This is a genomic window from Gammaproteobacteria bacterium (assembly GCA_035279405.1).
Lineage (GTDB): Bacteria > Pseudomonadota > Gammaproteobacteria > Natronospirales > REEB76 > REEB76.
Genome location: DATEHU010000026.1, coordinates 1 through 115,343 on the forward strand (window position 1 = coordinate 1; position 115,343 = coordinate 115,343).

Annotated in this window: 100 protein-coding genes and 1 tRNA gene (1 of these 101 running past the window's edge); 66 read left to right on the plus strand and 35 right to left on the minus strand. The window is 61.7% G+C overall.

The features are described from left to right. Positions 1–125: 125 nt before the first annotated feature. Positions 126–210, minus strand: a tRNA-Leu gene (locus VJR90_03520). 94 nt (positions 211–304) lie between these two features. On the opposite strand from VJR90_03520, the gene rnr reads away from it, so the two are divergent. Both rnr and rlmB read left to right on the plus strand, forming a co-directional pair. Then, positions 305–2,572, plus strand: a complete 2,268-nt coding sequence (gene rnr, locus VJR90_03525; protein ID HKV96546.1) for a ribonuclease R — start codon at positions 305–307, stop codon at positions 2,570–2,572. Beyond that, positions 2,569–3,315, plus strand: coding sequence for a 23S rRNA (guanosine(2251)-2'-O)-methyltransferase RlmB (gene rlmB, locus VJR90_03530; GenBank protein ID HKV96547.1), 747 nt, complete (start codon positions 2,569–2,571; stop codon positions 3,313–3,315). Before rnr ends, rlmB begins: the two co-directional genes overlap by 4 nt. Positions 3,316–4,490: 1,175 nt before the next feature. On the opposite strand, the gene radA is transcribed toward rlmB, so the two are convergent. Continuing rightward, complete coding sequence (radA, locus tag VJR90_03535) at positions 4,491–5,855, minus strand: DNA repair protein RadA (GenBank protein ID HKV96548.1); 1,365 nt, start codon at positions 5,853–5,855, stop codon at positions 4,491–4,493. 363 nt (positions 5,856–6,218) lie between these two features. Here radA and VJR90_03540 point away from each other — a divergent pair, with 363 nt between their 5' ends. The 6 genes from VJR90_03540 (at position 6,219) to VJR90_03565 (ending at position 15,474) form a co-directional block, all read left to right on the plus strand. Continuing rightward, complete coding sequence (locus VJR90_03540; protein HKV96549.1) at positions 6,219–7,046, plus strand: Stp1/IreP family PP2C-type Ser/Thr phosphatase; 828 nt, start codon at positions 6,219–6,221, stop codon at positions 7,044–7,046. 52 nt (positions 7,047–7,098) lie between these two features. Beyond that, positions 7,099–7,821 (plus strand): FHA domain-containing protein, encoded by a 723-nt coding sequence (locus VJR90_03545; protein HKV96550.1) that lies wholly within the window; start codon positions 7,099–7,101, stop codon positions 7,819–7,821. Positions 7,822–8,282: 461 nt separating this feature from the next. Next, positions 8,283–10,070, plus strand: coding sequence for a TIR domain-containing protein (locus VJR90_03550; GenBank protein HKV96551.1), 1,788 nt, complete (start codon positions 8,283–8,285; stop codon positions 10,068–10,070). After that, positions 10,063–11,856: a TIR domain-containing protein gene (locus VJR90_03555; GenBank protein HKV96552.1), complete on the plus strand. Its 1,794-nt coding sequence runs from the start codon at positions 10,063–10,065 to the stop codon at positions 11,854–11,856. Before VJR90_03550 ends, VJR90_03555 begins: the two co-directional genes overlap by 8 nt. Beyond that, a complete protein-coding gene (locus VJR90_03560; GenBank protein HKV96553.1) occupies positions 11,849–13,651 on the plus strand; it encodes a TIR domain-containing protein in 1,803 nt (600 codons plus the stop codon). Before VJR90_03555 ends, VJR90_03560 begins: the two co-directional genes overlap by 8 nt. Positions 13,652–13,719: 68 nt before the next feature. Further along, the gene (locus VJR90_03565) at positions 13,720–15,474 is read left to right on the plus strand and encodes a hypothetical protein (GenBank protein HKV96554.1); all 1,755 of its coding nucleotides are present in this window, start codon (positions 13,720–13,722) and stop codon (positions 15,472–15,474) included. A gap of 116 nt (positions 15,475–15,590) precedes the next feature. On the opposite strand, the gene alr is transcribed toward VJR90_03565, so the two are convergent. The 5 genes from alr to rpsF all read right to left on the minus strand — a co-directional run bounded on the left by alr (position 15,591) and on the right by rpsF (position 19,406). After that, positions 15,591–16,712, minus strand: coding sequence for an alanine racemase (gene alr / locus VJR90_03570; GenBank protein HKV96555.1), 1,122 nt, complete (start codon positions 16,710–16,712; stop codon positions 15,591–15,593). Beyond that, positions 16,709–18,112: a replicative DNA helicase gene (gene dnaB / locus VJR90_03575; GenBank protein ID HKV96556.1), complete on the minus strand. Its 1,404-nt coding sequence runs from the start codon at positions 18,110–18,112 to the stop codon at positions 16,709–16,711. Before dnaB ends, alr begins: the two co-directional genes overlap by 4 nt. Positions 18,113–18,259: 147 nt before the next feature. Beyond that, the gene (gene rplI / locus VJR90_03580; GenBank protein ID HKV96557.1) at positions 18,260–18,709 is read right to left on the minus strand and encodes a 50S ribosomal protein L9; all 450 of its coding nucleotides are present in this window, start codon (positions 18,707–18,709) and stop codon (positions 18,260–18,262) included. A 10-nt stretch (positions 18,710–18,719) separates the two neighbouring features. Further along, entirely contained in the window at positions 18,720–18,944 is a 225-nt protein-coding gene (gene rpsR, locus VJR90_03585) for a 30S ribosomal protein S18 (GenBank protein ID HKV96558.1), read from the minus strand. A 27-nt stretch (positions 18,945–18,971) separates the two neighbouring features. Further along, positions 18,972–19,406: a 30S ribosomal protein S6 gene (gene rpsF, locus VJR90_03590; GenBank protein HKV96559.1), complete on the minus strand. Its 435-nt coding sequence runs from the start codon at positions 19,404–19,406 to the stop codon at positions 18,972–18,974. A gap of 338 nt (positions 19,407–19,744) precedes the next feature. Here rpsF and VJR90_03595 point away from each other — a divergent pair, with 338 nt between their 5' ends. After that, positions 19,745–21,844: a tetratricopeptide repeat protein gene (locus tag VJR90_03595; GenBank protein HKV96560.1), complete on the plus strand. Its 2,100-nt coding sequence runs from the start codon at positions 19,745–19,747 to the stop codon at positions 21,842–21,844. 97 nt (positions 21,845–21,941) lie between these two features. Here the strand turns inward: VJR90_03595 and VJR90_03600 are convergent, their stop codons facing one another. Continuing rightward, the gene (locus tag VJR90_03600; GenBank protein ID HKV96561.1) at positions 21,942–23,225 is read right to left on the minus strand and encodes an HlyC/CorC family transporter; all 1,284 of its coding nucleotides are present in this window, start codon (positions 23,223–23,225) and stop codon (positions 21,942–21,944) included. A 13-nt stretch (positions 23,226–23,238) separates the two neighbouring features. Beyond that, the gene (ccsA, locus tag VJR90_03605) at positions 23,239–24,069 is read right to left on the minus strand and encodes a cytochrome c biogenesis protein CcsA (protein ID HKV96562.1); all 831 of its coding nucleotides are present in this window, start codon (positions 24,067–24,069) and stop codon (positions 23,239–23,241) included. A 260-nt stretch (positions 24,070–24,329) separates the two neighbouring features. On the opposite strand from ccsA, the gene ffh reads away from it, so the two are divergent. Together ffh and VJR90_03615 are read left to right on the plus strand one after the other, a co-directional pair. Continuing rightward, positions 24,330–25,676 carry a signal recognition particle protein gene (gene ffh / locus VJR90_03610; protein HKV96563.1) on the plus strand — a complete coding sequence of 449 codons (1,347 nt, stop codon included), beginning with the start codon at positions 24,330–24,332 and terminating at the stop codon, positions 25,674–25,676. A 40-nt stretch (positions 25,677–25,716) separates the two neighbouring features. Further along, on the plus strand, positions 25,717–26,511 hold the full coding sequence (locus tag VJR90_03615; GenBank protein ID HKV96564.1) for an undecaprenyl-diphosphate phosphatase: 795 nt from the start codon (positions 25,717–25,719) through the stop codon (positions 26,509–26,511). 5 nt (positions 26,512–26,516) lie between these two features. Here the strand turns inward: VJR90_03615 and VJR90_03620 are convergent, their stop codons facing one another. Beyond that, entirely contained in the window at positions 26,517–26,867 is a 351-nt protein-coding gene (locus VJR90_03620) for a type II toxin-antitoxin system PemK/MazF family toxin (GenBank protein HKV96565.1), read from the minus strand. Beyond that, positions 26,860–27,096, minus strand: a complete 237-nt coding sequence (locus VJR90_03625) for a ribbon-helix-helix protein, CopG family (protein HKV96566.1) — start codon at positions 27,094–27,096, stop codon at positions 26,860–26,862. The genes VJR90_03620 and VJR90_03625 overlap by 8 nt, the downstream gene beginning before the upstream one ends. Before the next feature lie 194 nt (positions 27,097–27,290). Here VJR90_03625 and rpsP point away from each other — a divergent pair, with 194 nt between their 5' ends. The 7 genes from rpsP (at position 27,291) to sppA (ending at position 34,425) form a co-directional block, all read left to right on the plus strand. Continuing rightward, entirely contained in the window at positions 27,291–27,539 is a 249-nt protein-coding gene (rpsP, locus tag VJR90_03630; GenBank protein ID HKV96567.1) for a 30S ribosomal protein S16, read from the plus strand. Positions 27,540–27,557: 18 nt separating this feature from the next. Beyond that, the gene (rimM, locus tag VJR90_03635; GenBank protein ID HKV96568.1) at positions 27,558–28,070 is read left to right on the plus strand and encodes a ribosome maturation factor RimM; all 513 of its coding nucleotides are present in this window, start codon (positions 27,558–27,560) and stop codon (positions 28,068–28,070) included. Positions 28,071–28,080: 10 nt separating this feature from the next. After that, positions 28,081–28,839 (plus strand): tRNA (guanosine(37)-N1)-methyltransferase TrmD, encoded by a 759-nt coding sequence (gene trmD / locus VJR90_03640; GenBank protein HKV96569.1) that lies wholly within the window; start codon positions 28,081–28,083, stop codon positions 28,837–28,839. Positions 28,840–28,852: 13 nt separating this feature from the next. Further along, entirely contained in the window at positions 28,853–29,194 is a 342-nt protein-coding gene (rplS, locus tag VJR90_03645) for a 50S ribosomal protein L19 (GenBank protein ID HKV96570.1), read from the plus strand. Positions 29,195–29,277: 83 nt separating this feature from the next. After that, positions 29,278–31,137, plus strand: coding sequence for a hypothetical protein (locus tag VJR90_03650; GenBank protein ID HKV96571.1), 1,860 nt, complete (start codon positions 29,278–29,280; stop codon positions 31,135–31,137). 17 nt (positions 31,138–31,154) lie between these two features. Beyond that, on the plus strand, positions 31,155–32,507 hold the full coding sequence (locus VJR90_03655; protein HKV96572.1) for an aminotransferase class I/II-fold pyridoxal phosphate-dependent enzyme: 1,353 nt from the start codon (positions 31,155–31,157) through the stop codon (positions 32,505–32,507). 55 nt (positions 32,508–32,562) lie between these two features. After that, a complete protein-coding gene (gene sppA / locus VJR90_03660) occupies positions 32,563–34,425 on the plus strand; it encodes a signal peptide peptidase SppA (protein HKV96573.1) in 1,863 nt (620 codons plus the stop codon). Positions 34,426–34,715: 290 nt separating this feature from the next. Here sppA and VJR90_03665 read toward each other — a convergent pair whose 3' ends face one another. Both VJR90_03665 and VJR90_03670 read right to left on the minus strand, forming a co-directional pair. Beyond that, positions 34,716–35,471, minus strand: a complete 756-nt coding sequence (locus VJR90_03665) for a hypothetical protein (GenBank protein HKV96574.1) — start codon at positions 35,469–35,471, stop codon at positions 34,716–34,718. Positions 35,472–35,651: 180 nt separating this feature from the next. Next, positions 35,652–36,389, minus strand: coding sequence for a hypothetical protein (locus VJR90_03670; protein HKV96575.1), 738 nt, complete (start codon positions 36,387–36,389; stop codon positions 35,652–35,654). A gap of 109 nt (positions 36,390–36,498) precedes the next feature. Between VJR90_03670 and VJR90_03675 the strand changes: the two genes are divergently transcribed. Then, on the plus strand, positions 36,499–37,026 hold the full coding sequence (locus VJR90_03675; GenBank protein ID HKV96576.1) for a hypothetical protein: 528 nt from the start codon (positions 36,499–36,501) through the stop codon (positions 37,024–37,026). Between the two features lie 176 nt (positions 37,027–37,202). Here the strand turns inward: VJR90_03675 and tdh are convergent, their stop codons facing one another. Together tdh and VJR90_03685 are read right to left on the minus strand one after the other, a co-directional pair. Beyond that, positions 37,203–38,243: an L-threonine 3-dehydrogenase gene (gene tdh / locus VJR90_03680; protein HKV96577.1), complete on the minus strand. Its 1,041-nt coding sequence runs from the start codon at positions 38,241–38,243 to the stop codon at positions 37,203–37,205. A gap of 122 nt (positions 38,244–38,365) precedes the next feature. Continuing rightward, positions 38,366–39,556 carry a glycine C-acetyltransferase gene (locus VJR90_03685; protein HKV96578.1) on the minus strand — a complete coding sequence of 397 codons (1,191 nt, stop codon included), beginning with the start codon at positions 39,554–39,556 and terminating at the stop codon, positions 38,366–38,368. A 105-nt stretch (positions 39,557–39,661) separates the two neighbouring features. On the opposite strand from VJR90_03685, the gene VJR90_03690 reads away from it, so the two are divergent. The 23 genes from VJR90_03690 to VJR90_03800 all read left to right on the plus strand — a co-directional run bounded on the left by VJR90_03690 (position 39,662) and on the right by VJR90_03800 (position 66,746). Next, a complete protein-coding gene (locus tag VJR90_03690; protein ID HKV96579.1) occupies positions 39,662–40,033 on the plus strand; it encodes a S4 domain-containing protein in 372 nt (123 codons plus the stop codon). A gap of 115 nt (positions 40,034–40,148) precedes the next feature. Then, positions 40,149–40,394: a ribbon-helix-helix protein, CopG family gene (locus VJR90_03695; GenBank protein HKV96580.1), complete on the plus strand. Its 246-nt coding sequence runs from the start codon at positions 40,149–40,151 to the stop codon at positions 40,392–40,394. Further along, positions 40,395–40,811, plus strand: a complete 417-nt coding sequence (locus VJR90_03700) for a putative toxin-antitoxin system toxin component, PIN family (GenBank protein HKV96581.1) — start codon at positions 40,395–40,397, stop codon at positions 40,809–40,811. It begins immediately after the preceding gene. A 2-nt stretch (positions 40,812–40,813) separates the two neighbouring features. After that, positions 40,814–43,885, plus strand: coding sequence for a DNA methyltransferase (locus VJR90_03705; GenBank protein ID HKV96582.1), 3,072 nt, complete (start codon positions 40,814–40,816; stop codon positions 43,883–43,885). Continuing rightward, complete coding sequence (locus tag VJR90_03710) at positions 43,857–44,198, plus strand: hypothetical protein (protein HKV96583.1); 342 nt, start codon at positions 43,857–43,859, stop codon at positions 44,196–44,198. The genes VJR90_03705 and VJR90_03710 overlap by 29 nt, the downstream gene beginning before the upstream one ends. A 316-nt stretch (positions 44,199–44,514) precedes the next feature. Then, positions 44,515–44,949: an NUDIX hydrolase gene (locus VJR90_03715; protein ID HKV96584.1), complete on the plus strand. Its 435-nt coding sequence runs from the start codon at positions 44,515–44,517 to the stop codon at positions 44,947–44,949. Between the two features lie 159 nt (positions 44,950–45,108). Beyond that, entirely contained in the window at positions 45,109–46,764 is a 1,656-nt protein-coding gene (locus tag VJR90_03720; GenBank protein ID HKV96585.1) for a glycosyltransferase family 39 protein, read from the plus strand. Continuing rightward, on the plus strand, positions 46,761–47,132 hold the full coding sequence (locus tag VJR90_03725) for a 4-amino-4-deoxy-L-arabinose transferase (GenBank protein HKV96586.1): 372 nt from the start codon (positions 46,761–46,763) through the stop codon (positions 47,130–47,132). Before VJR90_03720 ends, VJR90_03725 begins: the two co-directional genes overlap by 4 nt. Before the next feature lie 8 nt (positions 47,133–47,140). Continuing rightward, on the plus strand, positions 47,141–48,265 hold the full coding sequence (locus VJR90_03730) for a DegT/DnrJ/EryC1/StrS aminotransferase family protein (GenBank protein HKV96587.1): 1,125 nt from the start codon (positions 47,141–47,143) through the stop codon (positions 48,263–48,265). Between the two features lie 12 nt (positions 48,266–48,277). Further along, complete coding sequence (locus VJR90_03735; protein ID HKV96588.1) at positions 48,278–49,240, plus strand: glycosyltransferase; 963 nt, start codon at positions 48,278–48,280, stop codon at positions 49,238–49,240. A 117-nt stretch (positions 49,241–49,357) separates the two neighbouring features. Next, positions 49,358–50,302: a formyltransferase gene (locus VJR90_03740; GenBank protein ID HKV96589.1), complete on the plus strand. Its 945-nt coding sequence runs from the start codon at positions 49,358–49,360 to the stop codon at positions 50,300–50,302. Further along, positions 50,299–51,351 (plus strand): bifunctional UDP-4-keto-pentose/UDP-xylose synthase, encoded by a 1,053-nt coding sequence (locus VJR90_03745; protein HKV96590.1) that lies wholly within the window; start codon positions 50,299–50,301, stop codon positions 51,349–51,351. The genes VJR90_03740 and VJR90_03745 overlap by 4 nt, the downstream gene beginning before the upstream one ends. A gap of 81 nt (positions 51,352–51,432) precedes the next feature. Further along, on the plus strand, positions 51,433–51,714 hold the full coding sequence (locus VJR90_03750) for a hypothetical protein (protein ID HKV96591.1): 282 nt from the start codon (positions 51,433–51,435) through the stop codon (positions 51,712–51,714). Between the two features lie 6 nt (positions 51,715–51,720). Beyond that, entirely contained in the window at positions 51,721–52,020 is a 300-nt protein-coding gene (locus VJR90_03755) for a hypothetical protein (protein ID HKV96592.1), read from the plus strand. A gap of 6 nt (positions 52,021–52,026) precedes the next feature. Then, positions 52,027–52,947: a polysaccharide deacetylase family protein gene (locus VJR90_03760; GenBank protein HKV96593.1), complete on the plus strand. Its 921-nt coding sequence runs from the start codon at positions 52,027–52,029 to the stop codon at positions 52,945–52,947. Positions 52,948–53,088: 141 nt separating this feature from the next. After that, entirely contained in the window at positions 53,089–54,330 is a 1,242-nt protein-coding gene (icd, locus tag VJR90_03765; protein ID HKV96594.1) for an isocitrate dehydrogenase (NADP(+)), read from the plus strand. Positions 54,331–54,357: 27 nt separating this feature from the next. Beyond that, complete coding sequence (locus VJR90_03770; protein ID HKV96595.1) at positions 54,358–55,347, plus strand: aldo/keto reductase; 990 nt, start codon at positions 54,358–54,360, stop codon at positions 55,345–55,347. Positions 55,348–55,444: 97 nt separating this feature from the next. Further along, positions 55,445–57,577, plus strand: a complete 2,133-nt coding sequence (locus tag VJR90_03775; protein ID HKV96596.1) for an N-6 DNA methylase — start codon at positions 55,445–55,447, stop codon at positions 57,575–57,577. Next, positions 57,574–58,743, plus strand: coding sequence for a restriction endonuclease subunit S (locus VJR90_03780; GenBank protein ID HKV96597.1), 1,170 nt, complete (start codon positions 57,574–57,576; stop codon positions 58,741–58,743). Before VJR90_03775 ends, VJR90_03780 begins: the two co-directional genes overlap by 4 nt. 4 nt (positions 58,744–58,747) lie before the next feature. Next, complete coding sequence (locus VJR90_03785) at positions 58,748–61,060, plus strand: AAA family ATPase (protein ID HKV96598.1); 2,313 nt, start codon at positions 58,748–58,750, stop codon at positions 61,058–61,060. Positions 61,061–61,667: 607 nt separating this feature from the next. Continuing rightward, positions 61,668–62,468 carry a hypothetical protein gene (locus VJR90_03790; GenBank protein ID HKV96599.1) on the plus strand — a complete coding sequence of 267 codons (801 nt, stop codon included), beginning with the start codon at positions 61,668–61,670 and terminating at the stop codon, positions 62,466–62,468. Positions 62,469–62,496: 28 nt separating this feature from the next. Beyond that, complete coding sequence (locus tag VJR90_03795) at positions 62,497–63,348, plus strand: nucleotidyl transferase AbiEii/AbiGii toxin family protein (protein HKV96600.1); 852 nt, start codon at positions 62,497–62,499, stop codon at positions 63,346–63,348. Next, a complete protein-coding gene (locus VJR90_03800) occupies positions 63,345–66,746 on the plus strand; it encodes a type I restriction endonuclease subunit R (protein ID HKV96601.1) in 3,402 nt (1,133 codons plus the stop codon). Before VJR90_03795 ends, VJR90_03800 begins: the two co-directional genes overlap by 4 nt. Before the next feature lie 93 nt (positions 66,747–66,839). On the opposite strand, the gene VJR90_03805 is transcribed toward VJR90_03800, so the two are convergent. Next, positions 66,840–68,894: a S9 family peptidase gene (locus tag VJR90_03805; GenBank protein ID HKV96602.1), complete on the minus strand. Its 2,055-nt coding sequence runs from the start codon at positions 68,892–68,894 to the stop codon at positions 66,840–66,842. Between the two features lie 161 nt (positions 68,895–69,055). Here VJR90_03805 and VJR90_03810 point away from each other — a divergent pair, with 161 nt between their 5' ends. The 9 genes from VJR90_03810 (at position 69,056) to lexA (ending at position 79,744) form a co-directional block, all read left to right on the plus strand. After that, on the plus strand, positions 69,056–69,982 hold the full coding sequence (locus VJR90_03810) for an aminotransferase class IV (protein ID HKV96603.1): 927 nt from the start codon (positions 69,056–69,058) through the stop codon (positions 69,980–69,982). Next, positions 69,979–70,716 (plus strand): HAD family hydrolase, encoded by a 738-nt coding sequence (locus tag VJR90_03815; GenBank protein HKV96604.1) that lies wholly within the window; start codon positions 69,979–69,981, stop codon positions 70,714–70,716. Before VJR90_03810 ends, VJR90_03815 begins: the two co-directional genes overlap by 4 nt. A 93-nt stretch (positions 70,717–70,809) precedes the next feature. Then, positions 70,810–74,001: a bifunctional proline dehydrogenase/L-glutamate gamma-semialdehyde dehydrogenase PutA gene (putA, locus tag VJR90_03820; GenBank protein ID HKV96605.1), complete on the plus strand. Its 3,192-nt coding sequence runs from the start codon at positions 70,810–70,812 to the stop codon at positions 73,999–74,001. A gap of 165 nt (positions 74,002–74,166) precedes the next feature. Next, positions 74,167–74,445, plus strand: a complete 279-nt coding sequence (locus VJR90_03825; protein ID HKV96606.1) for a metal-sensitive transcriptional regulator — start codon at positions 74,167–74,169, stop codon at positions 74,443–74,445. A gap of 134 nt (positions 74,446–74,579) precedes the next feature. After that, complete coding sequence (locus VJR90_03830) at positions 74,580–76,838, plus strand: copper-translocating P-type ATPase (GenBank protein HKV96607.1); 2,259 nt, start codon at positions 74,580–74,582, stop codon at positions 76,836–76,838. Between the two features lie 51 nt (positions 76,839–76,889). Continuing rightward, positions 76,890–77,876 (plus strand): aldo/keto reductase, encoded by a 987-nt coding sequence (locus tag VJR90_03835; GenBank protein HKV96608.1) that lies wholly within the window; start codon positions 76,890–76,892, stop codon positions 77,874–77,876. Positions 77,877–77,890: 14 nt separating this feature from the next. Next, the gene (locus tag VJR90_03840; GenBank protein HKV96609.1) at positions 77,891–78,556 is read left to right on the plus strand and encodes a glutathione S-transferase family protein; all 666 of its coding nucleotides are present in this window, start codon (positions 77,891–77,893) and stop codon (positions 78,554–78,556) included. Further along, positions 78,553–79,074 carry a hypothetical protein gene (locus VJR90_03845; protein HKV96610.1) on the plus strand — a complete coding sequence of 174 codons (522 nt, stop codon included), beginning with the start codon at positions 78,553–78,555 and terminating at the stop codon, positions 79,072–79,074. The genes VJR90_03840 and VJR90_03845 overlap by 4 nt, the downstream gene beginning before the upstream one ends. A 55-nt stretch (positions 79,075–79,129) precedes the next feature. After that, positions 79,130–79,744, plus strand: coding sequence for a transcriptional repressor LexA (gene lexA / locus VJR90_03850; GenBank protein ID HKV96611.1), 615 nt, complete (start codon positions 79,130–79,132; stop codon positions 79,742–79,744). Between the two features lie 106 nt (positions 79,745–79,850). Here the strand turns inward: lexA and VJR90_03855 are convergent, their stop codons facing one another. After that, a complete protein-coding gene (locus VJR90_03855; protein ID HKV96612.1) occupies positions 79,851–80,081 on the minus strand; it encodes a hypothetical protein in 231 nt (76 codons plus the stop codon). 310 nt (positions 80,082–80,391) lie between these two features. Between VJR90_03855 and VJR90_03860 the strand changes: the two genes are divergently transcribed. Together VJR90_03860 and arfB are read left to right on the plus strand one after the other, a co-directional pair. Then, the gene (locus VJR90_03860) at positions 80,392–81,642 is read left to right on the plus strand and encodes an HD-GYP domain-containing protein (GenBank protein HKV96613.1); all 1,251 of its coding nucleotides are present in this window, start codon (positions 80,392–80,394) and stop codon (positions 81,640–81,642) included. 11 nt (positions 81,643–81,653) lie between these two features. Next, entirely contained in the window at positions 81,654–82,073 is a 420-nt protein-coding gene (gene arfB, locus VJR90_03865; protein ID HKV96614.1) for an alternative ribosome rescue aminoacyl-tRNA hydrolase ArfB, read from the plus strand. Positions 82,074–82,137: 64 nt separating this feature from the next. On the opposite strand, the gene VJR90_03870 is transcribed toward arfB, so the two are convergent. The 4 genes from VJR90_03870 to VJR90_03885 all read right to left on the minus strand — a co-directional run bounded on the left by VJR90_03870 (position 82,138) and on the right by VJR90_03885 (position 86,265). Further along, positions 82,138–83,778, minus strand: a complete 1,641-nt coding sequence (locus VJR90_03870; protein HKV96615.1) for an APC family permease — start codon at positions 83,776–83,778, stop codon at positions 82,138–82,140. An 89-nt stretch (positions 83,779–83,867) separates the two neighbouring features. After that, positions 83,868–84,284 carry a DUF3301 domain-containing protein gene (locus tag VJR90_03875; protein HKV96616.1) on the minus strand — a complete coding sequence of 139 codons (417 nt, stop codon included), beginning with the start codon at positions 84,282–84,284 and terminating at the stop codon, positions 83,868–83,870. A 7-nt stretch (positions 84,285–84,291) separates the two neighbouring features. Continuing rightward, positions 84,292–85,512, minus strand: a complete 1,221-nt coding sequence (locus VJR90_03880) for a GGDEF domain-containing protein (GenBank protein HKV96617.1) — start codon at positions 85,510–85,512, stop codon at positions 84,292–84,294. A 54-nt stretch (positions 85,513–85,566) separates the two neighbouring features. Continuing rightward, positions 85,567–86,265 (minus strand): BON domain-containing protein, encoded by a 699-nt coding sequence (locus tag VJR90_03885; GenBank protein HKV96618.1) that lies wholly within the window; start codon positions 86,263–86,265, stop codon positions 85,567–85,569. 292 nt (positions 86,266–86,557) lie between these two features. On the opposite strand from VJR90_03885, the gene VJR90_03890 reads away from it, so the two are divergent. Continuing rightward, entirely contained in the window at positions 86,558–87,370 is an 813-nt protein-coding gene (locus tag VJR90_03890; protein HKV96619.1) for a hypothetical protein, read from the plus strand. A gap of 83 nt (positions 87,371–87,453) precedes the next feature. Here VJR90_03890 and VJR90_03895 read toward each other — a convergent pair whose 3' ends face one another. The 10 genes from VJR90_03895 to VJR90_03940 form a co-directional block, all read right to left on the minus strand. Continuing rightward, entirely contained in the window at positions 87,454–88,224 is a 771-nt protein-coding gene (locus VJR90_03895; protein HKV96620.1) for a methyltransferase, read from the minus strand. Positions 88,225–88,321: 97 nt separating this feature from the next. Continuing rightward, a complete protein-coding gene (locus VJR90_03900; protein ID HKV96621.1) occupies positions 88,322–89,755 on the minus strand; it encodes an FGGY family carbohydrate kinase in 1,434 nt (477 codons plus the stop codon). Positions 89,756–89,764: 9 nt separating this feature from the next. Next, the gene (locus tag VJR90_03905; protein HKV96622.1) at positions 89,765–90,943 is read right to left on the minus strand and encodes an FAD-dependent oxidoreductase; all 1,179 of its coding nucleotides are present in this window, start codon (positions 90,941–90,943) and stop codon (positions 89,765–89,767) included. Then, positions 90,940–91,689, minus strand: coding sequence for a glycerophosphodiester phosphodiesterase family protein (locus VJR90_03910; protein ID HKV96623.1), 750 nt, complete (start codon positions 91,687–91,689; stop codon positions 90,940–90,942). Before VJR90_03910 ends, VJR90_03905 begins: the two co-directional genes overlap by 4 nt. Before the next feature lie 24 nt (positions 91,690–91,713). Beyond that, a complete protein-coding gene (locus tag VJR90_03915) occupies positions 91,714–92,940 on the minus strand; it encodes an ABC transporter permease (GenBank protein HKV96624.1) in 1,227 nt (408 codons plus the stop codon). 13 nt (positions 92,941–92,953) lie between these two features. Further along, positions 92,954–94,186, minus strand: coding sequence for an ABC transporter permease (locus tag VJR90_03920; GenBank protein HKV96625.1), 1,233 nt, complete (start codon positions 94,184–94,186; stop codon positions 92,954–92,956). Next, positions 94,179–94,898 carry an ABC transporter ATP-binding protein gene (locus VJR90_03925; protein HKV96626.1) on the minus strand — a complete coding sequence of 240 codons (720 nt, stop codon included), beginning with the start codon at positions 94,896–94,898 and terminating at the stop codon, positions 94,179–94,181. The genes VJR90_03920 and VJR90_03925 overlap by 8 nt, the downstream gene beginning before the upstream one ends. Next, positions 94,895–96,133, minus strand: a complete 1,239-nt coding sequence (locus VJR90_03930) for an efflux RND transporter periplasmic adaptor subunit (GenBank protein ID HKV96627.1) — start codon at positions 96,131–96,133, stop codon at positions 94,895–94,897. Before VJR90_03930 ends, VJR90_03925 begins: the two co-directional genes overlap by 4 nt. A gap of 89 nt (positions 96,134–96,222) precedes the next feature. After that, positions 96,223–96,921 (minus strand): YIP1 family protein, encoded by a 699-nt coding sequence (locus tag VJR90_03935; GenBank protein ID HKV96628.1) that lies wholly within the window; start codon positions 96,919–96,921, stop codon positions 96,223–96,225. Between the two features lie 249 nt (positions 96,922–97,170). Next, positions 97,171–97,452: an RNA-binding protein gene (locus tag VJR90_03940; protein HKV96629.1), complete on the minus strand. Its 282-nt coding sequence runs from the start codon at positions 97,450–97,452 to the stop codon at positions 97,171–97,173. 331 nt (positions 97,453–97,783) lie between these two features. On the opposite strand from VJR90_03940, the gene typA reads away from it, so the two are divergent. The 4 genes from typA (at position 97,784) to VJR90_03960 (ending at position 102,120) form a co-directional block, all read left to right on the plus strand. Then, the gene (gene typA, locus VJR90_03945; protein ID HKV96630.1) at positions 97,784–99,610 is read left to right on the plus strand and encodes a translational GTPase TypA; all 1,827 of its coding nucleotides are present in this window, start codon (positions 97,784–97,786) and stop codon (positions 99,608–99,610) included. Positions 99,611–99,657: 47 nt separating this feature from the next. Next, the gene (pdxH, locus tag VJR90_03950; GenBank protein ID HKV96631.1) at positions 99,658–100,242 is read left to right on the plus strand and encodes a pyridoxamine 5'-phosphate oxidase; all 585 of its coding nucleotides are present in this window, start codon (positions 99,658–99,660) and stop codon (positions 100,240–100,242) included. Then, positions 100,215–101,225 (plus strand): tRNA dihydrouridine(20/20a) synthase DusA, encoded by a 1,011-nt coding sequence (gene dusA / locus VJR90_03955; protein ID HKV96632.1) that lies wholly within the window; start codon positions 100,215–100,217, stop codon positions 101,223–101,225. Before pdxH ends, dusA begins: the two co-directional genes overlap by 28 nt. A 61-nt stretch (positions 101,226–101,286) precedes the next feature. Beyond that, positions 101,287–102,120: a class I SAM-dependent methyltransferase gene (locus tag VJR90_03960; protein ID HKV96633.1), complete on the plus strand. Its 834-nt coding sequence runs from the start codon at positions 101,287–101,289 to the stop codon at positions 102,118–102,120. Between the two features lie 20 nt (positions 102,121–102,140). Here the strand turns inward: VJR90_03960 and VJR90_03965 are convergent, their stop codons facing one another. Continuing rightward, on the minus strand, positions 102,141–103,898 hold the full coding sequence (locus tag VJR90_03965; GenBank protein HKV96634.1) for a serine/threonine-protein kinase: 1,758 nt from the start codon (positions 103,896–103,898) through the stop codon (positions 102,141–102,143). A 542-nt stretch (positions 103,899–104,440) separates the two neighbouring features. Then, positions 104,441–106,183, minus strand: a complete 1,743-nt coding sequence (locus tag VJR90_03970; protein ID HKV96635.1) for a phosphoenolpyruvate carboxykinase (GTP) — start codon at positions 106,181–106,183, stop codon at positions 104,441–104,443. Between the two features lie 183 nt (positions 106,184–106,366). On the opposite strand from VJR90_03970, the gene VJR90_03975 reads away from it, so the two are divergent. From VJR90_03975 to VJR90_04010, 8 genes are all read left to right on the plus strand, one after another. Continuing rightward, positions 106,367–107,116, plus strand: coding sequence for a transglycosylase domain-containing protein (locus tag VJR90_03975; GenBank protein HKV96636.1), 750 nt, complete (start codon positions 106,367–106,369; stop codon positions 107,114–107,116). A gap of 16 nt (positions 107,117–107,132) precedes the next feature. Continuing rightward, on the plus strand, positions 107,133–109,097 hold the full coding sequence (locus VJR90_03980) for an ATP-dependent DNA helicase (GenBank protein HKV96637.1): 1,965 nt from the start codon (positions 107,133–107,135) through the stop codon (positions 109,095–109,097). Continuing rightward, a complete protein-coding gene (gene tsaB, locus VJR90_03985) occupies positions 109,094–109,774 on the plus strand; it encodes a tRNA (adenosine(37)-N6)-threonylcarbamoyltransferase complex dimerization subunit type 1 TsaB (protein ID HKV96638.1) in 681 nt (226 codons plus the stop codon). The genes VJR90_03980 and tsaB overlap by 4 nt, the downstream gene beginning before the upstream one ends. A 35-nt stretch (positions 109,775–109,809) precedes the next feature. After that, a complete protein-coding gene (gene phoB / locus VJR90_03990; GenBank protein ID HKV96639.1) occupies positions 109,810–110,508 on the plus strand; it encodes a phosphate regulon transcriptional regulator PhoB in 699 nt (232 codons plus the stop codon). Beyond that, positions 110,505–111,815 (plus strand): phosphate regulon sensor histidine kinase PhoR, encoded by a 1,311-nt coding sequence (gene phoR, locus VJR90_03995; GenBank protein HKV96640.1) that lies wholly within the window; start codon positions 110,505–110,507, stop codon positions 111,813–111,815. The genes phoB and phoR overlap by 4 nt, the downstream gene beginning before the upstream one ends. A 50-nt stretch (positions 111,816–111,865) precedes the next feature. Next, positions 111,866–112,585 (plus strand): phosphate signaling complex protein PhoU, encoded by a 720-nt coding sequence (gene phoU / locus VJR90_04000; GenBank protein ID HKV96641.1) that lies wholly within the window; start codon positions 111,866–111,868, stop codon positions 112,583–112,585. Positions 112,586–112,919: 334 nt separating this feature from the next. Beyond that, positions 112,920–113,429 (plus strand): disulfide bond formation protein B, encoded by a 510-nt coding sequence (locus tag VJR90_04005; GenBank protein ID HKV96642.1) that lies wholly within the window; start codon positions 112,920–112,922, stop codon positions 113,427–113,429. A gap of 57 nt (positions 113,430–113,486) precedes the next feature. Further along, positions 113,487–113,864 carry a hypothetical protein gene (locus tag VJR90_04010; GenBank protein HKV96643.1) on the plus strand — a complete coding sequence of 126 codons (378 nt, stop codon included), beginning with the start codon at positions 113,487–113,489 and terminating at the stop codon, positions 113,862–113,864. 108 nt (positions 113,865–113,972) lie between these two features. Here VJR90_04010 and dapE read toward each other — a convergent pair whose 3' ends face one another. Together dapE and dapD are read right to left on the minus strand one after the other, a co-directional pair. Further along, complete coding sequence (dapE, locus tag VJR90_04015) at positions 113,973–115,103, minus strand: succinyl-diaminopimelate desuccinylase (GenBank protein ID HKV96644.1); 1,131 nt, start codon at positions 115,101–115,103, stop codon at positions 113,973–113,975. After that, positions 115,103–115,343, minus strand: the end of a protein-coding gene (gene dapD, locus VJR90_04020; GenBank protein ID HKV96645.1) for a 2,3,4,5-tetrahydropyridine-2,6-dicarboxylate N-succinyltransferase. It continues 578 nt past the right edge of the window; only the last 241 of its 819 coding nucleotides appear in the window; its start codon lies off the right edge, out of view — the gene reads right to left on this strand; it ends in the stop codon at positions 115,103–115,105. The genes dapE and dapD overlap by 1 nt, the downstream gene beginning before the upstream one ends.

The following is a 115,343-nucleotide window of genomic DNA, read 5'->3' on the forward strand; positions in this document are numbered from 1 at the left end:
AGAGGGTGAGAGCGGTGTCTTTATTGCCATGCCAGTGGCATGGCAATCCGCTCGAACGGGTGAACATGGATGTTCACCCTGGACAGCCTACCAAGGACGGTACTGCGAGCGAGAAGTGTTTGAGTTGGTGCCCAGGAGAGGACTCGAACCTCCACGGTGTTACCCGCTAGTACCTGAAACTAGTGCGTCTACCAATTCCGCCACCTGGGCAGGGGCAGGCTGAATACAGCCGATTCGGGAGCGCGGCACTTTACCGGCAGTGCCCGGATGTGTCAATGTCGCAATTCTCCAAGTGATTAATTCCATGAAGAAAAAAACCAAACCCAATAAACCCGCACGCCACGGGCAACACCGCGCCGATCCTTACGCCGAACGCGAGGCGCAGAAATACGCGCGTCCCATTCAGAGCCGTGAGGCGATACTGGATTGGCTGGAAAAAGCGGGCAAGCCGCTGCGCTTCGAACAGCTCGCGCGCGATCTGCACCTGAACGCGACGGATGGAATCGAGGCGCTCAGCCGCCGGCTGGCCGCGATGCTGCGCGACGGACAACTGGTGCAGAACCGTCGGGATGAATACTGCCTGGTGAAGCGCCTGCCGCTGGTGGCGGGTACGGTCATCGGTCATCGCGACGGCTTCGGATTCCTGAAGCCCGACGAAGGCGAGGAGGACGTGTTTCTCCCGCCGCGCCAGATGCGCGCGCTCATGCATGGCGACCGGGCTTTGGTGCGCGTGCAGGGCCGTGACGCGCGCGGCCGGCCGGAAGGCTCGCTCGTGGACGTGCTGGAGCGCAACACCACCGAACTGGCGGGACGCTATGTGGAAGAACACGGCCTGAGTTCCGTGCTGCCGGACAACACACGCATCGCGCATACGGTGCTGGTACCGGCCGAGGCGCGCAACGGCGCGCGCGCCGGCCAGATGGTGGTGGTGGAACTCACCCGGCAACCGGACAAGCAGAGCGAACCCATCGGCAAGGTGACGCGCATCTTGGGTGAGCGCAATGCGCCCGGGATGGAAGTGGAATTGGCGGTGCATGCGCACGGCCTGCCCAATGAATGGCCGGCGGACGTGGAGCGCGAGGCCGCCGGTTTTTCCGCGCAGGTGCCGGATTCGGCCAAACACGAACGTCTGGATTTACGCACCACGCCGCTCGTGACCATAGACGGCGAAGACGCACGCGATTTCGACGATGCGGTGTATTGCGAACCAAGGGGCGAAGGCTTCCGGTTGATCGTCGCCATTGCCGATGTTTCGCATTACGTGCAACCGAACTCGGCACTGGATTCCGAGGCGCGCAACCGCGGCACCTCGGTGTATTTCCCGGACCGCGTGATTCCCATGCTGCCGGAAGTGCTGTCGAACGGCCTGTGCTCCATTAATCCCGAGGTGGATCGCCTGTGCATGGTATGCGACATGTACATCGGGCCGGACGGCAAGATAGGCCGCGCGCAGTTTCATGAAGGCGTGATGCGTTCCGCTGCGCGCCTCACCTATACGCAGGTGGCCGGCATCCTGGTAGAGCGGAAGCGCGAGCTCAGGACCCAATTCGAAACCCTGCTGCCGCATCTGGAGAATCTGCAGGCGGTTTTCCGGGTGCTCTTCAAGGCGCGCACGCGGCGCGGCGCGATTGATTTCGACAGCACGGAAACGCGCATCGTGTTCGACGCCCAGCACAAAGTCGCGGCCATCAAGCCGCTGGTGCGCAACGAGGCGCACCGCATCATCGAGGAGTGCATGATCGCGGCCAACGTGGAAGCCGCACGCTTTCTCGAAAAACACCAGATGCCGACACTGTATCGGGTGCACGCGGGGCCGGACGCCGACGCGCTCAAGGAGCTGCGCGCCTTCCTGGGCACGCTCGGCCTGTCCTTGGGTGGAGGCGTAAAGCCCGAGGCCCAGCATTACGCGACGCTGCTGGAGAAGGTGCGGGGACGCCCCGACCAATCCCTCATCCAGACGGTGTTGCTGCGCTCCCTGTCGCAGGCGGTGTACAGCCCGAACAACCACGGACATTTCGGCCTGGCGCTCCGGGAGTACGCACACTTCACTTCGCCCATCCGCCGTTATCCCGATCTCCTCGTGCACCGCGGCATCCGCCACGTGCTGAAGGGTGGTACGGCCAGGAATTTCCGTTACTCGCTCATGCAGATGGACAGCCTGGGCAGCCATTGCTCCATGGCGGAGCGGCGCGCGGACGAGGCCACGCGCGATGCCCTGGACTGGCTCAAGGCCGATTACATGCGGGACAAGCTCGGCGAGGAATTCGACGGGTTGATTACCGGCGTGCTGCCCTTCGGCCTGTTCGTGCAACTGAAAGACCTGTACGTGGAAGGCCTGGTGCATGTCACTTCGCTGCCGAGCGACTACTACGATCACGACCCCGTCGGGCATCGCCTCGTGGGCGAGCGCAGCGGCCGGGTGTTCCGGCTGACCGATGCGGTGCGCGTACGCGTGGTCAACGTGAATCTGGACGAGCGCAAGATTGATTTCGAACTGGCCGGCATGCCGGCGGCGCGCGCGGCGCACCGTGGACGCAAACCACCGCGGGCGCGCTCCAAAGCACGGCGATGAGCCGCGAAAAAATCTATGGTTTGCACGCGGTGACCGCGCTGCTCGAAAGCGAGCCGGAACAAGTGCGGGCGCTGTGGGTGCTGCACAGCCGCCACGACGAACGCCTGAATCGCGTGGTGTCGCTGGCGGAGCAGGCGGGCGTCGCCATTGAGCGCGTGGCGCGCGCAGAGCTGGATGCGCACGCGCCGGGCGCGCGCCATCAGGGCGTCATCGCCGAAGCCGAGAGTCTGCCGCAATCCGATGAACACGGCCTGCCGGCACTGTTGGCCGGACTGCGAGTGCCGGCGTTTCTGCTGGTACTCGACGGCGTTCAGGATCCACACAATCTCGGTGCCTGCCTGCGCAGCGCAAATGCCGCCGGCGCGCACGCCGTCATCGTGCCCAGGGATCGCGCATCAGGATTGACACCGGTGGTGCGCAAAGTCGCCTCCGGTGCGGCCGAGGCCACGCCGCTGTTTCAGGTCACGAACCTCGCGCGTACGCTGCGCTGGTTGAAGGAGCAGAACATCTGGCTGGTGGCGCTCGCCGGCGAAGCCGACCAGTCGCTCTACGAACTCGATCTCAAGGGACCTCTGGCCTTGGTGCTGGGCGCGGAGGGCGGAGGACTGCGACGGCTCACCAAGGAGCATTGCGATTTCCTCGCGCGCATCCCCATGGCGGGCGATGTGGCGAGCCTGAATGTTTCGGTGGCCGCGGGCGTAGCGCTGTTCGAAGCGGTGCGCCAGCGGCGCATTGTCCAGTAATGGAGCGGTCTGAGGCCGCGTGCATTTTTTTAGAGCGGGTTCCGTCGCTCCCGGCACTCCTCCCGGAGTGCCCCTGCCTCCCGCGACACTTGTGCATCCCTGTACATCGCGCACCCGCGGGCGGGTGACTTTTGTTTTGGCACGTACAGGAACCGTCCATGGTGCGTTGACCAGCCCGGCCATCCTTGGCCGGGCGTTCGCCGCTTCGCGGCTCACCCATCCCGCAGCCGGGTAGCTTTCTTTGCTCGTGCAAAGAAAGTCACCAAAGAAACACGCCCCGGGGATTCCGCGCGTGGCTGAAACCGAATGGAAAGACCACTCGGTTTCAGCCGAGTTCCCTCGCTGCTCGCGTCCTCGCCGTCGCGTGGACGGCACTTTCCGGCTGCGCGTCCCTGCTTCGCCGGAAAGTCCAAGGTGCACATCCCTGTGCACCCGCCCGAAGCAGTGCTTTGGGCCCCTGTGCCGGTCGCGCGGTCGGGGCCTTTCAGGCTTCGCATCCTGCTTCGCCCGAAAGTCCAAGGTTTACGTCCTTGTAAACCCGATTGAAGCGGTGCTTCAATCCCCTCGCCCCGACCTTCTGCGCAGGCTTTCCCTTGCGGGCGCTGCGCACTCGGCGGAATCCACGTGGAATATGAAGAGGAAGAGTAAGAGTAAGACGCGTTTGACGTCGGCGTCTTGATTCTTGTACCCGTAGCGCGAGCCGAGCACTGAAGCGAGCCAGGTCAGCCCGAAGGGGTGCGGACAGGACGTTCGCACTCCCGCCGTCAGGCCAGGGATGGCCTGTCGGCGGGACTCCGCAGCGAGCGAAGCGCGCAGGGCAGTCGCGGCTCCCGCGACCCGTGCTCCGGGGGAATGGCTTTGGGCACTTTCGCCGAAACGAAAGTGCCCCGCCCGCGGGTGCGGGAACCCGCTCTAAAAAAAGTGGCGGCCGAAGGCCGCTCTGTCTAGAACTGGATTCCCGCTTCCGCGGGAATAACGGGGACAAGTGACGCAGGCCACACAAGAACTAGCTGTATGAAATTCCGTTCGCCCTGAGCGTAGTGCCGAAGGCACGAAGTCGAAGGGTATCGCGGGCCGAAATTTACAGTGTTTCGACTTCGCGGAGCCATGCTCCGCTACGCTCAACACGAACGGTTTGGAATTTTGGGATAAGTTCCAGTAAGACCCTCCCTGAGTCAGGAGGTAAGCAATGTTTGCAGTGCTTCCGACAGCCGGCTGATCTGCGTGACTTGAATGCCGGCAATGCCGCCTTTGCGCGGCGCGTTGCCCTGCGGTACGAGCGCGCGCTTGAAGCCGTGCTTCGCCGCTTCACGCAGGCGCTCCTCGCCGTTGTACACCGGGCGGATTTCGCCGGCCAATCCCACTTCGCCGAACACCACCAAGTCATTCGGCAGCGGCCGGTCGCGGAAGCTGGACAGGGTTGCGAGCAATACCGGCAGGTCCGCCGCGGTTTCATTCACGCGCAAGCCGCCGACCACGTTCACGAACACGTCGCGATCGAACATGGGGACGCCACCGTGGCGGTGCAGCACCGCGAGCAGCATGGACAGGCGGTTCTGGTCCAGTCCCACGGCCACGCGGCGTGGATTGGCGAGGTGGCTTTCATCCACCAGCGCCTGCACTTCGATGAGCAGCGGCCGGCTGCCTTCGCGCATCACGGTAATCGCCGAGCCGCTGACCGGCGTGGCATGGCGCGAGAGGAAGATCGCGGATGGATTCTTGACTTCCTTCAGTCCGGACTCGGTCATGGCGAACACCCCGAGTTCGTTGGCGGCGCCGAAGCGGTTCTTGACCGCGCGGATCACACGATAACGGCTGCCGGCATCGTTCTCGAAGTACAGCACCGTGTCCACCATGTGCTCGAGCACGCGCGGACCGGCAATCGCACCCTCCTTGGTGACGTGGCCAACGAGGAACACCGCCGTGCCGCTGCTCTTGGCGTAACGCACCAGCATGCCGGTGGATTCGCGCAACTGCGCGACCGCACCGGGTGCGGATTGCAGTATCTCGGTGTACATGGTCTGGATGGAGTCCACCACCAGCACCGCGGGTTTGAGTTGGGTCGCGGTTTCCAGCATGCGCTCCACGCTGGTTTCCGCCGCGAGTTGCAGCGGGCGCGCGGCGACGTCCAGCCGTTGCGCACGCAATCCCACCTGTTGCGGAGATTCTTCGCCGGTGATGTAGAGCACCGTACGGCCGTCGGCGAGGTTGGCCGCAGCCTGCAAGAGCAGCGTGGACTTGCCGATGCCGGGGTCGCCGCCGATGAGCGTGACCGAGCCGGCCACCAGTCCGCCGCCCAGCACGCGATCCAATTCCGTCAATCCCGTACTGACACGCGTCTGGGTTTCACTGTCGATTTCCGCCAGGCGTCGCACTTCGGCTTCTGCGCTTTTACCCGGCAAGCGGCCGCGGGCGGGTTTTTCCGGCGCGCGGGTTTCCGTCAGCGTGTTCCAGGCGCCGCAGTCCGGGCATTGGCCCGACCATTTGGGGAAGCGCCCGCCACAGGCGTCGCAGACGTACACGGAATGATGTTTGTTCACAAACTAATTTGATGCGCGTTGTCCGGGTGGCGGATGGTAGCACGACCCGTTCATCGGACCGAGCGTCAGCGAACTTTCGTTTCGGAGAAAATTCAAGCTATTATGCTGCATCCTTCATCTTTGTATTCAACAGGGGCTGGGTGTGAATCAGGACTTCCGCGAAGCCGAAGGATTGGCCAGCATGACCAACGCGCGGTGTTCCTGTAGAAGCCTGGTGTCATGTTTACCGCGTGCGCGCAATTTGTATCTGGCGACGCATTGCCGAAGAACCCAAATCGTTTGCCGCAGCGCGGCGCGCCATTCGCCAGCACCGATAAAGTTTGTGCTGCCGGGCTTCGCGTCTGAACGCGGGTGTTGCGCACCATGAGTTATCGGGGAAAACTCGAGTTTGCGGGCCGCACTGACAAAGGCATGGTGCGCACCAACAACGAAGATGCCATTCTCATGGATGCGCACACCGGTCTGGTGGTGGTCGCCGACGGCATGGGCGGTTACCAGGCCGGTGAAATCGCCAGCAGCATCGCCGTCAAGAGCACCCACAAGTTCGTCGCTGACGGTCTCAAAGCTGCACGCGCACAACTTGGTGTAAGCGACAGCGGCTACCGCCACGAAAGCGTGTTGCTGCGCAGCGCATTGCAACATGCCAATGAGGTCATACAAACCACTGCCAGGAGCCAGCCGCAATGCGAAGGCATGGGCACCACGGTGGTGGCGGCGTTGTTCTACAACAACCGCTTGTCCATCGCACACGTGGGAGATTCGCGCGTGTACCGTCTGCGCGACGGTGATTTCGAGCAGATCACCCGCGACCACTCCCTGCGCCAGGAGATGGTGGCCCGCGGGTTTTACACGCCGGAGGCGGCCCGGAAGGCTCTCAAGAAGAGCCTGGTGACCCGCGCGCTGGGCGTCAGACCCACGGTCATGGTGGACCTGCAGGAGGACGCGGCGCGGGTGGGCGACATATATCTGTTTTGCAGCGACGGCCTGCACGACATGGTTTCGGATGCGGACATTCGCTTAACCATGGACATGTTTAGTGATAATCTGGAAACCGCCATGACCCAGCTGATCAAGCTGGCGAATGATAACGGCGGACGCGATAACATCTCCGCGGTGCTGGTCAAGCCGGTGATGTCATTCGAGGACGGGCATAGGGGTTTCTTTGGGCGTGTGATCGGCTGGTTCAGTTGACCGGGACGGCGCGGCAAAGAATCAACACAACGGATAATTGGAGAGGATATCCATGGGCAAGCTCACACTCACGCTGGACGGACAGGAGCTGGCGCAATACGAACTCGAGAAGGAGCGCTATACCCTGGGACGGCTGCCCGACAATGATGTTCACATGGACAACATGGCGGTGAGCGGACACCACGCGCTGATCATCAATATCCTCAAGGATTCCTTCCTCGAGGACCTCAACAGCACCAACGGCACCTATGTCAACGGCAAGCTCATAAAGAAGCACGCGTTGCAAGCCGGCGACGTGATCACCATCGGCCGGTTTCAGCTCAAGTATCAGGTCGCGCGTGCCAAGGCGGTTACGGATGATTTCGAGCGCACCATGGTGATCAATCCGGGCACCGCAAGCGCGCCGGGCACGCCCAGTCTCGAGCATGTCAAACGCGCGGTGGCGCAATCCAAGGCGGAAGAACCGCGCACGAAGCCGCCGGCCAAAGCCTCACCGCCCAAGGCCAGTCTGCAAGTGCTGTCCGGCGAATTTGCCGGCAAGGAGCTGGACCTCAACAAGCCGCTGACCACGCTCGGCCGGCCCGGTGTCCAGGTGGTAGCCATCACACGCCGCGTCGATGGCTTCTACGTGGTCAATGTACACAGCGGAACGGGGCAGGGATTTCCCACGGTCAACGGCGAACAGTTCGGCGCACGCGCGCGCAAGCTGTCCGACAACGACGTCATCGAGCTCGCAGGCGTGAAGATGGGTTTCTACACCGTGCCGGGGGCCTGATGGCCGGCACGCGTTTCCAGGCCGCCGTCCACCACGCAGAATTCCACCCTTTGGGTGATGCCGCACGATAACTTGCAAGCGGGCATGACGCCCGCACGATCGGCGGCGGCGGTAATTCGAAGAGCTTGATCTCCACGGTGCATGCAGCGTGGGTACCAATCCGCTTGACCTATACTGGCCCTGTCGGTGAGCGTAACTTCCTGTTCCCCTCGTCTTCCAAGGTGTGCATAGGCAGGGTAGAGATGGTGGGGATGGACTTGGGGTTTCGTGCCTCGCTACCATCCCTATCCCGGCGTGCCATTCCCAGGCGAGGCGCGGCGGTACCCCGTTACATGGTGTAAGCCCCCGGCTCGAATAAGGTGAAATTGCCGGCGTACTACCGGGCGTCGCGGCACTACGTTATGCTTGAATCCCTCCGGGGGATTCTGGGCCCGATCCGATACAGCAGGGGTTTGACCGGCATGGCTGACGTGTTCGTCTCCTACGCCCGCGCCGACAAGGCGCGGGTTGCCCCCTTGATCGCCGCGATTGAAGCCAAGGGCTGGTCGGTGTGGTGGGACCCGGAAATTTCTCCCGGCCAGGAGTTTGACGACCAGATCGACGCCGAGATCGACGCCGCCAAGGCGGTGCTCGTGGTCTGGACTCCGACTTCGGTGGCCTCGCGCTGGGTACGCGGCGAGGCACGCGAAGCGGCGGAGCGCGGGATTCTCGTTCCCGTGCGCTTCGAGCAGGCGCGCCTGCCAATGGATGTGCGTGCCATTCACACCACGGATCTCGATGATTGGGACGAAGATGCGGCGAGCACCCAGGCGCATGAATTCCTGCGCGCACTGGCGGCGATGATCGCACGCTCGCAGGCTGAGCCATCCGCCAAGCCTGGCAGTGCCAAGTCGGCATCGCCGGCGGCTGCGGTCAAGCGTTTCGCCATCGGCGTGCTGCCTTTCACCAATATGAGTGGCGATTCGGAACAGGAATATTTCAGCGACGGCATCACCGAGGACATCATCACCGACCTGAGCAAGGTGTCGGCGCTGGCCGTCGCCTCCAGCAACAGCGTGTTCCTGTACAAGGGCAAGCACGTCGACATCCAGAAGGTTGTGCGCGATCTCAAGGTCACGCACGTGCTGGAGGGCAGCGTGCGCAAGGCCGGCGGCCGGATACGCATCAACGCGCAGTTGATTGATGGCGCAACCAACAATCATGTGTGGGCCGAACGTTACGACCGCGATGCCAGTGACATCTTCGCGATCCAGGACGAGATCTCCCAGGCGATCGTCAAGGCGCTCAGACTGCAACTGCTGCCCGAGGAGAAGAAGGCCATCGAGCGGCGTGGCACGGAGAACGCCGAGGCGCATGATCTTTACTTGATGGCGCGGCAGATTTACATAACCAATCAGGAGGCGGACGAGCGCGCCTCGAAGGCCATCATCCGCTTGTGCGTTCAGGCCACCGAAATCGACCCGAAATACGCGCAAGCCTGGGCGCTGATGGCGATCGGTTACCGGACCCTGCGCGTATTGGGAGTGGGGTCGGACAATGGCTTGCTGGCCGCGGAGCGTGCGCTGGCGCTGGATCCCGACTTGGCCGAGGCGCATGCCGTGAAGGCATACATTCTATTGATGCAGGACGATACCGAGGCGGCCGCCGCCGAAGTCGCGATCGCGCTGAAACTCAATCCGGATTCCTATGAAGTCAACCGTGCCGCCGGACGGCTGCACTACCAGTTGCATCGCTATGAAGACGCCATCCGCTTGTTTGAAAAAGCCGCGGGTCTAATAGACGCGGACCTGCATTCCGCATCGATGTTGATCAGTTCGTATAACGCGCTGGGCAATACCAGTGGTACGCACCGCGCCGCAGAGCAGGCCTTCAAGCGTGCTGAAGCCATCCTGGCGCACGACCAGCACAATTCCGGCGTCGTGGCCTACAGTGCCTACGCGCTTGCAGCGCTCGGCGAAAGCGAGCGCGCCAAGACACGCATGAATCGTGCGCTGCTGATCGATCCCGAGAACTGGAACATGCGCTACGCCTTTGCATGCAGTCTGAGCGTGTATCTGAAGGACAAGGAAGCCGCGCTCAAGATGCTTGAGTCCGTATTCGCGACGATTTCAGATGCCTTCCTGCCTTACGCCAAGGCCGATCCGGATTTTGAATCCCTGCGCGACGATCCGCGCTACCAGGCCATGGTTGCCGCCGCCGAAGCGCGGTTGTCAGCCGCGTCCAAAACATCGGCTGGCACCCATGGCTGACGTCTTCGTTTCTTACGCCCGCAGCGACAAGGCACGTGTCGTGCCGCTGGTGGCCGCGCTTGAAGCCAAAGGCTGGTCAGTGTGGTGGGATCCCGAGATCAACCCGGGCCAGGAATTCGACGACCAGATCGATGCCGAGATCAACGCGGCGAAAGCGGTGCTGGTGGTGTGGACGCCGACCTCTGTAGTTTCGCGCTGGGTGCGTGGCGAGGCCCGTGAAGCCGCCGAGCGCGGGATTCTGGTGCCGGTGCGTTTCGAGCAGGCGAAGCTCCCGATGGACGTGCGCGCGATCCACACGACGGATCTCGATAACTGGCGCGAAGATCCCACGAGCACGCCCATGCAGGAATGCCTGCGCGCGCTCACGGCCATGATCGCCCGTACCCAAGCTGCACAATCCACGAAGGCAGCAAGCGTTTCCTCTGCCGCCCCGTCCGCGAGAGATTCCGCACGTTTCTCGATCTGTGTGCTGCCGTTTACCAACATGAGCGGCGAACCGGAGCAGGAGTATTTCAGCGACGGCATCACCGAGGACATCATCACCGACTTGAGCAAGGTCTCTGCCCTGCGCATCATTTCGCGCAACAGTGCCTTCCAGTACAAGGGCAAGAACGTGGACACCCCCAAGGTTGCGCGTGAACTCAAGGTGAGCCATGTGTTGGAAGGCAGCGTACGCAAAGCCGGCGGCCGGGTGCGAATCAACGCGCAACTGGTGGAAGCGGAAGGCAACGACCACGTCTGGGCCGAACGTTACGATCGCGACGCCAGCGACATCTTCGCGATTCAGGATGAAATCTCCCAGGCCATCGTCAAGGCGCTCAGACTGCGCCTGTTGCCGGAAGAGAAGAAAGCCATCGAGCACCGTGGCACCAGCAGCGCCGATGCCTACAACCTTTACCTCATGGCGCGCCAGACCTACGTGACCAGCCAGGAGCAGGACGAGCGTTCGGCGCAGGCCATCGTGCGCCTGTGCAAGCGCGCGACGGATATCGATCCGGGTTACGCGCAGGCCTGGGCGCTGATGGCAACCGGTTACCGGCAATGGTTTGAAGCGGAGAAGGGGAAATCCAAGGACGGCATGGCCGCGGTGGAGCGTGCGCTGGCGCTCGACCCGAATCTGGCCGAAGCCCACGCGGTCAAGGCGCAGCTGCTGCAAATCGAGGGCGATCTCGAGGCCGCCGCCGCCGAGACCGGCATTGCACTAAAACTCGCCCCCGAATCCTACGAAGTCAACCGCTCGGCCGCGCGCCTGAGCTACCAGCGGCGCAGGTTCGACGATGCGGCCCGCTTTTATGACCGGGCCGCCGCGTTGATGGAGGCCGACCTCAATTCGCCATTCATGCTGATCAGTTGCTTCACTGCGGTGGGTGACGCGGCAGGTACGCGTCGGGCTGCTGAATTGACACTCAAGCGTGTCGAGACTGTGCTGTCACATGATCCAAATAATTGCACAGCCGTCGCCTACAGCGTGAGCGCTCTCGCCACACTCGGTGAGGCCGCGCGTGCCAAGGCAGGCATGGAGCGAGCGTTGCTGATCGACCCCGACAACTTCAATATGCGCTACAACTTCGCGTGTACGCTGAGCGTGCGCCTCAAGGACAAGGACGCCGCACTGACGATGCTCAAGCCGTTATTCGAGACGATCTCGGACGCCTTCCTGCCCTACGCCAAGGCCGACCCGGATTTCGAGTCGCTGCACGACGATCCGCGCTATCAGGCCATGGTTGCGGCCGCCGAAGCGCGGCTCGCAACGGCGCCAAAATCGCCGGTTGGCACGCATGGCTGACGTCTTCGTTTCCTACGCCCGCAGCGACAAGGCACGCGTCGTGCCGCTGGTGGCCGCGCTCGAAGCCAAGGGCTGGTCAGTATGGTGGGACCCGGAGATCAGCCCCGGGAAAGAATTCGATGACGAAATTGATGGTGAGCTGCAGGCCGCGGCCTCGGTACTGGTGGTATGGACGCCGACTTCCGTTGCCTCGCGTTGGGTGCGCGGCGAGGCCCGCGACGGGGCGGAACGTGGCATCCTTGTTCCCGTGCGCTTCGAGCAGGCGCGACTACCGATTGATGTGCGTGCCATCCATACCATTGACCTCGACGACTGGCACGGGAACGCGACCAGCCCGGCGCTGCAAGACTGCCTCAAGGCACTGGAAGTCATGATAACGAGTTCGAAGGCTGCGCACGCAAGCGCCACAGCGGTCAACAACGCCCCGGCGGCAGCCGCAGCGGCCAAAGATCCCCGACGTTCTTCGATCTGCGTACTGCCGTTTACCAACATGAGCGGTGACCCCGAACAGGAATATTTCAGCGACGGCATCACCGAGGACATCATCACTGACTTGAACAAGGTGTCGGCGCTGCGCATCATTTCGCGCAACGCTGCGTTCCGCTACAAGGGTAAGGATGTTGATATTCCTCAAGCCGCGCGCGAGATGAACGTGAGCCACGTACTTGAGGGCAGCGTGCGCCGGGCCGGCAATCGGGTACGCATTACCGCACAGTTGGTGTATGCCGAGAGCAACGATCAGGTCTGGGCTGAGCGTTACGATCGGGATGCCAGCGACATTTTTGCACTACAGGACGAAATCTCGCACGCCATCGTCAAGGCGCTGCAACTGCGCCTTTTGCCGGAAGAAAAGAAAGCCATCGAGCGGCGTGGTACGGACAGTGCTGAAGCGCACGATTTGTACTTGATGGCGCGGCAGATGTATGTGAGTGGTCAAGAAAACGATGAACATGCAGCACAGGCCATCATCCGCATGTGCACTCGTGCTACGGATATTGACCCACGGTACGCACAGGCGTGGGCTTTAATGGCAATCGGTTATCGGAGCTTGCGCGCATTGGGCACGGGATCCGACAGCGGCATGACTGCTGCGGAGCGTGCACTCGCCATCGATCCGGGTTTGGCCGAGGCACACGCGGTCAAGGCTTACATCCTGCTGCAAAATGGCGATCCGGATGCGGCGGCTGCCGAAGCCGAAGTCGCGTTGAAGCTGGATCCAGAGTCCTATGAGGCCAATCGCACCGCAGCGCGAGTAAATTACCAACTCCATCGATTTGAAGACGCTATCCGGCTATACGAAAAAGCCTCGGCCCTGATGGAAACAGACCTTAACTCAGCAATGACGCTAATCAGCTGTTACAACGCACTTGGAAACATCAAAGGAATGCGCCACGCAGCTGAGACTTCGCAAAAACGTGCTGAGACCATCTTGGCTCGTGATCAGAATAACGTCGGCGCGCTGGCGTACAGCGCCTACGCACTGGCGGCATTGGATGAACACGAACGCGCCAAGGCCAGAATGAATCGCGCATTGATGATCGACCCAGACAACTTCAACATGCGTTATAACTTCGCATGCAGCCTGACTGTGCTGCTGCGGGACAAGAGCGCTGCATTAGAAATGCTCGACCCGTTGTTCAGAACGATTACCGACGGTTTCCTGCCGTACGCCAAGGCTGATCCAGACTTTGCGTCACTACACGACGACCCGCGCTGGCAGGCGATGCTCGCAGCCGCTGAAGCCCGGCTTGGCGCGGCAAAAACCTCTCAAACACCAGTGACCAAAAAGTCCTGATCTTCGGGTTGTCCTACAGGCTAAAGGCGAGATCCAAATGCCGCACACCGTTGCGTCCGGAGATAGGCGTGGTTGAAACATCGGGGCTTAAAGGTAACGACTCGGGTCCTCTGCCGCTCGTCATCGGGGTGACCGGGCACCGGGATCTCCCGCCGCAAGACATCCCGCGGATCCGGGAATCAGTAGCGGCTTTTTTTGCCTGCCTGCGCAGACAGTACCCGCATACACCCCTGCGACTGCTTTCACCATTGGCAGAGGGCGCGGATCGTCTGGTGGCCAAAGTAGCACTGGAACATGGCGCCGAACTCGTCGTTCCCTTGCCCATGCCCGAGGTGGAGTATCGCAAGGATTTCTCCCAGACAGTTTCCGAATTCGATGCTTTGAAAGCTCGGGCGTCAATCGTATACACGCTGCCACCGCCTGTCGACGCAGCAAACGAAGCTGCGGAGATCCATGGTGCGCACCGCGATGTGTGTTACGAGAATGTCGGCTTCTACATCGTCCGGCACTCACAGCTGATTGTGGCTCTTTGGGATGGCGTTGCGACCAAGGATAGAGGCGGTACCGCTCAAATTGTGGAATATGCATTGTCGGAAGCAGCGGACACGTCATCGGCACTGCAATTTTTGACTGATGTCAGCTCCGGAAAGGCGGTGTGGCATCTCCGGGTACCACGATTGAACAGCCACTTGAAAAAAGACGCTGCAACGTTCCCGCAATACTACTCGGCCGTCTGGCGTTTCAATGCTAAACACGATCGAGAGCTGCCATTTACTGTAGCCGGCGACGGCTGGCCGAAATCGCACTTCGCCCATTTACGGTCGGTGGAAGTATTCAATGTGGAAGCATTATCCCTCTCACCCGAGCGTATTCACGCAAGTCTGGATGTGCTGCTGCCACCAAATGTGGACGGCAAAACCATTGACCCGTCAGAACGTATTGTCCGTTCATTTGTTGCGGCCGACCTGATCTCGGGGAAACATCAAAATACAACCTACAAGTTATGGAAGTGGATTTTCATGCTGGCTGGAGTGATGATCCTGGCGTTTGAAAGTTACGCGCACCTTTGGCCTCATGGCCTGTTGTTGTTGCTCTATCCGGCGGCATTCATCGCCATGACCATTGCTTATGCGATCTTGAACAGACGCCGGTTGAATGACCGCTTTATTGACGCACGCATCCTCGCCGAGGCGCTGCGGGTGGTGATTTACTGGCGCCTGGCTGGGATCCGGGAGAGTATCACTGATCAATATCTGGGGCGGCATATCGCGGCCATAGGTTGGATACCGAGTGCAATATCGGGTCTGCTTGCCTTGCCAATGCCCGACGCCGAATTTGCCCAGCAACACGGGCTACGCGTTACCGATCAATTCTGGGTTGATCGCCAGCTTAAATACTATGAACGTCAGTCTGTCCGTCAGGGCAGGCGTGTAAATCTATACCGCCGGTTTGCCGGATCGCTGTACGCACTGACCGTGGTGTTTTCGGTGTGCGTGGCGATATACGGGGTCATCGTGACGAAGCCCTCGCCGCTGCGTGACATACTGATTTTGCTCATGGCCTCCGGCCCTGCGATTGCGGTGCTATGGATCGCTTATGCCGAGAAACAGGGCTGGGAGAGGCACATCAAGGAATATACGCGCAACGCGGTACTGTTTGCACGTGCACATGAGCTGATTGTCAATTTCGGAAAATCCAAATCATCGGCGAGCTTCCCGCATATACAAAAGGTACTGCTGGAACTTGGGAAGGAAGCAATTTGCGAAAATGCCGAATGGGCGGTATTGCACCGCGTGAAACCGCCCGCTATTCCGCTGGGATGAACGTGGCGCTGACGGAGCCGTGACCGGATTTATTCCGGGCCGTCATCCACAAGATGCTTGAGCCCGTGACGGTCCAATGGGCGTACCGGAACCGCGCGTCACCTTTGTGCGCGCGCTTATTTGCTCACAATGGCAGGAGCCGCCGTGTCCACGGCGTGTTCTTCCACCACGCCGAACTTCACCCGCTGGGTGATGCCGCACAACAACTCATAAGGGATGGTGCCGGCGGCGCGCGCGATTTCCTCGACCGGCAATTCCGCTCCCCATAACACCACGCTGTCACCCACACGCGCCTGTGGCTGGGTTTGCAAATCCACCGCAATCATGTCCATGGACACCCGCCCGATCAGCGGCACGCGCACGCCGTTCACCAGCACCGGAGTGCCGTCGGGTGCGTGGCGTGGATAACCGTCGCCGTAACCGATGGCGGCGATGCCGATGCGCGTGTCCTGTTCGGCGCGCCAGTTGCCGCCGTAGCCCACGGTGTCACCGCGTGCCACGGCTTTGACCGCGATCAATTCAGTGCGCAGGGTCATCACCGGCCTGAGGTCGTGGTCGCGACCGCAGTGACCGGCGAACGGCGCCACGCCGTACAAGAGGATCCCCGGCCGCACCCAGTCGGCGTGGCTCTCGGGCCAGGCGAGCAGTGCGGCGGAATTGGCGATGCTGCGCTCGGCACGCAAACCCGCGGTGCTGGATGCGAAAGTCTCCAGTTGCGCGCGCGTGTGCGCATTGCCGGGCTCGTCGGCGCGCGCGAGATGCGTCATCAAACGCACCGGCCCACGGACCGCGGCGGCCGCGTGCAACCTTTCCCAGGCGGCACGCGTCGCGCCCGGTGCAAAGCCGAGCCGGTGCATGCCGGTATCGAGCTTGAGCCACACGCTCACGGCCTTGTCGAGACGCGAGGCTTCAAGCAACGCGAGCTGACCGGCGTCGTGCACCACCAGCTCGCAGCCGTGGCGCGCCACTTCTTCCAGTTCCGCCGCGGAAAACACCCCTTCAAGCAACACGATGGGGTGCGCCAGGCCCGCATGACGGATGACCAAGGCTTCCTCAAGCGAGGCCACGCCGAAGGCATCGGCTTCCGAGAGCGCGCGTGCCACCACCGCCAGGCCGTGACCGTAGGCGTTAGCCTTGACCATGGCCATGATGCGCGCACGCGGCGAGAGCGCACGCACCCGCCGCAGATTGTGACGCAGTGCGGCCAGGCTGATGAGCGCGCCGGTCGCGCGGCTCACGAATAGGCTCCAGCGTCCTCAGGAATGTAGTTCTCGAAGCGCGTGTAGGCACCCAGAAAGGTGGCCTTGACCGTGCCGATGGGGCCATTGCGCTGCTTGCCGATGATGATTTCGGCAATGCCCTTGGCGGCGCTTTCTTCCTTGGTGTACACCTCGTCGCGGTAGATGAAGGCGATCAGGTCGGCATCCTGTTCGATGGAGCCCGATTCCCGCAGGTCCGACATGATGGGGCGCTTGTCCGGGCGCTGGTCCACGCTGCGGTTGAGCTGCGACAGGGCCACCACCGGGATACTGAGCTCGCGCGCCAGCGACTTGAGGCTGCGGCAGATTTCCGAGATTTCCGTGGCGCGGTTCTCGCTGGTGCCGGGCACATGCATGAGCTGCAGGTAATCCACCACCATCATTTGGATGTCGTGCTCGCGCTTGAGGCGGCGTGCGCGTGCGCGCAATTCCGTGGGTGTGAGCGCGCCGCTGTCGTCAATGAACATGGGCGCCTTGGACATGAGGGCGATTGCCGAGGTCACGCGCTGCCAGTCGTTCGGGTCGAGCTGTCCGGTGCGCACCTTCTGCTGGTCAATGCGCCCAAGCGAGGAAATCAGGCGCATGGCCAGTTGCTCGCCGGACATTTCCATGCTGAACACCGCCGTGGGGATGGGTTTCTCCGGACGGCACGAGCAATACTCGGCAATATTGATGGCAAACGCGCTTTTCCCCATCGAGGGCCGGCCCGCGATGATCACCAGGTCGCCGGGCTGCAGGCCCGCGGTCATGTTGTCAAACTTGTCCAGGCCGGTGGCCAGGCCGGTCACCGGATTGTTGGCGTGCATCAGGGTGTCGAGCCGGTCCACGGCCCGGGACAGCAGATCGTTGATCTGCACGAAACTCTGCTTGAGGCGCCCGCGGCTTTCCGCGATCTCGAACACCTGGCGCTCGGCGAATTCCACCAACTCCTCGGTGCTGCGGCCCTCGGGGCGGTAGGCGGCCTCCGCGAGTTCGCCGCCGACGCGGATCAACTGCCGGAGCACCGCGCGCTCGTGCACGATGTCGGCGTAGGCGCGCACGTTGGCCGCGGTCGGCGTGTCGCGCGCCAGCGTCGCGAGATAGGCGAGGCCGCCGGCCGCGTCCAGTTGCTCGCGGCTCTGCAGCCATTCGGACAGCGTCACGGCGTCGAACGGCTGGTCGCTGTTGCCCAGTTCGCAGATGGCGCGGAATATCAGGCGGTGATCGTGGCGGTAGAAGTCCTCTTCCCGCAGCCGGTCGGCGATGCGCTCCCAGGTCGCATTGTCCAGCATCAGCCCGCCGAGCACCGCCTGCTCGGCTTCCACCGAATGTGGCGGCACGCGGATGCTTTCCAGCACCGCGTTGGCGTGGGTTTCGAGGGTCTTGACGGCTCCCGGCATGCTGGTTGAATCGGTTTGGCGAGTGTGCGATGAGACTCTAGGCGCAGCCCCGGTGACTTGCAAGCCTTTGTGGTGCGCGCCGCGCCATTCCTGAAAAGCGTGCGGCGGCCACAGGCGACGCGCGCAGGCTGACGATTATTTCGGCAGTTATTCTTCGGCGACTATCGTGACCGTGATTTGCACGTTCACGTCGGTATGCAGGTGCAGCTCCACCTTGTGCTCGCCGGTGACGTGGATCGGGCCCTGCGGCATGCGCACTTCCTTGCGTTCCACGCGGGTACCAGCCGCGGTCAGCGCCTCGGCGATGTCCACCGTGCCCACCGAGCCGAACAGCTTGCCTTCGCTGCCCACCTTGGCGGTGATGGTGATGGCCTTGCCCGCGAGTTCGCGTTGCCGCGCCTGCGCCGAGGTCAAAGCATCCGCGGCGTACTTTTCCAGGTCCGCGCGCTGTTTCTCGAATGCGGCGATGTTGGCCGCGGTCGCGGGCTTGGCCTTGCCGTGCGGAATCAGGAAGTTGCGCCCGTAGCCGGCACGCACCTTGACCTTGTCGCCCAGGTTGCCGAGGTTCTCGACTTTCTGTAGCAGGATGACTTCCATGGTGGCGCGCTCAGTGCTGGTCGGTGTAGGGCAGGAGCGCCAGGAAACGCGCGCGCTTCACGGCGAGCGCCAGCTGACGCTGATAGAAGGCACTCGTGCCGGTGATGCGGCTCGGCACGATCTTGCCGGTCTCGCTCACGTAAGCCTTGAGCATGCCGAGATCCTTGTAGTCAATCTCTTCGATGCCCTCGGCGGTGAAGCGGCAGTATTTGCGCTTGCGGAAAAAACGTGACATGGGTGGTCCTCGAATCGGTTGGGATAATCAGGCGCTGGCCGCGCTCGGCGGCTCGTCGCTTTCGGCTGCGTCATCGTCCGCAGCGTCGGTCTCGCGCTCGCTGTCATCGCTGTCAAAGCGTTCGGCGCGCTCCTCTTTCTCTTCCTTCGGCTTAATGAGCGGTGAAGGCTCGGTGGCCGCGCTGTCGCGCCGCATCACCAGGTGGCGCAGCACCGCGTCGTTGAAGCGGAACATGCCCACCAGCTCGTTGAGCGTGGCCTGGTCGCACTCGATGTTCATGAGCGCGTAATGGGCCTTGTGGACCTTGGCAATGGGGTAGGCAAGCTGGCGGCGGCCCCAGTCCTCGAGGCGGTGCATTTTGCCGCCGGCGGACTCGATCATCGAGCGGTAACGCTCGAGCATCGCGGGCACTTGTTCACTCTGGTCAGGGTGGACCAGAAACACGACTTCGTAGTGTCTCAAGCAAGGCTCCTTGTGGACTGACCGGCTCCCCGTCATGCGGTGGAGCAAGGGCTTCCGGCGCGAACCGGAAGGCCGCGAACTATACAGAAATGCGCTTCGGCTTGCAATTCAGGGGCTTACGCGGGCAATCGCGGTCATGCCGGCCCTGAGCCCTTCGACAAACTCAAGCCAGGTTAGTCGCAGGGGGCTGCTCCTACGTTGACGGCGCCTTCCGTATGAGCGGGCCACGCCCGCGACAAGCTTCGTCTTGCCGTGATCCGCGCATACCGCATTTGCGGGGCTTTCGCGCCGGGCTGCCGCCCGTTATAGTCTGGCGCCAATCACGGGGTGGGGGTTCCATGGCCGAAGAATCTGCCAACTTCCTGGCGCGACTCAAGCAGCACCACATGTACGGTGTGGTAGTCGCTTACGCGGTGGTGGTCGGCTTCCTGATTCAACTGGTCAGTCGCGCGTTTCCATACTTTGGCTGGACCGGTGCCGTGCCAACGGTCATCGTCGTGCTGCTCCTGGGGTTTCCGGTGGTCGTGGTTCTGGCCTGGCTGCTGATCGAGCCCAAGGGCGCGGCCAAACCGGACACCTGGCAGCGGCGGCACTGGAAGCTGAGCGCGCTGACCACGGCTGTGGTGATCGTGCTGGTGGTGATCTCCGGTTTTTACGCCCTGCAATTCTCGCGCCAGCATGCCTCGATGCTTGAGGGCTCCGCGCCATCCCAATCCCAGGCGCTTGCGGCTGTGCCGGCAAAATCCATTGCGGTCCTGCCCTTCGAAAATCTCAGCGCTGAAAAGGAAAATGAATATTTCGTGGCCGGCATGCAGGATCTGATTCTCACCAAGCTGGCGGACGTCGGCGATCTCAAGGTAATTTCGCGCACCTCGACGATGCAGTACGGCAGCCATCCTGGAAATCTCACGCAGATTGGTGAGCAACTGGGCGTCGCCACTATCCTCGAAGGCAGCGTACAAAAAGCTGGGGATCAGGTACTGATCAACGTGCAGTTGATTGACGCGCAGACCGACAACCACATCTGGGCGCAGAGCTACCAGCGCACGCTCGACAACGTGTTCGGCGTCGAGGGCGACGTGGCCGAGCAGATCGCCACGGCTTTGCAGGCCAAACTTTCGCCCGCACAATCCGCAGCGCTGGCCGCGGTGCCCACCCAGAACCGTGCGGCCTACGACCTGTTCCTGCGCGCCGAGTATCAGGCCAACAAGGGCCTTGTCAATTACGATACGGCCAGCTGGAAGGCTGCAATTCCGCTCTACCGGCAGGCGGTCGAACAGGATCCCAACTTCGCACTTGCCTGGGCGCGGCTTTCCTACAATGAAAGCGAGCTTGCCTGGTTCGGTGGTGGTGGCGAAGACGTGCAACGACTCAACCAGCAAGCGCGCGCCGATGCCGAGCGTGCATTGCAATTGCAACCCGATCTCGCGGCAGTGCATCTCGCCATTGGTTACAACGAATACTGGGGCCGCGGTGATTATGCTGCTGCGTTGCAAGCATTCGGGGTCGCGCTCAAGCTCAAGCCCAACGATGCCGATGCCCTGGCCGCGCAGGGCTTTGTGCAGCGCCGTCAAGGCCAATTCGATGCCGCAATCGCCTTGTTCCAGCGAGCTTTGACGCTCGATCCGCGCAATTCTGCGTTGGCCTTCGAACTGGGCCTGACCAACATGGAGGTGAGCCGATTTGCGGATGCCGAGAATGCTTTCCAACGCGCACTGGCGCTTGATCCTGATAATCTCAATGCCAAGGTCAATTATTCCCTGACTGTCCTGCTTAGCACCGGCGACGTTCCGCGTGCGCTGGCCCTGGCGCAAGGTGATGTTCCGCAGTTGCAACTTCAACGCGTAAGCTTATTGCCTTATCAACACAAATACCGCGAAGCGTTGGCGCTGCTCGACAGCATACCGGATACACCCGACAATTTTTCGATTGGCAGTGGCGGCTTCAAGCCGATGCAACAAGCCAACTTGTACTGGTTGATGGGGGACATGGCGCATGCACGACCGCTGTATGCAAAGGCATTAGCGTTGCTGCGCGCAAAGCTGAAAATGGCGCAGGGGATCAATTCGGCATTTGTGTGGCTGCAACTTGCCAACGCCCAGATTGGGCTGGGCCAGGCAGAGGCAGGGCTGGACTCCATTGCCAAGTCGCTGTCCGTTGTCAGCAGCGTTCACGATCAGGTTTACGGGCCGATAACGATGTTGTCGGACGCCCAACTGTATGCCCAGGCGCGCCGTCCGGATCTCGCGGTGCCATTGCTTGCCAAGGCACTCACCATACCTGGTATCGGCTCTGGCTACTCGCCGCTGATGCTGTGGCTTGATCCACTCTGGGATCCAATCCGTCACGACCCGGGTTTTCAGGCACTGCTCACGAAATATGCGAAATATAAACCCGCGGTCGCCTACGACGCCGAGCCCGCCGCCTCTGGTTTGTAGGAGCGCCTTGCAGGTGCGATGTTTTTAGTTGCGGCAAAATGCCGCTCCTACCACGGGACGATCATTTGAACCGCGGCAGAGTGCCGCCCAAACAATTCTATTTCTTGTCGGGCACGGTAACAGGAGCGGCCGGCTGGATGCGCACGGTTTTTACCGCGCTACCGGTGGTTTGCACGATTTCCATCGGGTAGTCGGCGATTTTGAGACTGGTGCCGGGCTGCGGGATGGATTCCAGGTATTCCAGGATCAGTCCGTTCAGGGTCTTGGGTCCGCTGGTGGGCAGTTTCCAATTCATGGTGCGATTCAGCGCGCGTACGTGGACACTGGCATCCACCAGGTAGCTGCCGTCGGCTTCCTTGTATATGTCCTTGTGCTGGGCGGCAGGGTCGGAAGTGAACTCGCCCACGACTTCCTCGAGGATGTCCTCGAGCGTCACCAGCCCCTGGATGTCGCCGTATTCGTCCACCACCAGGCCGATACGGCGCTTGGCGGCCTGGAAATTCATCAGTTGCCGCTGCAGTGAGGTACCTTCGGGGATGAAATAAGGCTCGCGCACGATAGCGCGCAGCATATTGCGCGTGGGCTTGCCGCGCGCCACGAGGTGCAGAAACTCGCGCGCGTGTGCGAATCCGAGGATATCGTCAATGCTGCCTTCGTACACCGGCAGGCGGGTGTGCTGGCTGGTGCGCAGCTGGTCCATGATTTGATTCCAGTTGGCCTTGATGTCAATGCCGTCGATTTCGCCGCGCGGCACCATGATGTCCTCAACCGTGATTTTTTCCAGATCCAGGATGCCGAGCAGCATTTTCTGGTGGCGCTTGGGGATCAGGCCGCCAGCTTCCATGACCACTGAGCGCAATTCCTCGCGGCTGATCGCGGGTGTGGTAGCCGTGTTGCTGCGCACGCCGAACAGCCACAGGATGGAATTCGCCAGCAGGTTCACCGGCCAGACTACCGGATAATAAAAAATCTTCAGCAGCGGTGTGAATACGAAGGCCGCGGGAAACGCCGTGCGCTCTGGATTCAGTGCCGCCAGCGTCTTGGGTGCCACTTCGCCGAAGATCAGCAGCAACAGCGCGATCAGGATGGTCGCCACCAGCACCGCGCTGTCGCCGCCGATGCGCAGGGCGATGAGCGTGGCCACGGCCGTGGCGAAGGCGTTGATGAGCGTGTTGCCGAGCAGCACGATGCCGATGACGCGTTCGGGGCGTTGCATCAAGCGGTCGGCAAGTACTGCACCGCGATGGCCGGCGCGCGCCAGGTGCCGCAGGCGATAATGGTTGAGCGAGTACAGGCCGGTCTCGGAGCCGGAGAAAAACGACGATAGGATGATGAGGACAACGAGCGCGACGATGAGCGCCCACAGTGGGATGTTGTTCAACGGGCCGCGGGCCTCATGCGTTCAGGTTCCAGTGCCGGCCGAGAATCAGTTCCAATATGAGTTTGTCGCCAAAGTAGGCCAGCGCCAGCACCACGAAACCGCCGAGCGTCCAGCGGATCGCAGTGCGTCCGCGCCAGCCGAACTGCCAGCGGCCCCACAGCAACACCGCGAACACCACCCAGGCGATGCCGGACAGCACGGTCTTGTGCGTGAGGTGTTGTGCCAGCAGATTGTGCACGAACAAAAGGCCGAAAATCAGCGCTACCGTCAGCAGCACGAAGCCCGCGGCGATCAACTGGAACAGAAAGCGTTCCATGAGCTGCAGCGAGGGCAGTGTGCTCCACGCTCCATCCGTGGCACGCTGCCGCAGACGGTGTTCCTGCACGGCGAGCACCAGCGCCTGCACGGCGGCTACCGCCAGCAGGCTGTAGGCGATCAGCGACAGCACGATGTGCGCGTCCAGCGGCCAATCGCCGGTGATCACCATGAGCCGGTCGCTGGGGAACAGTTCGGCCAGCAGCACACTCACGCCGGCCAGCGGAAACAGCACGATGCCCAGCTTGTCGAAATGCGGTTTGAAGAGCGTGGCGAATCCAATCAGTGCCACCAGCCAGCCGACCAAGGCGGCGGCGTTGAAGAACCCGAGGTCCATGCCGTGCGGCAGGAAGATCGCGGCGTAAACCAGGATGGCGTGCAACAGCACCGCGGCCGCGATGGCGCTGACCACGAATCCCTTGCGCTCGCGCACGAACATGGGCCCGCGGCCGAAAAACCCGGCCAGCAGCGCGAGCGCCGCGAGGCAGTACAGCACGAGATCCAGGACGGCCGCGCCGGTAAAAAGCATACACCCCACCGCAATTAAATAACTCTTACCACTGCCTGCGACCTGCGCAGGCCCAGCCCGATGGGGTTTCCAAAGGGGAGCTGTGGAACGCTCCCCTTTGGTAGCCAGCGCGAATTCACTTCGCGCGCCGCGAAACCAATCAGGGAAATACCCCGCCAATACACCGCGGGGTATTTTATTCATCATCGCATAGCCCGGTGGCCGGCGTGAAGGCGTGCCGCTCGCGGCTATAATGCCGTGAGTTTTCATGCGGCTTTGCCATGTTTGAAACTCTCAGCGCGCGACTCACGCGCACCCTCGAGCGGCTGCGCGGCAGCGGCCGGCTCACCGAAGACAACACCCGCGAGGCGTTGCGCGCAGTGCGCATGGCGCTGCTCGAAGCGGACGTGGCGCTGCCGGTAGTCAAGGTTTTCACCGAGCAGGTGCGCGCACGCGCACTCGGCGCCGAGGTCCTGAACAGCCTCACGCCCGGCCAGGCGTTCATCAAGATCGTGCACGACGAGCTGGTCGCAGTCATGGGCAGCGATGCCGGGCTCGACCTCAAGGCCCAGCCGCCCGCCGTGATTTTGCTCGCCGGCCTGCAGGGCGCGGGCAAAACCACGAGTGCCGCGAAACTGGCGCGCCATCTGCAGGAGCGCCTGCACAAGAAGACCGCGCTGGTGAGCGCCGATGTGTATCGCCCGGCGGCACGCGAGCAATTGCACAAGCTTGCGGCGGAAGTGGGCGCAACTTATTTAATACCATCTGCCGAAGATCCGGTCGGCATCGCAAAAACCGCCGTTGAGGAAGCGCGCAAGCAGTTATGCGACGTATTGATCGTGGACACGGCCGGCCGGCTGCATGTGGACACAGAGATGATGGCAGAGGCGCAACGCATCCATGCGGCGCTCGCGCCGGTGGAAACGCTGTTCGTGGTGGATGCCATGGCCGGACAGGATGCCGCGAACGCGGCCGCCGCGTTCGGCAAAGCCTTGCCCTTGACCGGCATCGTGCTCACCAAGGCGGATGGCGATGCGCGCGGCGGCGCAGCGCTCTCGGTGCGCCACATCACCGGCGCGCCCATCAAGTTCCTGGGTGTGGGCGAGAAAACCGACGCGCTCGAGGCCTTTCACGCGCAACGCCTGGTCGCGCGCATTCTCGGCATGGGCGATGTGGTGTCGCTGGTCGAGGAAGCCCAGCGCGGCGTGGACCAGGACAAGGCCGCGCAGCTTGCCGACAAGCTCAAAAAGGGCAAGGGGTTTGACCTTGAGGATTTCCGCGATCAGCTGCAGCAGGTGCAGAATCTCGGCGGGCTCGGTGCGCTGCTCGACAAACTGCCTGGAGGCGGGCGAATTCCCGACCAGGCCAAGTCGCAATTTGGTGAACGCGAGCTGCGTCACCAGATTGCCATCATCAACTCCATGACCAAGCGCGAGCGTCGCCGCCCGGAGATCATCAATGGCTCGCGCCGCCGGCGCATTGCCGCCGGCTCCGGCACCCAGGTGCAGGAGGTCAACCGCCTGCTGAAACAGCACGAGCAGCTGGGCCGGGTGATGAAGCAGATGGCGGGTGGTGGGATGGCGAAGCTGCTGCGCGGATTCAAGGGTCAGTTGCCGCCGCGATTCTGATTCCCTTCACCGACAACGTTTCGGCCTGGAGCCGGTAATCATGCACGACCTGATTCGCGTCATTCTTCTCGGCATCATCGAGGGCGTAACCGAATTCCTGCCGGTGTCCAGCACCGGACATTTGCTGATCGCCGAACACTGGCTGGGGGCACGCTCGGATTTGTTCAATGTCGGTATTCAGGCGGGCGCGATACTGGCCATCACGCTGGTGTACTGGCGGCGCATCTGGGCGCTGCTCACGCGCTGGCGCGACCCCGCCAACCGCGATTATTTGTTGAAGTTGATCGTGGCATTCCTGATTACCGCGGTGATCGGCTTCGTGGCGGTGAGGCTCGGCTTCAAGCTGCCGGAGAAGGTGACGCCGATCGCCTGGGCGCTGATTATCGGCGGCATCTGGATGCTTGCTGCGGAGCAGTATGCGGCGCGTCAGCCGGAGCGCAGCGAGGTAAGCTGGCGGGTGGCGGTGCTGGTCGGCATCGCGCAGATGGTGGCCGGCATTTTTCCCGGGACCTCGCGCTCGGCGGCCACGATTTTCGCCGCCATGCTGTTCGGCACCAGCAACCGCGCAGCGGCGACCGAATTTGCGTTTCTGGTCGGCATCCCGACCATGTATGCGGCCACCGGCTACGAGCTGTGGAAGGTACTCAAAGGCGGCGCCGGAGGTCACGAGGACTGGCTGGCCCTCGCGGTGGGCTTCGGCGTGTCGCTGGTGACCGCCTTTCTCGCCGTCAAATGGCTGCTGGGTTACATCCGCGGCCACCGGTTCACGCCGTTCGCGGTGTACCGCATCCTGCTCGGGATCGCGTTGCTGCTGCTGCTCCCGGCGGGGGCCTGACCGACTCAATCCCGTCCGATGTCCAAGACGTCCAGCAAAGCTTTGTCCACCTGAGCCATAAATTTTGACGGACATTGCAGCAAGGGGCCTTGCACTAAACGCTTGTTGTCTATGGCGCGCAGTTGATCCAGCAATAGATCAGAGTCCTGGTCGAGTCCCTCGCGTGCGGGCAGGCGGAGACGCAGCGGTTCAGCGTCGTTGGTCAGGCGGGTGGTGAGTGGCACGACCAGGGTCGAGGGATGCTCCGCATCCAGCAGCGCCTGGCTTTGCACGATCAGCACTGGGCGGATTTTGCCGGGCTCGGTGCCGTGGCCGGGATTGAGGTTCGCCAGCCACACGCTGCCGCGTTTAGGCATCGGGAGCGTCTTCGATAGCCTCGAATTCGGCGTTGACGCGCAGGCTTTCTTTGCGCACGCGTTTGGACACCTCCATCAGGCGCTGACGGCGGTGGCGAGCAACGGCATCAGCATTCTGGATCTCAATGGCGCGGCGGATGTACTCGGCACGAGGAATGCGCAGTTCCCGGGCACGTTTCTCGGTCTCTTTCAGCACATCCTCCGGCAGGCGGATGGAAACTGTAGTCATTTCTGTATTCCAAAATGAGATACATCCAGTCTACGCCGTGGGTTAGAGTGAGGGCAACACGGCGGGTGCACCCGATTGCGTACGCAAGTCCTTATCCGCACTTCACTTTTGCCGGAAATCCCGTAAAATGCGCCTCCTTCACGGCGGCCGACAGCCCGGCCTGCCCGGATGCACTTTCACAGGGTATCGATTCCATGATGACTATCCGATTGACGCGCGGCGGCGCCAAGAAGCGCCCCTTTTATCATCTGGTGGCGACCGACAGCCGCTCGCCCCGCGACGGGCGCTATCTGGAGCGCCTGGGTTTCTACAATCCGCTCGCCGCGAGCCATGAGGAAGTGCTGCGCGTGAACGCCGAGCGCGTCAAGCATTGGCTTTCCAAGGGCGCGCAGCCCTCGGAGCGCGTCCAATTTCTTCTCAAGGAGCACAAGGTCGCCGTCTGAGTCCGGCGCCCCCGCGCCATGGCCGGGCAGGAATCGCAGCGCGTCGTTCTCGGCAGGATTGCCGCAGCGTTCGGAGTCAAGGGCTGGGTGAAACTCCAGTCCTGGACCGATCCGCCTGAAAAGATAATTGCGTACCGTCCCTGGCTGCTGGAACGCGGCGGCGCGTGGCGCGAAGCGCAGGTCGTGGAGGGCCGTGCGCATGGCAACGGCGTGGTCATACGGCTCGAGGGTGTGACCGATCGCGACCAGGCTGCGACCCTGGCCGGCACGAATATCGCGGTGTACCGCGAACAACTGCCGGCATTGGAGCCCGGGCAGTACTACTGGGCCGATTTGATCGGGCTGGAAGTGAGGCTGGAAGATGGCCGCAGCCTCGGCCACGTGACCGCCATGATGGCCACGGGCGCGAACGATGTGCTGGTGGTGCGCGGCGAACGTGAACGGCTGATTCCGTTTCTCCGCGGCCAGGTGGTGAAACAAGTGGATTTCGATGCGCGGTTGATCCGCGTGGACTGGGATCCGGATTTTTGAGGAAGAGCGTGTGCGCATCGAAGTGGTGACGCTCTTTCCGGAGATGGTGCACGCGCTGCTTGGCTTCGGCGTTACCGGGCGGGCGGCGGAGCGCGGCGTGTTGCGGGTGGGCGCGTGGAATCCACGCGACTACGCCACGGATGCGCGCGGCACGGTGGACGACCGGCCGTTCGGCGGCGGGCCGGGCATGGTGATGCAGGTCGAGCCGTTGCGCGCGGCGATCCGGGCCGCGCGCCAAACCGCCGGGCACGATGCGCCGGTGATTTTTCTGAGCCCGCAGGGCCGGCGCTTCGACGCGCAGGAAGCGCAGCGCTTGGCAGCGCGGCCGGCGCTGGTGCTGGTCGCGGGGCGTTATGAAGGCGTGGACGAGCGCCTCATCGAGAGCGAGGTGGATGCGGAGCTGTCCATCGGCGATTACGTGCTCTCGGGCGGCGAGCTGCCGGCGCTGGTCGTGATAGATGCGCTCGCGCGCCTGCTGCCGGGAGCGCTGGGTGACGAGGATTCGGCCCTGCAGGATTCGTTCATGCAGGGATTGCTGGACTACCCGCACTACACACGGCCGGAGACTGTGGACGGACTGCGGGTGCCGGCGGTGCTGCTGAGCGGCGACCATGCCGCGATCCGGCGCTGGCGCATGCAGCAGGCGCTGGGCCGCACTTGGTTGCGGCGCCCGGAGCTGCTGGAGAAACTGGAACTGAGCAAAGAGCAGCGCACATTGTTGGACGAATTCATCCGCGCACGCGGCGCGCAACACGATGCCAAGGTCTGAAAGGTACACGGTTATGAACAAGATCATCGAGCAAATTGAAAAATCCCAGATGCAGAAAATCCCGGAGTTCGCGCCCGGCGACACCTTGGTGGTGCAGGTCAAGGTGAAGGACGGCGAGCGCGAGCGCCTGCAGGCCTTCGAGGGCATGGTGATTGCCAAGCGCAACCGTGGCCTGAATTCCTCGTTCACGGTGCGCAAGATTTCCCACGGCGAAGGCGTGGAGCGCACCTTTCAGACCCACAGCCCCACGATCGGCGGCATCGAAGTCAAGCGCAAGGGCGAAGTGCGCAAAGCCAAGCTGTATCACCTGCGCGATCTGTCCGGCAAAGCCGCGCGCATTCGCGAGAAGGTGTAAGCACCGGTCCGGACGACCGCGTGCGCGCTGCTACAATGACGGGTGCCTCAGGCACCCGTTGTTTTTTACAGGCTGCGCCGCCGATGCACACTGGCTTCAGGCTTGGCTTGCTGGTTGTCGCGCTCAGCTTGGCGCTGATCGCGCTGCCGGTCCACGCCGCACGCAAACCACCGCACAAGGCCGCGCACCGGCCGAAGCCGGCGCCCGCCACGCAGACGCCGGCGCCCAATCTCAACGCGGCGCCGTCGCTGCAGGACATAGGCAATTTTGCCTCCGCCGGCGCGCCCAATCTGGCGCTGCAATTCATAGATCGCGACCAGCCGGACTTCGAAAAGGATCCGCAAGGGTGGATGGCCTGGGAGCGCGAACGCATCTATTTATATCAGTTCACTCGCGACTGGCAGGCGGTGATTGCGCGCGTTGCGAAATTGTCGGCGAATCTGGGTGCGGATTTTCGCAGTTGGGAGCAGGCCCGGGCCGCGGACGCCTGGCTGCAGCTCGGCAAGGGCCGGGAAGCGCGCGCCATTCTGCGACCGTTGATCTGGAATCCCCGCACGCCGCTCGACGACACCGCGCTCAGCCAGTTGCGGCAACTAGTGGTGCGCAGTTATCTGGTGGATGAGGATCTCGCCGACGCCCAGACCGCGGTGATCCGCTATCGCCAGGATTATCCCAAGGATACGGGCGACTGGCCGCTGCTGGAAGCACGGCTGTTCCTGCGCACCGACCAGCCACAGGCGGCGCTCGACGCGCTGCGCGACAGCCGCGGTACGGACGCCCAGATGCTCACGCTGCTTGCCGCGCTGCGCGCGGATGCCGAGTCCGCCGCCAAGGTAAAGCAGCAGGCGGAAAAACTCGCCAGCAATTCCAAGCTGCCGGTCGCGCAACGCGTGCACGCCTGGTACGTGATTGGCCAGGCGGCGCTCGCGCTGAATGATCCGGTCGCGCACATCCAGGCGCTGCAGACCGGCCTCGGCCTGCAGTCCGGACTGCTGGACCAGGACCCGGTGTTCGGCATCACGCCCGGGATGCTGTGGGATGCTTACCTGAATTACGGCGTGGAACTCGGCAACCAGTTGCAACTCGTGGTCGGCGACGACCAATCCTGGTTTCTGGCCGCCTCCAATCGCTACGATTCCAAACCGGTGCGCGCGTGCGCGCTGTTTGCCGTGGTGGCCTTCAATGCGCACACGGCAGAGCAGCAGGCGGTGGCGCATTGGCAGTTTGCGAACCTCATCCAGAAACAGAAAAACGGCGGCGTGGTGTTGCGGCATCTGTATCTGGATTCCGGACGCTTCCCCGCGACCGCCGCCATTCCGCCCGAAGTGCGCTATCTGCTGGTGAACGACGTGCTCGCCATGCCCGACATTCCGCTCGCCTCGAAACTCATGCGCGGACTGGACCAGCCGCCGCCCAATACCGATCCCGCCGCCTGGCAGTTGCAGCGCGCGCATGTGTTCATCCTCGGCGGTGAGCCGGAGGCCGGGATCGCCGCGCTCCAACAATTGTTTGCCAGCGGCGAGCCTGTGGATCCCGGTGACGTGCTGCCGGTACTGTTCGACCTGCAGACCATCGGCCGCAACCGTGCCGCGATCCCGTTTTTTCAGGCGCTGCTGCAGGACCCGCTGACTTCGGATCAGCAGCGCCAACTGCTGTTCTGGATCGCGGACTCCTACAAGGGACTGGGCGATTACGCGCAGGCGGCGGAGTTGTATCTGCGCTCGGCCACGCTCACCGATCCCTATGCCATGGACAACTGGGCCAAGAGCGCGCGCTATCAGGCGGCGCAGATGCTCGCCAAGGCGGGATATATAGATGATGCGCGCAATGTCTATCAGGGCCTGCTGAACGCCACCAGCGATCCCGGCCAGCAGGCGCTGCTGCGCCACGATCTGCAGGCGCTCATGCTGATGCCGGCCAAACCGGCCGCTGCCCTACCCTGAGCGGGCGGACGGCACTCGTGTTTCCGCGCGGCGATCTGCAATTCCTCGATGCGGCGCTGCAGACGCTGGAAGAGGGCTTCAAGTCGCTGCCTGCATTTGAACCTGTATATGATGGCGAGCGTCTGCGCAGCGTACTGCAGGACGCCGCGCTCAGGCTGCACGACAATTTTCCCTATGGGCATCCGCTGTATGCAGGCCAGATGCTGAAGCCGCCGCATCCGGCTGCACGCCTAGCCTACATGCTGGCGCTGTATCTCAACCCCAACAATCACGCGCTGGATGGTGGGCGCGCGAGCTCCAGCATGGAAAAAGAAGCGGTGGCCGCGCTCGCGCGCCTGTTCGGCTATCGAACCCACCTCGGCCACCTGTGTGCCAGCGGTACCGTCGCGAATCTCGAAGCCCTGTGGGTCGCCCGGCACGCGCGTCCGCGGGGCGTGGTGCTGGCTTCGGCGCAGGCGCATTACACCCACGCGCGCATGTGCGAGGTGCTGGGAATAAAGTTCGAGAGCGTAGCCGTGGATGCCAAAGCGCGCATGGACCTGAATGCGCTGGAAGCGCGATTGCGCCGCGGCGGAGTGGCGACGGTGGTCGCGACGCTCGGCACCACCGCCACCGGTGCGGTGGATCCGCTGCCGGAGATCCTGCAGTTGCGCGAGCGTTACGGCTTTCGCATCCACGTGGACGCCGCCTACGGCGGTTATTTCATTCTGGCCGACAATCTCACGGCCGATGCGCGTTCTGCGTTCGACGCCATGCAATATGCCGATTCCATCGTGGTGGATCCGCACAAGCATGGTCTGCAACCCTACGGCTGCGGCTGTGTGTTGCTGCGCGATCCGGCCGAGGGCCGCTATTACAAGCACGACTCGCCGTACACCTATTTCACCTCCGATGAATTGCACTTGGGCGAAATCAGCCTCGAATGTTCGCGTCCGGGAGCGGCGGCGGTGGCGCTGTGGGCCACGCAGCGGCTGTTGCCCATGGAACGCGGCGGCGAATTTGCGCGCGGCCTTGCAGCCGGGCGCGAGGCCGCATTGGCCTTGCAGCGGCATCTGAAAAACCATGCGGACTACATTGCCTGCCCGGATCCGGAATTGGACATTGTGGTCTGGATGCTGGCCGCCGGGAGCCGCAGCGCGGCGAGCCGGCGGGCACACGCGGCATTTGCCAACGCCGCGCAACACGACTTGCACCTGGCGTTGCTGCGCGTGCCCGATGAACTCGCGCGCCACTGGGCACCGGGCTTGACCGCCGATAGCCAGACAGTAACCGCACTGCGTTCCTGCCTGATGAAGCCGGAACACAAGAACTGGCTGCCGCGCATTACCGCCCTGCTGGATACTGCCGCGCACGCGGCGCTTGGCGCATAATGCACGCCGCAGACGCGGTTCATCTCTCTACCTCCCGTAACCACCGGAACCCTTCATGAGTGACAGGAATTTCTTCGTGCAAATCTTCGGCGGCCTGTGGCGCGTGTGGAGCGTGCTGTGCCAGGTCGTGATCTATCTCGCGGTCACGTTCATCGTGGTGGTGCTGCTGGTGGCGGTGTTCGGGACGCATAAGCCGGGCGTGCCGTCTTCCTCGGCTCTGGTGGTGGACATGCACGGCAATCTGGTGGAGCAGTTCTCCGGTGACCCGGTGCAGCGTGCGTTGGCGAAACTGCTGGGCCAGAAGGTGCCGCAACAGACGCGCCTGCGCGACGTGGTGACGGCCATCGAGCATGCCAAGGACGACAGCCGCATCAAGGCGCTGGTGCTGGAAACTGACGATCTCGGCGGCGGCGGTCTGCTGGGCGGCGCGGCTCTAAGCGATCTACGCGACATCGGGCGCGCCATCCACGATTTCCGCGCGACCGGCAAGCCGGTGTTTGCGCTCAACGATTCCTACAGCCAGAGCCAGTATTACCTGGCGTCCATGGCCAATACCGTATTCATCCATCCGCAGGGCCAAGTGTTCCTGCACGGCTATGGAATCTATCAACCGTACTTCAAGGATGCGCTCGACAAACTGGGCGTGACCGTCAACATCTTCCGCGTCGGTAAATACAAATCCGCGGTCGAGCCCTTCATGCTGAACGGCATGTCGCCGGATGCGCGTGAGGATTGGGGCGCGGTGGTGACCACGCTGTGGACCCTGTATCAGCAGGACGTAACCAAGGCGCGCGCCCTCAAGGCCGATGCCTTAAGCAACTATATAACCGGACTGGGCACCAATCTTGCCAAGGTCGGCGGCAGCGGCGCCGAGCTGGCGCTGCAATCAGGACTGGTGGACAAGGTCGCGAGCGAGGACCAGATGGCCGCGGCCGTGGAGAAAGTGGTGGGTGAATCCCGGCACAGCTTCCGCCAGGTTGATTATCGCGATTATCTGCAGGCGGTGGATGGGGAGGCGGTGGGGCCAGTCGGCGGCAACACCGTGGGCGTGGTCGTGGCGGCCGGCGACATTCTGGCGGGGGTGCAGCCGCCGGGCGCCATCGGCGGCGACTCGACTTCGCAGCTCATCCGCAACGCTCGCCATGACGATGCCATCAAGGCGCTGGTATTGCGCGTGGACAGCCCCGGCGGCAGCGCGTTCGCGTCCGACCTGATCCTGCGCCAGATTGAACTCACCAAGGAAGCCGGCAAACCGGTGGTGGTCTCCATGGGCTCGGTGGCGGCGTCCGGCGGCTACTGGATTTCCATGGCGGGCGACAAGATTTATGCCAATCAGGCCACGCTCACCGGCTCCATCGGCATCTTCGGCATGTTCCCCACCTTCGACAAGACGCTGGCAAAGATCGGCATTCATTCCGACGGCGTGGGCACCACGCCCCTGAGCGATGCCTTCAATATCGCCCGGCCGATGTCGCCGGAACTGCAACAGGCGTTCCAGTTGAGCGTGGACAACGGGTATCAGCAGTTCATCACCAACGTGGCGCACAACCGCGACATGAGCGTCGCGGCGGTGAATGCCATCGCCCAGGGCCGAGTATGGAGCGGCGAGCAGGCAAAGAAAATCGGTCTGGTGGATACCTTTGGCAACCTGCAGGATGCGATTGCCGAAGCTGCCAAGCTCGCCAAGCTCGGCCCGAATTATTCGGTGCGCTACATCGAGCGGCCGTTGAGCTTCACGGACCGTCTGCTGATTTCCCTGGCCAACAGCAACACTTCCCGCCTGACGTCCGGATTGCTGCCGTCCGCGAATCTGGACTCCCTGCCCTGGGCTGGGCAGTTGCAGCAGCTCACCGATGTACTCAAGGTATTCAGCGATCCGCGCGGCGTATATGCCTATTGCTTTTGTGACGTGCAATAAATTGTAGGAGCGGCTTTCAGCCGCGATGTTTTAGCCGGGGCATTCGCGCCCCTGCGACGAGCCCGCTTTCTTTGCTTGTCCAAAGAAAGCGGGCGCAAAGAAAGGACACCCCGCGATGCCGGCCTTACGGCTAACCTTTGCGCTTCCCTCGCTCGGGGCTTCGCAGACGACGCATCCCTGCGCCGCTGCGAAGGCTCGCCATCCTGGCTTCGCCCGCTGCGCGGCCTGATCCTCGCGCGGTCCAGTGCTCGGCGGCATCCAAGGGGGCGAGGACCAGTTCATGTTGTGGTCTATTGTTGCTCGACCTCTGAGCATATAAAGATACCGATAATTTTCCATGTTGATTTTAAAAGTGCCGTCCGCTGGACAGAGCCCATAACTATGGCCTGTTCGTAATCACCGTGCCTTAGTGGATCTGCAACAGATTTAATCTTGTCAATTTCGGATTTATTTAATTTGTAAAGTTCACGGAATTGTTCCCAAGCCTGGGACTTGTCTTTTATTTTTTTAGCCCCAGCAAACCACCTTACCAAGGTATCAATGGCTCGATAACAAAAGAAACCTGACTGCTGTGGCAAAAGCAATGCTTGTCTGGCATCAAATAATGCAAAACGAAGATGCGATTGGTATTGTGGGGCTTTTAGTAGCTGCCAAATATAACTTGTGTCGAATCCTATCTCATGCAAAACGCTGGCAGCTTCTGGCGCGGATGAATCAATTCTAAAATTTATATTGCAGGAGTCGTCGTGCAAAATATCGACATAACAGTTGCATTTAATTGCGCCTTTGAATGCGAGAATATCCAGAAGGGACTGAGCTCGATCCTCAATTACGTTTAAAAGTGTTCCGGGATCTCTGAAAGCTGTCGCCGAAGTCATTTGGCCTGTAAATCGCGACGCGTTAAACGTTATGGTGATCATGCATTTTGGGTAGTCGCCAGCTGCGTCGATGTCTGCCTTAGCTTCAAATTGTTCAACACGAACATCTGGGGGTATAACTTGCCCTGCAAAACTATATTGGTGTGCAGCTGTTGATGTAAGATTCAAAGATGTGCTGCTCTAAACATTCCAGTCCACAACCACTTCTCCCGACTGCCCCGAGCGCATTTCGTCAAATCCCTCCTGGAATTCACCGATTGGGAAGTGGGGGAGTGCGGCTGGCGGCTTACAGACGCGGTGTGTGAACCGTGGGTAATTGCGAGGTGACACTTAACAACGGGTGAGGAATCAGGGTTTCCTCGGCGGCGCCACTTGGACGTACACGTACTCCGCGGCGTTGGCGAGGAGATCCTGCAGATCGGTTGGAGCACCGCTGAAGCTGCGCGCGGCAATGCCCGTGCCACGTACGGTGAGGGAAATCTGCTTGCCCTGCAGCACTACTTCGCCGTTTATCTGGATTTCATGACCCAGCCAGGTATGCAAGGTACGGTTAATATCGGCCAGGGAGATATGCACGTCGGGGATCTGCAGCTGGATATTATTGGCCCATGAGCCCTGCATGCTGCGCGCGTAGGGAGAACTGAGCGCACTGGCCTTCAGGATCTGCAACTGGTCCAGGAACTCGCTTGCGACCACGGTGCCATTTTCGCCCTCGGTGACGAATTCAGGCGGCACTTCGAACTGGTTGACCACGACGGAATGATCGGTAGCAGCGGAATAGACTGCATAAGCGATCAACGCCAGGAGCATCAACGCGATTGCGCTCAGCACGGATTGATACACGGTGCGCAGTCTTTCGTGCTGGTTCTGCGCCCGGCACTGGGCCTGCTGGGAACGTAACGACGTATTCTGCAGTTTCAGGTTTTCAACGTGCAGATCGTGCAGAGTGGCCTGGCGCTTGAAATGCGCAATCTGCTCATCCAGGTATTTTGCCGTGCGTCCGGAAATTTCCGGGCGTTTGCCGGTCGCGTTCAGGGCAATGGAATCCGCAAGGCTTTTGTCCGCATCGCTGTGTTCGTCGTTCATGCAGACCGCTCCCCGGGCAAAATGGGCGGTCGGTAGGATACTACACCGCCCCTGCGGCGGAAGGCCGCGAATCTGCGGTGAAATCTGCTGCCATCACCCCGGTCCCGGCATGGATGCCGGTCTGTCCCAAGTGTATGATTTGCGCGCTCGCAGGCAGAAGATCACGCCTTTACCCGGCGATGAACGAGCCTGGCGGGAGGTTTCAGGTATCCAATTCGGAGAGTCAGTTATGCACAAGAATACGCTGATCGCTTTTGTCGTCTCCATGTTGATGGCCATGCCAATCGCCGGGTTTGCCGCCGGCAGTGCCGAACAGGAGATCACCACCGCCACGACGCATGCGCAGATGGCCGCGGACGCTGCCGACGCCGCCACGGCGGTCATGCATTTCCATCATGTGATCAATTGCCTGGTGGGCCCCAAAAGCAAGCTGTTCGATGCCGCGGTCGGAAATCCATGCAACGGCATGGGCAATGGCGCATTGCGCGACGTTCCCCAAAAATCGGCAACCCACGCCGAGCTTTCCCGGGCACTGGCTGTTTTGGAACAGGCTTTGCACGCTCAAAACCTGGCCGCCACCCAGAAATATTCAGCGCATGTCAGCGAGATACTCAAAAGTATCAATCTTGGCGGGTGATTGATTGCAAGCGTAGCCGAAGCCGCTTTCAAAGCAGCTCCGGCTTGTTGCAATGCGGGTGAATCAGTCAGGCTGGCGTCAGCCGGTGTCGAGAGTCTTGATAAGACTGGATTCCGGCTCGGGCGAAATCCGGCCTGTCCCGAGCTTGTCGAAGGGCCGGAATGCCGAAGAGTGAACTAGTCGGCGCTTCCCGGGTTCCAATCCAATACGACTTTCCCGGATTGCCCTGTGCGCATCACGTCGAAGCCTTTCTGGAATTCGCCGATGGGGAAGTGGTGGGTGAGCACCGGGCTGATGTCGAGCCCGCTTTGCAGCATGCTCACCATCTTGTACCAGGTCTCGAACATTTCGCGGCCGTAGATGCCCTTGAGGATCAGGCCCTTGAAAATCACCTGATTCCAGTCAATCGCGACTTCCGCGGGCGGTAACCCCAGCAGCGCAACTTTGCCGCCGTGCACCATCACCGCCAGCATCTGGCGGAAGGCCTGCGGATTGCCGGACATCTCCAGGCCGACATCGAAGCCTTCAGTCATGCCCAGGGCATGCATCACGTCTTCGAGTTTTTCCTTCTGCACGTTCACTGCGCGGGTGGCGCCCATCTTGTGTGCGAGCCCCAGGCGGTAATCGTTCACGTCGGTGATCACCACGTAACGCGCGCCCACGTGTTTGGCGATGGCCGCCGCCATGCAGCCGATGGGGCCGGCACCGGTGATCAACACGTCCTCGCCCACGAGGTCGAAGGACAGCGCGGTGTGCACCGCGTTGCCGAGCGGATCGAGGAACGCGGCGATGTCGTCGGAAATGCTGTCCGGCAGCGGGAACGCGTTCATGGCGGGAATCACGAGGTACTCGGCGAAGCAGCCGGGGCGATTCACGCCCACGCCCACGGTGTTGCGGCACAGGTGCCGGCGGCCGGCACGGCAGTTGCGGCAGTGACCGCAGGTGATGTGGCCTTCACCGGAAATGCGCTCGCCGACCTTGAAGCCCTGCACTTCGCTGCCGATCTCGGCCACCGTGCCCACGAACTCGTGGCCTACGGTCATCGGTACGGGAATGGTTTTCTGCGCCCAGGCATCCCAGTTGTATATATGGATGTCCGTGCCGCAGATCGCGGTTTTCCTGATCTTCACGAGCAGGTCGTTGTGGCCGATTTTCGGCTTGGGCATGTCCTGCAGCCAGATGCCTTCCTTTGCTTTAGCTTTGACAAGTGCCTTCATATTCGCCAGCCCTCTGCCTACCCGTAGGAGTGATGATCTTGTGGGAGCGACGGTCTCCGTCGCGATTCCAAACTCATCGCGGTCGGTACGACCGCTCCCACAACATCGCCGCTCCCATATATTTAGTGAATAACACCTAATTTCTTGCCGACTTTCGCAAACGCGGCCATCGCCTTGTCGAGATGCGTCTTCTCATGTGCAGCCGACACCTGCACACGGATGCGCGCTTTGCCTTGCGGCACCACCGGGAATGAAAAGCCGATCACGTAGATGCCTTCCTTCAGCAGCTCATCGGCCATGGTCTTGGCGAGCTTGGCGTCGCCCAGCATCACCGGAATGATGGGGTGGTCGGCGCCCGCGAGCGTGAAGCCGAGCTTCTGCATGCCGGCGCGGAAATAGGTGCTGTTGTCGCGCAGTTTTTGGCGCAGCGCATCACCGTGTTCCAGCAGCTCGAGCACCTTGAGCGTGGTTGCGGCGATCACCGGCGCGAGCGTATTGGAAAAGAGGTAAGGCCGTGAACGCTGGCGCAGCCACTCGACGATTTCCTTGCGTCCGGAAGTATAACCGCCGGAGGCTCCACCCAGCGCCTTGCCGAGTGTGCCGGTGAGGATGTCCACGCGGCCCATGACATGGCGGAACTCGTGGCTGCCGCGTCCGTGTTCGCCCATGAAGCCCACGGCGTGGGAGTCATCCACCATCACCAGTGCGGCGTATTGGTCGGCCAGATCGCAGATGCCCTTGAGGTCGGCGATGATGCCGTCCATGGAAAACACGCCGTCGGTGGCGATGAGCTTGACGCGGCAATCCGCCGCTTCTTTGAGCCTGGCTTCGAGATCCTGCATGTCGTTGTTGTTGTACCGCAGGCGCCGGGCCTTGCACAGGCGCACGCCGTCAATGATGGAGGCGTGATTAAGCGCGTCGCTGATGACCGCGTCCTGCTCGTCCAGCAGGGTCTCGAACAGGCCGCCGTTAGCGTCGAAGCAGGAAGAATAAAGGATGGTGTCGTCGGTGCCGAGGAACTTCGAGAGCCGTGCTTCCAGTTCCTTGTGCACCGTCTGGGTGCCGCAGATGAAGCGCACCGAGGACAGGCCGAAGCCGTATTTGGGCAATGCTGCCTGCGCGGCTTTCACCAGCTCCGGATGATTGGCGAGACCGAGATAATTGTTGGCGCAGAAGTTGATGACTTCTTCACCGGTGCTGACCCTGATGGCCGCCTGCTGCGGCGTGCTGATGACGCGTTCGGATTTATAGAGGCCGGCTTCGTGCAGGCCGGCGATCTGTCGGCGCAACTGGGCGAGAAACGTGTCGTTCACGGAATCTCCAGGCCGGTGCGGGGGAAGGTGGCAATTATACCAGCCGCCCAAACCAGCAGTGTTAGACTCCGCCGCATGCGAAATGCAGGTGATGGCGAAGCGCACATGCGCCTCGACAAATGGCTGTGGTGTGCGCGTTTCTTCAAGACCCGCGCACTCGCGACGGCAGCGGTCGCCGGCGGCAAGGTGCACGTTGACGGGACGCGTGCCAAAGCCTCGCATGCAGTGCGCATCGGTGAACGGCTGGAGATCACGCGTGGCCCGGAGCGCTTTGAGATTGTGGTGTGCGGAGTGTCCCGCCGTCGCGGTCCGGCTGGCGAAGCCCAGCGCCTGTACGCGGAAACCGCGGCCAGCGTGGCGTTGCGCACGCGCCATGCGGAACTGCGCAAACTGGCAGCGCTCGCCAGCCCCGCGCCCGCCAAGCGCCCCGACAAGAAATCCCGCCGCCTGATTCACCGTTTCAAGCACGGAATCTAAACCTTGCGTGCGCCGGCCCGCGGTGCGGTTTTTCCACGACAAAGTACCGCAATCGGTTTGCAGCTGGCGCATGCTCGTGATACTGTCATACAGTGTCATACAGGAGCCTGGAATTATGTCCGTCAATCAGCGTTCGGTGCTGAGTTTGTCATTGCCGCCCGATATGGCGCGCGAATACCGCGCCTTGGCCAAGGCGCGCGGCGAGAGTGCGAGCGAGCTGTTTCGTGAGATGTATTCGGCTTGGCGCCGCGAGCGCCTGCACGGCGAACTGAAGATTTTGCAGGGCTATGGCGCAGCACGCGCGGCCGAATCCGGCATCGGAGAAAAAGACATCGAGCGCCTGGTGTTCGGCGGGCGCTGAGTGCGCGCCGTCTTTGACACCAACATCTATATCTCTGCGTTCATTACACCCGGTGGACGCGGCGAAACCGCGCTTTTGGCCGCGGTCGCAGGGCACTGCTATCTGGCAACTTCGATTCCAATACTGACCGAAACCGCGCGCAAGCTGGTGGACAAGTTTCACTGGGACGAAGAACACATGCAGATTGCGGTCCGCCACATTGCCAGTATTGCCGAGGTGGTAAAGCCGCGCCGCAAGCTCAAGCTGCTGGCCGATGATCCTGACAATCGCATCCTGGAATGCGCGCGCGCCGTAAAGGCGGATGTCATCGTCACCGGCGACCAGCATTTGCTGGCGCTTGCCAGGTTCGACAGTACGCGGATAATCCGGCTGGCGGAATTTCTGGAATTGCTGGCAGCCACACCGATCAAGAAATAGCCATGCCGCAATCCCAACCGCTTTCACCCAACGAAATCCGCGACCGCGCGCTGAAATTCGCGCACGAGTGGGCGGGCGAGCGGCGCGAGCGGGCTGAAGCCCAGACTTATTGGAACGAGTTCTTCAACGTCTTTGGCGTGAGCCGCCGGCGGGTTGCCAGTTTTGAGGAATTCGTCCGGCCTGTGAGGCAGCGCCTGGAAGCAAGCGATTTGTTCCGCAAGGGAGGTAAGCCCACCGGCACCGGGTTCATTGACCTGTTGTGGAAGGGTGTGCTGATCGCGGAGCACAAATCGCTGGACAAGGATCTGGATTCCGCCTATGTCCAAGCGCTCGATTACTTTGACGGCCTGGCGGAACGCGACCTGCCGCGCTACGTGATTGTCTCGGATTTTGCCCGTTTCCGCCTTTACGATCTCGAAGAAAAACAGCAAAACGAGTTCCCGCTCGCCGACCTGCACAAAAACATCGGCCTGTTCGGCTTCATCGCCGGTTACACCACCCAGCGCATCCAGGAACAGGACCCGGTCAACATCAAGGCCGCGGAGAAAATGGGCCGGCTGCACGACCAGCTCAAGGCCGGCGGCTATGTGGGACACGATCTGGAAGTGCTGCTGGTTCGGCTCCTGTTCTGCCTGTTTGCGGAAGACACCACCATCTTCGACCAGAAAGGCATGTTCCGCGACTGGCTCGAAACCTGCACCCGCGATGACGGCAGCGACCTGGGATCGCAACTTGAACTGCTGTTCCAGGTGCTGAACATGCCGGAGGATCGGCGCCAGAAGAATCTCGACGAACGTTTCGCGGCCTTCCCTTACGTGAACGGCAAGTTGTTCGAAGAACGGCTGAACGTGGCGGCCTTTACTTCCGGCATGCGCGCGGCGCTGCTGGACTGCTGTGCGCTGGACTGGGGTCGCATCAGCCCCGCCATCTTCGGCGCGCTGTTCCAGAGCGTCATGGACGACCAGGCGCGGCGTAATCTCGGCGCCCACTACACCAGCGAGAAAAACATCCTCAAGGTGGTGAAATCGCTGTTTCTGGACGAGCTGCGTGTGGAACTCGAGAAAGCCAGGAGCAACCGCAACCGCCTGTTCGAGCTGCACAAGAGAATCGCTGCGCTGCATTTCCTCGATCCCGCCTGCGGTTGCGGAAACTTCCTGGTCATCGCCTACCGCGAGCTGCGGCTGCTGGAACTGGGTATTCTGCGCGCCATGCTGCGTTTCGAGCGGGAAAGCGGCCAGCGCGTCATGGACGTGATCCCGCTCATCAATGTAAACGTGGATCAGTTCTATGGCATCGAGCTGGAGGAATTTCCGGCGCAGATCGCGCAGGTAGCGCTGTGGCTCATGGACCACCAGATGAACATGCGGGTGTCGGAGGAATTCGGCTTTTACTACCGGCGCCTGCCGCTCACCCACGCGGCCACCATTCGCTGCGCCAATGCGCTGCGGATTGACTGGAACGAGGTGATCTCGGCGGAGCGCGTAGATTACATTCTCGGCAATCCGCCGTTCGTGGGCGCGAAATACATGGAAGCCAGACAGCGTGCCGACATGGAAAGCGTGTGCGGCGATATTCCTTCCTACGGTTTGCTGGATTACGTGACTGCCTGGTACGTGAGGGCGGTGCAGTACCTGAAAGGGGATGCGCACACACAGGACTTGCTGATGGAACTGGGTGGCAAGGCGCCGATGGACAAAGTGAAAATTGCTTTCGTCTCCACCAATTCCATCACCCAGGGCGAGCAGGTGGCGGTGCTGTGGAGCTGGTTATTGGGTCAGGGGACAAAAATCTACTTTGCCCACCGCACTTTTCAGTGGATGAACGAAGCCCGCGGCATGGCGGCGGTGCATTGCGTCATCATCGGCTTTGCCCTGTTCGATACCGCGGACAAGCGGATTTTAGATTACCCTGACATCAAGGGCGATCCTCACGAAACCGCCGCGACAAATATCAATCCCTACTTGGTGGATGCGGTAGATGTGCTCATTGGCCGGCGAGATACACCTGTTTCCCAAGTTCCTGAAATCCGATTTGGTAATCAACCGATAGATGGTGGTGGATTTCTGTTTACCGAAGAGGAAATGAAAGCCTTTATCGAACGCGAGCCGAAAGCTAAGAAACTCATCCATCGTTACATGGGTAGCGATGAGCTTATCAATAATATCCCGCGCTACTGTCTGTGGCTAAAGGGCGTTTCTCCAGATCAGTTGCGTACCATGCCGCTTGTGATGGAACGCATCGAAGCAGTAAAGAAGTTCCGCCTCTCCAGTAAGCGACTCGCAACCCGTGAGTTGGCGGAATATCCCACACAGTTTGCCTTTGTGTCTCAGCCGGATAGCAACTATCTTGCTATACCCAGTGTTTCGTCTGAACGGAGACCCTATATCCCGATTGGGTTCTTTGGACCGGAAGTAATTGCAAGCAATCTGTGTCTGATTATTCCTGATGCCAAGAAATTTCATTTTGGTATTCTGTCCTCCGCCATGCATATGGCCTGGGTGAGGTATGTGGCGGGACGTTTGAAAAGCGACTATCGCTATTCCAATCAAATTGTTTACAGCAACTATCCCTGGCCGGAATTGGTCGCTTCCGCCCCCTCCGTTCGCGCTGAGCGTAGCCGGCCATCGGCCGGCGAAGTCGAAGTGCATGCGAAACGTCCTTCGACTTCGGCCACGGACGTGGCCTACGCTCAGGACGAACGATCTGCGAAATTACGCGCTGCCATCGAAACGGGCGCGCAAGGTGTGCTGGATGCACGGAAACAATTCCCCGACGCATCGCTCGCGGACCTCTACGATCCCGTGGCCATGCCGCCGGCTTTACGCCAGGCGCACGCAGCACTGGACCGTGCGGTGGATGCGCGTATGGCAAAAAGGATTTCAATTCCGACGCAGAGCGCGTGGCTTTTCTCTTTGACCTCTACCAGAAATACACCACACTCCTACCCGCCGCCGCAAAACCCAAGCGCCGTCATAACAGAAAGTAGGGTGCGGTTGCGCACCGTCACGGTTGGTGTAGAGCAATTTGCAGAAGCGGCTGGGACCCATGGCCCGCCAACCGCTGCCGACGGATGAGGTGTCGCAACAATCCATGCGCCACGAGCTTGCCATCGGGTATTCGAAGCAGTTCCCGCAAAGCTATCGGCTGCTGAAATATCAGGTCGGCGTCGCCATGGTGCGCCGGTTTTCCGGTTTAGAAGCCCCGAGTTTCTTTCTTGGCTTTTTTCTCGGCGCGCTTTTCCTTGAGGGTCTTGGCGGGTTTCTTCCTGGTCTCTTTTCTCTTGTCCAAGCCTTTGCTCATACGGTTCACTCCCATGCTCGAGGTGATTGGGTACGTCGGTTGCACGCAACCGGCGGTTTTGCCCTGGCTGGCTTGAGGTCGCAGTGAGTATAGGCAAAGACATGACGCACTTCCAAGGGGGTGTGCAAGACAATCCCCTGGGCATGCTTACGAGTGTTTGTTGCCGACTGCTAATATGGGCATTGCCATAATTCTGAAGATAGCCTTCATTTGCTGGAGCAAGGACCATGAAGCGGAGCAGTAAACGGCAGGCCCTCTCACCCTTATCAAAATCTGCGGACAAGGCGCTTACACGCGCCGCGCGGCGCGCGCGGGAAATTGCCAGGCAACATGGCACGCCGATCTACGTCAGCCGCAACGGGAAAGTGACCGCGCTGAAACCCTGAGCGCGGCTTGCACTCTTATGGCGCATCCCGTCACGCCACTGCTCGCGGTGGACCTCATCATTGAACTGGCTGACCGGCCCGAGCGGCCCATCGTGCTTATCGAGCGGCGCAATCCGCCGCACGGCTGGGCCTTGCCCGGCGGTTTCGTGGACGTGGGCGAAACGCTGGAGCGCGCTGCGGTCCGCGAAGCCGAGGAGGAAACCGGGCTCAAGGTCTGCTTGAAAGCCTTGCTTGGTTGCTATTCCGATCCGGCGCGCGACGTGCGCGGCCATACAGTGAGTGCGGTGTATGTGGCAGAGGCGCGAGGCGAGCCGCGGGCGGGGGACGACGCTGGCAGGGTGATGTTGGCCGATCCGCTCAAACTTCCCAAGCTGGCATTCGATCACGCACTGATTCTGTCGGACTATCGCCGCTATCGTGAAACCGGCATGCTGACACCGCTGCGGGTTTAGAACCTTGCAAAGCTTCAGTCGTTCGTCACCCCTGCGGAAGCAGGGGCCCAGGATTTGAATGACTGGATTCCGGCCTTCGCCGGAATGACGACAAGGTCAAAACAGGCGTTTGCGTATATACTGCGCCGCTCCAGCAGAATAACTTTTCCCCGGAACCGCATGTCCAGCACGACGCGCATCCTGGTCATCCTGGCGGCAGTGTGCTTCGCCGTGCTGTGGTTCGCCAATCTCCAGTACCGCGATCTGTTCCAGACCGACGAGGGCCGCTACGCGGAGATTCCGCGCGAGATGGTGACTACGGGTGACTGGGTAACGCCGCGTCTCGACGGCCTGCTGTATTTCGAGAAGCCGGTATTGCAGTACTGGACCACGGCGGTGGCCTATGAACTGTTCGGCCAGTCCAACTGGACCTCGCGCCTGTGGACTGCGCTCACCGGATTGCTGGGGATATTAATGACCGCGTGGGCGGGCTGGCGACTTTTCGACCGACGTACCGCCTGGTGCGCGGCGCTGTTGCTCGCGAGCAGCATGTACTACGTCATCATGGGGCACTTCAACACGCTCGACATGGGCGTCTCTTTCTTCATGTGTCTGAGCGTGTTCGCGTTCTTGTTCGCGATGCACAGCGCCGATGCAAATCAGATCAACGCACGCCGCGGCTGGATGTATCTGGCGTGGATCGCGGCCGCGCTCGGCATGTTGAGCAAGGGCCTGGAAGCCGTGGTATTGCCGGGCGCGACATTTATCATCTATACCCTCATTGCGCGAGACTGGAAACGCTGGAAGCAACTGCATGTTTACGGCGGCATCGCGCTGTTCATCGTGATTGCCGCACCCTGGTACGTGCTGGTGTCGCTGCGCAACCCGGGATTCGCGTTCCACTTCTTTATCTTCGAGCATTTCTACCGGTTCCTGACGCCGGAAGCGCACCGCCCGGGCGCATGGTGGTATTTTGTTCCGGTGCTGCTGTTCGGTCTTCTGCCGTGGTGGCCGCAGTTCGTGCGCGCCATCGTCGGCCTGTCGCAGCGCAAGGAAATCCAGACACAGCCGGGGCAATTCAACCACCGGTTGTTCCTGTGGACCTGGTGCGTGCTGGTGTTCCTCTTGTTTTCCGTTTCGAGCTCCAAGCTCGCGAGCTATATTCTGCCGATATTCCCGGCGCTGGCTCTGCTCGTGGGTTACGAGCTGGCGCAGCGGCGTCGTGGCGATCTGCTGTTGAGTGCGCTGCTCGGCATGGCAGTGGCGGTCGCCACTCTGTGGCTCGCACCGGGGCTGTTGCGCGAAGGCAGTGCTGTCTCGCTGCCCATGTACCGGGAGTTCTTGCCCTGGCTGGTCGGCGGCTGTGCGCTGCTGCTGATTGTGGCGATTGCAGCTTTTATCAACGCGTATTTCCGTCAGTCGAGTGCGGCTACGCTGTTGCTCGCGGTCGGGTTGTTTATCGGCACCCAAATCGTCACCAGCGGCGCGCAGGCGTTTTCGCCGGTTTATTCCGGTCGTTCGCTGGCAGCGCAGATTGCGCCGTACAACAAGCCGGAGGTACCGTTCTACAGCCTCAACGATTACCAGCAGTCGCTGCCGTTTTATCTCAAGCGCACCCTCACGCTGGTTGCCTACCAGGGCGAACTGTATTACGGCATCCAACGGGCACCGCAGCAGTGGATTCCGGACTTGGATACCTTTATAAGTCGTTGGCAGAGTGACCCGCAGGCACTGGCGGTGATGCCGGTGGCCACTTATGCTGTGCTGCAGAACAAAGGCGTACCCATGCAAATCATCGGACGGGATCCGGAGCGCGTGGCGGTGAAGAAACCATGAACCTTATCAGTTTCCTGTTGGTGATTACCGGCGTGCTGTTGAACGCCGCCGCGCAACTGCTGCTCAAGGCGGGCGTGCAGCACATGGGTGTGATCAAGCTGCAGCTTGCCACCATCATGGCGGCCGGCTGGAAACTCGCCTTCGAGCCGCACATTCTCGGCGGCCTGGCCTGCTACGTGGTGAGCGTGGTGGTGTGGATCCTGGCCCTGTCGCGCGTGCCGGTGAGCATCGCCTATCCCATGTTGTCGCTGGGCTACGTCGTGACCGCAGTTGCCGCCTGGCTGCTGCTGGGCGAAGCGCTCTCCGCGGTGCGCATCACCGGCATCGCGGTGATCATCGTGGGCGTGTATCTGGTGGCCAAAGGCTGAAATGCGCCATGCCTGAATATTTGCCGTTTACCCGCCCGAGCATTGACGAAGAAACCATCGAGAGCGTGGCCGAGGTGCTGCGTTCCGGCTGGATTACCACCGGACCGAAGGTGGCCGAGTTCGAAAAGAGCCTGGCCGAGTATCTGGGCGGCGGGCGGCAGGTACGCAGTTTCCTGCACGCTACCGGCGCGCTCGAAGAGGCGTTGGTGATCGCGGGCGTGAAGCCCGGCGACGAGGTGATCGTGCCGGCGATGACCTTTGCCGCGTCCGCCAACGTGGCACTGCGTCTCGGCGCGAAACCGGTGCTCGTGGACGTGGACCTCAAGACCCGCGCGTTGAATATGGATCAGGCCGCCGCCGCTGTTACTTCAAAAACCCGCGCCATCATGCCGGTGCACCTGAACGGCCTGGCCGCGGACCTCGACGCGGTGTACGCGCTTGCCAAAAAACACGGACTGCGCGTGGTGGAAGACGCGGCCCAGGCCATCGGTACGGCATATAAAGGACGCAAGATCGGCTCCTTCGGCGATCTCGTGGTGTTCAGCTTCCACGCCAACAAGAATCTCACCACCATCGAAGGCGGAGCGGTGTCGCTGGCCGATGCCGGGGAAATCCGGCAACTCGAAATCCTGCGTTTCCATGGCATCACCAAGCACAGTGACGGCACCATGGACGTGACCCGGCCCGCGAGCAAGCACAATATGACCGATGTGGCGGCGGCGGTTGGATTGGGTCAGTTGAAGCATCTGGATGAATTCAACAAAAAGCGCCGGGAACTGGCCTACCGCTATTTTGACCTGCTGGGCGACGAGAAACTGGGCGTGGTGCCGGCGCGCGGCGATCAGGGCCACAGTTGGCACATGTTCACGCTGTTGCCGCGTTACAATCGCGTCTGCCCGGACCGCAAGACCTTGCGTGAGCGCATGCACGCGCGCGGCATCGGCCTGGGCATCCACTATCAGGCGCTCAATCAGTTCAGCTTGTACCGGAACATGGGATACCGCGAAGGCCAGTTCCCCAATGCCGAGCGTATCGGCCTGGAAACCGTGACCTTGCCACTGTTTCCGGCCATGGCGTTTGCCGACGTGGAACGCGTGCGCGCAGCGCTGGCCACCTGCCTCGAGATGGGTTGACACGGATCAAGCATGGCAAACAAATTGCAAGGCATTCCGCAGGTATCGGTGGTGATTCCCGTGTATAACGAGGAAGAATCGCTGCCGACGCTGTTCGCGCGCCTGTATCCGGCCATGGATGCGCTTGGGCGTCGCTATGAATGCGTGTTCGTGGACGACGGCAGTCATGACCGCTCGGCCGCGCTGTTGCGTGCGCAGTTCGCCCAGCGCCCGGACGTGACGCGCGTGGTGCTGTTGCAGAGCAACTTCGGGCAGCACGCCGCGATCCTCGCCGGATTCAGCGCCACGCGCGGCGAGCGCGTGATTACTCTGGATGCCGACTTGCAGAACCCGCCCGAGGAAATCGGCAATCTGCTTGCCAAGATGGATGAAGGCTACGATTACATCGGCACCATCCGTCGCAAGCGCCGGGATGCCGCATGGCGCAAGCTGGCTTCGCACATGATGAACCGGCTGCGCGAACGCATCACGCGTGTGCGCATGACTGACCAGGGCTGCATGCTGCGCGCCTACAGCCGCGAGGTGATTGACGCCATCAACAATACCAGCGAGCTCAACACCTTCATTCCCGCACTCGCCTACCTGTACGCCACCAAGCCGGTGGAGATCGAGGTCGAGCACAACGAGCGTCAGGCCGGGCGTTCCAAATATTCGCTGTACAAGCTCATCCGCCTGAACTTCGATCTGGTCACCGGTTTTTCGGTGATGCCGCTGCAGATCTTCTCCATCACGGGTTTCATCATCACGATTCTGGCCGGCATTCTGGTCGTTTACATGGTGGTAGATCGCCTCGTCGAGGGCCCGCAGGTGCAGGGCGTGTTCACGCTGTTCGCCATCGCCTTCTTCCTGATCGGGATTGCGCTCTTTGGTATCGGCTTGCTCGGCGAGTACGTGGGGCGCATTTACCAGGAAGTCCAGCGTCGGCCACGCTATCTGGTGCGCGCGATTTTGGAAAAGAAGAATCAAGATGATTGATGTGTCTTCCGGCGTACCCGGCAAAACGGACATCTGCGAAAAATCCCCCCGCGCGCAAAGCGCGCTCCCCCCTTTTGCAAAGAGGGGTAGGGAGGATTTGCCGAATAGGCCTGCGAAATGACGGCACGGAAGAACGCTACTGCCGTCGTATTCGGCTACCACAACGTCGGGGTGCGCTGCCTGTCGGTGCTGCTGGCGCACGGCGTCAAGGTGTCGCTGGTGGTCACGCACGAGGATGATCCGCGCGAGAACATCTGGTTCGGGAGCGTGCGGCGCTTGGCGGAACTCAACCACGTGCCGGTGGTCATTGCGGAAAATCCCAATGCACCGGAATTCGTGGCCAAAATCGCGGCGCTCAAGCCGGATTTCCTGTTCTCGTTTTATTTCCGCTTCATGTTGAAGGCGCCGCTGCTCGCAGTCGCGCGCCGCGGCGCGCTCAACATGCACGGCTCGCTGCTGCCGAAGTACCGTGGCCGCGTGCCGGTGAACTGGGCGATCATTCACGGCGAGCGCGAAACCGGCGCCAGCCTGCACTATATGGAAGCCAAACCGGATGCCGGCGATCTCGTGGACCAGCAGGCGGTGCCGATCCTGCCCGACGATGCCGCCATTGAAGTGTTCAACAAGGTGACGGTGGCCGCCGAGGTGGTGCTCGATCGCTGTCTGCCGGCTTTGCTTGCCGGTAGGGCGCCGCGTCGGCCGCTGGATCTGAAGGCCGGCAGCTATTTCGGCCGGCGCGGTCCCGAGGACGGGCGCATTGACTGGCGACAGCCGGCGCAGGCCGTGCATAACCTCGTGCGCGCCGTCGCGCCGCCGTATCCCGGCGCGTTCAGCACCGCCGAGTGCAAGCCGCTCCGGGTTCTGCGCAGCCATTATGCCGGCGAGGCGGCGCGCCACCCGCGGCCGACGCTGTATGTCGAAGAGGGCCGGTGTTACGCGGACTGCGGCGATGGCATGCGTATCGAAGTGGTGGTGTTGGAACTCGATGGCGTGGCCATGGATGCGGCGCGCATGGCGGAACATTGCGGCAATCAATCATTGTCTTTAGGAGATCAAGCGTGAAGAAAATCCTGATTCTGGGCGTGAGCGGCTTCATCGGCAGCAATCTGAGCCGGCGCATACTCGAGACGACCGACTGGGAAGTCCATGGCATGGACATGTTCACCAGCAAGGTGGAAGACCTGATCGGCCGCAAGCGTTTCAATTTCTTCGAGGGCGACATCACTATCAACAAGGAATGGGTCGAGTACCACGTGCGCAAGTGCGACGTGGTACTGCCGCTGGTGGCCGTCGCGACCCCGGCGGTTTACGTGCAGGATCCTCTGCGCGTGTTCGAACTGGACTTCGAGGCAAACTTGCCGATTGTGCGATATTGCGTGAAATACAAAAAGCGCGTGCTGTTCCCCTCGACCTCAGAGGTGTACGGCATGTGCCGCGATCTGGGCTTCGATCCATACTCCTCAGAGCTGATCCTCGGGCCGATTCCCATGCAGCGCTGGATTTACTCCTGCTCCAAGCAGCTCATGGATCGCGTCATTTGGGCCTATGGCAGCAAGCAGGGCCTGGATTTCACGCTGTTCCGGCCGTTCAACTGGATCGGGCCGGGTCTGGATTCCATTTACACGCCCAAGGAAGGCAGCTCACGCGTGGTCACCCAGTTTCTTGGCCAGATCGTGCGCGGCGAGAACATCAAGCTCGTGGACGGCGGCGCGCGCAAGCGCGCTTACACATATATAGACGACGGCGTGGATGCGCTTATGCGCATCATCGAAAACAAGGACGGCGTGGCCAAGGGGCGCATCTACAACATCGGCAATCCGGTGAACAGCTATTCAGTCAAGGAACTGGCAGACATGATGCTGGAGATCGCCGCGAGCATTCCCGAGTACCGAGACAGCGCCAAACAGGTGAAATTGCTGAACGTGAAAGCCGACGATTATTACGGCAAGGGCTACCAGGACGTCGAAAACCGCGTGCCCAACGTGGACCATACCCGCAAGGAACTTGGCTGGGAACCCAAGGTGGACATGCAGAGCGCGCTACGCAGGATCTTCGAGTTCTACAAGGGTGACGTGGCCGAGGCGCGCAGGCTGGTGGAGGAGAGCGTGTAAGCCACAGACGCACTGTATTTGTTTGTGGACTATATTCGTGCTATCGTGCCTTTGTATCTTAGTACGGCACGGAAATTCCTTATGGCGCATACAGCAAAATTCAAGGTCATCGGCACAAACGGCCAGATCTCATTGGGCAAGGAATACGCCGGTCGCCATATCACCATCGAGGAGGTGGGTGACGAGAAGTGGCTCATTACCGGCGTGGCCGTAATTCCCAAAGACGAGCTGTGGCTGCATGAGCCGAAGACTGCTGCGGCACTGACCCGCTCCATCCGGCGGGCGGAAAACACGCCGCCACAGGATGCCGATCTCGATGTCTTGGAACGTGAGCTGATTCGGCCAAAAAGAAGGAAAAAATAGCGCCACATGACCACAGCGCGGCTTGATCTCAGTGATCCGGATTTACAAGCCGCGCTGCACCACTTGTCGGAACGCGGGCTCAAGGAAGCCATGGGCACCTTCCGCAAGATTGTCCAGATGACCTGGCAGCAGATTTATCAGGACAAGGGCTTGCATTGGGAAAAAATCAAGTCGCGCCCCGGTCCCGCGGGCCAATCCCTGTATTCATTCCGCATCAGCCAGAGAATCCGTGGCGTTGCTTACCGACACGGCGATTTCATGCGCGTGCTGGCTGTGCATGAAGATCACGATTCGGCGTACCCCTGAATAAAAATGCCGCAGCTAGCGCTGAAAATTGACGTGGACACCCTGCGCGGCACGCTGCAAGGCGTGCCGGCGCTGGTTTCCGCCCTGCGAGAACATAAAGCTCAGGCCACGTTCCTGTTCAGTCTCGGGCCGGACAACACTGGCCGTGCGCTGCGCCGACTGCTGCGCCCCGGCTTTCTCAGGAAAGTGCTGCGCACCAATGTGGCCGGCAATTATGGCCTCAAGACCCTCATGTACGGGACGCTGATTCCGGGGCCGGACATCGGCGTGCAGGGTGCGGAAGCGATGCGTGCGGTGCGCGACGCCGGTTTCGAGGTGGGCATCCACACCTGGGACCATATCCGCTGGCAGGATTTTGTCGTACGCCGCAACGCCGACTGGACCGCGCGGGAATTCGGCAAAGCCGTGGCACGCTTTGGAGCGGTATTTGGCGCGGCACCCAAGACCTTCGGCGCGGCCGGCTGGCAGATCAACCCGCACGTGCTGGCGCTGCAGGAGCAGTTCCGGCTCGATTACGCCAGCGATACCCGTGGCACGGGTCCCTTTCTGCCCAGCATGAGTGGGCGCACGTTCAACGTGCCGCAACTGCCCACTACCTTGCCGACGCTCGATGAATTGGTGGGGACCGACGGCATAACGGTTGAAAACGTGGCGGAACATGTGCTCAAACTTACCGAACGTGCGCCGGAGCACGGCCACGTTTACACACTGCATGCAGAGCTGGAAGGCATAGCATTGATGTCGGTGTTCGAGAAACTGCTGGCCGGCTGGGAAGCGCAAGGCTATGAAATGGTGGCGACACGCGATATGGCCGCAACACTCAATCGCAAATCCCTGCCGGTGCATGAAGTGGTGATGGCAGAAATTCACGGCCGTTCGGGCACACTCGCATTGCAGGGTCCACTGATCGCGCCCGCTCCGGTATAATCTGCACGCTAATTTCCCGTCTGTTGTAGGGAAAGTCCTGTTGTGGGAGCGACGGTCCCCGTCGCGATACTTGCTGCGAAGATCGCGGCGAATATCGCCGCTCCCACAAATCTTTCCCACGAATTCATAAAAGGAATCCTCATGGCTTACAAGCACGTCAAACTGCCGGCCGACGGCAAGAAGATCTCCGTGGTCAACGACAAACTCAATGTGCCGGAAAATCCCATCCTCGGCTACGTGATCGGCGATGGCATTGGCGTGGATATCACGCCGGCCTCGCTCAAGATCTGGGATGCCGCGGTGGAGCGCGCCTATAAAAGCAAGCGCAAGATTCACTGGTGCGAGATTTACCTGGGCGAGAAGGCCCAGAAGCTCTACGACGGCAATTACTTCCCTGACGAAACCCTCGCGGCCATCAAGGAGCTGGTGGTTTCCATCAAGGGACCGCTGACCACGCCGGTGGGCGGTGGTTTCCGCTCCTTGAACGTGACGTTGCGCCAGGACTTGGATCTTTACGCCTGCGTGCGGCCCGTGAAGCATTATCCCGGTGTACCTTCGCCGCTGAAAAAGCCGGAAGAGGTGGACGTGGTGATTTTCCGCGAGAACACCGAGGACGTGTACGCGGGCATCGAGTATCAGGCGGGCAGCGACCAGAACAAGAAGCTGGCGAATTTCCTGCGCAAAGAACTGGGGGCCAAATTCTTCGAAGATGCCGGCCTGGGGGTGAAACCCATATCGGCGTTCGGCTCCAAGCGCCTGATCCGCAAGGCCATCAACTACGCGATTGACCACGACCGCAGCTCCGTGACCCTGGTGCACAAGGGCAACATTATGAAGTACACGGAAGGCGCGTTCCGCCAGTGGGGCTACGATCTCGCCAAAGACGAATTCGGCGCCACGCTTCTGGACGGCGGCCCGTGGATGCAGTTCAAGAATCCCAAAACCGGCAAGCAGATCATCATCAAGGACATGATCGCCGACATCATGTTCCAGCAGATGCTGCTGCGTCCGGCCGAATACAGCGTGCTCGCCACGCCCAACCTGAACGGCGATTACCTCTCCGACGCAGTGGCGGCGGAAGTAGGCGGCGTGGGCATCGCTCCCGGCGCCAACATCGGCGATTACCTCGCGGTATTCGAGGCCACGCACGGCACTGCACCCAAGCACGCCGGTCTCGACAAGGCCAATCCCGGTTCGCTGTTGTTCTCGGGCGTGATGATGCTGGAATACATCGGCTGGCAGGAAGCCGCCGAGCTGATCCAGAAGGCTTATGCCAAGACCGTGGCCTCGGGTGTCGTGACCTACGACTTTGCGCGCCAGATGCAGAACGCGAAAGAGGTCAAGACCAGTCAGTTTGCCGAGGCGGTGGTCAAGAATCTGTAAACTGTGCTTTCGGCAGAGGCAACGAAAGTGCAAAAGCGAACGCTCGGAAACAGCGGCCTGGAGGTTTCGGCCTTGGGCCTCGGCTGCATGGGCTTGAGTCATGGCTATGGCCAGCCGGCGGACAAGCAGGATGCGATCAGGCTGATCCGCGCGGCGTTCGAGCGTGGGGTCACTTTCTTTGATACCGCCGAGATCTACGGCCCCTACACGAACGAAGCGTTGCTCGGTGAAGCGCTGGCGCCGATCCGCGATCAAGTCATCATTGCCACCAAGTTTGGCTTCAAAGTTGACACGCAGGGCGGGCAGGGCGGCGTGGACAGCCGGCCTACGCATATCCGCGAAGTGGCCGACGCTTCACTCAAGCGCCTCAAGACCGATCACATTGATCTCTTCTATCAACACCGCGTGGACCCGGAGGTGCGGATCGAAGAGGTCGCGGGTGCGGTGAAAGACCTGATCCGGGAAGGCAAGGTCCGGTACTTTGGTCTTTCCGAAGCCGGTGCGCAGACCATCCGCAAAGCACATGCGGTGCAGCCGGTCGCGGCGCTGCAAAGCGAATACTCGCTGTGGTGGCGCGAGCCCGAAAGGGAAATCCTGCCTGTGATCGAGGAACTCGGGATTGGTTTTGTCCCGTTCAGTCCTTTGGGCCGCGGCTTTCTTACCGGCGCCATCAATGAGAACACGAAGTTTGACCGCAACGATTTCCGCAACATCGTACCGCGCTTCACGCCCGAGGCCCGCAAGGCGAATCAAGCCTTGGTAGATCTGCTTCGCACTATCGCGGCGGGCAAACACGCAACTCCTGCCCAGATTGCGCTTGCCTGGCTGCTGGCGCAAAAGCCGTGGATCGTGCCGATACCCGGCACCACGAAGCTCCGTCGCCTCGAAGAGAACCTCGGCGCCGTGGACATTGAGCTGACGCCTGCTGATTTGCGCGGGATCGAAAGCGCTGTTTCCGAAGTCAAGGTGCAGGGGGACCGCTACCCGCCGCATTTGCAAAAGCGGGTGGGACGCTGAGCGAGGGAATACAAGGGCAACCGGCACATGCGCGACTGCCGCACATATGTAATGATGCAGGCTGCAAAAAAATAATCGAAGGGCAATACGGCACGGCATGACCGGCGACGCTTTCAAAGACATCGAAAAGCTCGAAGCCGATCTCTGGGCGGCGGCGGACAACCTACGCGCCAATTCCAAGCTCACCTCCAGCGACTACTTCATGCCGGTGCTGGGCGTGATTTTCCTGCGTCACGCGGCCAATCGCTTCGAGGCGGCCGCGCACCAGATCGCGGCCGATCAGGCAGGCGGCAAGATGCCGAAACGCAAAGTCCTCCCGGCCGACTACATCGCGCGCCGTGCTCTCTACCTTTCCGAGCAGGGCCGCTACGACTGGATCATGCAGCGGGCGGCCGTGAGCGGCGCGGACCTGCCCCGGCTCGTCACCGACGCGATGACCGCCATAGAAGCCGGGTTCGAGCCGCTGCAGGGAGTCCTGCCCAAGGACTACGGCATTTTCGAACCCAGGGTGCTGGAAGACCTGATGCGTCTGTTCAACAGCGAGCAAATCAAGCAAGCCACGGGCGATGTCTTCGGCCGCATCTACGAATACTTCCTCGCCAAGTTCTCCGTGCAGAAGGCGCACGACAACGGCGAGTTCTTCACGCCGTCCTCGCTCGTGCAGACCATCGTCAATGTCATCGAACCGGACCACGGCACGGTGTTGGACCCGGCCTGCGGCTCGGGCGGCATGTTCGTGCAGTCCAGCCATTTCATCGAGCAGGCGGGCGGCGACACCGCCAAGAAGGTGGTCTTCTACGGCCAGGAGAAAAACCGCGACACCATCCGCATCGCCAAGATGAACCTCGCTGTGCATGGGCTCGAAGGCAAGATTGCCGAGGCCATCACCTACTACGAAGATCAGCACACCCTCGTCGGCAAGTGCGACTACGTGATGGCCAATCCGCCGTTCAATGTGGATCTGGTGGACGCCGAGCGCATCAAGGGCGACCCGCGCCTGCCCTTCGGCCTGCCCGGCGTCAACAAGCAGAAGAAAGTCAGCAACGGCAATTATTTGTGGATTTCCTACTTCTGGAGCTACCTGAGCGCAAAAGGCCGCGCCGGCTTCGTGATGTCTTCACAGGCTTCGAGCGCCGGCCACGGAGAAAAGGAAGTCCGGAAAAAGCTCATCGAGACCGGTGACGTGGACGTGATGATCTCGATCCGCTCCAATTTCTTTTACACCCGCACGGTGCCCTGCGAGCTTTGGCACTTCGACCGCGCCAAGCCGCCCGCACGCTGCGACAAGGTGCTGATGCTCGACGCCCGCAATGTCTATCGCAAGGTCACGCGCAAGATTTACGACTTTTCGCCCGAGCAGATGCGGAACCTCGCGGCCATCGTGTGGCTTTATCGCGGGCAGCGGGAACGCTTCCTCGCGCTGGTACAGGATTATCTCGCCCGCGTCTGCACCGAGAGCACGGCTATTCCGAATGCGCTGGCGCCATTCGAGGCTACGCTCGCCGGCCTGCGCAGGCATTTCGATGCACTCTCGAAGGCTGTGACGAAGCAGAACGACCTCGACGCTGAAAAACGGCAGGCACTGGCCGATGCCATGAACGAACTGCGTGAAGCCGTCGCGCTGTACGAAGCTGACGCGAAGCCGCTCCTTGCGAACTTGGCTGCCTTCACCCAGAAGTATGCGAAGGCTTTGCCCCGCACGAACGAGCTTCAGCACGCGGCGCGCAAGGTATTCGATCCCATCGCCGAGGCGCTGCGCGGTCTCATCAAACAGGTGGACCTCGTTTACAAGCTCAGCGCGCGTGTTGCCGACCTCGCCGCCAATCTTCCCCCTCTCCCCTCGGGAGAGAGCGGGGGTGAGAGTTTCGATCGCCGCGCCGCGAACAAGCTGATAAAAGAACTCGACGACGCACGCAAAACCACCGTCTCGCAGTTGAAGCAGGCCGTGTATTTCCATCGGCAGGTAACTTGGCTGCAGGATCGCTTTCCGAACGCCGAACTCGAAGCCGTACCGGGCTTGGTGAAGCTCGTGGACGTGAAGCAAATCGAAGCCGCCGATTGGAGCCTCACACCCGGCCGTTACGTCGGCGTCGCGCCGCCCGAGGAAGACGAAGACTTCGACTTCGAGCAAACCCTGCGCGACATCCACACCGAACTCGCCGATCTCAACAAGGAAGCGGCGGAGCTGGCGGCGAAGATTCAGGAGAACTTCGAGGAGTTGGGGGCATGACGACCGATGTGGTTCAGGTACGGAAACTACCGGATGTCGTCTTCTTTCAAGAAGGGCCTGGCCTTCGGGCTTGGCAATGGACCGAAGAAGGAATGAAGGTCATTAACGGTACGAACATCCTGCTTGACGGGACAATTGATGTATCGAACACCGACAAGTTCATATCTCAATCTGAGTTTGAGGCCCGCTATCGACATTTTGAAATAAGTGACGGTGACATCGTCTTGTCGAGTTCCGGAACGCTTGGCAAGGTCGCCCGAATCCGGGCCGAGCACCTACCGCTGATGATGAATACAAGTGTCATTCGCTTTTGTTCCAAAGATCCGGAGACGCTTCATGACGGATACCTTTTCGCCTTTCTGCGGTCGCCACTTTTTCAAGCATTGATTAGGGCGTTCGCAGTAGGGGGCGTTCAGCAAAATTTTGGGCCGGTTCACTTGAAGCAGATTGAAATCCCGATCCCGCCATTGCATCTACAGCGAGGCATTGCCGACATCCTCTCCGCCTACGACGACCTGATCGAGAACAACCGGCGGCGGATGGCGCTGCTGGAGGACGCGGCACGGCAGCTCTACCGCGAATGGTTCGTCCGCCTCCGCTTCCCCGGCCACGAACACACCCGCATCACCAACGGCGTGCCGGAGGGGTGGGAGCGTTGTACGGTAGCCAATCTTCTTGCGAAGATTGAGGCGAAACCGAGAGTGCCCAAGGAGGAATATCTGCCAGACGGCCCGATTCCCTGCGTGGATCAATCAGCAGAATTCATCGGCGGTTACACTGAAAACACTGATGCTGCATACTCAGCACCGTTGCCGATAGTTGTCTTTGGCGACCACACCCGCACACTGAAATACGTGGACTTCGAGTTTGCCCGTGGTGCAGACGGTACACAGCTTATCTTCCCGAACGATGATCGGATCAGTACTGAATATCTCTACCTCGCGTTGAAGGAGATTGATCTCTCAAACTATTTTTACGCGCGTCATTTCAAGTACTTGAAGGTCCAGGAGATTTTTTTGCCGAAACGCTCGTTAGTCCAGGAATTCGGGACGTGTGCGAAATCGGTATTTGAGCAAATATCTACTCTGCGCAATCTGAACCGCAAACTCCGCGCCGCCCGCGACCTGCTGCTGCCGCGCCTGATGAGCGGGGAGATCGCTGTCTAACGCCATGATCAAGAAGCTCATTAAGTTCCAGAATTTGGGCCTGCTCCGCGACGCATGTGCAGCGGGCACTGTCGACTTTGGGCGTGTGACGGCAATCTACGCGGATAACGGTCGCGGGAAGTCGGCACTCGCGGCTGCTATCAGGGCGTGCCAGCTGCGCGACGCTGGGCGCATGAACGCCCGGAAGACCCTTGATTCGGCCGATTCGCCGGTGGTCGATCTGCTGCTTTCGACCGGGGCGCACATTGAGTTCAAGGCGAATGTATGGACGGGTAATCCACCCGCCATCGCCGTGTTCGACTCAGAGTTCGTCGAGCAGAACGTTTACTCGGGATTCGAGATTCGGCCCGATCAGCGGCAGGCGCTACTCGAGTTCGCTCTCGGGGATAGGACCGTCGCATTGAAGAAGCAAGTCGAGCAGCTATCGCAATCGATCAAGGATCAAACAACGATTCGGACCGCAGCAGAGAAGACGCTTGGGGGTTTGGCGTCTCCCTATACGGTCAAGGAGTTCATTGCGCTGCGGCCCGTGCCGGATGCGCAGGCACAGATCGACGCTCTGCGTAAGCACATAGAGGCAGCGAAGAGCGCCCAGCAGCTAGGCACTCGACAGTCCCCTGCCTCGCTTCAGGCTTTGCAGTTCGACGTGTACGGAGCATTCAGTCTGCTGGGAAAGACGCTAGCGGACGTCGAGCAGGGCGCCGAAGCCGAGGTGAAAGCGCACCTCGCAAAGCACGCCCATCCTGGCATCGAGGCATGGGTAAGCAGCGGGCAAGCCTATGCAACTGAGGACGACTGCCCGTTCTGTGGGCAGGCCATCGGAGGGCTGAGCCTAATCAAGGCCTATCAGTCGTACTTCAATGCGGCGTACGAAGGGCTGAAGGCAGACGTTGCGGCTCTAGAATTCATGGCAGCGGCAGCATTGGGTGACGCAAAGGTCGACGCCCTTGAAGCCGCTTACGCAACGAATGTTGCGCGGATCGAGGCGTGGACGGATCAGCTCAATCTCATCGCGCCAGTCCTTGATGCTGCCGCACTACGCAATGCACTCACTACCGTTCGGACGACCGTCCTGGACCTAATTGCCACCAAGCGGCAGCAGCCGATGCTCGCGGTTGGCACCCCAGAGGAACTGAGGGTGGTAGAGGTTGCCCTTGGCGCCATCAATTCCCAGATCGCAAAGTATAACCAGGAAGTGCAGGAGGTCGCAACGCAAATCGCTGAATTCAAGACAAAACTGGCGACCGAGAATTTAGGGATCTTGGAAGCGGCAATCAAGCAGCTGGAGGCGGCACAACGTCGGCAATTGCCAGACACCATCACCACGGCCGCCGCCTATGCGTTGGCTGAGACGGAGCGGAAGAAGTTGGAGGGCGAGAAGACAAAAGCTCGGGACCAAATCGACGCGCTCATGCAGACGACGCTCTCCCAGTACCAAGGTGCGATCAATCAGCTTCTGAATTCATTTGGCGCAGAGTTCGCGATCGAGCAACTGAAACCCACGTATGTGGGCAGTACCGGAGAGCCGAGGACGGAGTTCGACCTTCGGATCAGGAACAAGTCGGTGAAACTGGGCTCCCGCGCCGATCTTGCTAGCGGGCACGGCTTCGCCAGCACGTTGAGTGAAGCGGACAAGCGGACGCTTGCCTTCGTGTTTTTCGTGGCGCGCCTCCGTGCTGACCCGAATCTCGCGGACACAATTGTCGTTCTCGACGATCCGGTATCGAGCCTGGACCGTAATCGTCGGCAAGAGAGCAAGCAGTTGATTGCGCGTCTGGCTACGGAATGCCATCAGTTAGTGCTTCTCTCGCACGATGCTTATTTTGTTCGCGATTTCCGCGACCGGCTGCGGGATCTGAAACCAACACCTGTTCCGCTTACTATCCTCGCTCTCAAGCGGGTCCAGAACGGGTACTCCGTTTTCGCGCCCTGCGATATCGATGACATGTGTTCGTCGGACTACTACTGGCATCACAAGCTCGTGGCTGATTTTGTTGATGGCAAGCCGTCCCCAAGTTCGCGTGATGTGGCGAAAGCGATCCGCCCCTTGCTGGAGGGTTACTACTACCGCAGGTTTCCGGGAGCGATTCCGAGGAAGCTCCTATTCGGGCAGATCGTCGCATTAGCGATCGATCCAGCGACGACTGGACCGTTGATCAACATTCGCCCTCTTGCGCAGGAACTGCTGGAGATCAACGACTACGCCCGCCAGTTTCATCATGATACCAATCCGGGTGCCGATTCCGTTCAAGTCGTTGATAGCGAACTCTTAGGATTCGCGCGTCGCGCTTTGGCAGTGATCTACAAGAACGGATAGTGCCATGGCGATCACGGGTATCAACGATGAAGACCGTCTCGTCCAGCAGACGCGCGCGGACTATTCCTGTGCCCTGCCGCTGCGGTCGATGAATGGGGAGATTGCGGTATGAGCGATAGCAAGAGAAGGGTCCTGGGAGCGCCGCGCTGGGGCGCGGCGCTCCCAATGAAGCAATGCGCGCTTCACGCGAGTCCAGGAATGCGGCGCCAGGGCGCCGCGTTCCCAGCGGTGCTCCCGATGAAGCGATACGCGCTTCGTTCGGCCCCACGAATGCTACGCCGGGGCGCAGCGCTCCCGGTGTGCCACTCCCGAGCGGGGCACTCCCAAGTGCGACGCTCGCGGGCGCTGTGGCAAAGGGATTACTGGGACCGGTATGTGCGTGATGAGCGGCATTTTCACGCGGTCGTGGCATACATTGAGAACAATCCCGTGGCTGCAGGGCTGGCAACGGAGCCGGCGGATTGGCCATGGAGCAGCGCCGCTCTCGGTGCGCAAGTTTCCTTGTGATCACTGGCATCAACAGCGACAGTTGCTAACTGATCGCGTCTTGCATTCCATTTCTTGACGATGGCTTGACAAGCCATCCAGACGAAATAGTATGCAGAGCATGAAACCCAGCCTCGGCCGCCAGGAAAGCCAGATGCTCGCCTATCTCCAGATGCGTAGGCAGCGGCTGGTGCGCACCGGCGAGCTGACCGGGCCGCTGCGCTTGTCGCTGCTTCAGGAGCGCGAGCTGTTCCGGCGCATGGCGCGAGGCAAGCTCATTGCCCGAGTCCGTCCCGGCCTCTACTTGGTCCCCGACCGGCTCCCTCTCGGCGGCGCATGGACGCCGAGCGAAGCGCTCGCACTCGACGCCGTACTGGTGGATCGCAAAGGCTCCTATCAGATTTGTGGCCCCAATGCCTTCAACCGCTATGGATTCGACGGCCAAGTGCCGACGCGTGTTTATGCCTATAACAACCGGATCTCGGGTACGCGGGTCGTAGGTGCGGTTGCGCTGATGCTCATCAAGGTGGCCGACAAGCGTCTCGGCGACACGGAAACGGTAACCGGATCGGATGGTGTCGCGGCCCGCTGGTCGTCGCGCGCACGCACGCTGGTGGACGCGGTTTACGACTGGTCGCGTTTCGGCAGTCTGCCGCGCGCGTTCCGCTGGATCGAGACCGAATTGGCGAGCAAGCGGGTAAGCACTGCAGAGTTGGTACGGGTGACGTTGCGTTACGGCGATGTCGCGACAACGCGCCGGATGGGCGCGCTGCTCGATGAACTCGGCGCGCCGGCCGCAGCGGTCAATCGGCTCGCCCGCGCGGTTCCGGAAACACGCGGATCCATCGCCTTCAATCCGGGCCGCCCCAAACGCGGCACGCTCAACCGGCGCTGGGGAGTGGTGATGAATGCGCTCGATTGATGCGCCACCAATCCGCCCCCACGATGATGTGACGCTGTTCCGCGAGGCTGTGACCTATACGGCCGCGCAAACCGGTTTCGATCCACGGCTCATCGAGAAGGACTATTTCTGCTCCTTGGTGCTCCAGTATCTCGCTGCGCAAGCTCCCGGCCTGGTATTCAAGGGCGGTACCTGCCTCGCCAAGGTTCACGCCGGATTTTATCGGTTGAGCGAGGACCTCGACTTCTCGGTTCCAATGCCCGAGGACGCCACCCGCGCCGAGCGCTCGCGCGCCGCGAAGGCTGCGGGCGCCGCTCTGGCCGGCCTGACCGCGGCACTCGGAGTCGTCGGGGTTAGCGAACCTTTACGTGGCGCGAACGAGTCGAAGCAGTACGTAGCGGCATTGACGTACAAGTCGCTGCTCGATGGTCATGCTGAATCCATCAAGATCGAGATCGGCCTGCGGGAGCCCTTGCTGGAGAGCCGCGTTATCGGCAAGACCAATACTTTGTTGCTCGATCCGGTTTCCGGTGAATCTCAGCTGCGGCCGTTCTCGCTGGCGTGCCTGTCAGCGCGCGAAGCGATGGCTGAAAAAGCGCGCGCCGCCCTGGCGCGCCTAGAGCCTGCCATCCGCGACTTCTTTGATATTGATCATGCCGCACTCAATAGCCGCTTCAATCCGGACGACAAACACCTGTTGGCGCTCGTCAGGCAGAAGCTCGCAGTGCGGGATACGGGTCCGGTGGATATGACGCACGCCCGGCTCGACAGGCTGCGCAGCCAGATTGAAACGGACTTGCGCCCCGTGCTGCGGCCGGCAGACTTTGCCGGGTTCGATCTTGATCGAGCGTTTGCGCTGCTCTTGCGCATCGCCCGGGCGGTCGGAGCTGTGGGCGCATGATCACCGACATCAACGGCGAAGACCGCTTGGTCCAGCAGACCTTCGCCGAGCATCTGGAGAAGGCGCTCGGTTGGGACAGCATCTACGCGTACAACAACGAGACGTTCGGACCGCAGGGGACGCTTGGCAGGGCCAGCGAACGCGATGTCGTACTGGCGCGCGACCTGAGAGCTGCGCTTGCGCGCCTGAATCCGGAATTGCCGGAAGCAGTGCGTGAACAGGCGGTCGAAAAGCTGACCGAAATTGATTTTGCACGCTCGCTGCTCCAGCACAACCGCGAGTTTTACGGCTTTATCCGGGGCGGCGTGCCGGTTGAGTGGCGCGAGCTGGGTGGCGAAGTGCGGCGCTCACACGCGCGAGTAATTGATTTCCGCAACGTAAGCAACAACCGCTTTCTCGCCGTGCGTGAACTGAAAATTCAGGGCGTGCGCGTGCCGCACTACAACCGGCGCGCCGACTTGGTGTGCTTCGTGAACGGCCTGCCGCTAGTGTTCATCGAACTCAAGGCTGTGTATCGCAATATCCGCGCCGGCTTTGACGACAATCTGACGGATTACTTGTCTGAACACAGCATTACGCACGCCTTTTATCACAACGCTTTTCTGGTCGTGAGCAACGGCGATCAGGCACGCTACGGTTCCATCACCAGCCAATGGGAACATTTCCTCGAATGGAAGCGCAACGCCGAAAGCGACAAGGCGCGCCTGGATGCCGAGGCGCTGCTCGACGGCATGCTGGCCAGGGACCGGCTGCTCGATCTGGTCGAGAACTTCATTCTGTTCGATGACAGCCGCGCCGGCGGTACGCGCAAGATCGTGGCGCGCAACCATCAGGTGCTGGGCGTGAATCGAGCGGTCGCATCCGTCGTATGGCAGGAAGCATTGAAAAAACGCTTTCCACCAGGCGAGCGATTGGTCGAGTATCGGGTGCCGAAGCCGGAATTCCTCAAGGCCGCCGACGAGCCGCAGCCGAAGGCGCCGCGCGCGCAAGCCTTGGCGACGCACGATGCCGATGATGACAAGATGTCGCTCATCAAGCGCGCGCACCCCGACCTCGGCCGCCTCGGCGTGTTCTGGCACACGCAGGGCAGCGGCAAGTCCTACTCGATGATTTTTTTCGCGGAGAAGGTGCGGCGCGTGGTGCCCGGCAACTTTACCTTTCTGGTGATGACGGATCGCGAAGATCTTGACGATCAGATCTGGCGGACATTCATTGGTTGCAGTGTGATCGATGCCAAGGTGCCGCGTGCGGCTTCTGGCAAGGCGCTCAGGGAAATTCTGCAGGGCGATCACCGTTATGTGTTCAGCCTGATCCACAAGTTCAACCAGCCGGTGACCGAGCCCTACAGCGAGCGCAATGACATCATCGTGATTTCCGATGAGGCACACCGCACGCAGGCCGGCAAGTTCGCTCGCAACATGCGACTGGCGCTGCCCAATGCCTCGTTCATAGGTTTTACCGGCACGCCGCTGTTCAAACACGACGAGCTGACCAAGCGGATATTCGGCAGCTATGTCTCGCGCTACGACTTCAGGCGCTCTGAAGAAGATCACTCCACGGTCAGGTTGGTGTATGAGAACCGGGGCGAGAAACTCGGGCTCGCCCGGCTCGATCTCAACGACCGCATTGCGGATGCGGTCGAGCAGGCGGACCTCGATCCGGACCAGCAGGCGCTGCTGGAAAAACTGCTCGGCAAGGACTACGAGGTGATTACCGCCGATGACCGGCTGGACAAGCTGGCCGCCGATTTCGTGGAGCATTGCACCACCCGCTGGCAGACCGGCAAATCCATGCTGGTGTGCATTGACAAGATCACCTGCGCGCGCATGTTTCAGCGCATCCAGCCGCGCTGGCAGGCCAAGCTTGCCAGAGTGCGGGCGCTTATCGCGGCAAAGGAAGCGGAATTGGCCGCCACCGCCGATCCGGACAGCCGCGAACGTCTGGCGGCGGAACGCGACAGCCTGCGCAGCCAGGCAGACTGGATGGAGAGCACGATCATCGAGATCGTCATCAGCGAAGCGCAAAACGAGGTGCGGGATTTCCGCAAATGGGGCTTTGAAATCATCCGGCATCGCATGGTGATGAAGACCGGTTTTCAGACACCGGATGGCAAGCGCGTACCGGTGGATGACGCCTTCAAGGATCCCACGCATCCGTTTCGCATTGCGATCGTCTGTGCAATGTGGCTGACCGGGTTTGATGTGGAGTGTCTTGGGACGCTCTACATAGACAAGCCGATGAAAGCCCATAACCTGATGCAGGCAATCGCTCGCGCCAACCGCGTGTTCCCGGGCAAGGATTGCGGGGTGATTGTGGATTACAATGGCATGCTTAAAAGCCTGCGCCAGGCACTGGCCCAATACGCGCTGGGTGACGATGAAAGCGACGATGACGTGGTCGCGCCGATTGCCGAGATGGTGGCCAGCCTTGAACAGGCCATCGAGGCGGCCGAGAAGCACCTGCTTGACCTTGGATTCGATGCCGAACGGCTAAAAGGAGCGGCCGGGTTTGATCGCATCGAAGCCCTGCGCGATGCGGTGGACGCGGTCTATACCTCCGATGAAGCCAAGCGCCGGTTTGAAATCATGGCGCGCGAAGTATTCAATCGTTTCAAGGCGTTGCTGATGGAGCCGAGCGCTCTCGCGTATGCTGAACGCCACGACAATATAGAGGCCATCTACAAGAAGTTACAGGATCGCCGCGACACGGCGGACGTGACCGACTTGCTCAAAACGCTGCACCGAATCGTGAACGAGGCGATTCGAGCGGCTGCGCCGGGCGCGGATCACGCCGAAGGGCTCACGGTTGACCTGAGCCGGATTGATTTCGACAGGCTGCACAAGGAGTTTGCGAGCAAGGTGCGCCGCAAACACGCAGCGCTGCAGGATATCCGGGACGTCATCGAGAAGAAGCTGGCCCAAATGCTCGCGCGCAATCCGATGCGCATGGATTACTACAAGAAATATCAGGCAATCATCGCCGACTACAACCGCGAAAAGGACCGAGCCACTGTCGAGGACACGTTTGCGCAACTCGTTGCGCTTGCCGCCAGTCTCGATGTCGAGCAGAAGCGTGCCGCCGAAGAGGGGCTGAGCGATGACGAACTGGCGTTGTTCGATTTGCTGTTCAAGGACAAACTCGGTCAGAGGGACCGTGAGCGACTGAAGCAGGCGAGTCGCGGTCTGCTGGCGTCTTTGCGCAAACTGCTCGCGCCGATGCCGGCATGGGTAAAAAATGCGGCTACGCAAGCGCAAGTGAGGGTCTTTATCCTGGACCGGCTTTATGAGTCACTGCCGCGCCCGCCCTTCACCGACGTTGAGACCGAGGGCATCGCATCGCGCGTATATGACTATGTCTGGGCGCGGAGCGCGGCGGGTCTGGATTTAGCGGCGGCGTAATATGAAAGGGCCGTGATCGGACCCTCACCTCCGCCCGCAGCGATTATCGCGGCCGGTACGGCCGCTCCCACCAAAGTCATTGCGATTTGTAAATCATTTCTCTGTCCAGCGCTTCAGCCAGTCCAATACCGTGCGATGCCAGAGCACGCTGTTCTGCGGCTTGGAGACGAAATGCGTCTCGTCGGGGAAGTTGAGAAATTCACTGGGAATGCCGCGGCGTTGCAGCGCGGTGAACGCACTCAATCCCTGTGACAGCGGGATGCGGTAGTCGTGATTGCTGTGCACCACCAGCATCGGCACGCGCCAGGCTTTCACATGATCCAGCGGGTTGAATTTCTCGTAGTTGGCCGGATGCTGGTACTGCGTACCGCCGTTCTCGTGCTCCTCGAACCACAGCTCGTCGGTGGCGTAGTACATGGTGCGCGTGTCGAACACGCCGTCGTGATCCACCAGGCATTTCCATGGCTTGTTCCACACGCCCGCGATCCAATAGACCATGTAGCCGCCGTAACTCGCACCCAGCGCGCAGGCGCGATGACGGTCCAGGAACGGAAATGTTTTGAGCGCCGCGGACCAGCCTTTCTGCAGGTCAATCAGCGGACGGTCGCCCCAGTGCTCGGAGATGGCGTTGGTGAACGTCTGGCCGTAGCCGGTGGAGCCGTGGAAATTGATGGCCACGACCGCAAACCCGGCACCGGCATAGGTTTCCGGATTCCAACGGTAATGGAATTCGTTGGTCCAGGCACCTTGCGGGCCGCCGTGAATCAGAAACGCCACCGGATATTTTTTACCCGGCACGTAATCCACCGGCGGCATTACGTAGCCCTGTACCGTATCGCCGCTCCAGCCCTTGAAGGTGAACCACTGCGCCTTGGCGAAACGGATGTCCGCGAGGCGCGCTTGGTTGAAATGCGTGACCTGTGCGAGGTCCGTGCCCTGCGGCGTGAGGGTGTAAAGGTCTGTCGGATGCTGGAAGTCGGCACGTGCCGCGAGGATGCGATTGCCGACGGCGTCGAAGCCGTACACCGTACCGTCACCGAGCAGGCGCTTTACTTGCCCATCGGCGATATTCACTGCGAACAGCGGATGATTGCCCTCATCGTCGGCCGTGGTGTAAAGCGTTGAGCCATCGGCCGAGATTTGCAACGCGCCGGCGCTGCGGTCCCAATGCGGATCCACCTCGCGCGTCGCACCGGTGGCGAGATCGCGCGCCATGATGGCAAAACGGTCGGCTTCGAAGCCGGGCGATTTCATGGCGAGGTAGAAGAGCGTGCGGCCGTCGGGCGATGCCAGCGGAAAGCCGTCCCAGGCGGGATTCTTTGACGTGAGGTCCTTGGGCGCCTGCGAGCCGTCGGCTGGCACGGAATAAATATCGAAGTTGGTAGTCCACGCCTCATGGGAGCCGCCGGTCTTGGCATCGAAATACACGGTTTTGCCGTCCGGCGAGAGGGTGTACTCGCTGTCGTCGCCGTCCGGTTTCGAAGGCACGTCGCCATCCAGTCCCTTGGTGAGCCATACGGGGTCGGCCGCGAGCCGGCCGTTGGCGGTGAGCGTCGCCATGAACAACTGCGAACGGCGGCCGTCCATCCACACGTTCCAGTGGCGCACGAACAGTTTGTCGTACAGCCGGCCGCTGGCCTGGTCGGCGGCGCGCGCATCCAGCTTGGCCCGGGTGCAGGCGAGATCCCCGCAGGCCATGAACACGTCGAGGGAAAGCAGAATGTGCTGTCCGTCGGGTGAAACTTTGTAGTTGTTGATGTCGAGCGGCAGGCGACTGACCTGCGTAGGACTCCCGCCGCCGGCGGCCACACTCCATAACTGCGTGGAGCCGGACTTGTCCGACAGGAAATACAGCGTCTTGCCGTCCGCCGACCAGCGCGGACTGTTGCCGACCATGACCGTTTGCGGCGCCGCACCGGGCTTGGAAAGATCCAGAGTCCACACGCTGGTGATGCCCTTGTTGGCGGCAAAATAGGTCTGACGCACGGAAAATGCCGCGTACATCCGGTCCGGCGAAAGTTGCGGATCGCTCACCCGATCCATCATGGCGAGGTCGGTGGCGTTGAATGGATGAGCCTGGGTGTTTCCCTTGGCGAACGCTGCGCCGGCCAGCAGCGCCAACAACAAGGCAATCGGCAGCCGTTTCATGCGGACGGTCCTTTGCGGGAAAAAACAGCTGCACACGGTAAAGAGCGCCGCCGCGGAAAGCAAGCCCGGCGGCGCGACACGGGACATGGCCGCGGGGTTGCGCCGGTGAATTCAGTAAAATAGACGGCCTTTCCGGTATTTGCGGGCAACGGAGAAGAATGATGACCAAGGGTACGCATGATTATCAGCCGGATGCGCGCAACGCGGACATCAAGATCAGCATCAATGGCGAACTCCATCCGCGTGCCGAAGCCAAAGTGTCCGTCTTCGACAGCGGTTTCGTGTTGGGCGACGGCGTGTGGGAGGGCGTGCGGCTGCATGCCGGCGGCCTGCCGTTTCTCGACATGCACCTTGACCGGCTGTACCAGGGCGCCAAGGCGATTGATCTCGACATCGGCCTGACACGCACGCAGTTGACGGAGCGCCTGGTGCAGGTGCTGCGCGCGAATCACATGCGGGATCACGTGCACATCCGGCTGATGGTCACGCGCGGCGTCAAGGCAACGCCGCATCAGGACCCGCGCTTCACGATTTCATCCGCGACCGTGGTGATCATCCCGGAATACAAGGAACCGCTGCCGGCCACGGTGGAGCAGGGCATCCGCCTGTTCACCGTGCACGTGCGTCGCGGACCGCCGGATGTGCAGGATCCGAAGCTCAACAGCCATTCCAAGCTCAATGACATTCTTGCGTGCATCCAGGCCACCAAGGCGGGTTATGACGAAGCCCTGATGCTCGATCCGCACGGGTTCGTGGCGACCTGCAATTCGACGCATTTCTTCGTGGTGCGCAAGGGCGAGGTCTGGACTTCGAGCGGCAAGTATTGTCTGGGCGGCATCACGCGCGCCAATGTGCTGCGCTTGTGCCGTGAGCATGGCCTGACAGCGCATGAGAAAGATTTCAGCCTCACCGATGTGTATGGCGCCGACGAGGCTTTCGTCACCGGCACCTTTGCCGGCGTGGTGCCGGTCAAGGAGATTGACGGACGAATTATCGGCACGGGCACGCGCGGCGCGATGGTGGCGCGCCTGCAGCAACTTTATATGGCCTTGGTGACGGAGGAGAGTGCCCAGGGACCACGGGTATGAATGTGGCGCTGCGCATCGCCATGTGGTCCGGGCCGCGCAACATCTCCACGGCCATGATGCGCGCCTGGGAAAATCGCGGCGACACCGCGGTGACCGACGAACCGCTCTACGCCCATTACCTGCTCGATACCGACGTGCCGCATCCCGGCCGCGAGGAAGTGCTGGCGGCGCAAAGCAGTGACTGGCGTGCGGTCACGCGCACGCTCACCGGCCCGGTGCCCGAGGGCAAACCGGTCTGGTATCAGAAGCACATGAGCCAGCACGTGCTGGCCGACATGCCGCTTGCGTGGCTGGACGGTTTGCACAACTGCTTTCTGATTCGCGCGCCGGATGCGGTGGTTGCCTCGTTCACGCAGAATCGTCCGGATGCGGCACTCTGGGAACTCGGCTACGAGCAGCAGGCGCGCATCTTCGATTACGTCGCCGAACGATTTGGTGCGCCGCCGGTGCTGGATGCCGAGGATGTGCTGCGCGATCCCGAAGGCATGCTGCGCGTGCTGTGCGCGCGGCTCGGCGTGGGGTTTTCCGCGCGCATGCTGCACTGGCCAGCTGGCCCGCGCGCCAGCGACGGCGTGTGGGCAAAACACTGGTACGCAGCGGTGGAGTGCTCCACCGGTTTCGAGCCATACCGGCCGCGGGAGCCGAAGCTGACCGCTTTGCAGATGCAACTGGCGGAGCAATGCCGGCCGCACTATGCGCGCCTTCACCAGCATCGCATCATGGCCGCGAGTTAGACGCCGGCTTTCGCCGTGCCAATTCAGTAAAATAACGCGCTGTGTGTCTGGCCGTGAATCTCCGGCCCGGTGTTTTTCCATCCTGGAGCATGCATGTATCAGCCCGTTGAGTCCTCAGCTGCTACCCCGACATCTTTCGTGTTCGAGGGGGCGCCGCTCACGCTGAAGCCGCTGCGCGCCGCCATCAATGAGCTGTATCTGGCGGACGAAACCCGCTGCGTAGAGGCGCTGCTCACGCAGGCGCAATTAAATGCGTCCGCGCGCGAGCGCATCCGACAACGCGCTACGCAACTCGTGCAGGCGGTGCGCAAGAACCGCAAGCCCAAGGGTGGGGTAGAGGAATTCCTGCGCCAGTACGACCTGTCCTCGCAGGAAGGCATGGTGCTCATGTGCCTGGCGGAAGCGCTGCTGCGCATCCCGGATGCGGACACCGCCGACAAGCTCATCCGTGACAAGATTGTCACCGGCAAATGGCAAGAGCATCTGGGCGCGAGCCCTTCCACGTTCGTGAATGCCTCCACCTGGGGCCTGATGCTCACCGGCAAGATCATTGCGCTCGATCAGAGCGTCGAGAAAAACCTTTCCAAATACATGGCCATGCTCGTGGCACGCTTGGGCGAACCGGTGATTCGCACTGCGTTCCGCCAAGCCATGCGCATCATGGGTCACCAGTTCGTAATGGGCCGCACGATTGACGAGGCCCTGAAGCGCGCGCAGAACGAAGAGCACCGCCATTTCAGGCATTCATACGACATGCTGGGTGAAGCTGCGCTCACCGCCGCGGACGCGCAGCGTTACTTCGAGGATTACCGCCGCGCGATTGACGCCATCGGCGCCACGGTTGGGAAAGAGACCAGCGTATTCGCCGCGCCCAGCATTTCCGTGAAACTCTCCGCGCTGCACCCACGTTACGAGCTGGCGCAGCGTGCGCGCGTGATGCACGAACTCGCGCCAAAACTTCTGGCACTGGCGGAGTGCGCGAAGCAGTATGGCATGGGTTTGACGGTGGACGCGGAGGAATCCGAGCGGCTCGACATCTCGCTGGACATCATCGAGGCGGTGTACCGCGCGCCGAGCCTGCACGGCTGGGAGGGATTCGGCCTGGCAGTGCAGGCTTATCAGAAACGCACGCCGCGCGTGCTTGACTGGCTGATTGCGCTCGCCCGGGAAGGCCAGCGCCGCATCCCGTTGCGCCTGGTCAAGGGTGCCTATTGGGACAGCGAGATCAAGCGCGCCCAGGAGCGCGGTCTCGACGGCTATCCGGTGTTCACGCGCAAGCCGAATACGGATGTGTCCTATCTCGCGTGTGCGCGCAAGATGCTCGCGAACCGTAATACGATTTATCCGATGTTTGCCACCCATAATGCACAGACGCTGGCGAGCGTGTTGGAAATGGCAGGCGACAACCCCGAGTTCGAGTTCCAGCGCCTGCACGGCATGGGCGACGAGCTGTACGCGGAAGTGGTGGGCCAGGGCAAACTCAATGTCAATTGCCGCGTGTATGCGCCGGTCGGGAGCCACGAAGATTTGCTGCCATACCTTGTGCGCCGGCTACTGGAAAACGGCGCCAACACCTCGTTCGTGAACCGCATCATTGACGAAAAGGTGTCGCTGGAATCCATAGTGGCCGATCCGGTGACGGAGGTGGAAGCGCTCACGGTCAAGCCCCATCCGCGCATTCCGCTGCCGCGCGACATCTACGGCCCGCGGCGGTGCAATTCCCGTGGCCTGAATCTCGCGGACGTGGCGCTGCTGGACCGGCTGAGCGGCGAGATGCGCATAGCCATGCAGCAGGAGTGGAGCGCCGCGCCCATCGTGGGCGGCAAGGTGCTGGGCGGCAAGGAGAAGCCCTCGCTCAATCCGTCCGACAACCGCCAGAGCGTCGGCATCATCCACGCCGCGGACGCCGAAACCATCCGCAAGGCCGTGGATATTGCCGCGGGTGCGCAACCTGACTGGGACCTGACACCGGCCGGAGAACGCGCGCGCATTCTGCGCCGCGCGGCGGATCTTTTTGAGGAGCACACGGCCGAACTCATGGCGCTGTGCGTGCGCGAGGCGGGCAAGTCAATTCCCGATGCGGTTTCCGAGGTGCGCGAGGCGGTGGATTACCTGCGCTATTACGCGCTGCGCGCCGAAGAGGATTTCGGCAAGCCGCAGCGCCTGCCCGGACCCACGGGAGAATCCAATGAACTGTGGTTGCAGGGCCGCGGCGTGTTCGTATGCATCAGCCCGTGGAATTTTCCGCTCGCGATTTTTACCGGCCAGATGAGCGCGGCGCTCGCCGCCGGCAACGCGGTGCTGTCAAAACCCGCGGAACAGACCTCGCTGATCGGCGCCCAGGCCATACGCCTGCTGCATCAGGCCGGAGTGCCGGGCGAGGTGCTGCATTTCATTCCGGGCCGCGGCTCGGTGGTGGGCCAGCACGCGGTGGCCGATCCACGCATCGCGGGCGTGGCGTTCACCGGTTCGACCGCGACCGCCAAGGTCATTCACCAGACGCTTGCCAATCGCGATGGCCTCATTCCAGTTTTAATTGCCGAGACCGGCGGTCAGAACGCGATGCTTGTGGATTCCTCAGCGCTGCCCGAGCAGGTGGTGCTCGATGTCGTGGCCAGCGCCTTCAACAGCGCCGGTCAGCGTTGCTCGGCGTTGCGCGTGCTGTTCGTGCAGGAGGAAATCGCGGAGCGCGTCATCGAGGTACTTACCGGCTATCTCGACGAGCTGCGCATCGGTGATCCGGCGTTTCTCGATATCGACGTGGGGCCGGTGATTGACGCCGCAGCCAAAAAAGATCTGGACGCACACAAGCAGTGGATTGCGACGCAGGGCAAGGTCTTGCGGGAACTCGCGATTCCCGCCGCCTGCGCCCACGGCACCTATGTGGCGCCCATGGCGGTGGAACTGCCCTCGCTCGATATTCTCAAGCACGAAGTCTTCGGCCCGGTGCTGCATGTGATCCGCTTCAAGGCCTCAGAACTGGACGCGGTGATTGCGAGCATCAACCGCACCGGTTTCGGCCTGACCTTGGGCGTGCATTCGCGCATTGATTCCCAGGCGCAGTACATCCAGCGGCACATCCGCGTGGGCAACGTGTATATCAACCGCAACATCATCGGCGCGGTGGTGGGCGTGCAGCCCTTCGGCGGTCAGGGCCTGTCGGGTACCGGCCCCAAGGCGGGCGGTCCGCACTATATGCCGCGCTTTGCCACTGAGCGTACCGTGACCGTGAACACCGCCGCCGTGGGCGGCAATGCCACGTTGCTGTCGCTCGGTGACCAATAGGCTGACGCGCGACGGGGAGTGCATCGTCCGATGCGCGCCTTGAATGGCCCGTGACTTTTCAGGGTAGAGCGAGCTGAGGCGACGGCCTTCAGACTGTCTGCGGCGTCCGCCGCTTTGCCCGCGACCCTCTTGATTCATATACCATAGGGGGGTATGGTATATGGCATGCCGCATCCCAGCCATCAGTCCCAGCTGCCGCGCCTGAAACGCATCCACGGCCAAGTGGCCGGATTGGTGCGCATGGTGGAAGCCGACCGCTACTGCGCGGACATCCTCACACAGATGCGCGCGGTGCAGGCAGCACTGCGCAGCACCGAGCAGGAAATCCTCAAGAGCCACATCGAGCACTGCGTGGCGGGCGCCATCGAAGGCGGCGATGAAAGTGAACGCCAGGCGAAACTGGCCGAACTGTACGACCTCCTCAAGCGCTTCGGAGCGGCTTGAGCATCTTGCGACGCTGAGTTGCCAAGGGACTGGAACACCTGCACACGGAGCACCCCATGTCAGATCACGCTCACAGGCACAATCATACGCACCACGGTACGCACGACGATTCCGCGTGCTGCCACGGTTCCGGAATGCACGCGGCGCCCGCTGCGATGCCGGCGGGCACGACTGCAAAGTACACCTGTCCCATGCACCCGGAGGTAATTACGAATCGTCCCGGTGCCTGTCCGAAATGCGGTATGGCTCTGGAGCCGGTGATGCCAGCAGCGACTGCTAAACAGCTGTGGACCTGTCCGATGCACCCGGAAATCGTGCGCGACGCACCCGGCGTCTGTCCGATTTGCGGCATGGCGCTGGAGCCCATGATGCCCGCGCCCGCCGAGGAGGCCAATCCGGAATTGCGCAGCATGACCCGGCGCTTCTGGGTCGGCGTTGTGCTGACGGTGCCGCTGGTGATGGTCGCCATGCGCGCGTGGCTCTTGCGGCCGTTGCTGCCGCTGTTGCCGGCGTCCGCGTGGGGCATCCTGGAACTTGCGCTGGCAACGCCGGTAGTAATCTGGGGTGGCTGGCCGTTTTTCGTGCGTGCCTGGCATTCGCTCGTGAACCGCAGTCTCAACATGTACACGCTCATCGGTCTGGGCGTCGCGGTGGCTTATCTCTACAGCGTCATCACGCTCGCCTTTCCACAGATGTTTCCCGAGACCTTCCGCATGCCCGACGGCATGCTGCCGGTGTATTTCGAGACCGCGGCCGTGATCACGGTGCTGGTGCTGCTCGGTGAAGTGTTGCAGTTGCGTGCACGTCATTCGACCTCGGCGGCGATTCGTGCGCTGTTGAATCTGGCGCCGCCCGTAGCGCATCGCATCGCCGCCGACGGCAGTGAGCGGGATGTGCCGCTCGCCGGAGTTCACGTGGGCGACCGTCTGCGCGTGCGGCCAGGCGAAAAGCTTCCGGTGGACGGCGTGGTGGATGAAGGCGCGAGTGCCGTGGACGAGTCCATGGTGACCGGCGAGTCACTGCCGGTGGCCAAACGCGCAGGTGATGCGGTTACCGGTGGCACGCTCAACGGCACGGGCAGCCTGGTGATGCGCGCGCAGAAGGTGGGTGCGGATACACTGCTCGCGCGCATCGTGGCGCAGGTGAGCGCGGCGCAGCGCAGCCGTGCGCCGATTCAGTCGCTGGCCGACAAGGTGTCCGGCTGGTTTGTACCCGCGGTGGTGTTGATCGCGGTGCTGACTTTCATTGTCTGGTACTTCGCCGGACCGTCACCCGCCCTGGCGCATGCGCTGGTCAACGCGGTAGCGGTACTGATCATTGCCTGTCCCTGCGCCCTGGGACTCGCCACGCCGATCTCCATCGTCGTGGCCATGGGCAAGGGCGCACAGTCGGGCGTGCTGTTCCGCGATGCAGCGGCGCTCGAGCGCCTGCGTGAAGTGGACACCCTGTTGCTCGACAAGACTGGGACGCTGACGGAAGGCAAACCCAAAGTGGTGGCGGTGGAATCTACGGGTCAAATTGCGAAAGACGAGCTGCTGGCCTTGGCCGCGGCGCTGGAACAGGCCAGCGAACATCCGCTGGCCGCGGCAATCGTTACAGGCGCGCGGCAACGCGGGCTTTCCATCGGTAAAGCAGCGCACTTTGAATCCATCACCGGCCAGGGCGTGAAGGGCGAGGTCGCGGGCAAATCCGTAGCGCTCGGCAATGACAAGCTGGCGGCAGCGCTCAAGGCTGATGTGTCGGGGTTGGCCGGGGCCGCTGACGCCCAACGCCGGCAAGGCGCCACGGTCATGTATGTGCTGGTGGAGGGCGCGGGTGCGGGCTTTATCGCCGTGGCCGATCCGGTAAAACAGACTACGCCCGCGGCGCTTGCGGGATTGCACCGTGCGGGATTGCGGCTGGTGATGGTCACCGGCGACAACGAAACCACGGCGCGTGCCGTGGCGGCCGCGCTCGGCCTCGACGAAGTACTTGCCGGCGTATCTCCCGAAGGCAAGGCCGAGATCGTGCGGCGTCTGCGCGCTGAGGGCCGCACGGTCGCGATGACCGGCGACGGCGTGAACGACGCGCCGGCGCTGGCCACCGCCGACGTGGGCATTGCCATGGGCAGCGGCACGGATATTGCCATGGAAACCGCGGCGGTGACGCTGGTGAAGGGCGATTTGCGCGCCTTGCTGCGTGCACGCCGGTTGTCGCAGGCGACAGTACGCAACATTCGCGAGAATCTGCTGTGGGCGTTTCTCTACAACAGCGCAGGCGTGCCGATAGCCGCAGGCGTGTTGTATCCGTTCTTCGGCTGGCTGCTCTCGCCCATGATCGCGGCTGCCGCGATGTCCTTCAGTTCCGTCTCGGTGATTGTCAACGCCTTGCGCCTGCGTTACGCGAAGCTTTGAAGCCGGCCGGAGTAAAATGCACGCCGCAATTCATTTTCCGGAGGTGTAACAGTGTCCGTACCGCAACGCAAGCTCGGCCGGCAGGGGCTGGTGGTTTCGGCCCTGGGTCTGGGCTGCATGGGCATGTCGGATTTCTACACGGGCGGCAGCGAGGCGGAATCCATCGCCACTCTGCATCGGGCGCTGGACCTGGGCATCAATTTCTTCGATACGGCGGATATGTACGGCCCGTTTGCCAACGAACAACTGGTGGGCCGGGCCCTCAAGGGGCGGCGCGCGCAGGCGGTGATTGCCACCAAGTTCGGCATCGAGCGCAGCGCCGACGGGAAATCGCGGCGCATCAATGGACGTCCGGAATACGTGCGCGCCTGTTGCGATGCGTCCTTGCAGCGCCTGAACGCGGAATATATTGATCTTTATTACCAGCACCGCGTGGATGTGAATACGCCCATCGAGGAAACCGTGGGTGCCATGGCGGAGTTGGTCAAGGCCGGCAAGGTGCACCATCTGGGCCTGTCGGAAGCCGCGCCCGATACCATCCGGCGCGCGCACAAGGTGCATCCGCTGAGCGCGTTGCAGACGGAATACTCGCTGTGGACGCGCGATCCGGAAGACGAAGTTTTGCCGACCGTGCGCGAACTGGGCATCGACTTTGTGGCCTACAGCCCGCTGGGACGCGGGTTTTTGACCGGCCGCTTTCAGAAGCCGGAAGATCTGCCGAAAGACGACTGGCGGCGTAGCAACCCGCGGTTCCTGGACGGAAATTTTCAGAAAAATCTGGAGCTGGCGAGGCGCGTCCAGGAAATTGCCAACGAGCATCATGTCGCCGCTGCACAGATTGCACTTGCCTGGCTGCTGGCTCAGGGCAAAGACATCGTGCCGATTCCCGGTACCAAGCAGCGCAGGTATCTCGAGGAGAACGTGGGTGCCGTGCAGGTGAAACTCAGCCATAGCGATTTGCGGCACATGAGCGCGGCATTTCCGAAAAACAGCGCAGTCGGCGCACGCTATGCCGACATGAATCCCATCAGTCGTTGAAGCGAGACCGTGTCATGCAAGAGCTGCAATTGGTGATTGGCAACAAGAGCTATTCGTCCTGGTCCATGCGCGCGTGGCTGGCGCTCAAGCATACGCACGCAGTTTTTCAGGAGATCGTGGTGCCGCTGGACGTGCCCGGTTACAAGCAGAAGCTGCTGGCGTATGCGCCGACCGGGAAGGTGCCGGTGCTGAAAGCCGGCGCGTCGGCAATCTGGGATTCGCTGGCGATTTGCGAATACCTGGCCGAGCGTTTCCCCGAAGCACGGCTCTGGCCGCAGGACACGGCGGCGCGCGCGCACGCGCGCTCGGTCAGCGCCGAGATGCACTCCGGCTTTCCGGTGATCCGGCGTGAGTACCCGTTCAATTGCCGCGCCACCGACCGGCATGTGGCACGCACGCCGGAACTCGAATACGAGATCGGCAGGGTGCAGGCCCTGTGGAGCCAATGCCGGGAACGCTTTGGCACAGGCGGACCGTGGCTGTTCGGGAACTTCACGATTGCCGACTGCATGTATATCCCCGTGGCGCTGCGCTTCGTAACCTATGGGACCGGGCTTAAGGGGGCTGCTGCCGATTATGTGAAAGACGTTCAACAGCATCCGGCCGTACGTGAGTGGATCGCGGCTGCCAAGCTGGAGAAGGAAGTGATCGAAGCCGACGAAGTGGGGCGTGGCCGGTGAACATGGAGTCCGTGGGGCTTGAATTCCTGTCACAGGATGGCCTGTTGAGCCCAGACGAGTACCGGCTTCTGGCCGGTCCGGCCCTCAAGGCAGCGGCCCAGGTGGCCGCCGTCCGTGGCAATCAAGACCTGTTTCGCGACATGGCTTCCATGCTGGCTTTGCTGGCCACGGTAACCGCACTTACCCGCTGCTATCAGGCTGCCGGATCAGACACCCCGGTTTACCTGAGCAGGCTTGAATCGGTCCCCATCGCTGTATGCGCGCTCGTATTCACGCGCTCGGGACTGGCTCCGAGCGAGGTTAGGGACTGCCTGGCGGCTTTGCCGCGGGCCTACCAGATGCTGGTCGAGGCTGGGGTTTTGGTGCCAGAAGATGTCCACATGAAGCAGGCCTATGCTGCCCTTGTGGCCGGTGAGACCGAGCGCGCCGACCAGTTGCTGGCGCAGGTTGGTCACGCTATAACCAATACGGTGGACCGCTGGGAGGAACAGCGCCCCAGAATGGCGACCCTGGGTTGATTCGTACCGGAACCTGCGTAAACTGTAATTATATACAGTACTCAGGCGTCACTGCATGCGCGAGCTTACGGCCAGACAGAGGAACGTTCTCAATGTTATTCAAGAGGTTATAAACAATACCGGAGTCCCACCCACGCGCGCCGAAATTGCCCGTACTCTGGGGTTCCGGTCCGCAAATGCGGCCGAAGAGCATCTGCGGGCGCTGGCGCGAAAGGGTATTATTGAGTTACTGCCCGGCGCTGCCCGGGGAATCCGAATTACCGATCCTCCCGGTCTCCCGGTAGTCGGCCGGGTAGCGGCGGGCAGGCCTTTATTGGCCCAGGAGCACATCGAGGCGCGCTTTCGCTTCGATCCACGCCTGTTCCATCCCCAACCACATTATTTGCTGCGGGTGCGCGGTATGAGCATGCGCGACGCCGGGATTCTCGATGGCGATCTGATTGCAGTGTGTCGCTCGCCCGAGGTGCGTAATGGCCAGATTGTGGTGGCGCGCCTGGGCGATGAAGTAACGGTCAAGCGCTACCGGCTCAAAGGCTCCCAAGTCTGGCTGCTGCCTGAAAATCCCGATTTTCAGCCCATCGTGGTGGAAGCCAGCAGTGCAGAGTTGACGCTGGAAGGCGTGGTCGTGGGGGTGATTCGCAACGCATTTTCCGCCGCCGGGCCGGCGTGAGGCTGGACCAGCCAATAAGAAAAGGCGCGGAACGATGTCCGCGCCTTTTTGCATAAAACAGCCAGAAATCAGCTTTCCGGCCGTTTTCCCAGCGTAGCCTGTGGGCTTAGTGGGTCTTGGCTTCCGGAGCCTTGGTCTCTTCCTTCTTCGCAGCCTTGTGGTGGGCTTTCTTCTTCGTCCACTTCTTGTGATGTTCCATCATCTTGTGGTTCATTTCGTGCTTGACCGCTTCCTTCTTCGCCGGGGCGGTGCTGGCAGCCGGAGCCTGGGCCAGGGTCGCACCCGCAAACGCGAACAGCGCAGCGGCAATCAGACCAACCAATACCTGACGTTTCATCTCGAGTACTCCATAACAAGTTGATGTTGTAAAACAGCGATGACTTCGGGCCGGCCGTTTGGATTCGACCTCCCCGCATCCACAACGCGGCGTAGCCACCTGCGTTGACGGAAACCCGGCATCGTCATTCCCTGCCAAATGCTGTGCCATCCATTCCGGACAGGCTACCACCCCGGGGGTCCGGGCCGCCTGTCAAAAGGCAGCGAATTCTATCCTGCCCTGACCCAGGGAACCAGTGCCGCTGATAGCCCCCCGTAGGGGCTGATCGGCACCCACGTGGCGCCCCGGAGCGACTGGCATAATGTGCGCTATGAGGAAGCTCACCGTCTCGGACCTGCACTTGGGCATGTACGTGACCGCACTCGACCGGCCCTGGCTGGAGAGTCCTTTCTCATTTCAGGGATTTTTGCTGGAGACCCAGGAGCAACTGGACACGCTGCAGAAAACCTGCGCATTCGTGTACATAGACGAGGCCAAGGCGCAGTCCGCCGCGGCCCAGAGTTTCCGCCGGCCTGCCGTCAGCGGCCCCTCGAAAATGCAGGCGGAATTGATGGTCAGAATGCCTGCTGACTTGGCCAGAATCGCCTGGCGCAGGCACGAGGGCTTCCGACACGACATGCGCAAGGGGCTGGTCACACGCAGTACCCTGTCCAGTCATGTGCAACAACTGTTGAGCGAGGTGCGTATCGGACACGGCGCGGATGTACGCGAAACCCGCGCCCTGACCATGGAACTCGTCGACGCAGCCACGGCCAACCCGGCTGCGGCCCTGTGGCTTACCAACCTCGAGACCAAACATGAATATACGGTTTCGCATTGTCTGAACACCTGCATCCTGGCCATCGTGTTCGGCGTGCACTTGGGGTTGTCCAAAGATTCCATCATTGAACTGGCTCTGGGCGCGCTGCTGCATGACATCGGCAAGATGCGTACGCCAGTCTCGATTCTGGACAAGCCCAGCCTGCTCAGTGCAGACGAATTCGACGTGGTGAAGAAGCACCCCGTGGACGGGTACAACATCCTGCGCAAGCACAAGGAGTTGTCGGAGAAGTGTCTCGAAATCGTGCAGCTGCATCACGAGCGCATCGGCGGACAGGGTTATCCCTTCGGACTCAAAGGCGAGAAGGTTCCGGTGCACGTGCGCATCGTGGCGATTGCCGACGTGTACGACGAAATCACCAGCAACCGCGTATATCACGAGGGTGTCCCCGCGCACACCGGCCTCAATATGATGTTCAATTGGGGGCCACGCGATTTCGGCGATGATCTGATGCAGGAGTTCATCCGTTGCATCGGCATTTATCCCATCGGTAGCGTGGTGGAGTTGGACAAAGGCATTCTGGGTATCGTCATGTCGACCAATCCCGGGAGCCGTTTGCGCCCGGTCGTGATGCTCATCCGGGATGCGGATGGCAAGCCTTACGAGCGGCGCCCATTGGTAAACCTCGCGGCGACTGAGACCGAGGACGGTGAGCCGAAATGGTCCATCAAACGGGTGGTGGATGCGCGCGAGTTCGGCATTGATCTCGGACGGATAATCGAGCTGGAGACGCGCATCTGACGCGCGGGCGCCTGCTTGAGATTGCGCATGGCGTGAGGCTGCCGGAAGCTGAATTGGAGTTCCGCTTTGTGCGCGCATCCGGACCCGGGGGTCAGAACGTCAACAAAGTCGCGACCGCAGTCGAGTTGCGTTTCAATATCATGCGCAGCAAGGCACTGCCGGAACCGGTGCGCGAGCGGCTGCTGCAGTTGGCAGGTCGCCGGGTAAATTCCGCAGGTGAGCTCAGCCTGTTTGCACAGCGTTTCCGCTCGCAGGAACGCAATCGCGCGGATGCCCTGGAGCGGCTGCAGACGCTGATCCGGCAGGCAGCGGAAATTCCCAAACCGCGGCGGCGCAGCCAACCCACGCATGCGTCACGCAAGCGGCGGCTTGAGCACAAGCACCGGCAGGGCGATAAGAAGCGGCTGCGGCGTTCGCCGCCGGCCGATTGAAGCGCAAAAAAAGATGCCGACGGGAGGCCGGCATCTTTGAGTGATACGCGCAGCAGTGGGCCGCCTAGAAAATCATTTCCTCGGCGCCCTGGCCGGAGCCCTTGCGGGTCTCGACGCCGCGGGATCCCAGATCCTTGATCCGGTCGGCGACGCGTTGTGCAGCTTCCGAACCCTGTCCGCAGATCACCGCGAGCCACAGGATTACGAGGCTGAAGATCACCAGGATCCACATGCCAGTGAAGAAACCGAACAAGTTGATGCCGCCCATGTCACCGCCCGGGCCGAACCAGCTGATCAGCCACATGCCGATGAAATACGGCAGCAGCCACCAGGCCTGTTGCCAGCCGAGCTGCGCCAGAGGCCGGCGTTTGATGAAGTACCAGATGAGGTAAACGATGACGTATACGGCCACCAGACTGAACAGGATTTTCACCGTTTCATATCCGGTCCAGTAGATGATCCAATTGGAAAAGATGAAGGCGATGGTCGAGACCACAGTGGCGCCGCGCAGGCAGAAAGGGCGCTGGAAACCCGGCAGCGTGCGACGCAAGTGCAGCAGGATGATCGGACCGATGCAGTAGGAGAGCACGGTGATCAGCGAGACTGCCGCCACCAGTTTTTGCCACGATGGGAACGGGAAAAAGAAAATCACGCCCACGACCCAGGTGACGATCAAGCCGATCCAGGGCACGCCCTGCTGGTTGAGTTTGACCACCTGTTTGGGCGCGTTGCCCATTTCGCCCGCCGCCATGATGATGCGCGGACTGGCCGTGACGTAAATGAATCCCGTGCCCATGGGTGACACGAAGGCATCGATGTACAGGATCACCGCCCACCAGAACGCTCCCACCGCGACCGCAATCGCCGCCAGCGGTCCAAACATGCCGGTGAACTGCAGATGCTCCCAACCGCCGGCAATGTCCGACGGCTTGAGCGCAATGATGAATGACAGTTGCAGGCCGATGTAGATCAGCATCGAAATGATGACCGAGCCGATCAATGCGATGGGAATGTATTTTCCTGGATGGCGGGTTTCACCCGCCAATGCGATGGCCTGTTGAAAACCGAGGAAACTGAAAATGATGCCGGCGGTGGCGACCGCCGTGAAAATGCCGCTGATGGGAGTACTGCCGGCGTGCGCCGTCAGATTGCCGGGATGAAACGAGTAGGCCATGAGAATGCCGATGGTCGCGAGCGGAACTGCCACTTTCCACCAGGTCGCCACGCTGTTGATGGCCACCACGATGCGGATCGCAAGGAAGTTGAGCGCCACCACGAAGGCCAGCAGGATGATCGAGATAACCGTGCCGAGATGGGTGAGGATGCCGGTGGTCGGGACGATCAATCCGGGAATGTAATTGTTGGCATAGGTGACGACCGAGGTGACTTCCACCGGCGGTACCGACACGAAGGCCAGGAACAGGATCCAGGTCCAGACCTTGCCCACCAAATCACCATGGCTGACGTGGGTCATGTGCACGAGAGCGCCGGAATTTGGAAACATGGTGGAGAGTTCGGCAAACACGAAGGCCAGGAACAGCACTGCGATCGCACCGATTACCCAGGAAAATCCGCTCCACACTCCGGCTTGCAGGGCGGCATGCAGTGGTCCGAACAGCCAGCCGGAGCCGATCATGGCGCCCAGGCTGGCATACAAGAGCCCGATTACACCGGCATCACGTCTGAGTTTGGTCGGTCCGGCCATGTGGATACTCCAGTGTTGGTGTAGCGAACTGCGTGTCGGAAAGGATGGCGGATATTAGACGACCCGGCGCGCCGTAACAACCTCGCTCACTACTGCAACCGATGGTGTTTGCCATCCGGGTCGTCGCTGTGCTTGACAACGAGGGCGGAGGAGGCCGCATGCGCACCACCCAGGATGGTAATGCCTTGCGGATTGTCGAGCTGCACCGATTCCACCTGCCGGCCGATGAGCTGGGCGCGGCCTTTCCAGCGGTCGGCCCCGGACTCGCTGAATTCAAATACGTACAGCCGCCGCCAGGTCAGATTGCCGCTGGGCGCGCGCGCCAGGCGCAGGCGCGCCAGGGCCACGGTTTCGTCCAGAAACTGCAGGTGCATATCCTGGCAGATGCGCGTGCAGGCCGCGGTCATGCTTTCGCGGGCGCGCAGGCTGTCACTCCAGAACCAGGCGATGGCTGCAAGTGTGATGAGCACCAGCAGTCCCAGCAGTGTGCTGACGTCCAGGTACATGTGTAGGTTATGCCTGCTCGAGGCAGACCTGATTGCGGCCGGTCTGCTTGGCCTTGTACAGCGCCCGGTCTGCACTCATCAACACTTTCCATGGATCGCGGCGCGAGTTGGCGCACTCCGCGGCGCCGATGCTCACGGTCACCCGCAACACCGCGGCCATGTCGGCCGGCGTGTCCTGTGCGGCGCCATTTCTGCGCTCGCGACGACGTGGGCTGAATCCCGACGTCGCAAGATCCGCACGCAGCGCTTCCAGTGCAGCAGCGGCTTCATTGAGCGTGCCGTTGGGGAACACCAGGGTGAATTCCTCGCCGCCGTAGCGGAAGGCTCTGCAGCCGCTGGTGGTTTTCTGCAGGCGTGAAGCCACCAAGCGCAACACCTGGTCACCGACATCGTGACCGTAAGTGTCATTGAAACGCTTGAAGTGGTCCACGTCCAGCATGGCGATGACGTAGCGGTTCCCGAGTTGGCGCAACTGCTCCTCGAGTGCGCGGCGTCCGGGCAGGCCCGTGAGTTCATCTTCATAGGCCATGCTCCACGATTCGAGCACGATCGCGATACCCAATGCGACACCCGCGGCGGCGGCGAATGCGGCCACGACCCCCGGTGTGCGCGTGTGCAACATGGCCGCCGCAGCCACCAGCGAGAAAAAGAACGCCGCAAGTTCCGGGCTGTGGCGGCGGATCAGACGGTCGTTGATCCACAGCAAGCCGAGTGCCAGCAACAGCAGTCCCGGCTGACTGATGGCGGTCGCCGCCAGTGCCGGCCAATGCACGAATTCCACGAACAGGGCCGCGGCGATTACACGCGCGCCGATGCCCGCACATGCCGCTACGCACAGAATCTCGACGATCAGCAAGCCAAATGGCCACGCGCCGCGGCGCGTGAAAATCCCGCGTTCCGCGAGCGCCTGCATCCACACGAGATTGAGGGGCAGCAGCAGGCAAAGCCCGCCGGCGAGAATCTGGCGGTGCAGGCCGACCTGCATGCCACTCGCCAACAGCAATCCGCCGTAGGCCACGAGCAGCGACAACAATGCAAAAAAAATGCGCTGCCGGTTGAACTGGATGCTCAGCGCGAGCGCCGCGAGCAGGATGCAGAGCGCCACGAGCTCTAGTGCGAGGATGCCGCTGGCCGGAAACCGGGTGATGAAAAGGCTGAGCAGCGCGGCTGCGATCAACAGGATGATTTCCGGCAGCAGACTATACACCACGCCGATGAAGATTTTCATTGGCAATATGCGCGTGGCGGCTTGCGCCACAACGCATTGGTCAGCGCCGCGGGATTATTCAAGCACACGCAGCTGATCTTGAACGGCGTGCACTCCGGGCACATACCAGCAGTCGTACACGGCCATGCGACGCTGATGCTCGTCGTGCACATAGCCGTGCAGTGTGACCGTGCGCTGTGACGTTGCGGCGCGGATGTTCTCAGCGTGCAATAGCGGATCCTTTTCCAGCACCAGGCGAATGGCATCGGAGATCTCATCGTCATTGTCGGCTTCCGCGGGCTGCACACGCAGGTGATTGTGTATGTTGCAACTGCCGGGTACCCACCAGGCGATGACTTCCGCCAGACGCCGGTGCGACAGGCTGCCAACCTGACCGTGCAGCTGGACGTCACCGGTTTGCACGTCCACCGCGATCCACTGCGCGTCCGCGGGCGCCGCAGGACCGGCATACACGCGGATATCGCGGAACGCAGGTTCCATGGCCAGTGCCTCGACAATCGCATCCTGCAACGCCTTGCCGTCGCGCTGCCCGCTGGGAGCAAGCCGCAGATGATCTTCGATGCTGGGCAATGCGGAGACCTGCAGGGCGATACGCCTGGCCTTGCGTTTGGCAATGATGTTTTCCACCTGGCCTTCCAGGCGCAAGTTACCGTCAAACCGCACGCGTACCGGATAGGCGTGCAGGTTGATGTCACCATCCATGGCCAGAGCCGCGAGCACGGCGTGGATCAGTTCATCCTTTGCGGTTGACATGGGAGCGCCTCAATGGTGCATGCGGATTTTCGCTAGAGTGACGCCAATCACCGCCACAATTCAAGTAGCCGCACAATCGCGCGTACCCGGGCGCAGCCGGCATGTACACAGCCTGCGGTCGCGAGTTGGTGTCTGTCGCGAACTCTGGAGTCGTGCAGGCGGGTAGCGTCAGCCAGCACCCGGGCGTCGGGTTTTTTCTCAGTGTTTTCAGGTGCATCTTGGCCAGCGAGCCGCTATGATTTTGGCCGCGGAAGGCACCTAATCGGGCCCTGGCTCGGATGAGGGTTGAGGTATGCTGAATTCGACGGTTTATCGTTGGGCCGCGCTGACAGCGGGCATCGGAATTATTGGCGCGCTGAGCGCGTGTGCGCCGTCGGGATCTTCGCCGGAGCAGCAAACTTTCACGCTGACTGCCCAGTTGCCGGCGCTGTTCCAGCAGACGCGCATCGTGGCAGCCAATATTGATGTAAATGGGTTGGCCTGCAGTGTGCGCGTGGTGACGGTCGATTCGACCAAGCCGTGGGCCCCGGTGTGCATAGTCATGCAGAACCAGCCCACGTTCAAGAGCTTCAATATTGGCGGCAAGCAAGTGGATTTTGGCGCGGTCGGCGATACCTACAGGGTGTTGCAGAGTGCGTTCACAAGCTTGCCGACACCGGTGGATGCTGCCGTCACCGTGGCCAGACCTGTCGTCGGCGGTACCGTGGATACCACTGTGGCACCGGCCGCCAAGGGACCTTTGGCGTTTCCGCAGGACTGGAAGCTCGTGCCGTATCCCGGGAACCACACCTTGCGCGGCCAGAATACCGGCTTCATGGTGACCAGCGCGGTGCTCACCATCAACGGCAGTGCGGGAACGCTGGCCGTGGCTTACAAGAACACCTACGCGCCATTGCATCTGGAATGCACCGTGACGGCCGATGCCAAGGGCGATTACACCCTGCTGTTTAATCCCATCCAGCTTGCGAGGATAAACGGTGCCGGGGATTACACCATTCAGCTGGTGGTCGGCGGCCAGGCATTTTCCGGCGGTATCTGGGATTCGCGCGGGTTTGACAGCTGGCATCCCGGTCTGCCGCCACAATGGGTCAGCGCCAACGACTGACCGTTGGTAGCCATCGGCGGTTGATCGCCGCTGCGGCTGCCTAAACCGCAGCTGTCAGCGGCTCCACACTCCGCGCACCGCGCTCAGTGCGCGGGTTTGCGAAACCGGTAGATGAACTGGCTGGTGTGCCCGCGGATGGACGCGTCGAACACCGGGATATTCAGCGGATCCTTGGGGTTGAGCAGTGCATCGCTCGCGCCGTCAAACACGAATCCCGCTGCTTCCACTTCCTTTCTCACGCTCGCCGGATCGATGCGGTGCAGGGTGTTGGTGTCGCTGATACCGGAGCCGGCCGGCGCGATGTGATCCACAATCACGAACACACCCCCGGGCTTGAGCGCGGCATACACCGCCTTGTTGAATTCCGCCATGTTCACCGGGCCCAGGGACGGATCGTGCAGGTCGTGGTAATTCTGGCTGGTGAATACCACGTCCACGGGCAGCGATGCCGTCGGCCGATCGAGGGATTCCTGCAGCACGCTCACATTGGCGTAATGTCCGGTATTGGCGAGCTGTTTCCACAGCACCAGGTTCTTGTTGTCGGCCTTGGTCTGGCTCGCCCAAACCTGGTACACATGACCGTGCGCCCCGACAATCTGGCTGAATGCGCGCGTCCAGTAACCGCCGCCGGGCAGCAGTTCCATTACCGTTGAACCGGGTTTGACGCCGCTGAAAGTCAGCACGGTTGCCATCTGCCGGCGCTCGTCGTTGACGCGGTCGGCGCTACGCGCGGAATCGTTCATGGCTGCGGTTACATACGCGGGGGTTTTTGTGCCCGCCTGCGCCACCGGTTGAACCAGCGCTACAAACGGGCAGGCGAGCAGGGCGGTGAAGGCAAAAGTAGATGCGCGCATGTGAGAATCCTCCATCGGCAGTGCGGCCATTGTGCGTCAGCCGAGTCACGATTGCACGCTGCGCCTTGCGCGTGTGCAGCGCGCGCGACGCGATCAATTACCGGGCCAGCGCGCGGCGCATCTCGGCTTGCCAGCTTGTATAGCGTTGCCGCAGCGGGCGATTTTCATCCGGTTGCCACACGCTGCGGCTGGCTTCGACAACGCCGGGCATGCCAAGCAGCACGGCCACGCCGCGTGCCGTGGCCTCCTGTTCCTCCGGCCTGATTACGGGTAATCCGCTAAGGTCGGCCAGTCCTTGACATAGCTCTCGTCGTCTCGACAGCCCGCCGGTCACGACGACGCGGCGCAGCGGGGCTTGCCGCGTACGCATTCTTTTCAGATTGACGCACAGCAGAAATACGATGCTTTCGATGACGGCCAGGAATTTCTGGCCGCGGTCCGCGCGCCCGACAAAACGCGAACGGAAATCGGCCTGCCAGTAAGGCGAGCCCAGCCCCGATACGCCATTCAGAAACAGCGGTACGCCGGAATTGGAAGCCAGCCAGGCGGGCATGTTCCTGAGCATGACAGTTTCGGAAATGCCCAGCCGCCGGCGCAGCCAGGCGAGTGCGCTGGCGGCACCGTTGACCGTGCCCTCCAGCACGTACAAGGCGTGCTCTTCATCCTGCCAAAGCACACTGCCAAGCAGCCCAGCCACCCGGGGCGGCTGGCTGCCGTGCAGCCGCTGGATGAACGCGCCGGTACCGAGGTTGATGTAAATGCTGTCGGTACGGGGCGGGCCCTGCGCGAACAGCGCGGCCGGCTGGTCACCGGTGACCACGGTGAGCGGAATTCTACGCTTTGCCAGCAGCACATGACCGAAGGCGTGCTGATTGGGCACGCAGCGCGGCAGTATTTCCGCGCCGATACCGAAGAGCGCCAGCAATTCCGGCGACCAGGTGCGCGCGCGGTAATCCCACAACAGGGTGCGTGAGGCATTGACCGGATCGGCCAGCAGCGGCTTTTCCACCAGCAGGTTTGCCAGAATGAAACTCGCGAGCGGCCCGGCCGCCAGCCGCTGTTGTTGCCGGGCGCGCTGCACGGCAGGCAGCGTTTTCAGGCACCAGCGGAGTTTGCTCGCACCGTAATGCGCGGACAGCACCAGCCCGGTGATGCGGTGCACATGGGCCGCGTGCGGCGTCAGCGTCTGGATGTAGCGTGCTGCGCGCCGGTCCTGCCAGGAAATCACCGGTGATAACGCGTGGCCGGTGTTGCGATCCCAGCAGACGACGGTGGAACGCTGCGTTGCCAACCCCGCGCAGCGAATATCCGCTACACGTGGTCCAAGCTGCCGGGTAACACCCTGGCAAGCCTGGCGTACCGAGGCCAGCAGCGCTTTGGGATCGTGTTCAACTCGGTGTGCTGCAGGATGCCGGGTAGCAATGCGCTTTTCCGCGGCGGCCACGAGTTTGCCATTGGCGTCGAATACCAGTGCACGGCTCGCATGACCGCCCTGGTCCAGGGCGAGGAACAGAGGCGCGCGACGCGGCATAGGGAACAGCTAGGCGGGAGTGAGTGGCAGCCTGCGGGTGTCCGCTTTCGGCGTGCACTTGGGCAGGCTGGTGCGCAGGAGACGCAGGGCGTGCTCCGCATCGGCACGGTAAGAGGTGAGTTTGCCGCCGTACACGTTCAGCAAACGCGGTTGCCGTTTGCGGTCCGTGAGCAGCAATATTTCACGCGAGCGGCCGAATGCGCGACCCGGACCCGCAGGCAGCACGCGCAATCCCGCAAAGCTGGTACGGATTCTGGTCGAAGCCGAGGGGAAATACCGGCGCAGCACCTCCAGCAAATAGTCCTGTTCCTGCGGCAAGGGGTGGACTGCGGCCGGATCCGGGCCGGTAAACCGGGTTTCAGTGGTGCCCACGAGGGTGCTGTGCTCGTGCCAGGGCATGATGAATACCGCGCGGCCATCGCGCGGCGCCTCCACGTAAAAAATACTGTCGACGATCGCGGCATCCATGACCAGGTGTGTGCCCTGGATCAGATCCACGCGTGCACGTGCGGCCGGAGGACGGATGCGGGCGGCAACGTGGTTCACCCAGGGACCGGCGGCGTTCACCAGCACGCGACAGCGTACCTGTCGGTCCGCGCCCGCGTGATTGAATGCCACGTTGCAGCCCTGGTCGTCGAGTTCCGCGTGACTGAAGCTGGCCGGTACATTCAGTTGCGCGTGCAGCGTGGCGGCGGAATTCATCACCGCACGGGTAAGCGCGGCATCATCGGTTTGCGCATCCCAGTACTGGAATACCGCCTGCAGTCCGGCGCGCTGCAGGCCGCCGAGCTGGTCCCAGTCGTGACGCGCCAGCGAGCGAAAGCGCGCGTGCGCGCGCAGCTTGCCAAGCAGCGCGTACAGACTCAGGCCCGCGCGGATTTCCCAGGGACGGCGGTGCGTGTTTTGGTAGATGGGGATGTAGAACGGCACCAGTTTCACCAGTGCCGGCGCAAGCATGAGCAGGCGCTCGCGCTCGACCAGGCTTTCATGCACGAGCTTGAGGTCAAACTGCTCGAGGTAGCGCAAGCCGCCATGGACCAGTTTGCTCGAGCGGCTGGAGCTGCCCGCGGCAATCGCCTGTTGTTCCAGCACCAGCACGCGGTGACCGGCGGCGGCCGCGGCCTGAGCAATGCCCGCGCCGTGGATGCCGGCGCCGACGATTATCAGGTCAAAATCATAATCACTCATGGTGCATGCATGCGCGCATCGGTGAGCAGCGTGCCGATGTCATTGGTTTCGACCATGGCTGCGCCCTGTGTTGTCAGCTCCAGAACGCGTCCGGCATCTTCGGTGTGATAGACAATCCATTGCCAGGGACCCGGCAGTGCAGCGCGCATGCGGGCAAACAGCTTCTCGTCGGTGAACATGTAGTCGGGCTGCAAATCGGTTGCGCTCCCCTGGATCTGGGCGCCGGCCGCTTCCACTGCCCAGCCGACGCGGGCGGCTCCCTGCCGCCGTGCCGGCACGAGGCAAGCGTGGTCGAAGGAAATCACCACACATTGTTGGAGCGCAGGTTGCAGTGCGGCCATGACTGCGTCCACGACCGGCTGGATACCGTGGTGATGCAAACTCTGACGTTTGATTTCCACGAACTGCGTGACGCCGGGCTGGTGGATCAGCCAAGCCGCGAGCGCGGTCAGCCGGGCGAGCCTGACTGCCGCGAAGCGCGCGCCGAAGCGTGCCGCTTCCCCCACGCTGATGGCATCCAGCTCGCGCGCCGGGGTGGTCGTGATATCGAGATCGCGTCCCGCGGTCCGCCGGAGCGATGCATCGTGGCACACGAAGGGCACGTGGTCGGCGCTGAGTTGCACGTCGCACTCCAACCAGCGGGCGCCGGCCGCGACGGCCGCGGCGAAACCTTCCAAGGTGTTTTCGGGATATCGCGCCGGCCAGCCGCGGTGGCCGACCAGTGTGGGAATCTTCTGCGGAACCATGCCGCACTCGCGATTTGTTATTGCTTATTCGTATCTTAACGCTTCGATGGGGTCGAGTGCGGCGGCCTTGGCGGCGGGCGCGATGCCGAAGATTATGCCCACGCCGGCGGAAAAGCCAAAGGCCAGCAGTACCGCCCACCAGGGCACGTAGGCGGCGCGGAAAGCGGGGATGGCGTGCGCCGCCAGCACGCCGATGCCGTAGCCGAGCAGCAGCCCGATGATGCCGCCGATCACCGAAAGCGTGACCGCTTCGATGAGGAACTGCAGCAGGATATCCCGGCGCCGCGCCCCCAGGCTCTTGATGATGCCGATTTCGCGCGTACGCTCGGTCACCGACACCAGCATGATGTTCATGATGCCGATGCCGCCCACGAGCAGCGAAATGGCCACGATGCCGCCCAGAATCAGCGTGATGGAATTCAGTACGCTGGTAAAGCTGCCGAGCAATTCGGATGCGGTCTGCACCTTGAAATCGTCGTCCTGCCCGGCCTTGAGATGGTGCTGGCGACGCAACACCTGGGTAATGCGGGCGGTGACCGCGTCAATCCGGCGGGGATCGTTGACCTTGAGCTGAATGGCGATGTCCGGCACCGCGGCTCCGCCCTGCATGCTGAGCGCTGCACCGTAGGGCACGATGACTTCATTGTCCTGGTCGAAACCGAATATCTGGCCGCGCGCGTGCAGCACGCCGACAATCTTGAACCAGTCACCCGAAATCTGCAGAAACTGGCCGAGCGGATCTGCTGGCAGGTGCAACTTGTTGATGAGCGTGACGCCGATCACGGCCACGTGCCGATGGCGCAGGTCGTCGCTGGGCACGATGAAGCGCCCGTGGTCCGGGTAGGTGCCATTGTTGAGCGCGCCCGCGGGCGTGGTGCCGATGACGCGGCTGGTGGTGCTGCGCCCGTGATAGCGGACTGGGTTGAAAAACCGGCCAACCGGCAGGATCGGGCTGAGGCTGCTGATGCCCGTGACTTCATGCTGGATGGCGAGCAGATCGTCAGGCGTGACTTTGGCGATTTTGCCGGCCAGGCGTTCCTTGCGCGGCAGATAGCTTTGGATGGTCAGGCTGTCGGCGCCCAGGCCCTTGAACTCGCTGGTGACGGAGTTGCTGAATCCCTGGATGAGCGAGACCACGGCGATCACCGCCATGACGCCGATGATGATGCCGAGCATGGTAAGCACACTGCGCAACTTATGCGCGACCACCGCCTGGAGTGCAGAGTTCAGGCTTTCGATCAGCGTATACATGGGTGCGCCGTGTTCACGCCTCGTGCCGCAGGGCTTCGATGGGATCCAGGCTCGCGGCCTTGGCGGCCGGCGCAATGCCGAACACTACGCCCACGGTCGCGGCAAAACCGAAAGCCAGCAGTACCGCCCACCACGGTACGTAAGCTCCGAGAAATTGCGGGATGGCATGTGCGATAAGTGAGCCCACGCCGAAACCCAGAATCAAACCCAGGACTCCGCCCAGCAGCGACAGGATCACGGCTTCAATGAGGAATTGCAGCAGGATGTCGCGCCGGCGCGCACCCAGGCTCTTGAGAATGCCGATTTCCTGGGTGCGCTCGGTGACCGACACCAGCATGATGTTCATGATGCCGATGCCGCCCACCAGCAGCGAAATGCCCACGATGCCGCCGAAGATCAGCGTGATGGCATTCAGTACCTGGTTGAAGGTGCCGAGTGTCTGCTCCGGAGTCTGCACCACGAAATCATCGTCCTGTCCGGGCTCGATATGGTGCATGCGCCGCAGCACCTGAGTGATGCGTCCGGTGACCGCTTGTATCTGGCTGGGGTTGTTGACGGTGACCTGGATTTCGATGTCCGGGACGGTCGCGGCTCCGAGCAGGCTGTGCGCGGTACCGTAGGGGATGTACACGCGGTCGTCCTGGTCCTGACCGCCGATGTTGCCGAGCTTTTTCAGCACGCCGACGACCTTGAACCACTGGCCGTACATCTCGAGGTATTGGCCGACCGGATCCTTGGGCAAATTCAAATCCGTGATCAGCGTCTGACCGATCACTACCACGCGCCGATGGCCGAGATCATCGCTGGGCGAGATCAACCGCCCCATGACCGGGTAAAAGCTGGCATTGCCTTCATAGCGGGACGTGATGCCGTAGATGCCGGCGTACGCCGTCTGGCTGCCAGACAGCACCGCACCCGAGCCGAAGCTCGCGAGTATGAGACGCGGCGAGATGTGGCTGATGCCGGTGACTTCGTGCTGGATGGCCTGCAGATCGGCGGGCGTGACTTTGACGATCTTGCCGCTGAAAAAGTCCTCGTCGGTCTCGTTCGACGAGATGGTGAGTACGTTGGAACCGAGGTTGGCGAAGGTATTGGTGACCGAATGACTGAAGCCCTGGATCAGCGAGACCACGGCGATCACCGCGGCCACCGCGATGATGATGCCCAGGGTGGTGAGAAAGCTGCGCAGCTTGTGTGCGCGGATTGCCTGCAGCGCCGAGCGCAGGCTTTCCGCGAGGTTATACACCGGCGCCCGCCTGGCGGCGCTTGCCGTTCAGGGTATCGCTGACTATGCGGCCGTCCATGATGTGGATCACGCGTTGGCAGTGTGCGGCAATGTTCGGATCGTGGGTCACGACGATGATAGTGTGGCCGTCGCGGTACAGGGTGTCGAACATCGCCATCACATCCTTGCTGGTGCTGGAATCCAGGTTGCCGGTGGGCTCATCGGCCAGCAGGATCGAAGGTTTGCCGACCAGCGCGCGCGCAATGGCCACGCGTTGCCGCTGACCGCCGGACAGCTGGTTGGGCAGGTGGTGCAGGCGCTCGCCGAGGCCGACATTCTGCAGCGCCTGACTCGCGAGGCGGCGGCGCTCGCCCAGCGCCACGCCGCGGTAAATCAGCGGTTGCATGACGTTGTGCAGCGCGTTGGCGCGGCCCAGCAGATTGAAGTTCTGGAAGATGAAGCCGATCTCGCGGTTGCGGATGCGCGCGAGCGCGTTGTCGTCAAGCTGCGCCACCGGCGTGCCGTTCAGGATGTATTCGCCGCCGCTCGGCCTGTCCAGACAGCCGACGATATTCATGAGCGTGGACTTGCCTGAACCCGAGGGGCCGATGAAGGCCACGTATTCGTTGCGCGCAATCTTGAGGTCTACGTCCTTGAGGGCATCCAGGACATTGTCGCCCATGACGTAGCGCTTGCTGACCTGGCGCAGCTCCAGCAACGGAGTGTCACTCATGTTGCGGGCTTCTGCGCCTTGGCCTGCTCGGGCGGCAGCACGGAAATCTTGGCGCCTTCGCTCAGGGCATGCAGCACGGTGTAGGGCCCGGTAATCACGGTTTCTCCGGCTTTGAGACCCGAGACGATTTCCTGGTAGGTGTCGCTGGACACGCCGGTGGTCACGTCCACCTTGTGGGCCTTGCCGTCCTGCATCAGGTACACGTACGCGCCGGAAGTGGGTTCTAGACTCTTGGAATTGGGATTGTTTTCGTACAGCACGGCCTGCAGCGGTACGGCGATGGCATTGGGCGTGCTCTGGGTGTAAATCTCCGCCCGGCAGCTCATCCCCGGACGCACGCGCGGCAGCTTCTTGTCGGTAAGCCCGATTTTTACTTCGAAAGTCACGCCTTGCTGGGCTGTCGCAGTGGTGGAAGTGGATGTGCTGTTATTGGTCACCGACGCGGCGATGAACTGCACCTTGCCGTGGAAAGTATCGTTCGGGTAGGAGACCGCGTTGATGTCGGACTCCTCGCCGAGCTTGACATTCGCAATGTCGGCCTCGTCCACCTGCACGTCGGCCAGCACTTCGGCCGGGTCGGCGATTTCCATGAGCGTGGAGCCGGGGATGTTGGTGCCGGTGATCACGGTTTCGCCGACTTTTACCGGCAGGCTGGTGACCATGCCGTCAATCGGAGAACGGATCACGGTCTTGGAAAGATTCTGCTGTGCCTGGTTCAACTGTGCCTGGGCGATGCGCAAGGCTTCCCTCTGAGAATCGAGTTGGACCTTGGCGATGGCCAACTGATTGGTAAGCTGGTCGAAGCTGTTGGCATCCACGAGGTGCTGCTTGAAGAGCGCCTGCTGGCGGTTCCATTGCAGTTGCAGGTTGGAGATGCTGAGCTTTTGGCTTTCGATCGCAATATTGGCCTGCTGCACGCCGGCCTCGGCTTGGGCCACCGCGGCCTGATACAGCGTCGGGTCTATGCGCAGTACCACCTGATCCTTCTTCACCATCTGGCCTTCGACCACGGGAATCGCGCTGATCTTGCCGATGATTTCGGGCTTGAGCTCCACCGGATTGATGTAAATCAGCTGGCCGGAGGCCAGAATCGAGCTGCGGATGGTGCGCGCCTCGACCTTCGCGACCGTCACTTTCTCGGTGCTGCCGTGCGTTGCAAATCGGCTGATGATTACCAGGATGATGATGCCGGCGACAATCGCCAGGCTGATCCAGACTTTGCGCTTTTTCGACATGCCGGTCTCCGCATGTGTTGGTGTTATATGTTAGTATAACACCGGAAAGTTGAAATGCAAGTGTTCACGCCGAACGTCCTGTTGAAGTCTCAGGCGAGCTTCACGATGATCCAGATTGCGTAAATGATCACCCACGGCGCCAACACGATCAGCGAGGATTTACCCAGGCTCTTTTTGCTCCACAGTGACAGTCCGACAACCATCAGCGCCAGTGTCCAGAACGTGGTCAGATGCACGCTGCCGGCCAGGCCTGCGAGCGGATGCGACAGGGGCAGGCGGAACAGCAGAGTGTTGAGCGAGGTCACGTCTACCGCGTAATAGCTCGTTTGCGCGTTCGAGAACGCATAGGCCACGGCCGCCGCGATAGTCGCAACCACGTTGGGGAAAGCGGTCCAGATGCTGAAGCTCAGCCACTTTCCGTAGTTTTGCGGTTCATAGCCGCTGATTTTGGCCACGAAGAAAAAGTACAAGGCCTGAAGCAGCAGGATGATGACCACGGCCAAGGTGCTGCCCACGACGCCAAACGTGAGGAAGCGCCCACGGGTAAATCCCTGACGGATGGTGTCCAGCTGATCGCTGGTGTATTTGCCCGACATTGTGGCCAGGGTCTGGTTGGCCAGCCAGCCCATGTCCACGGTGGAAAAGTACCAGACCGTGAAGGCAATACTGACCAGAATCATGACAATCAGCGGATACCAGGCCCAACGTCCATGCGGCAGCACGTCCTGCAAGGCCTTTTTCGGGTCCACGAAAATGTTGCCAAGACAAGCCAGAGCGGTGGATTCCATATAGAGATTTCCTTTAATGGTTTGTGGGGTCAGCCGGCCGCGACCATCCATACACAACTGATTAAGTCGGTGCCGAAAGGTTCAGGCGCTGCCGGCAGAATCGCGGGCATAATAAAGGCGGCCAGAGCCGCCGGAAAGTGACAAATATCAGGAGATTCCGCCGGATGGCTCCGGCGGCATGCTGCCAAACACAAAACTCGGTCCCCGGCGGAAAACCCGCCGGGGACCGAGATGCTCAAGCGGGCTGGCTTACCAGCGGCCGCCGCGGCCGCCGCCTTGCTGGCGGGGCTGCCGTTCCTGCGCTTCATTGACGCGCAGTGGACGGCCACCCATGTCCTTGCCGTTCAACTCCTGGATGGCTTTTTGAGCCGCCGCCTGATCCATTTCCACGAAGCCAAAGCCGCGGGGGCGGCCGGTATCGCGGTCGGAAATCAGTTTCACCGAATGTACGGTGCCAAACGGCTCGAACTTGGAGCGCACTTCCTCTTCGGAAGCGGTAAAGGGCAGATTGCCCACGTAGATAGACGTCATATGCTTGTTTCACTCTGCTGGTCTAAAACACCCACCGCGCCGGGACAGCCCGGAACGGTGGCACTGTCCAGACGATATGCCGGGATCCGGAGATCATGGCATTCGACTGTTGTTCGTTGCTGATCATTTGATGACGGCGAGCAGGGAACACCCCAATAACGTCGGCAGGCAAACTGACAGGTCCCGAACGGGGGCGAGAGCATACGCTTGTTAAGCGGTGCTGTCCATGCTTTCAAGCACCTGAAATTCCATGGGTTTTCCTCGTAGCGAGCAGCGTGCCGACCGGCAAAACACGTATAATGCCGCGCTTTTTCCGCCCGCGGCACTCTCTGTGACTGAAGACCTGCGCAATATCGCCATCATCGCCCACGTGGACCACGGCAAAACCACGCTCGTGGACCAGCTGTTGCGCCAATCCGGCACCCTGGATGCGCGCGCCGCCGTGCCCGAGCGCGTCATGGACTCCAACGATCTGGAGCGCGAGCGGGGCATCACCATCCTTGCCAAGAACACGGCCATCCGCTGGCGCGACTACCGCATCAACATCGTGGATACCCCCGGCCACGCCGACTTCGGCGGCGAAGTGGAACGCGTGTTGTCCATGGTGGACTCGGTACTGTTGCTGGTGGATGCCGTGGACGGTCCCATGCCGCAGACGCGCTTCGTCACCCAGAAAGCCTTTGATCATGGCCTGAAGCCGATCGTGGTGATCAACAAGATTGACCGCGACGGTGCACGCCCGCACTGGGTGCTGGACCAGACCTTCGATCTGTTCGACAAGCTCGGCGCTTCCGAAGCGCAGCTCGATTTCCCGGTGGTGTACGCCTCCGCGCTGCTGGGCCACGCGAGCCTGTCGCTGGAACAGCCCGGCAAGGACATGACCGCGCTGTTCGAGACCATCGTCAAGTACACGCCGCCGCCACCCGTGGATTTGAACGGCCCGTTCCAGATGCAGTTGAGCGCGCTGGATTATTCCAGTTACGTGGGCGCCATCGGCATCGGGCGCATCGCTCGCGGGCACATCGCCCGCAACACGCCGGTGGCGGTGGTGGATCACGTGGGCCAGGTGCGCCGCGAACGCGTGCTGCAGATTTTCGGTTTCCTGGGCCTGAACCGCGTCGAAGTGCCGGAAGCCCGGGCCGGCGACATCATTGCCGTCACCGGCATTTCCGCGCCACGCATCTCCGACACGCTGTGCGATCCCGAGCACGTGGAGGCACTGCCCGCGCTCACCGTGGACGAGCCCACCATCAGCATGACCTTCGAGACCAACAGCTCGCCGTTCGCCGGTCAGGACGGCAAATTCCTTACCAGCCGGCAGGTGCGTGAGCGCCTGTACCGCGAGGTGCTGCACAACGTGGCGCTGCGCGTCGAGGATACCGACAGCCCGGAAAAATTCCGTGTCTCCGGGCGCGGCGAACTGCACCTTTCCATCCTGCTGGAGACCATGCGCCGCGAAGGCTACGAAATTGCGGTATCGCGTCCGCAGGTGATTTACCGCCAGGTCAATGGAGAGCGCCATGAACCGTTTGAAGCGCTGAGCGTGGACGTCGAGGAACGCCATCAGGGCGGGGTGATGGAAGCGCTCGGCCGACGCGGGGCTGATCTGTGCGACATGCGTCCCGACGGACGCGGCCGTGTGCGTCTGGATTACCGCATCCCGGCGCGCGGCCTGATTGGATTTCAGACCGAATTTCGTACACTCACCTCCGGCTCCGGCCTCATGCACCACGTCTTCGATCACTATGGTCCGACCAAGGAAATGAGCGTCAATCAGCGCGCCAACGGCGCAATGATTTCAAACGCCACCGGCAAGGCCGTGGCCTATGGCCTGTTTAATCTGCAGGAGCGCGGCCGGCTTATGGTGGCGCCGGGCGAGCCGGTGTTCGAAGGCCAGATTGTCGGCATTCACGCCCGCGACAATGATTTGACCGTCAATCCCACCAAGACCAAGCAGCTCACCAACATCCGGGCCGCGGGCCGCGATGAAAACATCCTGTTGACGCCGGCCTTGAGACTCACCCTGGAACAGGCGCTGGAGTTCATCGAGGACGACGAGCTGGTGGAAATCACCCCGCATTTCATTCGCCTGCGCAAGCGCTGGCTCAAGGAGCACGAGCGCAGGAAGGCTGCACGCGTCGCCGAGGTCGCGGCCTGAGGGACTTGCTACCATAGCGCCTTGCTTTTCAGGCCGATTCCTCCGGAATGGAACTGTACACACACGCCATTGAGAAATTTGAGCAGCTCCTGGCGCGGGCGCGCGCCACCGATCTGCGCGAGCCGGCCGCCATGAGCCTTGCTACGATCAGCGCCGATGGCCGGCCGGCAGTACGCACGGTGTTGCTCAAACACGTGGACGCGCGCGGCTTCGTGTTCTATACCAATCTGCACAGCCGCAAGGGGGAACAATTGCGCGGCAACGCGCACGCAGCGCTGTGTTTTTTCTGGCAGCCATTGATGCAGCAGGTACTGGTGGAGGGTGCTGTGCAGCCGGTCAGCGACGCCGAGGCCGATGCTTACTGGGCCACGCGCCCGCGCGACAGCCAGCTCGGTGCCTGGGCCTCGCAGCAGTCGCAGCCGCTCAGCGAGCGCGCCCAGCTTGAAAAGCGCTATGCCGAGTACCAGGAAAAGTACGCCGGCCGGCCGGTGCCTAGGCCGGAACACTGGTCCGGTTACCGCGTGGTGCCGGACATGATTGAATTCTGGTGTTCGCGCCCTGGCCGGCTGCACGAACGCGAACGTTTTTATCGCGAGCAGGACACATGGAAACGCACGCTGATTTATCCATGATGCCGGCGGAGCGCAGCGTGGCCCACCGCGTGTGCGTCGCGCCCATGATGGATTACACCGACCGGCATTTCCGCTATTTCATCCGTCTCATGAGCCGCCACACGCGGCTGTACACCGAGATGCTGACCACCGGTGCGTTGTTGCGTGGCGATGCGCAACGGTTCCTCGAGTTCGATGCGCGCGAACACCCGCTGGCCCTGCAATTGGGCGGCAGCGAGCCGCAGGAACTCGCCGCCTGTGCGCACCTCGCATCCGACCATGGTTACGACGAGGTGAACCTCAATGTCGGCTGCCCCAGCGACCGCGTGCAGGCGGCGCGCTTCGGCGCCTGCCTGATGAAGGAGCCGGAGCGCGTGGGCGAATGCGTAGCGGCCATGCGTGCCGCAAGCCCGGTTCCAGTGACGGTCAAAACGCGACTCGGCGTGGACGAACTGGACAGCTACGAACTTCTATTCGGTTTCGTGCGCACCGTGGCCGCGGCAGGCTGTGAGGTATTCATCATCCACGCGCGCAAGGCATGGTTGCGCGGACTGAGTCCCAAAGAAAATCGTGAAATCCCGCCGCTGCGCTACGACGTGGCCCAACGGCTGAAACGCGATTTCCCCGCGTTGCGCATCGTGGTGAATGGCGGCATTCAGACCCTGACCGCCATGCAGCAGCACTTGACGGCGTTCGACGGCGTCATGATAGGGCGTGAGGCCGTGGCCAATCCCTATCTGTTCGCCGACGTGGACCGGCGCTTTTTCGATGCCGCCGCGCCAGTGCTTTCACGCGCGCAGGTGCTGCGCGATTGGCTGCCGCATGTGCAGTCAGAACTGGCGCGTGGTGTGCCGCTGGCGCGCATGCTGCGCCACGCGTTGGGTCTTTTTCAGGGCTGCCCCGGCGCGCGCCGCTGGCGGCGTCAGTTGAGTGAAGCCGGCGCACATCCGGGTGCCGGCGTTGAAGTCTTGCATACCGCACTGAATCTGCAGGCCGCCGCCTGAGGCGGTGCGGGCGGAGCGCCACGCCGCTACAATGCGCGCTCCCTGAAACCAGTTTTCTCTCATGCCCGCTACCCGTCATCCCCGCGTCAAGAAAAAAAGCATCACTCAAGCCCAACGCGCCGACCGTTACGCGCTCTACCAGCGTGCGGTGCAGGACCCGGTATGGGAAATGGAATTCGTGGAGCGGATATTCCGCGAACGGCGCGGGCAAGTGCCGTACGTGTTGCGCGAGGATTTCTGCGGAACGGCGCTCGCGGCCTGCGAGTGGGTGCGCCGCAGCCCGCGGCACCGGGCCGTGGGCGTGGACCTGGACGCCGGCGTACTGGCCTGGGCGCGTGCGCACAATATGGCCAAACTCACGCCCTCGGCGGCGCGCCGGCTGACGCTCCTGCAGGACGATGTATTGACCGCGGAAACCACGGTGGCCGATGTGTTGCTGGCGTTCAACTTCAGCTACTGGATATTCAAGGAGCGCGCCACACTCCGGCGCTACTTCGAACGCGCACGCCTGCATCTGGCGGCCCACGGCCTGTTCATGCTGGATGCCTACGGAGGTTACAACGCGTTCAAGGAAATGCGCGAGCGTGAGGATTTCGGGAACTTCACCTACACCTGGGATCAGGCCGAGTACGAACCGGTCTCGGGTCATACCACCTGTCACATCCATTTCAGCTTTCCCGACGGTTCGCGCCTGGCGCGCGCCTTCAGCTATCACTGGCGGCTCTGGACCCTGCCGGAACTGCGCGAAATCCTCGGCGAAGCGGGATTTCGCACGGTGCAGGTGTATCTCGAAGGTACCGATGCCAAAACCGGCGAGGGCAATGGCGTCTTCCGGCCCGCGGACACCGCGGAAGCGGATCCAGCCTGGATTGCCTATCTGGTGGCCGAGCCGTAGATGCCATCCGCGGCGCTGCGCTATGGCGGCGGGGAGCGTTGCAGTTGGCGCTGCAGATCGAGGAGTTCGGCGTCATGCGGAGCGTAATCCAGCCCGGCCATCACAGCGGCATTCGCGGCCGCGTAGTTGCCGGTCTGGGTTGCCTTGCGCGCCAGCTGTGCGTACTGATCGATCAGGCGTTGATCGTGTAGTAACGCGTTCTGCGGATCGGCCGACCGCAGCATGCGGATGACATCGGTGATGCTGTTGGCGGTCGTGGGCAGAATCTGGCCGGCGGCCAGACGTGCATTGAATTCCCGGGCGAGTTCGATCCGCAGTTTGTCGCGGCGGCTTTCGAGGCTGGCTTTCTCGCGCACCAGTTGCGCGGAATCCGAATAGTACTGTGCCGCACGCGCGATCTCATCGAGCGCCGCTGGATAGTTGTACTGCCCATGTGCCTGGTCCACGAAGGCTTCGGCCCGGACTGCGAAATAGCCGAGGATTCCGGCCTTGCCACTGACCAGAATGAAACGCTGCGATTCCGGATCCAAGCGGCTGATACGCGTGAGCACGGCGGGAATGCTGGTGTTGCCGGATTGGATCTGGCTGACAATGGCGTGGTTGCGGCGCGCGCGCAGATAGACCTCCACCGGTCGGTATCCCAGCACCACCAGCACGGCTACCAGCAGCAACACATAAGGACCGAACTGCAGCACGCGGTTTTTTCTGGGGCGCAAACCGTCCCAGAACTGCGCGACGCTGGGCGTGCGGTCTTCGCGGGTTATCGCCAGGGCGTTGCGCAGCGCACGGTTCTGGCGCCGGCTGAGTTTTGCGATGCGCGCCGGGTGCAGTCCCTGCTCCAGGACCTTGGGTGCGGAGACTCTGTCGAATGGGTGCTGGCCGGTCAGCAACAGGCAGGCGACACAGGCAAGCGCGTAGATGTCATCGCGCGGGTCCGGATCCTGGCCCTCGAACATTTCCAACGAGGCATACGCCGGCGTCAGCGCGCTCATCCCGCTGGCATCGATATGGGTCTTTGTGCCGGTGGCGTCATGAGTGGCTTTCGCGGCGCGCGCGATGCTGAAATCCAGGAGTTTGACGGTGCCATCGGTGGTGATGAACGCGTTGCCGGGCTTGAAATCACAATGCACCAGGCCGCGGCTGTGCACGTATGCCAGGCCATCGCATAATTGCCGGATGATCCGCATGGCATCCGCCACCGCCAGGCCGCCGGCAGGCAGACGCTCGACGTAAACCGACAGTTCTTCGCCTTCCAACAGTTCCATGGTCAGGAAGCTGGTGCTGCCGTCGCGATCGAAATCGAACACCGTGGCGATGTTGGGATGTTCGAGGCGCTGTGCCTGGCTGGCTTCCGGATGTTGATCGAAGTCGCCGGACAGGGTTTTCACGGCGATGAATGGATTTGGATCCCGGGCTTCGACCTTGAGCAGATCACGCGCGCGATACACCTTGCCCATGCCGCCTTCACCCAGCACGCTCAGGAGTTCAAAGCGCTGTTTAAGTATGCTCCCAGGACCGATGCTGGCGTGCGCCTGCGCAGCGCGGGTGTTTGCAGATTCGGGTTGCGGCGCGGGTTTGACGGCTGCGGCCGGCGGGTGCGCCGCCGCAATCTGGTTACGCAAGGCCAGGACCAGTGGTTGCGGGAGTCCGGCTCGCTGCGCACGCTCTATGGCGTCCATCAGAGACGACGCGTCGCAGCCGGGCTGCTTGAGTTGCTCCTCAAGCCAGGCCTGCAATGTTGCCGCGGTGCGCTTGTCTTGCCGAAGATCCTCAAGCATCCGATCAAATTCATTCACGGCGCACCCCGGTGGATAATGCCGCGTGCAACCGTGGCCATGCGGTGGTGCAGGCAGTGCGTTGTGGTTGGCGCATCGCGCGCGTCAACCCGTGTCGGGCGACGGATATTCGTTCATACACCAAGCCTCAACTGGAGCTTCCCGTGCTGCGGCTTGGCACGCGCGCAAGCTGTTGCGCCGCGGTTTGGTCACGACCTCATGCATGCTGCGAGTTTGCATGCGCATGCGTGATTTTCCCGTCGGCCACTGCGAGTATTGACGGCGCCGCACCTGGTTCGGGCCTCACATATATATATAGGTCATGAACGGCTGACGGTTATCTTACATAACTGTCGGCGCCCAAAGGTGAATGCGATTGCTACACGAGAATTTGCTGCCGGCCGCAGATTTGGCGCCAGTGCCGTGAATGGTTATTTGCGCGGCATCCTTGTACCTGCGCAGATACTGCCGGCCGTGTGCAACGCCCTGGCTGCCAGCACCGGATCCGGGAGCGGCGCAAGCGCGCGCCGCGCGGTAATTGCCCTTTATTGAGCGAGCGCGGTCTGCGTCGCCTGCAGTTCCGCAAGCAGCTTTGCGGGCATGCGCGCGCCATAACCCTGGAAATATTCCTGCATGGCGCGCATTTCCGCCCGCCATTTCTCCCGGTCCACCGTCAGCAGGGTGCGCATGGTTTCCGCGCTCACGTCGAGATCATGGGTATCAATCGCGCCGACCGCGGGCAGAGAACCGATGGGGGTGCTCAATGCCTGTGCCTTGCCGTCGCAGCGGTCCAGAATCCAGCGCAGCACGCGCAGGTTTTCGCCAAAGCCCGGCCACAGGAACTTGCCATCCGCGCCCTGACGGAACCAGTTGACGTGGAAGATCTTCGGCAGTTTGCTCGAGCGCTGGCTGAATGACAGCCAGTGGTTCCAGTAATCCGCGAAGTTGTAGCCGCAAAACGGTTTCATGGCCATGGGGTCACGGCGCACCACGCCGACCTGACCGGTGGCCGCCGCGGTGGTTTCGGAGGCCGCGCCTGCGCCGATGAGCACGCCGTGCGTCCAGTCGCGGGCCTCATATACCAGCGGTGTCATTTCGGCACGCCGTCCGCCAAAGATGATGGCGGAAATCGGCACACCATGAGCATCTTCGGCGTGCGGTGAATAACTGGGATTCTGCCTGGCCGATACCGTAAAGCGCGAGTTGGGGTGTGCGGCTTTGCCATTACCGGGCGTGTAAGGCTCGCCTTTCCAGTTGGTCACCGGCGTGCCGTCCTTGAGGCCTTCCCACCACGGCTGATTGTCCGCGGTCACCGCCACGTTGGTGAAAATGGTGTCGTGCCGGATCATGTCGAAGGCGTTCTTGTTGGTCTTGGGATTAGTGCCGGGCACCACGCCGAAATAACCGGCTTCGGGATTGATGGCCCACAGCCGGCCGTCCTTGCCGAGGTGCATCCAGCAGATATCGTCGCCCACGGTCCAGACTTTCCATCCCGGCTGGGACGCGGGCGGAATCAGCATCGCGAGATTGGTTTTGCCGCAGGAGGAGGGGAACGCCGCGGCTACATAATGAATTTCGCCCTGCGGATTCTGGATACCGACGATGAGCATGTGCTCGGCCAGCCAGCCTTCGCTGCGTGCCTGCCAGCTGGCGATGCGCAGGGCATGGCATTTCTTCCCCAGCAGCGCATTGCCGCCGTAGCCGGAGCCGAAGCTCTTGATGCTCAGTTCCTCGGGGAAATGCATGATGAAGCGCCGCTCGGGATTGAGATCGCCGGTCGAATGCAGCCCCTTGATGAAATTGCCTTCCTTTTCTATGCGTTGCAGCGCCGCTTTGCCCATGCGCGTCATGATCTTCATATTGGCCACGACATAGGGACTGTCGGTGATTTCGACGCCGCAGCGCGCCAGCGGCGAATCAATCGGTCCCATGCAATAGGGGATTACATACAGCGTGCGCCCGCGCATGCTGCCGGCAAACAGTGCGTCAATTTTGGCGTGCGCTTCGGCCGGGTCCATCCAGTGATTGTTGGGGCCGGCATCGTCGCGGCTGCGGCTGCAGATGAAAGTGAGATGCTCGACGCGCGCCACGTCCTGGGGATCGGAGCGGTGCAGGTAACAGTGCGGGTGGGTGGTGCGGTTGAGTTCCGCCAGCATGCCGGTGGCCAGCATGCCCTGCACCAGTTCGCGGTATTCGGCATCCGAGCCATCACACCAGTGCACCTGGTCGGCCTGGGTATGCTGCGCCACTTGGGCGACCCACTGGGAAAGCGCTTTATTGCTGGTCATTGCTGTTCCGATGGTTGCGAACCGGCCTGGATTCAGGGCCGGTGAAAACGTGCATTATAAGCCCCGACGCCGGAATTGCAGTGCTTGCCCTGCGCGCAAGTGTGGACGCGCGCAATCGTGGCGTGAATGTTAGAATGCCGGAGCGCAGCCGATACTTGGAATTCCGTCCGCAGGGGAATGAGCATGGGTGAGCGTACCATCAGGGAAGTGCTGAAGCGTCGCAGCGAAGACACACTGCGTGTCCTTCAGCAACAGCGCTTGGCGAAGACAACCGGACTGCGTCGCCGCGCCCGCGGCCTGCGCAGCCTCCTGATTGTCGTTGTGCTGATTATCGTAGCCGCTCTTGCCTATTCAGGCTGGATGGTCAATCAGGTCATTACGCGGTTTGCGGCGGCTCGCTCTGTCAACTTGACGACCCGCAGTGACGTCATTCTGAATCTGCATTCTGCCATGCAGTTCCTGCCGGACACCCTGCTGGCGGTTACCGATCCGAATTTCTACACCGGCGGCAACCTGAATGTCAGCCCGCTGACCCAGCGGCTGGTACGCGTATATTTTCCGAACTCTCCGACCGTGACGGCCGACATCATGGCGATCGCGCTGCAGTACACCTACAACCGTACCGACATTCTGCAGAACTTCATCAACGAGGTACCCGTGGGCCTGGACCATGACCAGCCGGTACATGGATTCGCGGCCGCGGGTCAGGTGTATTTCAAAAAGCCGTTTGCGCAACTGCAGCCACAAGACATCGCGTTGCTGGTGGCGCTGGCTACGGGTTCCGATGTACTGGATCCGCGCCAAAATCCGACGCGCGCGCTGATTCTGCGCAACGGCGTATTGCAGCAGAATGTGGAGCAGCAGGTATTGAATCAGGCTCAGGCCAATCTGCTGAAAAAGACACCTCTGGATCTTGCACCTGGCAGTTCGTAAGCCGCAATCAATCCCAGTGACGGGTTACCGGGATGAGTCTGAAGTTTCCTGGCCGTTGTCCGGGCAGGGCAGCTTTGCGCAGAAGATTCCCGGATTCGTGCCGCGCCAGACGCAGCAGGCGCTGGCCAATGCGGTTGGCCGCGCCCTGCAGCAGCAGGAAGTGCTGGTGGCCGAAGCCGGCACCGGCACGGGCAAGACCTTCGCCTATCTGGTTCCGGCTTTGCTGAGCGGCAAGCGCGTGCTGATCTCCACCGGTACACGTGCGCTCCAGGATCAGCTTTATCACCGCGATCTGCCCGCGGTTACGCAGGTGCTCGGCCGGCCGGTCAAGACCGCGTTGCTCAAGGGCCGCGCCAACTACCTGTGCCGCCATCGTCTGGCGCTGACGCTGCAGTCCGGCGCGGACCTGTTTGGCGGCGGTGCACGTGCCCGGGAGCTGGCATCCATCCGCGAGTGGGCCGGTGTCACGCGCAGCGGCGACATCGCGGAACTCGCGACCCTGCCGGAGCATTCGCCGCTCTGGCCGCAGGTGACCTCCACGGTGGAAAATTGTCTGGGACAGAAATGCCCGGAATATGCCCACTGCTGGGTGCTCGACGCGCGCCGGCGTGCGCAGGAAGCGGACTTGGTGGTCATCAACCACCATCTGCTGCTCGCCGACATGTTGCTCAAGGAAGAAGGCTTTGGCGCACTGCTGCCCGGCGTGGACTGCGTGATCGTGGACGAAGCTCATCAACTGCCGGACATCGCCAGCCAGTACTTTGGCGTGAACCTTTCCAGCCACCGCCTGCAGGAGCTGCTGCGCGACAGCCGCAAGGAATACCAGGAATCGGCCGGCGACGCACCCGGTTTCGAACGCCTGCTGGCGCAAGGTGAAGCGGCGCTCGCGGAACTCCAGCAACAATGTCTGCGCGTTGAGGGCGTGAGCGAATGGAGTGCGCTGGCACCGCTCGCGGAGTTCAACCTGCGGTTGTCAAAGCTGTTAGCCGAATTGGAAAACCTGCAACAAGGATTCGACGCGCTCGCCGGGCGCTCCGTCGGCCTGGACAATTGCCGCCAGCGCATCACGCAGATCATGGAACGCCTACAGCAGTTCGCGGCCGAGGATGCGGAGCAGGACCAGGTGCGCTGGATCGAACGCCGCGGCCACGGTTTCAGCCTCAACCTCACGCCGGTGGATGCTGCGGGGCGGTTCCGGACCTGCATGCAGGAGTCGCTGTGCAGCTGGATTTTCCTGTCAGCCACGCTCTCCATCAACGGCAACTTCGGGCATTTCCGCGATCGCCTGGGGCTGGACGCAGCCGAAGAACTGCTGCTGGGCAGCCCATTCGACTACGAACACAATGCCCTCTTGTATCTGCCGGCGGAGCTGCCGAACATTGACAGCGCGGACTATACCGCCGCCGTCGTGCAAGCAGCCGAGCCGGTGGTGCGTCAGAGCGGGGGGCGCGCGTTTCTGCTCTTCACCAGCCACCGTGCGCTCAAACAGGCCGCCGTCATCGTGTGTGAGCAGTGGCCGTTCCCGCTGCTGGTCCAGGGCGAGGCGCCGCGCCGGCGGCTGCTGGAGCGCTTCCGCGAACTCGGCAATGCGGTGTTGCTCGGCACCGCGAGTTTCTGGGAGGGCGTGGACGTAAAAGGCCCGGCACTGTCCGTGGTGGTGATCGACCGGCTGCCGTTTGCTTCGCCCGGCGACCCGGTGCTGAAAGCGCGGCTCACCGCGCTCGAACGTCAGGGCCGCGATGCGTTCATGGAATATCAACTGCCGCAGGCGGTGTTGGCGCTCAAGCAGGGCGTCGGCCGACTGATTCGCGATGAAGGAGACACCGGAGTGCTGATGCTGTGCGATCCGCGTGTGCGCCGCCGGAACTATGGCCGGCTGTTTCTCGACAGCTTGCCGCCCATGCGGCGCACGGAGGACCTGGATGAAGTGCAGAATTTTCTTGCACGCGTCCTGCCGGGCGTTGCGCGCGCAGTGCCATGAAACTTCTGGCGCTGGAAACTTCGACCGATCAATGCTCCGTCGCACTGCTGGCGGACGGCGAGGTGCGCGAGCGTGTGCAATCCGCTGCACACGCGCATGCGGAGTTGATTCTGCCCATGGTGGAATCGCTGCTCGCGGAGGCGGGTTTGTCGCTGCGGCAACTGGATGCGCTGGCGTTTGGCCGCGGACCGGGAGCATTTACCGGCGTGCGTGTGGCCACGGCGGTGGTTCAGGGCCTGGCCTTCGGCGCCGAACGCCCGGTGGTTCCGGTCTCGGATCTCATGGCGGTGGCGGCCGGCGCGCATCGCATGCACGGTGCGCGCCGCGTGCTGGCCTGCCTGGATGCGCGCCTGCAGGAAGTATATTGGTGTGCTTATGAAGTCACGGCCCCTGACCAGCTCCGGGAATGCGTGGCCGAGCAGTTGGGCGGGGCGGATCAGGTGCAACCGCCGGCCGGGCGCTGGTTCGGCGCGGGCTCGGGATTTGCCGTTTACCGTCGGCAGTTGCAGGCCGGGCTCGGGGAAAATCTCGACGGCGAGGACGCCGCGCTGCTGCCGGCCGCGTGTGACGTTGCGTCGCTGGCCGCGCACCTGTTCGCCGAGGGTCACGCGGTGAGCGCCGACGCGGCGCTGCCGGTGTATCTGCGCGATCAAGTGGCCACGCCCAAGGCGCTGTAATCGCTTTGTCACACGGCACTGCTGTAATAATGGCCATGCCCGATAAACATGTCTTGATCGTCGAGGATGAAGTGCCGCTGCGCGAGATGCTGAGCTTTGGCCTGCAGCGCGCGGGTTATCGCGTCACCGAATCCGGCAATTGCGCGGCGGCGCGCGCCGTCATCGCCGACGGCCGCCCGGACCTGCTGCTGCTCGACTGGATGCTGCCGGATATGAGCGGACTGGAATTCGCACGCGCCCTGCGTCGCGACGAGGCCACGCGCGAGCTGCCGATCATCATGCTCACGGCGCGCGCCACCGAGGACGACAAGGTGAGCGGCCTGGGAAGCGGCGTGGACGACTACATCACCAAGCCGTTTTCGGCGCGTGAACTTTTGGCGCGCATCGAGGCGCTACTCAGGCGCACACGCGAGCATCAGGAAAAGCTGGTGGCCGGCGCCATCGAGATGGATACCGTCAGCCACCGGGTCAATCTGCACGGCCGGGAAGTTGTGCTCGGACCGACCGAGTACCGGCTGCTCAAGTATTTCATGACGCATCCGGAACGCATGTTGAGCCGTGCGCTGTTGCTGGAGCAGGTGTGGAGCGGCGCGTATGTCGAGGAGCGCACCGTGGACGTGCACATCCGCCGTCTGCGGCGGGTGCTGGAAGAACACGCCTGTGCGCACTACGTGGAAACCGTGCGTGGCGCCGGTTATCGTTTTTCTCCCAAAGCCGTGGGGAACGGCGCATGAACCGCGCCTGGCTGCCGGAACTGTTGGCACTCGCAGTACTGTTGATCATCGCGCTGATCATTGGCTGGACGGCGAGCGATGTCGGCTTGTGGCTGTTCATTGCGGTGGCGCTGTATCTCGTCTGGCATCTGGTCAACCTGTATCGTCTGGAGCGTTGGCTGTACCGCGGGCGGCGCTTCAATGCGCCGCGTGCCTGGGGCGTGTGGCGCAGCCTCTGTGAGGAGATTTATCACCGCCGCCGCCGGGAGCGCGAACGCAAACGCGAATTCACGCAACTGTTGCGCGAAATCCGTGAATCCACCGCGGCCATGCCCGACGGCGTGGTGTTGATGAACCACCTGGGTGAAATCCGCTGGCTCAACCAGACCGCCGGCCGCCTGTTGCAGCTGCGCGTGCCGCAGGATGTCGGGCAGCGGCTGCCCAATCTGGTGCGTCATCCGGATTTCATCCGCTATCTCGATGGCCGGAACTATGCCGAGCCGGTCGAATTGGGCTCGGCGGCCGGGCGCGGTTTGCACCTCAGCCTGCGCATCGTGCCCTACGGCGAAGACCAGCAACTGCTGCTGGTGCGCGACAGCACGCGCCTGCATCGCCTCGAACAGATGCGCCGCGAATTCGTGGCCAATGCCTCGCACGAGCTGCGTTCGCCGCTGACCGTGATGAGCGGCTATCTGGAATCCATGAGCGAGGATGAAACCGTGCGCGCGACTTGGGCCAAGCCGCTGCAGGCCATGCGCCAGCAGACCGCGCGCATGACCGCGATTGTGGGCGATCTGCTCGAGCTGTCGCGGCTCGAGACCGAGCCGCGCGAAGCCGCTTACGCGCCGGTGGACGTGGCCGCGCTCGCACGCCGTATCCGCGAAGCCGCGCTGTCGCTGGGCCAGGGTCCGGCCGACATTACGCTGGAAATCGATGGCGATTTGCAGTTGTTGGGTGCGGAGCGCGAGCTGTACAGCGCGTTTTCCAATCTGGTGTTCAACGCCATGAAGTACACGCCCGCCGACGGTCGCGTGGCCGTGAGCTGGGCGGCGGACGCGGACGGCGCCGCGTTTGCCGTGAGCGACACCGGCATTGGCATTCCCGCGGCGCATATTCCGCGCCTCACCGAGCGTTTTTATCGCGTGAACAAGTCCCGCGACCGGGACAGCGGCGGCACCGGCCTGGGGCTCGCCATCGTCAAGCACGTGTTGCAGCACCACGGCGCACGCCTGGAGATCGAGAGCGAACCGGGTCGCGGCAGCCGCTTCACCTGCCGCTTCAGCCCGGAGCGCGTGGCGCGCCGCGGTGAACCACCGGCTAGTGGCTGAACTGCAATGCTCGCTTATACTGTTTCCACAGCCCATTTGAAGGACGGTGCATGGACAAGCTGAATCTTACCCAGCACATCTCGCAGAAATTCAACGAGGAACTGGAAGGCGTGCGCAACCGGGTGCTCGCCATGGGCGGGCTTGTGGAGCAGCAGATGGCGGACGCGTTGCGCGCGCTCACCGAGGGCGACAGCGAGCTCGGCCGCAGCATCGAGCAGCAGGATTTCAAGGTCAACCAGATGGAGGTGGCGATTGACGAGGAGTGCACCCGCATTTTGGCGCGCCGCCAGCCGGCGGCCAGTGACCTGCGCTTGATCCTCGCCATCATCAAGACCATCACCGATCTGGAGCGCATCGGCGATGAAGCTGAAAAAATCGGCCGCCTCGCCGCGCGGCTGTGTGAAACCGAACGTCCCGCCGACCGTTATGTGGCGCTGCAGCACCTCGGTACGCACGTGCAGCGCATGCTGCACGATGCGCTGGACGCTTTCGCACGCATGGATACCGAGGCCGCGGTGCGGGTGGCGCGCGAGGACGCACGCGTGGACGACGAATACGAGGTACTGTCGCGCCAGTCCATCACCTTCATGATGGAAGACCCGCACTCCATCCGCCAGGTGCTGGATGTGATGTGGTCGGCGCGCGCCCTGGAACGCATCGGCGATCACGCCACCAACATCTGCGAATACGTGGTGTACATGGTGCAGGGCAAGGACGTGCGCCACACGGGCTTCGACGCCATGGAACGCGAAGTCCGCGCTCAGCCCTGAGCGCAGTTCCGTATTAATTGTAGGAGCGGCTTTAGTCGCGATTCCGAATTCGAATCGTTCCCCCTTTGTAAAAGGGGGATACAGGGGGATTTACTCTGTTGGCATGTGGGAGCGACGGTCCCCGTCGCGATTCGGTCTTTGTGGGAGCGGCGAGCGGACCCATGGGTCCGCGCCGCGATTCCAGAGTAAGAGCAATCGCGGCTGAAGCCGCTCCCACACGGACGACCGCTACGACAATAGAATTGCACGCCTCCCATGCTCCCCCTTTGTTAAAGGGGGATACAGGGGGATTTACTCAACAGTGCGCAGGCTCACCCTGCATCGGGAGAATCTCATGTCCATCCGCCGGCTGGCGAATCTGATCGGCTTCGTGATCTGCGTGTTGCTCATGGCGTACGCCTATTACTCGCAGTTTCACGACAGCCTGCAGCCCTGTGTGCTGTGCATTTTCCAGCGCATTGCCATGATCATTCTCGGCATCATTTTCCTGATTGCCTTCCTGCATAATCCCAAGACCGTCAGTGCGCGCGTTTACGGCATCCTGCTGATCATCGTCGCGGCCGCCGGAAGCGCGGTGTCCATCCGCCATACGTATCTGCAACATCTGCCGCTGTGGAAACAACCGCCGTGTGGACCCGGGTTGAACTACATGTTCCAATCGCTGCCGCTCAACAAATTCATCGTCAAAGCTTTCACCGGCACCGGCGATTGCGCACTGATCGCCTGGAAGTTCCTGGGCCTGACCATGCCGGAATGGGTACTGATATGGTTTGTAATTTTGGGCGTCGGTGGGCTGGTGGTAAATTGGTATTGGGCGAGGGAACGAGAGGCTAGAGGCGCGTAATGTGGTCAGCTACCGCCTATCCGTAGTTATTCGCTGCGTAATAGCGGGGAGTACCATATGAGTAAAGTGTATCGTCAAGCCTGGTCGATCGCGGTTGGAATATTTGCCGTAATCGTCGTAATAGCTGCATTTCATGTAACTCGTACCGCGTTTCAAACAGTTGTAATAAGTGGCATAGCACTTTTATATATTACATTGATTGCGTGCTATCGATTAATCGTTATTGCCTTGGTTTCACATGAAGATTATAGTGCCCAGCGGGTGCGGGTGGTATTACGGCATCTGAATTATCCAGATATAGAACGTTATGAGGAAGCCGCAGCTAAGGCACGTGATGAACATGAACGGACCTTGATGCGCGACTGGGCATACTGGTTATCTGACTTTGTCATTTGGCTAATCGTGCTATATCAACTGTTTACGGTCGTCTTCTGAGCGGTATGCTGGTGCCCCTTGTAATAACGATCATGACCGAAACGTCGAACTTCAATAGATAGTAGGGATGTTGGAATTAGAAGATTCAGTCGAAACTACGGCGAGTTTTCAGCATAGTACCTTTTCAACGATCTCGCGATAAATTCTTGTCAGGGAATCAAGTTCATTTACTGCGACGCATTCATCAATCTTGTGAATGCTGGCGTTTATCGGACCGAACTCGATAACTTCGGCCCCGGTGGGGGCGATATAACGGCCGTCTGATGTTCCACCGCCGGTGTCGAGCTTGGGGCGCAGACCGGTTGCTTTTTCGACCGCATCTTGCACGACGCTGCTTAATTTCCCCGGTTGTGTCAGAAACGGCTCACCCATGGGCCGCCATTCAATTGAGTAACGCACTCCGTAGCGTTTCAGGATATCTTCCACGCGCCGCTGGAGTTCCGCGGCGGTGACAGCGGTGGAATAACGGAGATTGAAACGGATGGCGGCGTCACCGGGAATCACGTTGCCGGCGCCGGTGCCGGAATGGAAGTTGGAAATCTGGAAGCTGGTGGGCGGGAAGTGCGGGTTGGGGCGCATATCCCACTGTGTGGCAGAAAGTTCCACCAGTGCCGGAATAACGCGGTGAATGGGGTTGTCGGCGCGCTCGGGATAGGCCACATGGCCCTGAACGCCGTGGACAGTGAGAAGGCCTGTGAGTGAGCCGCGTCGGCCGTGGCGGATGGTGTCGCCGAATTTTTCCAGGCACGAAGGTTCGCCCAGCACGCACCAGTCAATTTTTTCATTGCGCTGTTTCAACCATTCCATCACCTTGCTGGTGCCATCCACTGACGGGCCTTCCTCGTCACTGGTGATGAGGAAGCCGATGCTGCCGTGCAGCTTCGGTTTCGCGGCTAAAAACTGTTCCACAGCCACCACCATGGCGGCGAGGCCGCCTTTCATATCGGCGGCGCCGCGGCCATAGAGCAGGCCGTCCTTCACGGTGGGCGTGAAGGGATCTGACTTCCATTGTTCGCGCGGCCCGGTAGGCACCACATCGGTGTGGCCGGCGAATACCAGCAGTGGTTTTTCTGTTCCGAAGCGCGCCCAGAGATTGTCCACCTGACCGAAACGCAGGTGTTCGATTTTGAAACCCAGCCGGGCAAGACGCGTGGCGATTATCCGCTGGCAGCCGGCGTCGTCGGGCGTGAGGGAGGGGCGGGCGATGAGTTCTTTTGCCAGTTCCAGCACGGCGCTCATCAGCGGATCCCGCGCAGCAGTTCGTTGATGCCCACCTTGGCGCGGGTCTTGGCATCCACGCGCTTCACGATCACGGCGCATTGCAGGTTGTAACGCCCGTCGGCGGAGGGCAGACCGCCGGGCACGACCACCGCGCCGGCCGGTACGCGGCCGTACGTGATCTCGCCGCTTTCGCGGTCATAGATGCGCGTGCTCTGGCCGATGAATACGCCCATGGAAATTACCGCGCCCTGTTCCACG

Coding starts and splice junctions, on each gene's coding strand:
- icd (HKV96594.1), top strand. CDS start 53,089: ATGGCTTACAAGCACGTCAAACTGCCGGCCGACGGCAAGAAGATCTCC.
- VJR90_03825 (HKV96606.1), top strand. CDS start 74,167: ATGCCGCATCCCAGCCATCAGTCCCAGCTGCCGCGCCTGAAACGCATC.
- VJR90_03960 (HKV96633.1), top strand. CDS start 101,287: ATGCCCGCTACCCGTCATCCCCGCGTCAAGAAAAAAAGCATCACTCAA.
- tsaB (HKV96638.1), top strand. CDS start 109,094: ATGAAACTTCTGGCGCTGGAAACTTCGACCGATCAATGCTCCGTCGCA.
- VJR90_03870 (HKV96615.1), bottom strand. CDS start 83,778: ATGGCCGGACCGACCAAACTCAGACGTGATGCCGGTGTAATCGGGCTC.
- VJR90_03885 (HKV96618.1), bottom strand. CDS start 86,265: ATGTCAACCGCAAAGGATGAACTGATCCACGCCGTGCTCGCGGCTCTG.
- lexA (HKV96611.1), top strand. CDS start 79,130: ATGCGCGAGCTTACGGCCAGACAGAGGAACGTTCTCAATGTTATTCAA.
- sppA (HKV96573.1), top strand. CDS start 32,563: ATGAGTGACAGGAATTTCTTCGTGCAAATCTTCGGCGGCCTGTGGCGC.
- rplI (HKV96557.1), bottom strand. CDS start 18,709: ATGGAAGTCATCCTGCTACAGAAAGTCGAGAACCTCGGCAACCTGGGC.
- phoU (HKV96641.1), top strand. CDS start 111,866: ATGGACAAGCTGAATCTTACCCAGCACATCTCGCAGAAATTCAACGAG.
- pdxH (HKV96631.1), top strand. CDS start 99,658: ATGGAACTGTACACACACGCCATTGAGAAATTTGAGCAGCTCCTGGCG.
- VJR90_03715 (HKV96584.1), top strand. CDS start 44,515: ATGGCGCATCCCGTCACGCCACTGCTCGCGGTGGACCTCATCATTGAA.
- VJR90_03650 (HKV96571.1), top strand. CDS start 29,278: ATGCACACTGGCTTCAGGCTTGGCTTGCTGGTTGTCGCGCTCAGCTTG.
- VJR90_03695 (HKV96580.1), top strand. CDS start 40,149: ATGTCCGTCAATCAGCGTTCGGTGCTGAGTTTGTCATTGCCGCCCGAT.
- VJR90_03750 (HKV96591.1), top strand. CDS start 51,433: ATGGCGCATACAGCAAAATTCAAGGTCATCGGCACAAACGGCCAGATC.
- VJR90_03720 (HKV96585.1), top strand. CDS start 45,109: ATGTCCAGCACGACGCGCATCCTGGTCATCCTGGCGGCAGTGTGCTTC.
- VJR90_03735 (HKV96588.1), top strand. CDS start 48,278: ATGGCAAACAAATTGCAAGGCATTCCGCAGGTATCGGTGGTGATTCCC.
- rplS (HKV96570.1), top strand. CDS start 28,853: ATGAACAAGATCATCGAGCAAATTGAAAAATCCCAGATGCAGAAAATC.
- dusA (HKV96632.1), top strand. CDS start 100,215: ATGGAAACGCACGCTGATTTATCCATGATGCCGGCGGAGCGCAGCGTG.
- VJR90_03970 (HKV96635.1), bottom strand. CDS start 106,183: ATGACCAGCAATAAAGCGCTTTCCCAGTGGGTCGCCCAAGTGGCGCAG.
- VJR90_03790 (HKV96599.1), top strand. CDS start 61,668: ATGAAACCCAGCCTCGGCCGCCAGGAAAGCCAGATGCTCGCCTATCTC.
- VJR90_03830 (HKV96607.1), top strand. CDS start 74,580: ATGCACGCGGCGCCCGCTGCGATGCCGGCGGGCACGACTGCAAAGTAC.
- VJR90_03860 (HKV96613.1), top strand. CDS start 80,392: ATGAGGAAGCTCACCGTCTCGGACCTGCACTTGGGCATGTACGTGACC.
- VJR90_03900 (HKV96621.1), bottom strand. CDS start 89,755: ATGCCGCGTCGCGCGCCTCTGTTCCTCGCCCTGGACCAGGGCGGTCAT.
- VJR90_03875 (HKV96616.1), bottom strand. CDS start 84,284: ATGTACCTGGACGTCAGCACACTGCTGGGACTGCTGGTGCTCATCACA.
- VJR90_03550 (HKV96551.1), top strand. CDS start 8,283: ATGGCTGACGTGTTCGTCTCCTACGCCCGCGCCGACAAGGCGCGGGTT.
- VJR90_03760 (HKV96593.1), top strand. CDS start 52,027: ATGCCGCAGCTAGCGCTGAAAATTGACGTGGACACCCTGCGCGGCACG.
- tdh (HKV96577.1), bottom strand. CDS start 38,243: ATGAAGGCACTTGTCAAAGCTAAAGCAAAGGAAGGCATCTGGCTGCAG.
- VJR90_03730 (HKV96587.1), top strand. CDS start 47,141: ATGCCTGAATATTTGCCGTTTACCCGCCCGAGCATTGACGAAGAAACC.
- VJR90_03915 (HKV96624.1), bottom strand. CDS start 92,940: ATGTATACGCTGATCGAAAGCCTGAACTCTGCACTCCAGGCGGTGGTC.
- VJR90_03895 (HKV96620.1), bottom strand. CDS start 88,224: ATGCGCGCATCTACTTTTGCCTTCACCGCCCTGCTCGCCTGCCCGTTT.
- VJR90_03785 (HKV96598.1), top strand. CDS start 58,748: ATGATCAAGAAGCTCATTAAGTTCCAGAATTTGGGCCTGCTCCGCGAC.
- VJR90_03615 (HKV96564.1), top strand. CDS start 25,717: ATGCACGACCTGATTCGCGTCATTCTTCTCGGCATCATCGAGGGCGTA.
- VJR90_03725 (HKV96586.1), top strand. CDS start 46,761: ATGAACCTTATCAGTTTCCTGTTGGTGATTACCGGCGTGCTGTTGAAC.
- VJR90_03910 (HKV96623.1), bottom strand. CDS start 91,689: ATGGTTCCGCAGAAGATTCCCACACTGGTCGGCCACCGCGGCTGGCCG.
- VJR90_04010 (HKV96643.1), top strand. CDS start 113,487: ATGAGTAAAGTGTATCGTCAAGCCTGGTCGATCGCGGTTGGAATATTT.
- ffh (HKV96563.1), top strand. CDS start 24,330: ATGTTTGAAACTCTCAGCGCGCGACTCACGCGCACCCTCGAGCGGCTG.
- VJR90_03855 (HKV96612.1), bottom strand. CDS start 80,081: ATGAAACGTCAGGTATTGGTTGGTCTGATTGCCGCTGCGCTGTTCGCG.
- VJR90_03560 (HKV96553.1), top strand. CDS start 11,849: ATGGCTGACGTCTTCGTTTCCTACGCCCGCAGCGACAAGGCACGCGTC.
- VJR90_03710 (HKV96583.1), top strand. CDS start 43,857: ATGGCCCGCCAACCGCTGCCGACGGATGAGGTGTCGCAACAATCCATG.
- VJR90_03815 (HKV96604.1), top strand. CDS start 69,979: ATGAATGTGGCGCTGCGCATCGCCATGTGGTCCGGGCCGCGCAACATC.
- VJR90_03935 (HKV96628.1), bottom strand. CDS start 96,921: ATGGAATCCACCGCTCTGGCTTGTCTTGGCAACATTTTCGTGGACCCG.
- VJR90_03595 (HKV96560.1), top strand. CDS start 19,745: ATGGCCGAAGAATCTGCCAACTTCCTGGCGCGACTCAAGCAGCACCAC.
- VJR90_03775 (HKV96596.1), top strand. CDS start 55,445: ATGACCGGCGACGCTTTCAAAGACATCGAAAAGCTCGAAGCCGATCTC.
- VJR90_03975 (HKV96636.1), top strand. CDS start 106,367: ATGGGTGAGCGTACCATCAGGGAAGTGCTGAAGCGTCGCAGCGAAGAC.
- rpsR (HKV96558.1), bottom strand. CDS start 18,944: ATGTCACGTTTTTTCCGCAAGCGCAAATACTGCCGCTTCACCGCCGAG.
- VJR90_03780 (HKV96597.1), top strand. CDS start 57,574: ATGACGACCGATGTGGTTCAGGTACGGAAACTACCGGATGTCGTCTTC.
- phoB (HKV96639.1), top strand. CDS start 109,810: ATGCCCGATAAACATGTCTTGATCGTCGAGGATGAAGTGCCGCTGCGC.
- VJR90_03555 (HKV96552.1), top strand. CDS start 10,063: ATGGCTGACGTCTTCGTTTCTTACGCCCGCAGCGACAAGGCACGTGTC.
- VJR90_03880 (HKV96617.1), bottom strand. CDS start 85,512: ATGAAAATCTTCATCGGCGTGGTGTATAGTCTGCTGCCGGAAATCATC.
- VJR90_03675 (HKV96576.1), top strand. CDS start 36,499: ATGGATGCCGGTCTGTCCCAAGTGTATGATTTGCGCGCTCGCAGGCAG.
- VJR90_03705 (HKV96582.1), top strand. CDS start 40,814: ATGCCGCAATCCCAACCGCTTTCACCCAACGAAATCCGCGACCGCGCG.
- VJR90_03670 (HKV96575.1), bottom strand. CDS start 36,389: ATGAACGACGAACACAGCGATGCGGACAAAAGCCTTGCGGATTCCATT.
- VJR90_03755 (HKV96592.1), top strand. CDS start 51,721: ATGACCACAGCGCGGCTTGATCTCAGTGATCCGGATTTACAAGCCGCG.
- phoR (HKV96640.1), top strand. CDS start 110,505: ATGAACCGCGCCTGGCTGCCGGAACTGTTGGCACTCGCAGTACTGTTG.
- dnaB (HKV96556.1), bottom strand. CDS start 18,112: ATGCCGGGAGCCGTCAAGACCCTCGAAACCCACGCCAACGCGGTGCTG.
- rlmB (HKV96547.1), top strand. CDS start 2,569: ATGAGCCGCGAAAAAATCTATGGTTTGCACGCGGTGACCGCGCTGCTC.
- rnr (HKV96546.1), top strand. CDS start 305: ATGAAGAAAAAAACCAAACCCAATAAACCCGCACGCCACGGGCAACAC.
- VJR90_03905 (HKV96622.1), bottom strand. CDS start 90,943: ATGAGTGATTATGATTTTGACCTGATAATCGTCGGCGCCGGCATCCAC.
- VJR90_03890 (HKV96619.1), top strand. CDS start 86,558: ATGCTGAATTCGACGGTTTATCGTTGGGCCGCGCTGACAGCGGGCATC.
- rpsP (HKV96567.1), top strand. CDS start 27,291: ATGATGACTATCCGATTGACGCGCGGCGGCGCCAAGAAGCGCCCCTTT.
- VJR90_04005 (HKV96642.1), top strand. CDS start 112,920: ATGTCCATCCGCCGGCTGGCGAATCTGATCGGCTTCGTGATCTGCGTG.
- VJR90_03740 (HKV96589.1), top strand. CDS start 49,358: ATGACGGCACGGAAGAACGCTACTGCCGTCGTATTCGGCTACCACAAC.
- VJR90_03810 (HKV96603.1), top strand. CDS start 69,056: ATGACCAAGGGTACGCATGATTATCAGCCGGATGCGCGCAACGCGGAC.
- VJR90_03925 (HKV96626.1), bottom strand. CDS start 94,898: ATGAGTGACACTCCGTTGCTGGAGCTGCGCCAGGTCAGCAAGCGCTAC.
- VJR90_03965 (HKV96634.1), bottom strand. CDS start 103,898: ATGCTTGAGGATCTTCGGCAAGACAAGCGCACCGCGGCAACATTGCAG.
- VJR90_03690 (HKV96579.1), top strand. CDS start 39,662: ATGCGCCTCGACAAATGGCTGTGGTGTGCGCGTTTCTTCAAGACCCGC.
- VJR90_03800 (HKV96601.1), top strand. CDS start 63,345: ATGATCACCGACATCAACGGCGAAGACCGCTTGGTCCAGCAGACCTTC.
- VJR90_03625 (HKV96566.1), bottom strand. CDS start 27,096: ATGACTACAGTTTCCATCCGCCTGCCGGAGGATGTGCTGAAAGAGACC.
- putA (HKV96605.1), top strand. CDS start 70,810: ATGTATCAGCCCGTTGAGTCCTCAGCTGCTACCCCGACATCTTTCGTG.
- VJR90_03940 (HKV96629.1), bottom strand. CDS start 97,452: ATGACGTCTATCTACGTGGGCAATCTGCCCTTTACCGCTTCCGAAGAG.
- VJR90_03840 (HKV96609.1), top strand. CDS start 77,891: ATGCAAGAGCTGCAATTGGTGATTGGCAACAAGAGCTATTCGTCCTGG.
- VJR90_03620 (HKV96565.1), bottom strand. CDS start 26,867: ATGCCTAAACGCGGCAGCGTGTGGCTGGCGAACCTCAATCCCGGCCAC.
- rimM (HKV96568.1), top strand. CDS start 27,558: ATGGCCGGGCAGGAATCGCAGCGCGTCGTTCTCGGCAGGATTGCCGCA.
- dapE (HKV96644.1), bottom strand. CDS start 115,103: ATGAGCGCCGTGCTGGAACTGGCAAAAGAACTCATCGCCCGCCCCTCC.
- VJR90_03930 (HKV96627.1), bottom strand. CDS start 96,133: ATGTCGAAAAAGCGCAAAGTCTGGATCAGCCTGGCGATTGTCGCCGGC.
- VJR90_03545 (HKV96550.1), top strand. CDS start 7,099: ATGGGCAAGCTCACACTCACGCTGGACGGACAGGAGCTGGCGCAATAC.
- VJR90_03540 (HKV96549.1), top strand. CDS start 6,219: ATGAGTTATCGGGGAAAACTCGAGTTTGCGGGCCGCACTGACAAAGGC.
- VJR90_03805 (HKV96602.1), bottom strand. CDS start 68,894: ATGAAACGGCTGCCGATTGCCTTGTTGTTGGCGCTGCTGGCCGGCGCA.
- ccsA (HKV96562.1), bottom strand. CDS start 24,069: ATGCTTTTTACCGGCGCGGCCGTCCTGGATCTCGTGCTGTACTGCCTC.